Raw genomic sequence first — 115,343 nt, forward strand, 5'->3', positions numbered from 1 at the left:
AGCCGTCAATGGTGGCTGGCGTGCCCTTTGGTTTAATCACAGGGGACGAAGTATCAAGCCCGGAACTAAGCCGGTTTATGACTTGGAAATTGATAGTTTTGAGCAGTTGTTTGGTGCTGTAAAAGTGCTGTTTGATTTGCCAGGGCATAAGTTTATTTTTGATACAAATGACAAGAAAAATCCGATCTTAGAAATGGGAATCAACAACGGTCTTATGATGGCTGCAGAGCGCTTGTTAGGAAGTGGATTGCCTGTAGAAAAGGTGGTCTATCTATTGAAACTTTCTCCAGATCAGGCTAAGATTCTTCGTGCAAAATATGAATAGAAAGTAGAAGCAGATGAAAGTTCTTGTGCTAGGTGGCAGTGGATTTGTAGGAAAGGAATTCCTGAGGCAGGCCTTGGAGCGTGGTCACGAATTGACCTACCTATCTCGCAATCCTGGACAAGGTCAGCTGTTTGAAAGCCCGCGTATCAAGCATCTTCTAGGAGATATCTTAGAAGTTGAAACATTGAAGACGAGTGAACAGTTTGATGTGGTGGTTCAGTTGATAGGAGCAATTGACCCTCGAAAATTGCATGCGGCTAATGTTGTCGCCATGGAAAAAGCAGTCTGGCTCTGTCAAAAATGGTCGGTGCAGAAAATGATTTACCTGTCCGCAAATGTTGGCTATCCGTCGTATGTCAAGAGTAAGCAGACAGCTGAAAATTTGCTCTTAGCAAGTCCTGTGATCTCCGTTATATTGCGCTCAGGATTGATTTATGGCGAAGAGAGACCGGCCACGTTGTGGCAAGCTAGATTGCTTTCCAGCATGAAAAAGATACCGATTGCTTCTTACTTTGCGAAAAAGTTCCAGCTTTCCCACTTGAAATGGTAGCAGCTCAACTTCTCCAAGCCATAGAAAACGACGTCTATCCTCTTCTAGAAAATATAAAAAATGCTTGAGAATTCTCAAGCATTTTCAATTTCGCGGATATCTGCAAATTCAGCACCTACAAATTCAGCTAAAGTCTGACTATCGATGCGAATTGACCGCCCCAACTCCCCTGCAGAGACAATCATTTGTCCCTTTTCCAGCGCGATTTGATCGATGAAAATAGGGAAATTGTGTTTTTGTCGAATGCCCACAGGATTGTTGGCCCCGTGCACATAGCCCGTTGTTTTTTCAAGATCTTTTTGGGGAATCATACTGACTTTTTTATTTCCAGAAATCTTAGCCAGCTTTTTCTCCGAAAGATGCTCGGTGATGGGCAGGATTCCAATCAGAGGTCCAGTCTTATCACCGATTAGAGCCAGTGTTTTAAAAATATCTTCTTTCGCGATGTCTTCAGGTAGATTTCCTTCTAGGGCATTTAAGCTGAGACTATCGTGTTGAATGTTAGCCTTGTCCAAGATTTGGTCAACCAATGTTTTTTTCAGCTTTGTTTTCTTGCTCATTTGTATTTTTCCTCAAGTTTGCTCATCCAAAGTCCAAGCCAGACACCCAAACCACAGAAAATCAAGGCTAATAGCCAAGTTCCAATACCAACCCCTGCATAAGAAATGGATTCTTTATTTCCAGCATTTGGGATAAGGATGAGTAAGGTACTAGAAGAAACAATCCCGATGATAAAGTGGTAGACCCGTGAATGATAGTTTTGCAACGCATAGTCCATGGCCTTTGAAAATGCCAAGATAGCTAGAACTCCACCGATGGCGATAGGAAGAAATGTGCCCATCAAGTCAAGATTTTTAAAACCAGTCAACATAGGTGTGTAAATCCCCAAAATCAAGAGTAGGTTTGACGGACTTAGTCCTGGCACCAAGACACCAAGTGCAATGAGAGCACCTGCAAGGACAAAACTAGCAAAGTTAGCTGGAAGTGTACCTACCAAGTCATTCAAGAAGTAGAGAAGCAATCCTGAAATGACAAATGTACCGATAACCCATGCCCAATCTGCCTGATTGCGAGGAGATTTTTGAGTTGATTCCTTTAAGAGACTTGGAATGGTCCCGATGATAGCCCCTGCAAACCCCCATAAAACGATCACTTGATAGTGTTGGAGTAGGTATTCAACTGGAAAAGAAAAGAGAGCAATTCCCAAGATACCACCAATCCCAATTGGGATAAAGAAGAGAACATTTTCGACAAAATCCTTACGAATATGTGCCAAAAATCCAATCATACGCTCGTAAATTCCTAAAATAGCGGCCAGCACCCCACCAGAAACGCCTGGAAGAATGAAACCAAGTGCGATAATCATCCCTTTAATGATTCTTGCAATCCAAGAAACCATGAAAACCTCCAAATAAAAATGTGATACTTCATTGTACCACACTTTTTTAGAATGACTATTTACGAGGTAAGAAGAGATGTGGCTGGGTAGGAATCAATATTCCCAGCGCGAGTAGGACAAATGCCAAAGTAAAGCCACCCGCAGTTCCATTCACAATGAAAGAGTAGAGATAAGGCGACATATCGCCAGCGTAGCTTGCCCAGAAGATGACTCCGGCAACAAAATGAATCACATAGCGGATAAATACTGTCAGACTAGCAGCACCAAGAGCAGTCAATAGAGCCTTTTTGGTCTGTTGAGACTTTAACTGCCCTTTAAAATAATCTGAAAAGTAGCCGGCAATTCCCATAGTTGTAAAAGCAACAATGTACTCCAGGAAAACTTGCGAGAGAGACAAGTAGTAGACACGACCAAGTGCAAAATGGAGCAAGCCCCAAATTAACCCAGCGGTTAGACCGTACTTGCTTCCTCGGCGTAGGGCAAATAAAATCAGCGGAACCGCACCAAACGAAGGGGTAAACCAGCTAGCAAAGTCCGGTATGAGGGATAGAGCCATTGCCACTGCGGCGATGAGGGCTGTTTCAACAAGTGCATTTAAATTTTTTGACATAAAAAACTCCTTTGTCGATAGGCAAAGGAGTGGGTGGTCGTGAGTTATCCAGACAGGGTCTGTTAAGCACAATTCCTACGCTAGTGTGAACTAGATCAGGTTCGAGGATTTCGTAGTACTACGATCTCAGCCAGAGGCACTCCTTTGTGTTATGTAATTGGTTTCATTATAGCTTAATCTGCAGGAACTGTAAAGAGTTTTTTATAAACTTCGTTTGGATCTTTCAGTGTCGTGAGCAGATTTAAGTCAAGAGAATGCGGGAATCCATTGATGTAGCCTGCAGATGTGTATTGGTGCAAATCATAGTCTAAATCTGTATTTGGAGCGGCATTGTAGTAGCCAGAGTCCGTCCCATAGGTTGGAATCCAGACAGAATCAAATTTCTCAGTTGAAATAGAATGTTCTTCCATGAAGTAGGTACCGATATAGATACCAATATTTTTTGCGCCGAGTTTTTTCAATTCTTGTCGGAAAGTCTCAACGCCGGCATTCATATCGTCCATCGTTTTTTCTTCAACGTCTAGCCAATAGAAGGTTGGTTTGTATTTTGAAGCAGCATTATAGAAGGAAGCGGCTTCTTTTTTCATGGCTTTTTCATCTTTGCCGGTCACATAAGCATAGACAGCGATAGGGATGTTTCGTTTCTGAAATTCTTCAATGTGGGTTTTATAGGATTTATCCAAACCATTTTGGTCAGAAGCGTTGTTGTCCTTTTTGGTATGTGAGCCACTTTGAATCCGGACAATGGCACCCGAAATATTTTTAGAAACGACATCGTAGTCCATATCAGATGGTAATTGCCAGCCTGATACGTCAATGATGGGCTTCATAGATAGGGCATCTTCGATGTAGTAGCTAGATGACGTGCTGGTCGTTGACGAAGAACTCACGGTACTAATTGAAGTAGTACTGCTTACTTGTCGATTTTTTACTTGTTTTTGTTGGTTAGCCATTCCTCTTGTTGTTAGGATCATTGCGACAAACAAAAGAAAGAAGGCGATTACAAAAAATGGTTTGATTTTCTTTCTCATCTCATACATTTTACCGTAAATCAATGAAAAAATCAAAAAACTAAACTAAAATGGGGACAAAATTGAAACTTGACAGAGACAAGGGAATAGTCTACTCTTAAAAGGAACGATAAAAAATAAAGGAGTTTACATGTCCACCAAAAGAATGAGCCAGATAGCGGTCTTATCCGCACTAGCCATTGCCCTTCGATTTGCATTTGGTGCTTTTCCCAATGTCAAGCCGATTACAGCTATTTTTCTGGTTAGTTTACTCTATCTTCCTTTGGTAGATTGCCTCTTGATTATGGCCTTGACCATGATTGGTAGCGGCATTTACTTTGGCTTTTCCATTGTTGTCGCTTGGCAGGTGCTGAGTTTTGCACTTATTATGCTTTTTTGGCGCCTAATTGTATTGCCTTTGACCAAGGGTTTGTCTTGGGGAGTTTCGCTTCAGAGTGGGCTATCAGGTGTTATGGCTTTCGCTTATGGGTTTATCATCAGTATTCCAACAGCTGCGCAGTTTGGGGCCAAATTGTGGGTTTACTGGTTAAATGGTCTAACTTTTGATGGCTTACATGCTGTTTCAACCATTATTTTTTATCCGCTTATTTATCAATTATTTAGGAGACTTTATCATGAAAAGAATGTATTTACTCGCACTTAGCTTGCTATTGCCCTTGTTTTTAATTGCCTGCCAACCTCAAAAGGCGGCTGAAAAAGTAAGTGAGAAAACCTACACAGCTACTCTGACGGTTGAATTTTCAGCTGATAAGACAGACAGCCAGACTGTTGAATTCAAGAAAGGTGATAAGGTGGCTAACATCTTGAAAAAAAGCCACAAAATCGAGCTGAAATCAGGGATGGTGACATCGATTGACGGTGTGAACCAAGACCAAGCAACATCTACTTATTGGATGTATGATGTAAATGGTGAGATGGCACCAAAAGGTGTCGAGGAGCAAGTTGCCAAAGACGGTGACAAGATTAAATTTTATCTTCAAACTTATAAGTAAACAAGGAGGTCACATTGGCCTCTTTTTATGATAGAAAGTTCAGACTTTTCTGAAAGAATATGGTATAATATGGCAATATTAAAACGGAATGAGGAGGGGAAATGAAGATTGACAAACGGCATTTGCTGAACTACTCTATCCTGGTCCCTTATTTGATTTTATCGGTGATCGGGCTGATTATGGTTTATTCAACCACCAGTTCTTTGCAAATAAAAGATGGTGGAAATCCCTTTAAATTGGTGATTAGTCAGGCGGCATTTTGGCTGATTAGTTTAGTTGCAATTTGGTTGATTTATCGGATGCGCCTTAGTTTTTTGCGACGAGGCGGTTTGATTGGAGTGGTTGTGCTGATTGACTGGTTTTTGCTGGTTATCTCCCATTTCTTTGATGCGGTCAATGGAGCCCATGGTTGGATTCGTTTGGGACCGATTGGATTTCAGCCCGCCGAATACTTGAAGTTGATTATTATCTGGTTTTTAGCGCATAAGTTCGCGCGTATCCAAGGCGATGTTCGTATCTATGACTATCAAGCCTTAACAAAAGGGCGTTGGTATCCTGAGAAGTTCAATGACTGGCGCGTGATTAGTTTGCTTTCACTTGGTTTGGTTGCAAGTTTGCCCGACTTGGGGAATGCGACGATTATTGCCTTGATTATCATGGTGATGATAACGGTTAGTGGTATTGGCCATCGCTGGTTTTCTGCGGGGCTAATGGCCCTCATTGCAGGCTCCTTTACCGTACTGACCTCCATTCGGATTATCGGTGTGGAGACAGTGGCTAGAGTACCATTTGTCGGCTATATCGCCAAACGATTTTCCGCCTTCTTCAATCCATTTGAGGATTTAACGGATGCGGGACATCAGCTGGCCAATTCCTATTACGCTATGAGTAATGGCGGCTGGTTTGGCCTTGGTTTGGGAAATTCCATCGAGAAAAACGGCTACCTTCCAGAAGCACATACGGACTTCGCCTTTGCCATTACCATTGAGGAGTTGGGATTGATTGGGGCTAGTTTGATTCTAGGTCTGCTCTTCTTCTTGATTCTACGGATTATTGTAGTGGGTATTCGTGCACGCAATCCATTCAATTCGATGATGGCGCTTGGCGTCGCTGCCATGCTGCTGATTCAAACCTTTGTCAATGTCGGAGGAATTTCAGGCTTGATTCCTGCGACGGGGGTTACCTTCCCATTCCTGTCACAAGGTGGGAATAGTTTGTTGATTATTTCGGTTGGTATCGGTTTTGTACTCAACATTGATGCCAATGAAAAACGTGAATTGATTCATGAGGAAATCGAACGCACTCTAGTGCAATAGGCTTATTTAGGGCTAGAAAAGGGGATATAGATGTCTATTCAAAAATTAGAGAACTTGAACAACAAAGAAACCATCATGGAAGAAGTCATCATTTTGACCAACACCCTACGAGATGTGGCGCGTCAGATGATTTCACCCGAAACATTTGACAAGATTGTCGAGTTGGCAGCCTTGTCCACTCATGATAATTACCAGCACCTGCTTCAGATTATCGGTGAATTAACCAATGATGAACTGGCCGTTATTTCTCGCTATTTTGCAGTCTTACCGCTTTTAATCAATATCTCAGAAGATGTTGACTTAGCCTATGAAATCAATTTGCAAAACAACCTCGGCAATGATTATCTTGGAAAATTGTCCACAACGATTGACCTAGTTGCTGATCGAGAAGATGCCGCAGAAATCTTGGAGCATTTGACGGTTGTACCGGTCTTGACAGCCCATCCAACTCAAGTGCAACGCCAATCTATGCTGGATTTGACAAAAAGAATTCATGAGCTCTTGCGCCGTTACCGCGATGTCAAATTGGGTCTTTTGAATAAAAACAAGTGGGAAGATGAACTCCGTTCGTACATTGAAATCATCATGCAGACAGAGATGATTCGTGAGAAGAAACTCAAAGTAACCAATGAAATCACCAATGTGATGGAGTATTACAATTCTTCCTTTATCAAAGCTGTCACAAAATTGCAGACCGAATACAAACGGTTGGCTGCTGAAAAAGGGATTGAATTGAAGAACCCGCATCCAATTTCAATGGGAATGTGGATTGGTGGAGACCGCGACGGAAACCCATTCGTAACGGCAGAAACCTTGAAATTATCTGCTTTGACACAGGCAGAAGTCATCATGAATTACTATGATGAAAAACTCTTCCAGCTTTATCGGACTTTTTCGCTCTCGACAACTATTGTGACGGTCAGCGAAGAAGTACAAGCCTTGGCTGCTTTGTCAGAAGATACGTCTGTTTACCGTGAACATGAGCCCTATCGCCGTGCCTTCCATTATATCCAGATGAAATTGCGCAATACCCGCGACTATCTCATCCATGATGTAAAAAATGAGGTACGCTATGCCAATGTCAAAGAATTCCAAGCTGACCTCCTCGCAATCAAAGTCTCTTTAGAAGAAAATAAATCTAAAGGCTTGATTCAAGGTGATTTTACAGAATTGCTAGAGGCAGTCGAAGCATTTGGTTTCTATCTGGCAACCATCGATATGCGCCAAGATTCAAGTATCCATGAAGCAAGTGTGGCAGAATTGCTAGCATCGGCGCGTGTCGTTGAGGATTACAGTAGTTTGTCAGAGGATGAAAAATGTGCCGTCTTGTTGCGTGAATTAACAGAAGACCCACGTATTCTATCTGCAACTCATGTCGAAAAATCAGAACAGCTCCAAAAAGAATTGGCTATTTTCCAAGCAGCTCGAGAATTAAAAGACAAGTTGGGAGAAGAAGTCATCAAACAGCACATCATTTCACATTCAGAGAGTGTATCTGATATGCTGGAATTGGCAGTCCTTCTCAAAGAAGTCGGACTCGTAGACAGCGAACGTGCCCGTGTACAGATTGTTCCCCTTTTTGAAACAATCGAAGACTTGGATAACTCATCAGCTATCATGCGCTATTACCTTGACCTCGATATTGCGCAAAAATGGATTAAGGGCAATGATTCTTACCAAGAAATCATGTTGGGTTACTCAGACTCAAACAAGGACGGCGGTTACTTGTCATCAGGGTGGACGCTCTACAAGGCACAAAATGAATTGACTCAAATTGGCCAAAAACACGGTATCAAAATTACCTTCTTCCACGGTCGTGGTGGTACAGTTGGCCGTGGTGGTGGCCCATCTTATGATGCCATTACTTCACAGCCATTTGGCTCCATCAAAGACCATATCCGCTTGACAGAGCAAGGGGAAGTGATTGGGAATAAATACGGAAACAAGGACGCTGCCTACTACAATCTGGAAATGCTTGTATCAGCGACGCTTGACCGTATGGTGACGCAGTTGATTACCAATCCGGATGATTTGGAAGACTACCGCGACATCATGAATGGCATTGTCGATGATAGCTATGTCATCTACCGTGATTTGGTTTTTGGAAATCCACATTTCTATGATTATTTCTTTGCAGCTAGTCCGATTCGTGAGGTTTCGAGCCTCAATATCGGTTCACGTCCAGCTGCTCGTAAGACCATTACTGAAATCGGTGGACTGCGTGCCATTCCATGGGTATTCTCTTGGTCACAAAACCGGATTATGCTACCAGGTTGGTATGGGGTTGGTTCAAGTTTCAAACGCTATATTGATAAAGCACCAGAAAATCTTGCTAAACTCCAAAAAATGTATCAAAACTGGCCATTCTTCCGTTCCCTATTGTCAAACGTAGACATGGTCTTGTCGAAGTCCAATATGAACATCGCCTTTGAATACGCAAAAATGTGTGAAGACGAAGAAGTCCGCGAAGTATTCTATACTATCTTGGATGAGTGGCAATTAACCAAGAATATCATTCTTGAAATCGAGCAAAATGAAGAATTACTAGCAGAACTCCCATCCTTGAAAGCAAGTTTGGAATACCGTCTGCCTTACTTCAACGTTCTCAACTATATCCAAATTGAACTCATCAATCGTCTCCGTCATGGGCAATTGAGTGCAGACCAAGAAAATCTGATTCATATTACCATCAACGGTATTGCAACTGGTTTGCGTAATTCTGGTTGATTGAATTGTCCTGCTACTCGTGAGCAGGACTTTTTTGTACTTGTAAAAAGTCAGTGAATTATGATACACTTTTGTAAAAAAATAGGAAGCAATATAAATGAAAAAAGAGAGTATCGGTGTTCTGGTAAAAATGGCGGAATTAGCATTTGAGCGCGTGTCCAACAGACGCACTCAGGAGCTAGATTTGACGACCAGTCAATTTCGAATTTTAAAGTTTTTGACGACCCATCCAGATCAGACCATTCGCCAGATTGATATCGAAAAACGTTTCGGGATGACCAATCCGACAGTAACAGGGATTCTGCAAAATTTAGAAAAGAAGGGCATGATTAAGCGGATTGCTTCGACAGAAGACAAGCGGAGCAAGCATGTCTCAGCGACTTCACTTGCCATGGAAAAGGCGCAGGATATCGCACGGATAAGCCAAGAAATTGAAGCAGAACTTACAGCTCATTTCTCCAAAGAGGAGAAGGAGACCCTGTCGCAACTATTACAAAAACTACTTTTTAAAGAACGAGAAGATGAAAAGTAGCTAGTAAATCTGTTTGAAAGTTTTTGACAAGTATTTTCATGGGATGGTTATTCAAATTTTCTTCTTTAAGATTATCAGTCTAATATCTATACTTGGTGCATCGAAGTCTGTCTTTCAAATCAGCCATCTTAGCATTTGTAAAATGAAGAATCTGTGGAAAAATAGGTAAAACACTTGCAATTTCTCAGTAATTTGATAGAATGGTAAGGTAAAGTTAGTCTGTATTGCCTACTGTCTAACTATAAAATATATTTTATTGGAGGCTTTTACCAAAATGGCAAAAGAAAAATACGATCGTAGTAAACCACACGTTAACATTGGTACAATTGGACACGTTGACCACGGTAAAACTACTTTGACTGCAGCTATCACAACTGTATTGGCACGTCGCTTGCCTTCATCAGTTAACCAACCAAAAGACTATGCGTCTATCGATGCTGCTCCTGAAGAACGCGAACGCGGTATCACTATCAATACTGCACACGTTGAGTATGAAACTGAAAAACGTCACTATGCTCACATCGACGCTCCAGGACACGCGGACTACGTTAAAAACATGATTACTGGTGCTGCCCAAATGGACGGTGCGATTCTCGTAGTTGCTTCAACTGATGGACCAATGCCACAAACTCGTGAGCACATCCTTCTTTCACGTCAGGTTGGTGTTAAACACCTTATCGTCTTCATGAACAAAGTTGACTTGGTTGACGATGAAGAATTGCTTGAATTGGTTGAAATGGAAATCCGTGACCTCTTGTCAGAATACGACTTCCCAGGTGACGATCTTCCAGTTATCCAAGGTTCAGCTCTTAAAGCTTTGGAAGGTGACTCAGCATACGAAGACATCATTATGGAATTGATGAACACTGTTGATGAGTACATTCCAGAACCAGAACGCGACACTGATAAACCACTCTTGTTGCCAGTCGAAGATGTATTCTCAATCACTGGTCGTGGTACAGTTGCTTCAGGACGTATCGACCGTGGTACAGTTCGTGTCAACGACGAAATCGAAATCGTTGGTATCAAAGAAGAAAAACACAAAGCAGTTGTTACTGGTGTTGAAATGTTCCGTAAACAATTGGATGAAGGTCTTGCCGGCGATAACGTTGGCGTGCTTCTCCGTGGTGTACAACGTGACGAAATCGAACGTGGTCAAGTTATCTCTAAACCAGGTTCAATCAACCCACACACTAAATTTAAAGGTGAAGTTTACATCCTTTCTAAAGAAGAAGGTGGACGTCATACTCCATTCTTCGACAACTACCGTCCACAGTTCTACTTCCGTACAACTGACGTAACTGGTTCAATCAAATTGCCAGAAGGTACTGAAATGGTAATGCCTGGTGATAACGTAACTATCGATGTTGAATTGATCCACCCAATCGCCGTTGAACAAGGTACTACTTTCTCTATCCGTGAAGGTGGACGTACTGTTGGTTCAGGTATGGTTACAGAAATCGAAGCTTAATTCGATTGAGTTCCCAGAAATAACAATTAAAGTCAGACAACTTATAATTGGCTCGCTACCCTTGCTTGGGTGGCGAGTTTTTCTTTATATTACAGAATGATGTCAATTTTCTATAGGGAATAAAATACCTAGAATTCTGGATTATTTTGTGATATACTAGACAAGTAAAAATTAAAGAAGAAGAGGTATGTGAAATGTCACGTAAACCAATTATTGCCGGCAACTGGAAAATGAACAAAAATCCTCAAGAAGCTCAAGCTTTTGTAGAGGGAATTGCTGGTAAATTGCCTTCAGGTGATGTGGTTGAAGCCGCTATCGCATCTCCAGCTGTTGACTTGAACGCTTTGCTCTGGTTCGCTAAAGATTCAGAATTGAAAGTAGCTGCTCAAAACTGTTACTTTGAAGATGCTGGTGCTTTCACTGGTGAAACAAGTCCTAAAGTATTGAACGAAATGGGTGTTGACTATGTTGTTATCGGTCACTCAGAACGTCGTGATTACTTCCATGAAACAGATGAAGACATTAACAAAAAAGCACATGCTATTTTCAAAAATGGTATGACTCCAATCATCTGCTGTGGTGAGTCTCTTGAAACTTACGAAGCAGGGAAGGCTGCTGAATTTGTAGGTGCTCAAGTATCTGCTGCTTTGAAAGATTTGTCAGCTGAGCAAGTAGCTTCACTTGTTATCGCTTATGAGCCAATCTGGGCTATCGGTACTGGTAAATCAGCTACTAAAGACGATGCACAAACAATGTGTAAAGCAGTTCGTGACGTGGTTGCTGCTGACTTCGGTCAAGTAGTTGCAGACAAAGTTCGTATTCAATACGGTGGTTCAGTTAAACCTGAAAATGTTGCTGAATACATGGCTTGTCCAGATGTTGACGGTGCCCTTGTTGGTGGTGCTTCACTTGAAGCAGAAAGCTTCTTGGCTTTGTTGAACTTCTAATCACATTAAAAGAAGAATAGTAAAAGAACTTCTAACTACAAGTTAGGAGTTCTTTATCACATAAACAGGAGAAACAATGAAATATAAGTCTCTTATCTATGTAGGAGCTGTCACAGCTGCTCTTGGAGTAGCTCAAGTTGCTGGTGAACAAGTTTTGGCAGATAGTATTGTGTCAGATCCAACCCTTAAAAAGGCTGTAGAAGATGAGAAAGTATCTGGAAGGGTAGCCGTCTCTCTAGAATCAGGAAAGGCAAAGTTAACCTTGTCTGATTTGTCGGTAGCGGTTCGCCAAGTAAAAGCTATCCTATGGACAAAGAAAACACAGGCATCCCCGAAAGAAATTACCTTTACGAAGGATAGCAATAACCAGTACCAAGCTCTTACTGCAAGAGATGGATTGGTTGAAAAGGACAGTTCAACCCCTGTATTTGTCCAATTTGAAGTGGTGACGGAAACTGGCAAGACACTTGTTTTTCAGGATTATCAGTTTGTATGGAAGATAGAAGCAGAAGGGATTGAAAAGACAACTCTGCCCTCTAGTACTGAAGCAGACCTGACCAAGGAAACGGCTACTAGTTCGACAACTTCTTCGTCAAGCGCAGCGACTAAAACATCCACACTAGCTAGCTCGACCACGGGAACTACAAGTAAGTCTAGCACTTCGACAGAGACAAGTTCGCCAAGTAGTACAAAGGCAAGCCCTGCTAAAAATGAAAAAAATACTGTAACAAGCCCTGCAACAAAAATTGTGCTCGGCCCTGGTTATGGTGCAGCAGGGCCAAAAGTTGGTGGCACGCTGAACATTCGTAATGTCAATACAGTTGCAGGTACCTTTGATGTGGTGATTAGCAACGTAGTTGGTGCTTCAACGATTCAAACCGTTCAGGTACCGATTTGGACAGATGCAAATGGTCAAGATGACATCAAATGGTATACGGCAACCAAGCAAGCTGATGGTACATACAAAGTAACGGTAAACAAGAGAAGCCATAAAAATGGAGTTGGCTTGTATCATGCCCATCTCTACTATCAGTATAGTAATGGCAAGCACCAAGGAATTGCCAGTACAAGCTTTACCTTGCCAGAGCCAAATGGGTATTCAGGAACCTTGTCCATCCAAAATGTAAATGAGGGACAGGGAACTTTTGACGTGGTGGTGTCGAATGTGATTGGGAATGGTATCCAGTCAGTGCAAGTGCCAGTGTGGACGGATGAAGCTGGTCAAGATGATATCAAGTGGTACACAGCTGTAAAACAAGCCAATGGGATTTATAAAGTAACCGTCAATAAACGAGACCATAAAAATGGTGTCGGGAAATACCATGCGCATCTTTATTACCAATTAACCAACGGTAGCAAAAAAGGGATTGCAACGACTAGCACGACCATCCAAAGTAGACCACAAGGGAAGTTGACAATCACAAATGTGAACAATCAACAGGGAACCTTTGATGTTTTGGTGTCAAATATTGTGTCTTCGAAGGCAATTTCTAGTGTTCAGGTATCAGTTTGGACAGAAGAGGCAGGTCAAGATGATATCAAATGGTACACGGCTGTAAGACAAGCCAATGGTACTTATAAAGTAACCGTCAATAAAAAAGACCATAAAAATGGTGTTGGAAAATACAATGTCCACCTCTATTATACCTATAGTGATCAGACCAAGAGTGGCATTGCAACAACGACGACCAATCTCAGCTTGCCTGTTTCAGGAAAACTGACGGTGGCCAACCTAAATGAAAAAACAGGAACTTTTGACCTGATTGCTTCTGATGTGGTTGGAAAATCAAGCATTCAAGCTGTACGAATTCCTGTATGGACCAATGCCAATAATCAGGATGACCTGAAGTGGTATACAGCTACCAAACAAGCTAATGGCACGTATAAGATTACCATCAACAAAAAAGACCATAATAATGAAGTCGGAATCTATCATGCCCATCTGTATTACAAATACAGCGATGGTGAGTTGCAAGGGATCACTACAACTAAGCTAGAATTGCCAGCGGCTAAGCCGTCAGCCTCCGTTCGTATTACCAATAATAACACTTCTAACGGTGGCTTTGACGTTGTTGTGACCAATGTCTGGGTTCCAGGTAATTTGGAGTCTGTTCAGGTTCCAGTATGGTCAGAGGTCAATGGTCAAGATGATATCAAGTGGTATACAGCAGTCAAACAAGCAGATGGCAGCTATAAAGCTAGTGTTTCAGCAAGTGACCATAAGTACAGTACTGGAGCTTATCAAGTCCATGTGTATCTAAAACAAACAGATGGTAAGCAATTTGGAGTAGCGACTACAAAAACAAATGTTGCTATTACCAATACCAATCCAAGAGCGGTAGCAACGATTAGCAATATTGATAATACCTATGGCACCTTCGACGTTGTCGTGAAAAATATCTACGCACCAGCAGGGATTGACAAAATCGAAATCCCAGTTTGGACCGATGCGAATGATCAAAATGATATTATCTGGTATCCAGCTGAACGCCAGTCTGATGGTACTTACCGCATTACAGTTCGTCTTGCAAACCATAAGTATGAACAAGGCAAGGTCAATGCCCATGTCTACCTAACAAGCCAAGGTCAGCGCTATGGTGTTGCTACAACATCTGCGACAGTCAACTACGTTAAGAAGACAGGTCAATCCTTTATTGATATCAGTAGCCACAATGGTGAATTGTCAACAGATGATTACCGCAACTTGATGCAACAAGGCGTGGCGGGTGTTGTTGTTAAATTGTCTGAAGGGACAAGTTACCTCAACCCGTATGCAGCTAATCAGATTAAGAATGCTCAGGCTGTTGGCTTGAAAGTATCAGCCTACCATTACTCTCACTTTACAGATGCTAATTCTGCCAAAGCGGAGGCACGCTATTTTGTGGCAGCAGCCAATAAATTAGGCTTGTCAAAAAATATCACGATGGTAAATGACATTGAAGAACCAAAAACGCGTAATAATATCAATACCAACATGAAAACTTGGGAAGCAGAGATGAGGAGCTTGGGCTATTCAAATCTGGTTCATTATACAGGTGCAAGCTGGTTGGATAAAAACGAGGTAAATGTCAAAGGTCCGATTAACATCGCGAATTTTGGCATGAGTAATTTGTGGGTGGCGCATTATCCTTATTATAGTGGGATGTCCGCCAATCAAGCTCGTGAGATGGCCTATTATGCAGGTGCAGCAGCATGGCAATTCACCTCGGTTGCCTCACTTCTCAGTGGACATTCTAATTTTGACTTAAATATTGACTATTCAGGTCGATTTACAAACTAAAAAAGCTAGGGAAACCTAGCTTTTTTAGTGTCTTCTGAGAAGTTTTTTGATGACTTGAAGTGTTTTAAATTTGAGTGGATGTGGATAGTAGCGGAAGGTTCCCATTTTTCGGACAATGTAGCCATTAAAATTTTGCTTAAAGCGAAGAACTCCGTCACTGCCGTCAAATTGTCCTGTTATCCCCAAAAATGAATAGAAGGAGATCTCGCGTTTTAGGGCTTCGCGCATGGCTGCCTCTTGTAAGACAATCGGTGCGTAGAATTTGTTGAACTCGGTCAGTGAGCCGCTAAAGAGGTAGACTAATTCATGCTGGGTATAAACAAAGAGGCTAGCAGCCAGTGCAATATCTTCTTGGCCGTATTTGGCTAAGAGAGTTTGGGCTTCTTCTTTTCGTGTCTCAAATGTAGCGATTTGGCTGGCGATTTCCCGTGATTCATTTTGCTTTTTCTTAGAATTTGGTTGCTGCTCCAAGAAGGAATGAATGGTTGCCAGTTTGTCTTGTAATTTCAGTTCTTGCTGGCTGAGGTTTTCAAGATAGTCTTGAAAGTTGATTGTAGCCAAGAGAAATTGAGCACGGTCACCGAAAGCGTCATAGAAGTCTTGGTAATAGTCAAGTGACTTGTCAGCATATTCGCGACGTTCAGAAGTGGCAGAAGTGATGACCTTGAATTGGGACAATTCTTCTTTTTTCAGAACTTGGACTTGAATGCCGAAGGTGTTGGCTTTTTTGAGGAGTGCCTTGCCTTTTTTGCTAAATGAATTTGGCAGAGTTTCCTGGGTCACATTTGCCAAATTTTTAACGTAATGCCAGTCGGGTTCACCACCAGGATAGCCAGTTTGTAAACCGTCAAAAGCATAACCGACACTGGTCAAATCTGTAATCAGTTGCTCGTTTTCTTCGGAACTTGGCTGCCCATTGCTATCAAAGGTTTGATAGGTGTCGTAGGGTTTGACAATCAGTTGGAGAGCACCATTTTCTTTGGCGTATTTAGCCAATTCTCTGTAGAATTCAGAAAGGTATTGTTTGTCGGAGGACACAGGACCAGAGTTCATTTCCATGTGAAGGCCACCAGTCATCGGAAGGCTGTAGAGGATACCAGATACTCGGACGATTCCTTCCTTTTTCAAGCCCACGAATTGTGTTTTCATGCCTCGTTTGCTGAGCAAGTTAGCCATTTCTTCCGTTTGTAAGAAAGAGCGCTCAGTCACGGTTTGGGCATGTGCCTGATATTCTTCGAGGCTCAGTATGGCGAATGTCATGATTGTTTATTCCTCCGTTTTTTACGGATTGTGTAGGCTAGATTGAAGAGTCCGTATAGCGGGCTGACAGGCAGGTTGAACTCACCGATAAATTCTTCAATCATTGGGTTGAATTTGGATTTGAAATTGTAGAGTCCGCCGTCTAATTTATTTTCAATTCCGCCCATATTTTGCTGGGTGATGCCCATATTTTCAAAAGCGTGGAGCGCTGTTTTATACCAGGTTGCAAGAGCAGGTTGGTAATGTTTGAATTCATCATCCATGCCGGCGTAGATGTTTTCAGACGAGGTTCCAAAGTTGAGAGAAAGGGTCGCAGCTAGGGGGACAATCGTTTTTCCTTGGTCTAAGTAGTGTTTTAAAAATTCGAGTTCAGCTGTTAAGCGCTCGATTTCTTTTAGCGTTGCATTGACCTTGGTTTCGCGCGTATTTTCAGTAAAGGTCGCTTTGAGTTCTTCTTGCTTTTTCAATTCCTGTTCTTGCTTTTGGTAGCGAGAAGCAACGTCTAGGCGGGCCATGGTGATGTAGGCGTCATCACCGTAGGTGCGGAGTAATTTTTCATAGTAATCTTGATTACGGAGATGAATACTTTTACGAGCTTCTGTTTTTTTCATGAGGCTGGCAAATTCTTCAACCAGATTGAGGTGTCCTATTTCAATGACAGCTCCCTTATTTTCAGCAACCCGCATCAACTGGCGTACTTTTTTAGGAATGGCTTCAGGAACAAAATCTTTTGCGTAAATGTTCGCTTGGAAGCGTGGCTGAATCGTTTCAGAAATGTCTTCCGTACGACCAACCCATTTGCAGCCAGCTTGTTCCAAATTTTCGATAACTAATTTTGCCTGCTCTTGGTCTTGTCCATCTTGGTCTACCAAATGCTGTTGGAAATAAATAGACGGATCAAATTTGATAAAGATTGCGCGTTTGCTTTTTGCGACTGTCTTCAATGACTTCATCACGAAGGCTACCAAGTCTTTATCCATGTAATCCATGATTGGTCCACGTGGGATGTAAATCATGGTCAAACCAAGTGGTAGGGGTTGGATGAGAATGGATGCGACTGCTACCAGAGTGCCGTCTTTGAAAAAGCCGAGACGTTCATTGCCCCAAGCGTCTTTGATTTGTGCCCAAGAGCTGCTTTGAAGGAGGTTGACTTGTGGATGTACTTTGACAAATTCGTCGTGTTCTTGGGCGGAGATGCCCACTTTATAAGAATACATTACTTTAATACCCACTCTCTAATAGCATGTGCAACACCAGATTCATCGTTTGATTTGGTGATGTATTTGGCGATTTTTTTCAGTTCAGGATTTCCATTTTCCATGACAACAGGATTACCAACAACTTCAAGCATGGAACGGTCATTCTCCTCGTCACCAATTCCCATTGTTTGGTCCAGGGTTAAGCCAATTTTTTCAGCCAAGCCAATAATGGCTTTTCCTTTGCTGGCAGTTTTTGGAGTGATTTCAAGATAGAATGGTGCAGATTTTGCGATGTTGAAGCGCTCAAAATAAACCGCAGGAATCTGTTCGATAACGGCATCCAAAATATCAGGTTCATCGACCATCATCATTTTGATGATTTCTTTCTCGGCCATTTCTTCTGGAGTACGGTAGAAGACGGGTGAATTGACCAACATGGCTTCGTAGACGGTGTATTTTCCGATGTTGCGATTTGCTGTAAACATTCCTTGTTTGGTGGATGCATGCATAGGAACTTGAAGGCGACGTGCCAATAATTCCAAATCTAGGTAATCGTCGTAGGACAAGGTTTCTTTTAAAACATCCTCACCAGTTGCAGTGTCTTGTACGAGCCCGCCGTTGAAGGAAATCACATAATCACCAGGTTCCGTCAAGTGTAATTGATCCAGTAAGTGGTGGACGCCAGAGATAGGACGTCCTGTGGTGATAACGATTTTCACACCTGCAGCTTTGGCGTCTTGGACAGCCGCAAAAACCTCGGGTGTAATTTCTTTTTTACTATTCAAAAGGGTGCCGTCGATATCAACGGTCACAAGTTTAATGCTCATCTGATTCTCCATCTGTAAAATGATCGTTTTTGATAAATGTTTGAAAACGCTTGGTCTGTTCTGCAAAGATACCTGTTGACTCCAGCATTTCTTTTGGGAAATAGAAGCGGCTATCGCCGTGCACGGTTCCTGCAAGGGAGGAAACGATAGGAGACAGCTGCGACAACTCAATCAGGCTACCATCTTTTCGGATAATTTCGATTTGTGTTCGTTTCTTCTCGGCATCAGGCCGGTAAATATCGTAAGGCAAATCAAAATTATGGTGGATAGCTGTATAGTATTCAGGGTCAAAACCGACATCTGCAACGATACTGCGTAATTGGTCTAGCTGTTCTTCGTCTTGGGCAGAAAAGGTAATAGATTTCAGCACTTTTCGATTGATGTAGCGCTGTGCCAAGTCGGACAAGGTCCGATCTGGTCCGTCAATCCAGGTCTGAAAATAGGTATTCATTACGCCATCATCCAGCCCCAGATAATCTTCCAATGTCACACGGTGTTCGAAGAAGGGGACCAGCTTTGGTGATGAAAACTGGAAGAAGTCTTTTTCTGCAGTATAGAGTACCTTTGCACGATCCAGTAAATTTTGCAAAAGGACTTCCATGGACCGGCTTGCAGGGTGGAAATAGACCTGCATGTACATCTGGTAGCGACTGAGCACATAGTCTTCTACCGCGTGCATACCTGATTCGCGAAAGGCGATGCCATTTTCCACAGGGCGAATGACCCGTAAAATCCGCGTCAAGTCAAATTCCCCGTAGCTGGCACCTGTAAAGTAGGAATCTCTCAGCAGGTAGTCCATTCGGTCAGCATCAATCTGGCTCGAAATGAGCTGGACAACTTGCTTGTTTGGGTAGGTGTGGTTGATGACACTTGCCACTTTATGCGGAAAATCTGGTGAAACTTGTGAGAGGACAGCATGGATTTCTGTTCCAGGACTGGTCATAATGGCACAAGTCATTTCTTCATGATCTGTATCAAAGAGCCGTTCAAATGTATGAGAATAAGCACCATGTCCGACATCGTGTAGGAGGGCGGCACACATGGTCAAGAGTGACTCGCTCGCATCCCAACTATCACTGTATTTTTCTTCAAATTTCTTAGTAATTTGTCGGGCAATCTCATAAACTCCCAGGCAATGCGAAAAGCGGCTATGCTCGCCACCATGGAAAGTATAGGAAGTTGTTCCCAACTGCTTGATGCGGCGTAGTCGCTGAAATTCTTTGGTATTGATAAGTTGGTAGATGATCTCATTGTCCACATGAATATAGTTGTGAACTGGATCACGAAATACTTTTTCAATCATGTGACTATTATATCAAAAAAGGGCATTTTCTGCAGTTTTGGACTGTCGGAGGAAGCTTGAAAAGTTTTTATTTACGAAATGCCCCATTTCTCGTATAATTAAATAATGACAAATAGAATGATTTTACACGGCATCCAAGGACTCTTGGTGCTGATTATTATTGCCATTTTGAGTATGATTGTTGGGTACGCCCGAAAAGAAAGGGTCAATCTGAAAGAGCGCTTTTGGACAGGTTTTTGGATTGGCTATGTCACAGATCTGCTTGACACCTTGGGAATTGGGACTTTTGCAACAACGACCACACTGTTTAAAGTGACCAAGTTAGTGGAAGATGACCGAAAAATTCCTGCTACCATGACGACAGCTCATATTATCCCTGTCTTGGTTGAGGCCTTGCTATTTATTACCATCGTTAAAGTGGATCTTGTGACGCTTGTCGCAATGGGTGTAGCTGCATTTTCTGGGGCTTACGCCGGAGCTCGGGTGACACAGCATTGGAATACGAAAATGGTGCAACGGATTCTCGGAACCTTGCTGATTATTGCAGCAGGATTTATGATTTTCCGAATGTTGACCAATCCAGGTGCAGGTTTGACCGACCAAGTGAGAGGGTTGACAGGTGGAAAATTGGTGCTAGGTATCCTTTTTGACTTTGTAGTGGGGATGCTGATGACCATGGGCTTGGGGAATTATGCTCCAGAACTCATCTTCTTTTCACTGATGGGGATTAGTCCTGCGGTCGCTTTACCGGTCATGATGCTCAATGCAGCCATGATTATGACAGCTGGCTCAAAGCAATTTATTGAGTCTGGTCGGGTGAGTTGGCCTGGGGTAACAGGGATTATCAGCGGTGGTGTACTGGGAGTACTGACTGCAGCTATTTTTCTAACGCATTTGGATATCAATAAGTTAAAAGTATTGGTCATCGTTATAGCCATTTATACAGGTGGGATGCTATTGCGTTCTTCTTTCGTAAAAACAATTCAGAAAAATAAATAAGGAAATTTTTTATGCAAATTCGACTTAAAAATGAAATCAAACTGGATGATCAGTTAGAAGTGATTGATCAGATTTATGATGTGGAAGTGACAGAAAAAAATAATCAGCACTATCTGGTTTTTACCAACGAAGAAAATGAAAAAGTGATCATAAAAGCTGGAGACAAAGAGTTGGTGATGACACGTTTTTCAACACCGAAATCTCTGATGCGATTTGTCTTAGAAGAAGAAGCCATTGTCGTCATTCCGACACCAATGGGCTTGCAGCATTTTGTGACGGATACCTATGCCTACAGTTTGCATCGTGAAAATCAGGCAATCCAGCTTCAGTATGATTTGAAAGCCTTGGGCAGCGACCAGATTTTCGCCTCATATAAGATGGATATTCAGTGGTTTGAATAAGACTGCCCGACTTCCTCAGTAGAAAATGGTTGAAAAAATACCAATTTTTGCTATAATAAAATGAAATCGAGGGAGTAGCTTGCAACTTTTGGGTTGTGACATTGTCGTCAGTACGAAGAATTTCCGGCAATGTATGAAATAGCGAGACTTGTTTTACAAAAAAACAGGTCTCTTTTCTTTTTGTCAGCTAGGCAGGAAGAAAAGGAGAGACCGCAAGGAGGAAATTTTGTTGAAAGAACAAAAGCGTGAGTTGTACTATACACTCGAAGAAGAGGCTGTCTTAGCATCTGTAGAGTCTTCACATGAAGGCTTGAGCAAGGCTGAGGCAGAAAAACGATTGTCTGAATACGGTCGTAACGAGCTGGCAGAAGGTGAGAAACGCAGTGTCTTCATGAAATTCTTAGACCAATTTAAGGATTTGATGATTATCATCTTGATGGCGGCAGCGCTTCTTTCTGTGGTAACGGAAGGAATGGAAGGGTTGACAGATGCCATTATTATCATGGCGGTTGTTATCTTGAACGCAGCCTTTGGTGTTTACCAAGAAGGACAGGCTGAGGCAGCTATCGAAGCCTTGAAATCAATGTCTAGCCCACTTGCTCGTGTTCGTCGTGATAGTCATGTTGTCGAAGTAGACTCGAAAGAATTGGTGCCAGGGGATATCGTTCTTCTAGAAGCCGGCGATGTTGTTCCTGCTGATATGCGTCTCTTGGAAGCTAATTCACTTAAAATTGAAGAAGCAGCTTTGACAGGTGAGTCAGTTCCTGTTGAAAAAGATCTTTCAGAATTGGTTGCAGCTGACGCTGGTATCGGTGACCGTGTCAATATGGCTTACCAAAACTCAAACGTTACTTATGGACGTGGGGTTGCCGTGGTTACTAATACGGGTACCTTCACAGAGGTCGGTCACATCGCTAACATGCTGAATAATGCGGATGAGACAGACACACCGCTGAAACAAAACTTGGATAATCTGTCTAAGATTTTGACTTATGCTATTTTGGTTATCGCAGCCATTACATTTGCAGTAGGTGTCTTTATTCGTGGTGAAGCGCCACTTGCAGGTTTGATGACAGCTGTTGCCCTTGCTGTTGCAGCCATCCCAGAAGGACTTCCAGCAATCGTTACCGTTGTCCTTTCACTTGGTTCAACTGTTCTTGCAAAACGCAATGCCATCATCCGTAAATTGCCAGCTGTAGAAACACTTGGTTCAACAGAAATCATTGCATCAGATAAAACTGGTACCTTGACTATGAACCAAATGATCGTTGAAAAAGTTTATACAAATGGTCAATTGATTTCATCTGCGGCAGAAATCGCGATGGACAACAACACACTTCGTGTCATGAACTTTGCCAATGATACAAAAGTTGACCCGTCTGGTAAATTGATTGGTGACCCAACAGAAACTGCCCTTGTACAGTACGGTTTGGACCATACCTTTGATGTGCGTGAAGTTCTTGTGAACGAACCGCGTGTCGCTGAGTTGCCATTTGACTCAACACGTAAGCTCATGTCTACGGTTCATAAGCAAGCAGACGGTCAGTATTTCATCGCTGTAAAAGGTGCCCCAGACCAATTGCTTAAACGTTTGACTCAGATTGAAATCGCTGGAAAAGTTCGTCCAATCACAGACGAGGACAAAAAAGCTATCCTCGCAACAAATAAAGACCTTGCTAAACAAGCTCTTCGTGTCCTCATGATGGCTTATAAGTACACAAGTGACATTCCGACATTGGAAACAGAAATTGTGGAAAATGACCTGATTTTTGCAGGTCTTGTCGGTATGATTGACCCAGAACGTCCAGAAGCAGCTGCAGCGGTGCGTGTCGCTAAGGAAGCAGGCATTCGTCCAATCATGATTACCGGTGACCACCAAGACACAGCTGAAGCGATTGCGAAGCGCTTGGGAATTATTGACCCGAACGATACAGAAGACCATGTCTTTACAGGTGCTGAGCTCAATGAATTGTCTGATGAGGAATTCCAAAAAGTCTTCAAGCAATACTCTGTTTACGCGCGCGTGTCACCAGAGCACAAGGTGCGTATTGTTAAAGCTTGGCAAAAGGAAGGTAAGGTTGTTGCCATGACAGGTGACGGTGTCAACGACGCGCCATCTCTGAAAACAGCCGACATCGGTATCGGTATGGGTATCACGGGTACAGAGGTTTCTAAAGGAGCTTCTGATATGGTCCTTGCGGACGATAACTTTGCAACCATCATTGTTGCCGTTGAAGAAGGACGTAAAGTCTTCTCAAATATCCAAAAAACAATTCAATACTTGCTTTCAGCTAACATGGCTGAAGTCTTTACCATCTTCCTTGCAACCTTGTTTGGTTGGGATGTGCTTGAGCCAGTTCATCTTTTGTGGATTAACTTGGTAACAGATACTCTTCCAGCCATCGCCTTGGGTGTTGAGCCTGCTGAACCAGGTGTCATGAAACACAAACCTCGCGGTCGTAAATCAAGCTTCTTTGATGGTGGTGTCATGGAAGCCATCCTTTATCAAGGTGCCTTCCAAACCCTCTTGGTGCTCGGTGTCTATGGGTTTGCCCTTATGTTCCCAGAACATGCCGGAAACGACCACATGATGCATGAGGATGCTTTGACAATGGCTTATGTGACACTTGGTCTCATCCAACTTGTTCATGCCTACAACGTCAAGTCTGTTTACCAGTCTATCTTCAAAGTGGGACTCTTCAAGAACCGCCTCTTTAACTATTCTATCCCAATTGCCTTTGTCATGTTGATGTCAACAGTGGTGATTCCAGGATTTAACAAATTCTTCCACGTGTCGCACCTTTCTGTGACACAATGGTTAGTAGTTGTCGTAGGAAGCCTACTCATGGTTATCTTGGTTGAAATCGTCAAAGCAGTTCAACGTGCTTTGGGACAAGACGAAAAAGCTATTTAATACAGAACCCCAGATTCAATTGAATCTGGGGTTTTTTGTTTTATTTTGAACTGTGGGCCCGTAACCAATGGTCAGTTAAAATAATTATTAAATCCCCTTGACTTTTAATATGTTAATATATTATAATATTCACGAACGATACAATATATTAACATAGATTTAACTTGTACCATGCTTCAAGATACAAATAGTTGTGTTGCTATATTGCATAAAATAAATATAAGGTTATAAGGAGGGACTTATGCTTTTTAAATCAACAGAAGACTTGATGGATTTAGGTGCGGAAATCACAACTAGAGAAATCAGGCAGCAGCCAGAAATTTGGAAAGAGGCCTTGACTATTTTTAAGGAAAATAGAGAAGACATTGCGACTTTTCTTGAAAAGGTTACGGCTAGCAGTGCAGATAAACCAGTTAAGGTTATTTTCACTGGTGCTGGTACCTCCCAGTACGTTGGGGATACACTGGTTCCCTATTTAAAACGGACTGGCAATCGTCAGCGTTTTGTATTTGAGTCTGCTGGATCGACAGACTTAGTGTCTGCGCCCTATGACTATCTTTTTGAAGAAGAGACAGTGCTTCTAGTTTCCTTTGCTCGTTCGGGGAATAGTCCGGAGAGTGTGGCTGCAGTTGCATTGACCAATCAAATTGTCCCAAATGCCTATCACCTAACCATTACCTGTGCACCAGAAGGACTTCTTGCTAGACAAGCGCAGGAAGATGGGAAAAATCTTCTCTTGCTCATGCCGCCTCGCTCTAATGATGCTGGCTTTGCAATGACAGGTAGTTTTACATGTATGTTCTTGACAGGTCTCCTTATTTTCGATGAAAGAGAGACGATTGAAACGAAAGAGAATTATGTTTCCTATCTTTCTAAAATGGGGCAGGACATTCTCGGTAGAGAAGAAGAAATCCAGGCGCTGGTAGACTTGGACTTCAATCGGGTTGTCTATCTGGGTTCTGGGGCAATGGCTGCGCTGACACGAGAAGCGCAATTGAAAATATTGGAATTGACAGCAGGAAAAATTGCGACCATGTTTGACTCTTCAATGGGTTTCCGTCATGGTCCAAAATCATTTGTAGATGCGAAAACAATCGTGATTGATTTTGTGCATAATGATTCCTACACACGGCAGTATGATTTGGACTTGTTGGAAGAAGTAGCAGGAGATGGCATTGCTCTCAAGACAGTAGCAATTGCTCAAAAAGGGGAAGTCAGTTTTTCAGGATATACTTTTGAATTATTATCAGATATGACGTTACCAGAGGGCTATCTTGCGTTAGCGGCTATTTTAGTAGCACAGATTTTTGCATTGTTCACCTCTATTAAGATAGAAAATACGCCAGACACTCCTTCTGAGACCGGAACAGTCAATCGTGTGGTTAAGGGTGTGATTATTCACGAGTACGATTCTAACTAAAATGAAAGGAAGACGATTGCTATGTGGACATTGACAGACCATAAGAAATCTTGTATGGAAAAATTATCAAGTCAAGAAGGATTTATCTCCGCTTTGGCTTTTGACCAGCGAGGAGCTTTAAAAAGATTGATGGCACAATACCAAGATGAGGAACCAAGTGCCACACAAATGGAAACCCTAAAAACATTGGTAGCAGAAGAATTGACACCTTTTGCCTCTTCTATGCTCTTGGATCCGGAGTACGGTCTTCCGGCTATTAAAAAGATAGATAGTCAGGCAGGTTTACTCTTGGCTTATGAAAAAACGGGCTATGATACGACTAGTACGAAACGTTTGCCAGATTGTCTGGATGTTTGGTCGGCTAAGCGTTTAAAAGAAGCAGGAGCAGATGCAGTAAAATTTCTTCTTTATTATGATGTGGATAGTTCAGATGAAGTAAATCAGCAAAAGCAAGCCTATATTGAACGTATTGGAGCTGAATGTGTAGCGGAGGATCTGCCCTTCTATTTAGAGATTTTGGTCTATGATGAGAGGACTCCAGATACAAATAGCCCGGAATATGCTAAAATCAAGCCAGGTAAAGTGATAGGAGCAATGAAGACTTTTTCTGACCCTCGCTTCCATATCGATGTTCTTAAGGTTGAAGTACCTGTAAATATGCATTATGTTGAGGGATTTACCAGTGAGCAAGTGGTTTACACACGTGACCAAGCCTTGACCTATTTCTTAGAGCAAAGTCAGGCAACGCAGCTTCCATTTATTTTCTTGAGTGCGGGCGTTTCTGCTCAACTTTTCCAAGAAACCTTGCGCTTTGCCAAGGAAGCTGGCTCAACTTTTAATGGAGTTCTTTGTGGCCGTGCCACATGGGCTGGTTCGGTCAAGGCCTATATAGAAGGTGGGGAGGATGCAGCGCGTGACTGGTTGCGTACTGAGGGACGCCAAAATATTGAAAGCCTGAATCTTGTTCTCCAAGAAACAGCAACAGCATGGACAAACCGTCTTTCGTAGAATAGATAAGAAAACACAGCTAGAGGAAGGATCCGTACTAGCTGTGTTTTTGTTTTGTTCAGAGAGGATTTTAGAAGCGCAGATTAGCGGTTTGCAATAATTTCAAATTTGTAGAAATTCCAGTGCTTGTAGCTCTCGACATATTCCAAGACAATGTCACTATTTGCTTGCTTGGTTTTTCTAATTTGTAAAATGGTTGGCTCTAACTTTTCAAGTTGGAGGGCTTGGTAAGCCTCATATGGAGTAGAAAAAGTTACTTCATTGGTTTCGGTATAAGGTTCAGATGGCATATGAATATCAAAGTCCAATTTGAAACGTTGATAAATAGATTTGAAGTGCTCTTTCTTAGCAGATGGGGTTAAAATATATCTTTCTGGAATGAAGGATTGTTGGTACAGGTAGGGACGATTTCCTGCTGTTCGAACGCGGATAATTTTATAGTAAAAATCATGGCTACCTAAGTTAAGTTCCTGTAGATATTTGGGTTCATTTCCTTTTTCAATAGAAAGAACTTCTACATGGTCATCTTTGAGTGGAAATAACTCGACATCGGAAAACTCGACTAGTTTTCCCTTTCGAGATCGGGATACGAAGGTCCCTTTTCCTTGTTTTCGAACAAGGTAGCCGTCCTTGACAAGTTCATTGAGTGCTCGAATCACGGTAATCGAACTCACCTTATAGAGTTGGACAAGTTCATTTTCGGTATAAAATTTATCGCCATTTTCAAATTTTCCTGATACAATTTGATTTTTTAAGTCATTTTGAATTTGTTGGTATTTAGGAGTTTTCATAGTAGGATCCTTTCGAGATCGTGGATAGAATATTTCTAACAGTTTTACATATTATACTAAATTTCTTCCAAAAATGGAAATAGAAATAGTATATTAAATTTTTAAAAAAACAACAAAAAAACACTTGATATAATAAATTAAGTATGTTAATATATAGATATAAAAAGAAAACGATTACAAAAGAAGGTGAGATGGAATGAAGTTTGAGATAAGAGAGGACTTTTATCTGAATGACAAACCCTTTAAAATTCTTTCGGGAGCTATTCATTATTTTAGGGTGCATCCTGATGATTGGTACCATTCACTTTATAATTTAAAAGCCTTAGGCTTCAACACTGTTGAGACCTATATTCCTTGGAATCTCCATGAGCCAAAGAAAGGGATGTTTCGTACAGAGGGGATTCTGGATATTGAAGGCTTTTTATCCATAGCACAGGAACTTGGTCTTTACGCTATCGTCAGACCCTCGCCTTATATTTGTGCTGAATGGGAGTGGGGAGGTTTGCCTGCATGGTTACTAGCGGAAAACGTTAGGGTTCGAAGTACGGATGAGAAATTCATTAGCCATGTTGATGACTATTATGCAAAGTTGCTTCCGATTTTGGCAAAGCACCAGCTGAGCCAAGGTGGCAATATTCTCATGTTCCAAGTGGAAAACGAGTATGGTTCTTATGGAGAAGAAAAAGCTTATTTGCGTACCATTAAACAGTTAATGGAAAAGTATGGATTAGAAGGTCCTTTTTTCACCTCAGATGGGCCATGGCGTGCAACCTTGAGGGCTGGTAGTTTAATCGAAGACGACATTTTGGTGACAGGAAATTTTGGTTCTAAGCCAGAGCAAAACTTTAACCAAATGCAGACTTTCTTTGATGAATATCAAAAAAAATGGCCTCTCATGTGCATGGAATTTTGGGATGGCTGGTTCAATCGCTGGGGAGACGAGGTCATTCGCCGAGACCCTGAAGAACTGGCTGAGTCAGTCATGGATTGCATTGCTCGTGGATCAATCAACCTCTATATGTTTCATGGTGGGACAAATTTTGGATTTATGAATGGTTGTTCAGCTAGGGGACAAAAAGATTTACCACAGGTTACGTCTTATGATTATGATGCTATTTTGGATGAGGCAGGAAATCCAACTGAAAAATTTTTTGCATTACAAAATCGCTTGAAAAACGCTTTTCCAGATATTGAGACTAATCAACCTCTGACGAAGGTCAGCAAAGCTTATCCAGCAGGGGAATTAAGTGATAAAGTTAGCCTTTTTTATTCACTAAAAAATGTAAGCGATATCACGAAGGCGTTTTACCCTCTAAATATGGAGTCTCTTGGGCAAAATACAGGGTATATCCTTTATCAGACAAGCATCGAGCGGGACAAGGGGGAAGCGGAGCGTTTTCGTGTCATTGATGCCAGAGATCGGATTCAGGTATATGCTGATAATCAGCATATTATAACCCAATACCAAGAGGAGATTGGTCAAGATATTCCTCTAGAGTTAAACCAGAAACAGACAGATATTAAAATCTTGGTAGAAAATATGGGACGTGTCAATTATGGACACAAGCTAGAAGCACCCACCCAGAAAAAAGGTTTGGGACGCGGTGCGATGGTGGATTTGCATTTTATAGGAGGATGGAAGCAATATAGCTTACCGCTAGATTCTATTTCTGAAATAGACTTTTCAGGAGAATGGCAGAACGGTCAACCGGCGTTCTATCGGTATAGAGTCACTCTTGATGAATTGGCAGATACCTATCTAGATATGACTGGATTTGGAAAAGGTGTCGTCTTTATAAATAATGTTAATATAGGCAGATTCTGGGAAAAAGGTTCTATTCTCACACTCTATGTACCCAAAGGATACTTAAAGAAAGGAGAAAATGAAATCGTCGTTTTTGAAACGGAAGGACGATATAGAGAGAGAATAACTTTTTCAGACAAGCCCAAAATAAAAACAATCTAAATTGAAAGGAAATTATTATGGCAATTATTGCAACACGTATTGATGGTCGTCTAATTCATGGTCAAGTTGCCAACCTTTGGACTACCAAACTTAATATTAGCCGCATTATGGTTGTGGATAACGATGTTGTCAACAATGATTTGGAAAAAACAGCTTTGAAATTGGCTACACCAGCTGGTGTGAAATTATCAGTATTAAGTGTGGAGAAAGCGGCCGCAAATATTTTGGCAGGGAATTATGATTCGCAACGCCTTCTGATTGTTGCTCGTCGTCCAGATCGCTTCTTAAGCCTGTTGGAAGCGGGTGTTACTTTCCCAGAACTCAATGTGGGGAACATGTCTCAATCAGATGAAACACGTTCAGTTACTCGTTCGATTAATGTTGTAGATAAAGATATCGCAGATTTTGATGCTATCAAGGCAAAAGGAGTCAAACTCGTCGCGCAAATGGTTCCAGGAGATAGTCCGCAGGACTTTATGACTTTGTTGAATAAGGTCAGATAAAATTGTAAAAAACATATAAAATTTTTAGGAGGAAACATCATGATTCAATGGTGGCAAATTTTACTACTTACCTTGTATTCAGCTTATCAGATTCTTGACGAGCTGACCATCTGTACATCGGCTGGTTCGCCTGTATTTGCAGGGTTTATTGCAGGTCTGATTATGGGAGATATGACGACAGGCCTCTTAATCGGTGCTAGCTTGCAACTCATGGTTCTCGGTGTGGGAACTTTCGGTGGAGCATCTCGTATTGATGCAACATCTGGTGCGGTTCTTGCGACTGCTTTCGCTGTATCACAAGGATTAGATCCAGAACTTGCGGTTACATCAATTGCTGTACCAGTAGCTGCCCTTATGGTTTATACAGATATTGCAGGTCGTTTCTCAACTACCTACTTTGCCCATCGCATTGACAAGCACGTTGAAAACTTCAACTACAAAGGAATTGAAGTTAACTACCTTCTTGGTGCGCTACCTTGGGCTCTTTCTCGCGCCCTTCCAGTCTTTATCGCTCTTGCCTTTGGAGGCGGTGCGGTTGAAGCGATTGTAAACTGGATCAAAGAATACCAATGGATTGCCAATGGCTTGACGCTTGCTGGTCGCATGCTTCCAGGGCTTGGTTTTGCGATTTTACTTCACTATTTGCCAATCAAACGCAACCTTCACTATCTTGGCTTGGGCTTTGCTATCACAGCTATGTTGACTGTTATCTATGCAAACTTGCAAACTGTTGCAGGTACTTTGTCAAGTATTCTTGGTGCGGATACAAAAATGTTTGCAGCGGTTACCTTTAATGGTGCACCTTTCAAAGGACTTCCAATGGTAGGTATCGCCATTATCGGCGCAGCGCTTGCAACACTTCACTACAAAAACAGCCAAAATAAGACTGAGGTAGTCGTTCAATCTGTATCAGAAAGTGGGGAAATTGAAGATGACGAAATCTAATTATAAGCTAACAAAAGAAGATTTTAATCAAATCAACAAACGTAGCCTCTTTACCTTCCAGTGGGGTTGGAACTACGAACGGATGCAAGGCTCGGGCTATCTCTATATCATTTTGCCACAGTTACGTAAAATGTATGGCGACGGCACTGCAGAATTGAAAGAAATGATGCGTAATCATACGCAATTTTTCAATACATCTAATTTCTTCCATACCATTATTACAGGGATTGATATGGCTTTGGAAGAAAGTGAAGGTACAGCATCAAAAGAAGCAGTTAATGGTGTGAAAATTGGTCTCATGGGTCCATTTGCTCCTGTTGGAGATTCGCTCTTTGGATCTCTTGTTCCAACCATCATGGGTTCTTTGGCAGCAGGTATGGCCAAAGAAGGCAGTCCCTTGGGAATTCTGCTTTGGATTCTAGTTGCAGGTGTTGCGATTAATATCTTCCGTTGGAAACAGCTTGAAATTGCCTACAAGCAAGGTACAAAACTAGTTACTACTATGCGTAATCGATTGACTGCGATTGTTGATGCGGCTTCTGTCATGGGGATTTTCATGGTTGGGGCCTTGATTGCGAGCATGATTAACTTTGAAGTATCACTCACCCTTCCAGTTGGAGCAGGAATTGATGTTCAAAACTTGATGAATATGATTTTCCCACGCTTGGTACCTGCTGTCTTTACTGGCTTTGTCTATTGGTTGCTTGGACGTAAAGGAATGACCTCTACCAAAGCAATTCTTGTCATCATCGTTCTTGCAATTGCAGCTTCTGCTTTTGGTTGGTTTGTGATGGGAATGAAGGCATAGTATGGCGAAAAAATTATTACTAATCAGCCATGGCTATTTCTGTGAAGAGCTGAAAAAAAGTACAGAAATGATTATGGGGCCACAAGAGAATATTGACAGCCTTCCGCTCTTGCCAGAGGAAAGTCCAGATGACTTTCGCAGAAAGTTTGAGGAGAAAGTGACAGAGTTGGGAGATGTGATTGTACTAGCCGACCTTATGGGAGGAACCCCTTGCAATGTGGCTTCCCGTCTTGTCATGGAAGGTGCTCAATTTGACCTTTACGCGGGCATGAATATGCCAATGGTGATTGGCTTTCTTAATGGCGTTTTGTTGGATGAAGAGGTTGACTTGGTGTCCTTTGGAGCGACCAATATTTACCATGTAAATAGCCTTATTTCCACACTAGAAGACGAAGATGAATAGTTTTGTCTTTAAATATCCCACCCTTTCCTTTAAACTGGAAAGGGTGTTTTGATATTTGAATTGATTCTCTATTTTCGTTTGCGACCCAAACTAAAATATGATAAGATAGAGGCTAAAAAGGAGACACTATGAACTACGCACAAATTTTTTTAATGAACAATATGAACGCTTTTCCACCTGAGCAAATTCCGATGATTCAGCGTGAATTGGAGCAATTGGACGAACAATCATTGAACGCGCTGTTGATGACAGATATTAAGAATCCGACTGTTGCTCTTATTCTCAGTATTTTTGTGGGAGAGTTTGGTGTGGACCGTTTCTATGCTGGTCAAAAAGAATTAGGGATTGCCAAGTTGGCTTTGACGGTTATTTCCTTTGTTACTCTCTTTATTTTGATTGGATTTTTCCTTCTCATCGGGGTGTATATCTGGAAAATCGTAGATTGGTTCCTGATCATGGGGGCAACTCGTCAGTCAAACTTTGAGCGCTTGATGTTTAATCTGAATCAAGTAAAGGCTTTTCAAAGCAAAAGGAAGGCTGAAGCAGCAACTGTAGTAGCTGAGCAAGAGGGTGTTGCGAAGGAAGCACCAGTAGAAGAAATCATTATCGATGCGCCAGTAGTCGAAGAAACGTCAGAATCAGAAGAAGTTCAGTTGGACGAGTCAGACTTGGTTGTGCCAGCAACTGGGGAAGAGGTTGAGAAGCCTGTAGAAGCGTCAGAACAATAGACAGTTATAGGAAAAGGGGGAGCTGATAAAGGTTGCCCTCTTTTTTGTAAAACTTCTGTAATCTAACAGCTTGTTTCGTTATGTAATTGTAACCTAGTTAGGCTGTATTTTTTGCTATAATAAAAGAATACAGTCTAGGAGGATTTATGCGCTCAACTCGATGGACTAAAGTCATTTTTATCGCTTATATCATTCTCTTGACTTGGGTCATTCTTTTTAAGATGGACCTGACCGAAACCATTTATCGGATGCAGTACAGTGGCTATCGGAGTCTGAATTTGATTCCATTTGCAGGGACGGCTGTCTATAATGGGCAGTTGGACTACCGTGAAATTGGGCTTAATATTGGCGTTTTTATCCCTTATGGCATCTATCTACGTGTCCTTCATACCAAGGAAAGTCGTTTTCATGATTTTCTGCAAATTGCCTTGTGCAGTCTTTTATTTGAAGTCATACAGTTTTGCTTTTCAATCGGTGTGGCAGATGTGACGGATTTACTGGCTAATTCATTAGGCGGATTAGTGGGGATTGTGCTATTTGATTATTTGAAAAAAATTGGTAAGACAAAAGTTGTTGGTTGGATCAATCTGTGGAGTCTGGTTGGGATTCTTTTCCTGCTTCTATATCTGCAAATTCGGCGCTAGGAATTGGAAAAATCAAGGAATTTTGCTAGAATAAAGCTATGAATCTCAAAGAAAAAATACAAGATTTAGCAAGAGAAATCGGCATTTCCAAGATTGGATTTACAACGGCAGACAATTTTGCTTATTTGGAAAAATCATTGCGAGCTGCAGTGGAAGAAGGTCGGTCATCGGGCTTTGAGTATAAAAATATTGACGAACGAATTGAACCCAAGCTCAGTTTGGCCAGTGCCAAGACCATTATTTCTATCGCAGTAGCCTACCCTCGTCGCTTGCCCCAGCAGCCACAGAAGACCCAGTTTAAGCGTGGGAAAATCACGCCAAATTCGTGGGGGCTGGATTACCACTATATCATGCAAGACAAGCTGGAACGCTTGGCGCGTGGTATAGAAGACTTGACCGCTGACTTTGAGTACAAGGGCATGGTTGACACGGGAGCTTTGGTGGATACAGCTGTTGCCAGACGTGCAGGGATTGGCTTTATAGGAAAAAATGGACTGGTCATCTCCAAGGAATATGGCTCTTACATGTTTTTGGGTGAGCTGATTACCAATCTGGAAATTGAACCAGATCAGCCAGTAGACTATGGCTGTGGTGAATGTAATCGCTGTGTGGAAGCCTGTCCAACTTCCTGCCTGATTGGCGACGGCTCGATGAACGCCCGGCGCTGTCTTTCTTTTCAAACGCAGGACAAGGGCATGATGGATTTGGAATTTCGGAAGAAAATCAAAACCGTTATCTATGGTTGTGATATCTGTCAGATTTGCTGCCCCTACAATAAAGGAATCGACAGTCCGCCAGTAGTGGATATTGACCCAGACCTGGCTCATCCAGAGTTGATTCCCTTTCTGGAATTGTCTAACGGTCAATTTAAGGAAAAATTTGGCATGATTGCAGGCTCTTGGCGTGGGAAAAATATTTTGCAGCGCAATGCCATCATTGCCCTAGCAAATAGTCATGACCGATCGGCTATTCCAAAATTGCTGGAAATCATTGATAAAAAACAAAATCCCATTCATATGGCGACAGCTATCTGGGCCTTGAGTGAGATTGTTAAGAAGCCTAGTCAAGACATGATTGACTTTATTGAAAATGTCAAAAGTGATGCGCCAGAAGTCTTGAAAGAGCAGGCAAAATTCCTAGAGATAGCCAAAATGGCGCAAGTATGATAAACTAAACAGTAAACAATAGAATGAGGTACCTATGGATACAGCAGAAATTCGACAAAAAATCGAAGAGCTTGAAACCAAATTGAACTCGTTCAGGGGGTCTCTTTGACTTAGATGGTCTAGAAGAAGAGATTGCCATCTTGGAAAACAAGATGACGGAACCTGATTTTTGGAATGATAATTTGGCGGCTCAAAAAACATCGCAAGAGTTGAACGAACTCAAGCAGACCTACAATAACTTTCACCAAATGATTGATTTGTTTGATGAGTCAGAGATTCTTTTGGATTTTCTAACAGAGGATGAGTCGGTTCGTGAAGAGTTGGTAGAGAAGTTGGTTGACTTGGACAAGCTCATGACTAGTTATGAGATGACCTTGCTTCTTTCTGAGCCTTATGACCACAATAATGCCATCTTGGAAATTCATCCCGGTTCTGGCGGGACAGAAGCGCAAGATTGGGGCGAAATGCTTATGCGCATGTACATGCGTTATGGCAATGCCAAAGGCTTTACAGTAGAAACCTTGGACTATCAAGCCGGAGACGAGGCTGGTATCAAGTCTGTTACTCTGGGCTTCACTGGTCCAAATGCTTACGGTCTGCTCAAGTCTGAAATGGGCGTCCACCGTCTGGTGCGTATTTCACCATTTGACTCAGCCAAAAGACGTCACACCTCCTTTACTTCAGTCGAAGTCATGCCTGAACTCGATGACACGATTGAAGTAGAAATTCGAGATGACGAGATTAAGATGGACACCTTCCGTTCGGGTGGTGCCGGTGGTCAGAACGTCAATAAAGTGTCAACTGGTGTGCGTCTGACTCACATTCCAACAGGGATTGTGACCCAATCAACGGTAGACCGTACCCAGTACGGAAACCGAGATCGTGCCCTCAAATTGCTGCAGGCCAAGCTTTATCAAATGGAGCAGGAAAAGAAAGCAGCAGAGGTTGATGCATTAAAAGGTGACAAGCGTGAGATTACCTGGGGAAGTCAGATTCGCTCTTACGTCTTTACACCTTATACCATGGTCAAGGACCACCGAACCAACTATGAAGTTGCGCAAGTGGACAAGGTCATGGATGGAGATGTTGAAGGATTTATCGACGCCTATCTCAAATGGCGCATCAAATAAAAGAAGAAAGAAAGGCTGTTTTATCCTAGGATGAGACAGAAAATCTTATGGCAATTATTGAAATGAAAGACGTTTCCAAAAAATATGGGAACGGAACAACGGCTCTTCGTGGCGTGTCTGTTAGTGTGGATGCGGGCGAATTTGCCTATATTGTAGGACCTTCAGGTGCTGGTAAATCAACCTTTATCAAACTCCTTTATCGAGAAGAAAAAATTGATAAAGGAACCTTGAAAGTAGGTACGTTTAATCTTGGTAGCATCAAGAAAAAAGACGTTCCAATGCTGCGTCGTAGTGTTGGTGTCGTCTTCCAGGACTATAAACTTCTGCCACGTAAGACTGTGTTTGAGAACATTGCCTACGCCATGGAAGTTATCGGGGAAAAACCGCGTAATATCAAAAAACGGGTGATGGAAGTCTTGGATCTAGTTGGTCTTAAGCATAAAATTCGTTCATTCCCAAATGAATTATCAGGTGGTGAACAACAACGGATTGCCATTGCGCGTGCCATTGTCAACAACCCGAAAGTCTTGATTGCGGATGAACCAACTGGTAATTTGGACCCGGAAAACTCATGGGAAATTATGAACTTATTGGAGCGGATTAACCTACAAGGAACAACGATTTTGATGGCGACCCACAATAGCCAAATCGTCAACACCCTCCGCCACCGTGTTATTGCCATTGAAGATGGTCGTGTAGCGCGTGATGAAGTAGAAGGAGAATACGGTTACGATGATTAGACGATTTTTTAGACATTTTGTAGAGTCGCTGAAGAGTCTCAAGCGAAATGGTTGGATGACCATTGCGGCGATTACTTCGGTTACAGTTACTCTGACTTTGGTGGGAATTTTTGCATCTGTTATTTTGAATACAGCTAAGTTGGCTTCTGATTTGGAAAATAATGTCCGAATCAATGTTTATCTGCGAGCTGATTCGACAGACCAGCAAGAAACGATCAAGAATGAAGCTGGTAATGATGTAAAAAATGAAAATTACAAGGCGATTTACAAGCAAATTATGGCTGTGAAAAATGTAGAGAGTGTGACTTATTCGAGCAAAGACGAGCAGCTTAAGCATTTGACAGCAACTTTGGGAGATACTTGGAATCTTTTCTCCGGTGATGCCAATCCTTTGTATGATACCTATATCATCGACACAACAAAACCAGAATACGTGAAGTCCGTTGCCAAAGAATTGAAAAAGATTGACGGAATTTCAGAAGTCCGTGATGGAGAAGTAGAAACGGAGCGCATCTTTAAAGTAGCTTCCGTTGTGCGTACCTGGGGATTTGCAGCTACAGCACTCTTGCTCTTTACAGCAGTCTTCTTGATTTCAAATACCATCCGCATTACCATTATTTCGCGTAGTCGTGAGATTCAGATTATGCGTTTGGTGGGTGCTAAGAATTCCTATATCCGTGGACCTTTCTTGTTGGAAGGAGCCTGGGTAGGTCTCTTGGGCGCGATTGCACCTGCAGCCTTGGTTTATGTGGTTTACCATATGATTTATGGTTCTCTCAATGTGAGTCTGGCAACGCAGGACTTATCTTTGATTCCGCAAGGTATCTTTATCCCTGGTATGATTGTTGCATTGTTTGTAGTGGGAATTGTTATCGGGGCGCTTGGCTCAATGATTTCAATGAGCCGCTTCTTGAAAATTTAAGAAAACAAAAAAACTGGAGATGTTCGGCATCCCAGTTTTTTATTGTTCTTGTTTTGGATAAATTGTGAAATGGCTTGAACGATGGCTTGTTTTTGCTGACGGGCAGAAATACTTGCTGCCTTGTCTTTCTTTTGAAGTCCATAATCGCCAAATTCACTGTGATTGCCACCTTCTATCTGAAAAAATTCAGTGTCAGAAGGCAAGCGTTTTTTTGGGGGGGAAGATTGATAGTTGTCCCAGTTGAGAACGGCATCGCGACTCGCTGTGATAGACAAGACAGCTAATTTCTTTTTGGACAAGTCAGTTTTTTCTGAAGGGTAGGAAGCCAGTAAAATCAGTCCCTTGACCCGGTTAGATTCTTTTGAATCCATGGCAGCGACGACTCCTCCGAGTGAATGACCAGCAAGGTAGACAGAGTCTAGCTGTTTGTCTCCTATCAAGTTACCGGCAGCTTTGGTATTTAAAACGGGGAGCTCGAGCGGGCTTTTTAAGACATAGACAATCGATATTTTCCTGGGCTAGATTCTGTACAAGAGAAGCATAGGCTTTCTCATCGACCAGCGCTCCTTGGTAAAAAATTATGCTCGTACGGGCCTTTTCTTGGTAGGGAAATAATCATAGGCAGCAGTGTGTTGGCTGGACTGACTAGCTTCTTGTGCGCTGGGACTTGCTGTGTAGGTCTGAAAATGCAAGAAAGTAATCCCCAAAATCAAGAGAGTGACAACAACTCCTAGGATGGACAGAATGATTTTTTTAAACTTTTTCATGATTTAAAAAATGGATTGAAGGCACATTCATGTGCGATGGTTGTTTCACGCCCGTGACCCGGATAGGCAGTGTAGTGACCTGGAAGAGTGAAAAGTTGAGTACGGATGCCTTCGAGCAAGTCCTCCAGGTTTCCGGTTGGGAGGTCAGTTCGGCCAATGGCACCACGGAAGAGAGCATCCCCTGTTAGGACAAATTCTCCCTCTGGGAAAAGGAAGGATACACCACCGATAGAATGGCCTGGTGTCGGAAGCACTGTGAATGCAAAGCCATCCAAGTCATATTCCCTGCCGTAGCTAAAGACATGCTCGGCTGGTCTGAAATCAATATCTGGCAACTCAGGATGGCGAGCCAGCCCATTTAACTCAGCTGTGTAGAGCCAGTGTGCTTCGTCTTGCGCCACATAGACAGGGGGCTGTCCAAAAGTATCTCGGACCAAGTCCAAACTCAAAATATGGTCGTAGTGGGTGTGGGTCAAGAGGATGGCGCTGACTGGTTTACCGATTTTCTCAATAGTTGCCTGAATGGTTTCCCAATCACTGCCGGGATCAACTACCAAAAGGTGGCTATCATTTTCAATATAGTAGGTATTTTCTCCTGCAACAGGATTAAATGAGCGATGTAATTTCATGAGATCTCCTTTACTTTTCGAATTCTCTTTTATCAGTGTAACAGAAATAAGGAGATTGAGCATGAATTTTGTTATAATATGATTGTTATGTACAGTAAAAAAGGAAATAAATATGCTGTCGTGGACCTAGAAGCAACCGGAACAGGCAGCAAAGCCAAAATTATTCAGATAGGAATTGTCATTGTCCAAGATGGGAAAATCCAAGAGACCTACCAGACAGACATCAACCCCTATGAAAAATTAGACAACCATATTAAAGAATTAACTGGGATTAGTGATGGGCAATTAGCACAAGCACCAGATTTTGGTCAGGTAGCACGGGAAATTTACGAATTGATTGGGGATGCCATTTTTGTGGCCCATAACGTTAAATTCGATGCCAATCTTTTAGCGGAAGCCTTGTTTTTTGAAGGGTTTGACCTGTTGACACCACGAGTTGACACAGTAGAACTGTCTCAAATATTTTTCCCGACATTTGAAAAATACAATCTGTCTGTTCTAGCTGAAAAATTGGATTTGAACTTGGACCAAGCTCATACAGCCATTGCAGATGCCATGGCGACTGCCCAGCTCTTGCTCAAAATTCAAGAAAAAATTCGTTCCCTGCCCAAGCAAACGGTAGGACAGATACTGGATTTGGCGGATAATTTGCTCTATGAAAGTCGCTTGGTGATTGACGAGATTTATCCACATTTGTCTGATTATTTGTCAGAACGGTTTGAATTGGTCCACGGTTTGGTCTTGAAAAAGCCAGCTGTGACACCGTCACCTCGTCAGTTATCCACAGATTTCGCCCTTAATTTGGCCTTATTGGGCTTGGAGAAAAGGGAGCAGCAAGCAATTTTTGCAGATGCGGTGTCGCATCGGTTGGCCTCGCCGTCAGGTGTTCATTTTATCCAAGGACAGGCGGGGATTGGCAAGACCTACGGCTATCTTTTACCTATTCTATCCCAGACCAGTCAGGCGGTCTTAGTGGTTGTTCCGACCAAGGTTTTACAGGGACAGGTCATGGAAAATGAAGGGAAAAATCTTGCAGATACGTTTCATATTTCCCTATCTTCAATCAAGGCTGCCAGACACTATCTTCACCTAGGTAAGTTTTCTGAAGTCTTGGAGGGGCAAGATGACAATCGCTTGATGAATCTGTGTAAGATTCAAGTCTTGGTCTGGCTGACCGAGACAGAAACAGGGGACTTGGATGAATTTCAACAGCAGTATCGTTTTCCGACCTTTTATGACGCGATTCGCCACGATGGTCAGCTTCTAGAACAGTCATTCTTCCAAGGTTGGGATTTCTGGGAGAAGGTGCAGAAAAAAGCGCGAATGAGTAGGGTTCTGGTGACCAATCATACCTATCTTTTAGAACATATAAAGGACCAGTCAGCCTTGTTTACCCATCGTATCTTAGTTGTGGATGAGGCGCAGCGTTTCTTGCTGGCAGTCGAGGAATTTTCTAGTCAGACCATGGACCTTGCGCAGATACTACAGTTGCTTCAAAGCAAGCGAGATAAGGCAACAGATTTGCTGGAAAAACGATTGCTGGAATCAACTAGCTATGAGTTAGATAGGATTTCCAAATTGCGTGGACGCGGATGTGCGCTGGTTAGTCAGGATTTGCAACAAATTCGACAAAACTTAGCTGAGCTGAGGGATAACGATTTGCAAGAACTGGCCGATATGCTGGTACGATTCGATGATTTTTGGCTGGAGGATAAGCATGTTGACGACCGTCGGGTTCCTTATTTACGAGGAAGTTTTGCAGAGATGATGAACTTGCAAGAGTTTCTATCCTTTGAGAAGCAGTTCTATATTAGCGCGACCCTGCAATTGACAAAACACCTGACAATGGCTGATTTATTAGGATTTGAGGATGTGACAGTTGATACCTTGCCTAGCCAACCTGTGGAAAACCAGCAGATTTTTCTTCCAACGGATTTGCCAAATGTATTGGACTATGAAGAATCGGAACACGCTCACTATATCGCACAGCGTCTGATTTCTTTAAAAGAATTGCAAGAACCGATGCTTGTTCTTTTTACTTCGACCTCGCTCTTGCTTTCTGTATCCGAAATTTTGGAACAAATGGATGTTCCACACTTGGCTCAGCATAAGTACGGAACGGATTTGCAGCTGAAGAAACGGTTTGAATGTGGAGAAGGAAAGCTTCTTTTGGGAACGGGTGCCTTTTGGCAAGGCGTGGATTTTGCCCAGCAGGACAAGATGCTCTTGGTCTTAGTGCGATTGCCCTTTGACCATCCAGAGGATAGGCTGACACAAAAAATTAATCACAGCCTCCGCCAGAGTGGCAAGTCTCCCTTTTACGACTACAGCCTACCCATGATGATGGTTCGTCTCAAGCAGGCCCTGGGCCGGACCAATCGTAGACAGGAGCAGCGCTCAGCCATTATTCTCTTGGACCCTCGCCTCCTATCAAAAAAATATGGGAAACAAGTTCGGGATTTCTTGAGTAAGGATTACATTTTAGACAAGACACCAGTCGCCCATCTGAATGAAAAAATCCAAGCATTTTTGGAGGGTGGGGAGTAACCGCATTAACAAGGAGTAGAAATGAAAATTGCAATTATCCAAGGTACAACACAAGTAGATAAAAATGAGCTTCCATTTAATGTAACAAGAAAATTCACAGCTCCGTATCATCATCAAATTTTGAATTTTGGAGTAGACGAAAACGAAGAAGAGAGCTACTCATATACTGAAGTTGCTATATTGATTGCTTTGCTTATCAATAGTCAAGTAGTTGATTTTGTGATTACGGGTTGCTCTTCTGGTCAAGGAATGAATTTGGCTTGTAATACTTTACCTGGTTTGTTATCGGGCTACATACCTACTCCTCAAGATGCATTTCTTTTTGGTCGTATAAATGGTGGAAATGTCGCTAGTTTACCGTTAGGATTGGGATTTGGGTGGTTAGGAGAGCTAAACCTAGAATACACTCTTGAGAAACTATTTGATGGAGAGTTTGGTATTGGCTTTCCAAAAGATGTTGCTGAAAGAAAAGTGAAAGAGATAAATAGGATCAAGGAATTTAATCGGATTAGTAAATATGGAATGATAGAAGTGATGGAGCGTTTGGATGCAGAAACACAGCGAAAAGTTTTTTCAAAAGTTAATGTCATTGACTATATTATCCATTCTTCAAAAGATAAGCCTCTGGTGAGCTATCTAGTCGATAAACGAACCAAGTTCAATTTATAAATGATTGAAAAAGGCGGTTTTACCGTCTTTTTTTCTTGTTTTGGTTGATTACTGCCCTAAATATGGGAAATGTGGTATAATATTCTGACTATTAGCTCGAAAGAGAGTACAGGAAATGACAGATAAAACGATTGTATTTAAGGTGGGGACGAGTTCTCTCACTCAGAAAAATGGTAGTTTAGATCGAATTAAAATTGCGCGCATCACCAATCAAATTGCCCAGCTTCATCAAAAAGGGCACCATATTGTGCTGGTGACGTCTGGTTCGATTGCGGCGGGATTTCGTCGTCTGGGCTTTGAAAAACGTCCGACTAAGATTGCGGAAAAACAAGCTAGCGCAGCAGTTGGACAAGGTTTATTGATTGAAGAGTATACACAGAATCTCATGAAAGATGGGATTGTGTCGGCACAGGTTCTCTTGACTCAGGATGATTTTGCAGATGCGAGACGGTATCAAAATGCATCCCAAGCATTGCAAGTTCTCTTGCACCAACGTGCCATTCCCATCATCAATGAAAATGATACAGTGGCTATCGAGGAGATAAAGGTTGGGGACAATGACACCTTGTCAGCCCAAGTGGCAGCGCTCTTGAAGGCAGATTTGTTGGTATTATTAACCGATGTGGATGGCCTTTACACGGCTAATCCTGCTACAAATCCAGATGCCCAGCATCTTCCTCTAATTGAGGAAATCAGTGAAGAATTATTTGCCATGGCAGCAGGCGCAGGTTCGTCCAATGGAACTGGCGGCATGACCACCAAGTTGCAGGCAGCACAAATTGCGACCAAGTCAGGCGTGCCAGTCTATATCTGTTCATCAGCCAAGGATACAGCCCTGATTGAGGCCATTGACCAAAGCAATCGCGGGACACTGTTCTTGGCGGACGACCACGCCATGAATCAGCGCAAGCAATGGATGGCTTTCTACGCTCGGACGGATGCGGTTGTCGAGATTGATGCCGGTGCAACTCAAGCTATGCTTGATAATGGAAAAAGTCTCTTGGCGGCAGGAATTCGTTCACTTGAAGGCGAATTTGCAGCGGGAGATGTTGTGGATGTCTACAGTCAATCTTTGCAACGTTTGATTGGTAAAGGCCGAGTTAAATTGTCTTCGGAAATGGTTCGAAAAGAATTGGCGTCTGCGAGTTTGGAAGGGATTTTCATACATCGCAATGACTGGGTTGGTTTATAGGAGAAAGTCATGGTTAGTACACAAGCATTACTGGATAGCCTTTTGGCGCATAAGTCTGCTATCAATCTAGCAGGGACAGCACAAAAAAATACAGCTTTGGAGGCTATGGCTCAGGAGTTGGAAAATCAAAAAGAGTTGATTTTAGCTGGGAATCAATTGGATATAGGGGCTGCACAAGGGAAAATTAGCCCTGTTATGCAAGATCGTCTCCTCTTGACTGCCGAGCGGATTGCAGATATGGCAGCTGGGATACGGGCCTTGATTGGCCTGCCAGACCCAGTTGGATTGGTATTGGAGGAGCATGTGGCAGAAAATGGGATGACCATTTCAAAGACTTCCATTCCATTTGGCTTGGTAGGGATGATTTATGAAAGCCGACCAAATGTGACCTCGGATGCGGCAGCTTTGGCAATCAAGAGCGGCAATGCAGTCATTCTCCGTGGAGGAAAGGAAGCCTTTCATTCAGCGCAAGCTATTGTCCAAGCCTTAAAAATGGGGCTTGAAAAAGCTAGTATCCATCCAGGAGTTGTCGAGCTGGTCCAAGATACTAGCCGCCAATCTGCTACAGAATTGATGACCGCTAAAGGGAAAATCGATCTCTTGGTGCCACGGGGCGGTGCGGGCCTCATTCAAGCGGTGGTGGAAAATGCTACCGTGCCCGTTATCGAGACGGGGACAGGGATTTGCCATGTCTATGTGGACAAGGATGCGGATGTGGATAAGGCGCTTGCTATTGCGGAAAATGCCAAAACAAGCCGTCCGTCGGTGTGCAATTCGGCAGAAGTTCTTTTAGTTCATCAAGAAATTGCAACCCAATTTTTACCGCTCTTAGAAGAACGAATAGCGGGTAAAGTAGAATGGCGAGCAGATGAGGCAGCAGCGACCTTCTTGAAAGACTACACACCAGCTGGTGCTGAGGATTTTGATACGGAATTTCTAGATTTTATCATGGCTGTGAAAATCGTATCAGGCGTGGATGAGGCTATTCAGCATATTGCTCAGCATTCGACAGGGCACAGTGAGGCGATTGTAACAGAAAATGAAGAGACAGCCCGTAACTTTACTCTGTATGTGGATTCGGCTGCTGTCTACGTCAATGTGTCCACTCGCTTTACGGATGGTGGCCAGTTTGGTCTTGGCTGTGAGTTGGGAATTTCAACGCAAAAGATGCATGCGCGTGGACCAATGGGCTTGCGCGAGATGACGACGTATAAGTACATCATCAGAGGCAATGGTCAGGTACGAATGTAGGAGATGAGAATGAAAATTGGATTTATCGGTCTTGGAAATATGGGTTCTGCCATAGCAACTGCTGTTGCCAAACTTGAAAAACACGACTTTCTCTTGAGCAATCACAATCCAGAAAAAGCAGCTAGTTTGCAGGATGTAATTGGTGGACAATTGATGACAAATGCTGATATTGCTAGTCAGGCAGAGGTGATTTTTCTGGGAGTTAAGCCGCATTTAATCGGAAAAGCTTTAACAGACCTAGCCGATGCTATCGCTGTCAATCCGCAAGCGATTTGGATTTCCATGGTGGCTGGTCTTACTTTGGCAGATTTGCAGGAGTATCTACCAGCTGACAACTTGATTCGGATTATGCCCAACACTCCAGTTGCGATTGGGCAAGGCATGACGACTTACGCTGTGGAAAACCCTCAGCTTGCTCCACTTGTAGAAGATTTGTTAGCAGCGTCGGGAGTAGTGGCACAGGTTCCTGAGGACCAGATTGATGCGGCAACAGCTATTGCGGGCTGTGGACCAGCCTTTGTTTATGTCTTTATTGATGCCTTGATGCAGGCGGGCCTCCAGAACGGGCTATCTGCAGACTTGGCTAAAAAACTAGCAGCCCAAACTCTACTTGGTTCTGCTCAACTTGTCTTGGAGAGTGGTATTCATCCAGCCCAACTCCGCGATCAAGTAACTTCACCAGGCGGTTCAACGATTGCTGGATTGGTAGCCTTGGAAGAGCACAATTTCCGCTATGCAACCCTTTCAGGAGTCAATCAAGCCCTTGCGAAGACACGGACATTGGGAAAAAAATAAAACTAGGATTTTATTCCTAGTTTTATTTTTTTCGTTCTTGCAGCCACTTGCTGACATTGTTGAGGGTTTGTGATTGACTCACTTTCTCTTGTAAAATATCGGTCAAACCTTGTTGCAGCCCCTGACGTTGGATGCGGCCTTGCATCTGCGCCCATTTATCAGCCCAGATTTGTGATGTACGGGCATAGGCATTTTCGAGGATCTCTTCCTTGGATTTGTAGTTACGGTAAAAAGCATTGCGCGATACACCGGCTTTTTTGACCAATTCAGAAATAGAGATTTGGTTGAGGTCTTTTTTTTCGAGTAAAAAGACAAGAGCAGTCTCGATTGATTCTCGGGTTAATTGGTTGGATTCCTTATTGGAACGAACTAGATTTTTTAATGAAGTTGGAGAAATGTTACGCTTAGTCATAGGGTTCCTTTCTCTGTCACAGCGGAAATAAAGGGCTTCCAGCTGAGAAGATTCCATGCTATAATTGTAAAAGAAGATATTTTCTCTGTCAAATAAAAGTCTTCAAATTCTAGATAAGATTGGAAAATTAGATGAAAAAGTGGAAAATTGTAGCCGATAGTGGTTGCGATATTGTAACCTTAGAAAATGTAGCTGCGGATACAGCTTTTGTCCGCGTACCCCTAACCATCCAGGTTGACCAAGAGGTTTTTGTTGATAATGACGACCTTGATATTGACCATATGATGAACACTATGTACGCTTCTCATACAGCTGCTAAATCAGCCTGTCCAAGTCCGCAAGCCTTTCAAGAAGCTTTTGAAGGTGCTGAAAATGTATTTGTCATCACCATTACAGGCGGTCTTTCAGGGAGCAATAACAGTGCACGTTTGGGGAAAGAAATGCTACAAGAAGAGCATCCAGAAGTCAATGTTCATGTGATTGATAGCCTCTCTGCGGGCGGTGAAATTGACTTGATTGTAGCCGAACTCAATCGTCTCATTGCCAGCGGTTTGGAGTTTGACCAGGTGGTGGAAGCCATCACGGCTTATCAAAAGCGCACAAAATTACTCTTTGTCCTTGCTCGAGTGGATAACTTGGTGAAAAATGGCCGTCTCAGCAAATTGTTGGGGAAAGTTGTTGGCTTGCTCAATATTCGGATGGTCGGAAAAGCTAGCGATACAGGCACTTTAGAATTGCTACAAAAAGCGCGTGGCTACAAGAAATCTCTTAAGGCCACATTTGAGGAAATGAAAAAATCAGGCTATCAAGGTGGTCGCATTATGATTGCCCATCGCCGCAATGAAAAATTCTGTCAGGAGTTTTCAGAGTTGGTGCGCAGTCATTTCCCGCAAGCATCAATTGAAGCCCTAGCAACATCTGGACTCTGCAGTTTCTATGCAGAAGAAGAAGGAATTTTGATGGGCTACGAAGTTGAATAAAAATGAAAGACTGAGGCAAGTTTGACCTCGGTCTTTTTTCGGGTATAGGAGAAAGTGCTAGAAGACTGTCTTCGCTTTCATATTCTTGCAAATAAGAAGGGATAAGCGTATAATATAAGGGTTTGACAAAAGGAGAAAAAATGTCTTTAATAAAAAAATTAGGCTGGTTTTTCAAATTGGAAAAACGGCGCTATCTCTTGGGCGTCATTGCCCTAGCATTAGTCAGTATTCTCAATCTAGTCCCACCAAGAGTCATGGGAAATATCATCGACACCATTACTAGTAAGAGTTTGACGAATGCTCAGCTCTTTCTAAATGTTTTTTATCTGGTTGGAGCTGGCCTTGCCATGTATGCTCTGCGCTATATTTGGCGTATCTATATCTTTGGAACGGCCAATCATCTGGCACGTATTTTACGTTTTCGCTTGTTTGAGCAATTTACCAAAATGTCACCGTCCTTTTACCAACGCTATCGCACGGGTGATCTCATGGCTCATGCCACCAACGACATCAATGCGGTGACCATGACAGCGGGTGGCGGAGTAATGTCGGCGGTTGATGCCTCGATTACAGCCTTGGTGACTCTGGCAACCATGTTTTTTGTACTGGATTGGCGCTTGACACTGATTGCGATTTTGCCCTTACCAATTATGGCTTTGGGAACCAGTCGCTTAGGACGTCGCAATCATGCAGCCTTCAAAAATGCGCAAGAAGCCTTTTCAAATCTGAATAACAAGGTCCAAGAAAGTGTTTCTGGGATTCGAGTGACTAAGTCTTTCGGCTACCAGACGGCGGAAGTAGAAGCTTTTGCGGCCATCAACCAAGATGTCTACGAAAAAAATCGTCTTTCAGCCAAGTGGAATGCCTTATTTGACCCGATGACCCTGACCTTTGTGGGGCTGTCCTATGTCTTGACCTTGATTTTCGGCGGTCGCTTCATCTCGGCGGGACAATTAACGATTGGTGAGCTGGTAACCTTCATTACCTATCTGGATATGCTTGTGTGGCCTCTGCAAGCTATGGGCTTCCTCTTTAATGTCATCCAACGTGGTTCGGTTTCGTATGACCGGATTGAAAAACTTTTGGCAGAGGAGTCTGATATTCAAGAAAGTGAAGCACCACTGACAAACATTGAAAATGGTGACTTGACTTATGCCATTGATAGCTTTGTCTATGACCAACAAGAAATCTTATCGGATATTCACTTTAGCTTGAAAAAAGGGCAAACCCTGGGGATTGTTGGACCGACGGGTTCTGGTAAGACAACTCTCTTGAAACTATTGCTCCGAGAACGTGATGTGGAGCAAGGTCATATCAGTCTTGATGGCCATGACATTCGCGACTATAAGTTGCAAGATTTACGGGGGCTCATGGGCTACGTACCGCAGGACCAAGTTTTATTTGCCATGTCTATCCGGGACAATATCTGCTTTGCCAATTCAGCATTGCCAGACCAAGTCGTAGAAATGGCAGCCAAATTATGTGGTGTTTATGACGATATCCTAGCTATGCCAGATGGATTTGACACCATCATCGGAGAACGTGGGGTCTCCTTATCAGGTGGGCAGAAGCAGCGTCTTGCCATGAGTCGTGCCTTGGCCATTGATCCAGAAATCCTGATGTTGGATGATTCACTTTCAGCGGTGGATGCTAAGACAGAGCATCTGATTGTGGAAAATCTGAAATCTGAACGCATTGGAAAAACGACCATAATTACAGCCCATCGCTTGTCAGCCATTGTCCATGCGGATTTGATTTTGGTCTTGGAAAATGGGCATATCATCGAGAGAGGAGCCCACCAAGAACTGCTTGCTCTGAATGGGTGGTACGCTCAAACTTACCAATCTCAGCAATTAACTAAAAGTTTAGAAGAATCATTAGAAGGAGGTGCTAAATGAAAAAACAATCTGTCTTAAGACGCCTTCTGACCTATGTTTACCGTTATAAATGGACGGCATTAGCGGCACTAGCCTTTATCTTTTTGACCACTCTAACTCGGACAGCCATTCCTTTGGTGGCCCAGTATTATATTGACCATTTTGTAGCAAAAGGCTTGGCCCAGGCGGGATTCATGCTACTTGTCGGCTACTACGCACTCTTCTTGGTTCGGGTTGTCCTGACCTATCTTGGTTCCTATACCTTTTCAAAAGTGGCTTACAGTATCGTGCGCGACTTGCGTCAGGAATCATTTGCCAGAATTCAGCGCTTGGGAATGGCTTATTTTGATAAGACGCCAGCGGGTTCAATCGTATCGCGTTTGACAAATGATACGCAGGCGGTTGCGGATATGTTTGGTTCCGTATTTGCTAGTTTTATTTCATCATTTTTCCTTTTCTTTGCGACGCTCTTTGCCATGCTGAGTCTAAATTGGCGTTTGACCTTGTATGTCTTGCCATTTGTCCCAGTGATTTTTGCTTCTGTTTGGCTCTATCGAAAATTTTCCAATCACTTGATTCGGATGACACGCAGCAAGCTGAGCGATATCAATGTTAAATTGTCCGAATCCATTGAAGGAATGAGAATTATCCAAGCTTTTGGACAGGAAAAACGCTTGATGAAAGAATTTGAGGAGATCAACCAAGGGCATTTACACTATGCCAATCGCTCCATCAATGTCAATTCGCTCTTCTTGCGCCCAGCTATGTCGCTTTTGAAAATTCTGGCCTATGGCGTTTTGTTAAGCTACTTCGGGTTGAACTGGCAGACAGCCAGCTTTACGGCTGGGCTCATGTATGCCTTTATCCAGTACATCAATCAGCTTTTTGATCCCCTGATTGATGTCACACAGAATTTTGCGACTTTGCAGACTTCTATGATTGCGGCGGACCGGGTCTTTCAGCTCATGGACGAAGAGGCTTTTGAGCCTGTCCAGGCTGATAAGGAGTTGGTCATTGGCCAAGGAAATATCGAGTTCAAGGATGTCAGCTTCTCCTATGATGGCAGTCGTGACGTCCTGAGGCATATTTCATTTAAGGTCAACCAAGGTGAAACTATTGCCTTTGTAGGGCATACAGGTTCGGGAAAATCTTCGATTATCAATCTCTTTATGCGTTTCTATGAATTTGACCGTGGTCAGATTTTGGTTGATGGTCAAGATATCAAGGATTATAGTCAAGCTCAATTGCGTCAGAATATTGGTCTGGTTCTGCAGGACCCTTTCCTCTATCACGGGACCATTGAGAGCAATATCAAAATGTACCAAGACCAGTTGACGCGCTCAGATATTGAGGCGGCGGCCAAGTTTGTCGATGCTCATGACTTTATCCAAGAATTGCCAGACGGCTACGACCAGGCTGTGACAGAGCGCGGGACAACTCTTTCTTCCGGTCAGCGGCAATTGCTGGCCTTTGCACGGACGGTGGCTGCTCAGCCCAAGATTCTGATTTTGGACGAAGCAACGGCGAATATTGACTCGGAAACGGAGGAAATTATCCAGTCCTCACTTAAGAAGATGCGTCAAGGTCGCACGACTATTGCCATCGCACACCGCTTGTCAACCATCCAAGATGCGGATTGTATCTATGTCTTGGATAAGGGAGAAATCATCGAATCTGGCAAGCACGAGGAATTGCTGGTTCTCGGAGGCACCTATCAAAAAATGTACCAGCTCCAAGCAGGTATGTTGGAATAAGAAAATACCTAGGAAACCATCCTAGGTATTTTTTATAAATCAAAATCATGTGCAATGAAGTCAAGGCATTCTTTTAAGAGTTTCTTGTTCAACTTGTATTTTTTTTCAGAATAATCAGGAAGATTGAAGAGACCGACATCCATGATTTTGCTGATGTGAAAGGAGACATTTGCCGCAGTCGTGCCTAGTCGCTCTGCAATATCCTTGTGCTTTTGGACATCCTGATAGAGCAATTTTAAAATGTCATAGCGAACTGGGTCGCTGAGAACTTTTAATACAGAGCCAACGCTATCCTTGTTGATGGTAATTCGACTAGCAATGAAGACCTCGATGCGTGGATAGATAACGGCGTAGGCTGGCCGGCTGGAGTCTTTATCATCTGTTATCAAAATATTGGCCAGATGAAGTGGCGAGCGAACGAAGACCAGGCAAGTCGTTTGCTGGTTTGACTGCAGAAAGCCCATAACGTTAAAATTCGCGTCGTTGTAAAGAGCTTCCATGTTCAGCGTTTGCTGAAATTCTTCCACCTCGTCGGCATAGTGTTCGTAAAAAGGGAGGTAGAGGGGGAGGGCTTCCTTGTAGAAGGCAATCATTCCCTCGATGGTTTCTGGCAAATGGTGATAGTTCCAAAACACAGCCCAACGCCTGCTCTCAATGGGAACACGCTCTTCGATTAAATCGAAGATTTCATGGTCGCTGATACTGGTTTTATTGCCATCCGTCAGAAAGGAAAGGTAGGTTTTGGATAATTCTTCCTCTGTCAACTGTAGCAGCAATTGATAGAGTTCCTCCATATCCTTTGGGTCATGCCCCTTTTCAAGCAAATAGCGGTAGAGAAAATCAATGTAGAGCGTGCCTTCGTTGCCGCGGAAATATTTAGTGATACGGTCGGTGAAAGGCTCTAAAAAATGCTTGATGTGAACCATGTCGGCAAGGACATCGGCACAGACTTCCTTTTCCTTAGCGGTCATATCCATGTCTTCGTAGTTAACAGTGAGCAAAGACGGCAAATAGATAAAATCCATTATCCGATTGCGATGTGAATAATGTATAAATTCCATAAGTGTTACTTTCTAAGATTTCTTCTCTTCATAGTATATCCCAAAGTAAGGAGAGAAAGCAAGAGCAAGACTAGGGCGAGGGTTTTAGCGGATAGGATCAGGACAAGACCAGACAAGATGAATTGCATGCCCACCATGCCTAGTTGGAAGTAGGTGGAAATACCTCCGATAATGGTAGCCAGCTGTTCTTCGGGAAGTTGGTTGTAAATAAGAGTATCAAATTTTGGATTGATGGCACCAGCGAGGATGCCAAGGGGGAGAAGAAAGACCAGCATGAGATAGATATTTCCTAGTGCAAAAGCTCCCAACATCAGACAGGTTAAGCAGACACTAGCATGGATAGCTTTCATGATGGACATGTTTTTGAGGAGATTCATGGTGAGAATGCCGCCTAAGATATTGCCCACCATCATTGTGATGGTCAAGGTGGCCAAGGTTGTAGCAGGGCTGATCAGGATGAAGTTCGGGACTTGGCTCATCATGAGGGTCAGAAGAACGGAAAGGCTAGACAGAAGTGCATTTAAAATCAGGATAACCACCATACTCGTGCGGATGTCAGGAATTGTTTTTAAGGCAGAAATAGCCGTTACTAGAGTTGATTTCATACTAGCCAGCAAGTGCTGGTTTTCATCTTTCTTTTCGACGGTTGGTAAAGGATTTTCTGCAAATTGTTTTTCAATGCGTGATTTATTAGCCGTGATAATGAAAAATGGAATCAAAAAAGTCAGAGCGTTAAAGAATGCCAGCTGTGAAAAGGACATCCAGGTAATCAGGATAGCACCGCTACTTTGGAAGAGAATCATAGCGGCCATACCGATGCTTTGGCTAAATCCCATAAATTCTTGCCGATCCTCATCGGAAACCACACGCAGACTGATGGGAATGTAGAGGCCGTTTTCATATTGCCCAGCCATATCAGCCAGAAAGTTAAAAATAGCAGCTATTAGGACAATCCAGAGTGCAGGCTCAAACCGCATGATACATCCCAACAGAATGAAAAGGACGATTCGAAAAAGGAGGGTTAGCTGAATGCCGCGAACCTTGTCTGGACTCTTATCTGCCCAGTGGTAGGTGAACAAACGGCTAAAAGTCGGCAAGGTTTCAGAAAGAGAAACGATGGCCAGAGCAAAATTTGCCTTTGGAAGAGCGATAACATAGGTCATCAGTGCCATGTAGTAAAGCACATCGCCAAAGTTGGACAGCAAGTCAGCAACTAGATTACTGATGAATAATCGATTGGAAAAAATTTTCTTCATAACATACCTCAAAAAATAACTTGAAATAAAATAAAGTAATTACTTGAATAAAGTATAAATAAAAATTTTAGAAAAATCAATATTGAATTAAAAATAAAATAAACACTAGAATCAAACTAGTGTTTATTGATGATGATTTGTGTCAGAGTTTTGACATTTGCTGCGAAATTCTTGTTGTAGGGAAGAATGAGATAGACCCAGTCTGAACTGTAGATGAATTGCAGTGGGAGTTGGCTGTGTTTGATAGGTGCTGTCAAATCCTGTACCGCTAGCTGGAAAATGACCTGTCCATGCCCCAGTTGATAGGGAATGGGGATCTCATTTCTAGAGAGGATTGTTTTCATTTCTTCTTGGCGAATATGGGCTGATTCTCGAAGAAGTCGGGTGTTGTGGGCAAACATGCCATTGTCAATATAAAGCGACAGCGCCTTTTGCATGATGAGGTTGGTATCGTAGTCCATGAGCCCCTTGTAGTGTAGAAATGGAGCGACTAGTTGGCGTGGGAGGGCAACGCTACCGATACGAAGGGCAGGAAATAGAGTGGTGGTGAAGGACTTGAGGTAGATCACACGCTCCTCAGTATCCAGATAGTGCAGTGGTACCTGCTTTTCTTGGTCAAAATCAGCCAAGTAGTCATCCTCGATGATGTAAACCTGATAGCGCTGGGCGAGACGAATGATTTCTTTTTTTTCCTTGTCCGAGTAGGAGGTTCCAAGTGGATTGTGGAGGCGGGGAATGGTGTAAAAAAAGGAAATCGTTTCGGTTTGAAAGAGACCTTCCAACTCTTCGAGGTCAATTCCGTCTAGGTTGCGTTCAATGATCTGATAAGGTAAGTCTTGTCCGTCTAGCAAGTCCTTCATCCGATGATAGGTCGGTTCTTCCAAGAGCATTTGTCCATTTTCCTTTCCCAGATCCAGCTGTGAGAGGATGTAGAGAGCTTGTTGGCTACCGGCTGTGATGACAATTTGCTCCTTTTTAGCGTAAACGTCATAGTCAACTAGCAAGGTTTGGACAGAGTCAATCAATTCTTCTAACCCTTCTTGCTGATGGTAGTAGTTGAAGAGATAATTTTCCCGACCAATCAAACTTTCATTGAGGCAGAGGCGAAAATCATCATAAGCCAAGTGCTGAAAATCCTGTGGATTGACGGTTCCTTTTTCTTTTTGAAATTCCTTGTCTTCTAAAATATAATAGCCACTTTTTTCGACAGCATAGATTTTGTTGCGGTATTTGAGTTCCAACATGGCTTTTTGAACGGTGTCCTTGCTACAACCGTACTCTTGACTAAGCTTACGGATAGAAGGCAATTTTTGCCCTCGCTTAAATTGCTCTGCCTCGATTCCCTTGATAATGTCTTCAATGATGGTTTGGTATTTGCTTTGCATAACTGTCCCCGTACAGATAAGATTTTCCTCTATTGTACCTCAAGATTCTTTACTTTACAATAATTTTAATAGTAGAAGGAGGTACTTATGACCAAGCGTTTACTGGTGGCAAATGATTTACCAGGGATTGGAAAAGTTGCCTTGGCAGCGAGTTTGCCGATTTTGGCAGCCTGTCAGATAGAGACCGCTATTCTACCAACTGTTCTACTTTCTTCGCATACAGGTGGATTTCCTGCTGTAGCAGTGGCAGATATGGCATGGTTGGTTAAGGATTATTTGACTCAATGGCAGCAACTGGAATTGACCTTGGATGGATTGTTAATCGGTTATTGTCGGTCAGCTGAATTGCTGGAGCAGCTACAAGTCTATGCTCAGCATGAAAATGTGCCCATCATTTTAGATCCGGTTTTGGGAGACAAGGGGAAACTCTATACTGGATTTGACCAGGACTATGTAGCGTCTATGCGCCAAGTAGCAAGGCAGTCAACTATTTTGCTGCCCAATTTGACAGAGGCTGCTCTTTTGACCGATTCTGCCTATCTAGGAGAGGATTATGGACGAGACGAGATTGAGCATCTATTGCGGAAATTAGCGGATTTTGGGTGTCAACATGTTATTCTAACGGGCGTTTCCTTTGATGAATCGGAGATTGGTTTGGCTTATTATGACGTGAGACAGGACAAAATCTCCTACCACATGACAAGGCAATTACCCTATCATTTCTTTGGGACGGGTGATATTGTTGCGATTTTGGTAGCCGCAATAGTTGTAGAAAATCTTGCGTTTGAAACGGCTCTTCCAGAGGTCTTGGATTTTTTGGAGGCTAGCCTAGTCTCCACAAGCCAGTTGGCGCGTGATGTAAAGTACGGTGTTTATTTTGAGCCTCATTTGGCAAAGTTAAGTCAGCAATTTGAACAGTTAAGGAATAAAGGATGAAACAACTTGGATTACGAGATTTAGTCGAAACTAGTGTATTTGCAGCATTGATATTTGTCAGTGTTTACGCTTTGAGAATTCCAGTCGGAGCGCAATTTATTCATTTTGGCAATGCCTTGGTCGTCGTGGGAGTTTTGCTTTTTGGTGCCAAAAAAGGAGCGACAGCTGCAGCTCTGGGATTGGGAATTTTTGACTTGGTGACAGGTTATGCGTCGGTGGTTTGGATAACGATTTTAGAATCCTTGATTGTCTGTTTGGTTCTTTATTTTGCCTATGAAAAAGGCTTGAAAAAGAATGACAAACCTGTCAATGTAATTGCCGTGGGTGTGTTAGCGGCCGTGACAAAAATCATTCTCAACCTCATCAAGTATACGATTATGGGAAGTTTAGTCGGCGGAACGACTGTTGGAGTGGCTTTTGGCTTGGCCTTGGTAAAAATCTTAGGTTCCTATGGGTCAGCTCTTGCAACGATTATCGCCGTTCCAGTTTTGTATCCTATTTTCAAACAAGTCTTGAAAAAATAAAATAACCCGGGACAAGGTCCTAGGTTATTTTTTACATATAAAAGACAATCGCTCCATACTGCAAAAGACTAGCTAAGATGATAAAGAGATGCCAAATCATGTGGAAATAGGGCTTTTTCTTAGCGTAAAAAATGGCTCCGATACTATAAGATAATCCGCCAAGAATCATGAGAATCCAGAAAGTTGGCCCTGTATGGAGAATGATAGCTGGGAAGATGATAACAATCAGCCAGCCCATGATGAGATAGAGTGCTAAACTGAATTTTTCATTAACTTCTTTGGCAAAAATCTTGTAGAGAATCCCGAAAATCGTTGTCCCCCACTGGATGGTCAGAATCAGATAGCCCAGCCAATTGTTCATCAAAGTTAGAATAACCGGTGTATAAGAGCCCGCGATAGCAATGTAAATCATGGAGTGGTCAATGATTCTCAGGACATATTTGTGGACAGAACCATAAGACATTGAGTGGTAAATAGCAGAGGACAAAAACATGAGAAAGAGACTGATAACAAAAATCGATACGCCAAGAGCCTGCGTAAAGCCAGCATGATTATAGGCGTAGGTAGCGCTAAATGGGAGGAGCAAGAGCATGACCAGGGCGCTGACAGCGTGCGTAACAGCATTGCCGACTTCTTCGCCAAAGGACAGTTGTTGAGATAGTTTAAGACTGTGGTTCATGGTTGGTCTCCTCCAAAGATTCGATTAGGCATAGGGTTGCTTGGTAAGCCTGAATGGTTTCACATGCTCGGGTGATAAGTGGGTGTGTCTGCTCAGCAGTTTGCCCGTTTAGACAGTTAATCATGTCGTCATAAAGTAGATTAGCCGCACGTTCTTGCGACAATTGCTCAATCATAGCGACAATATCTGGCAGTTGAAAGACGGATTTTGATAGACTGAGGATAATCAGACGAGCCACTTGGCTACGGCCGTATTTTTTCTTGATTGGCTTGGGCAAAATACCGTGCTTGACATAATTATTGATCATGGCGGCAGTTAGCTGTTTGTCTTTTTTGGAAATAGCAGAGCTGGTAACCTGATTGACGTAGAGCAAGACTTGGTCCAAGTACAAGTCCAATTGTGGCAGTTCTTGCCAATTTGGGAGATTCATATTATCACCTCTTGTTTATCTAGTTTTAATAACCAGATAATATCATTTTTAAAAATAAAAAGCAAGAAGAAACAAAATTTTTATGAAAAGAAAATCCTATGCTATAATCATCTTATGAAAATAGTACTTCCAAACGCCAAAGAAATGAATACCAACCTAGACCCGCAACCTTTTCAAACTCTGTCGCCAGCCAGTCAGCAAGTTTTAGCCAGCCTTGGGAAGATGAGTGAAGAGGAGTTGACTGCTTTTTATAAAATCAAGCTAGAAAAGGCACAGTTAGAGTGGGACCGTTGGCAGCGAATCGAAAGCGGACAAGCTAAGTCTTATCCAGCTTGGCAGTTATACGATGGTCTCATGTACCGCTATATGAAGCGGACAGACTTGTCTGAAAAAGAGGAAAACTATCTGCGTCAGAATGCCTTTATCGCAACTGGTTTCTACGGAGTTATCAATGTCTTTGACCTGATTTCGCCCCACCGTTTGGATTTTCAAGGGAGCTTAAAAATAGGAAAACAGTCGCTCAAACAATTTTGGCGCCAGCAATTTGACCAATCAATCGGAGAGGATACGTTTTTCATCTCGCTGATGTCTTCTGAATTTGAGGGCGTATTTTCTCCGAAAGTCCAATCACGGATGGTCAAGCTCATCTTTATGGAAGAAAAAAACGGCCAGTGCAAGATTCACTCAACCATTTCCAAAAAAGGACGTGGACGCTTTTTATCACTCATGGCCGAAAAGAATGTTGAGTCCATAGAAGAGATAAAATCTCTATCCGTAGACGGTTTTGTCTATCATCCAGAACTATCCAAGGAACGAAAATTGGTTTTCGTTCGCCCAGCAGATAACTAAAAAACTAGGACGGAGGTCCTAGTTTTTTGATTAGATTAGTTAAACACTTTGAAACGGTCTTCGTCAGCCATGAAGTCTTTTGCTTCAGGGGCTACTTCAATAGAACCGAAGTTCAATTGACCACGAAGTTTCCAGCTTACAGGAACGCCATAAGCTTTTTCTACAGAAGCGTCGATAACTGGGTTGTAGTGTTGCAAGTTTGCACCAAGGCCAAGTTCTGCTGAAAGTGCAGTCCAAGCATTGACAGAAGCGATACCAGTTGATTGTTCTGACCAGATTGGGAAGTTTTCAGCGTAAAGCGGGAAGTTTTCTTGGAGACCTTTCACAACATCTTGGTCTTCGAAGAAAAGAGCAGTTCCTTTGCTGTTACCAAACATAGCCAATTTTTCTTTTGTAGCTGCAATCGCATCAGCAGGTACACCTTGAGCGACCATAGTTGCTTCAAGATCAGTAGCTACCAATTCGTTCCAGAATGTAGTTACTTGGTCGTTCAACAAGATAACGACACGAGCAGATTGGCTGTTGAATGATGATGGTGATTGACGTACAGCCTCTTTCAATATTTCAACGATTTTCTCATCAGTAACTTCAGTGTTGCGACCGAGAACGTAGACTGAACGACGGTTTTCCAATGCTTTCAAAAATGACATAAATAAGTCTCCTCTTATAATATTACAGAAAACAGTATAACGTAATTATCACTAATTAGCAAGAAGTTGATTTTAAAAAAAGAACCCAGGACGGCTGTCCCAGGTATATGTGATTATTTGTTGATTTCAGCCAAGAAGCTTTCAGCTTGTTTGTTCAATTGAGCAAGAGCTTCCTCTTCCAAGATCAATTTGCCGTCAGCCCATGCAGAACCGTTTGTTTTAACGGCAGTGATGTCGTCTACGAAGTTTGTGCGGATAAATGGCAACAAGTCGCGGTAGATAGCAGCAGCTTGGTCATGACCTGCAGCAGCAACCAATGATACAGTTGTTACTTTTGAGTCGATAGCAGATTTACCGCTTGGATCTGAAAGGTCTTCTGCACGTGACAACCAGTCAAGCAAGTTTTTCACTGAACCTGGAATAGAGAAGTTGTAAACTGGTGAGAATACCCAGACAGCATCAGCAGCTTTTACAGCATCACGGACAGCTTGAACGGCTGGAAGAACGGGTGTTTCCAAGTCTTGGTTAAGAACTGGAACTTGCGCCCAGTCAAGGTAAGTAACAGTAGCTTTTCCTTCAAGAGCTTTTTCAGCATTTGCTGCCAATTGGCTAGTGAATGAACCTTCACGAAGTGAACCTGAGATAAATAAGATATTTGCCATTTCTGACTCCTTTTCTTTCTTGAAGAACGAAACAAGTTTGTTGAACATGTTTTCTCCTAAACTTTATTTGATGAATAGAGTATAAAATAAATATCACTAATTAGCAACAAAATTGACTCAGTTTTTGAATTTTTTTAGAATAGTGATTAAATTTTCCCGATCTTCTTCAGATAAGACCTCGAAAATTTCCCCGATATGGTTGTAGTGTTCAGGGAGGATTTTCTCGATAGTTTCCCGACCGAAGTCAGTCAAATGAATGCGAGCGGCACGACGGTCGCAGTCGTCTTGTACTTTTGTGATATAGCCATCGCGAATCATATTTTTGATGACAACGGTCATATTACCAGAAGTGCTGAGGAGTTTTTCAATTAAGTCCTGGATGCGCAAGTCTCCCTTGTTATAAAGAGCTTCCATTACGCCAAATTGGCAAACCGTTAGATTGTGTTTTTTGATGGTTTCCAACTCTTGGCGGCTGATGGTGTTGGCTGCTCGGTGGAAGACAACGAGGCTGTGGAGGGCTGATTTATTATTGTTAAATGCTGTTTCAATTTCTTTCATGTTTCTATTTTATGAGAAAAAGCTAGATTTTTCAATCATCTAGCTAGTATTCAAGAAAAATCCTCAATAATCCTCTGACAAATGGCATTTTCTCGCAAGTTGTAGTATAATGAGACTATTATGAAAAAATCGAAAAGGGCAGAGGAGCAGGGTGTGAAAGCTAGCTACAAGCAATGGTTGCTTGGTATTTTTATACTCTTTGCGGCCTGTTTATTTTCTGTATTTTTTATCTTAGAATCCTCAGCGAAACCATTTGTGACGGCGCGTGAAAAGGCAGTTCAGGTGGCCAAGCGCTATGTTGATTTTGGTGACATAAAGCAGGTAGATATCTATAATGGTAGCGAGACGTACTACAGTATAGTAGGGAAAAATTCCAAACAAGAAGATGTCTTTGTGCTGGTTCCCAAGCAGTCTTCGGACATTTTTGTCTACCAGACCTCCCAAGGAATTTCAAAAGAGGATGCTGAGAAGGTTGCAAAAGAAAACGGGGCTACTAAGATTGAAAAAACAGTATTGGGTCACGAAGGTGGAAAAACCATTTGGGAAGTGAAATCTGTAACTAATTATTATTTAATCGAATTTGAAACAGGAAATTTGTTTAAGAAGGAGGGCATATGACAAGATTATCCAATCGTGTATTGACCATGGAAGAGTCCGTTACCTTAGCAGCTGGTGCAAAAGCCAAGGACTTGAAGGCACAAGGGCGTGATATTTTGAGTTTGACACTGGGTGAGCCCGATTTTGTCACACCGAAAAATATCCAAGATGCAGCCATTGCTTCTATCCAAAATGGCTCTGCAAGTTTCTATACAGTGGCTAGTGGTTTACCAGAACTCAAGGCAGCCATCGCTTCTTATATGGAGCAGTTTTACGGCTACACCGTTCCGACCAATCAAATTGTAGCGGCAACGGGGGCAAAGTATGTCCTCTATGCTTTCTTTATGGCTGTTTTAAATCCTGGCGATCAGGTCTTGATTCCAACGCCCTACTGGGTTTCTTATGCGGATCAGATTAAGATGGCTGAAGGTGTACCTGTCTTTGTTGATGCAACAGAAGCTAATAACTTCAAAGTCACAGTTGAGCAACTGGAAGCGGCTCGTACAGACAAGACCAAGGTTCTTTTGCTCAATAGCCCTTCTAATCCAACCGGGATGATTTATACTGCAGAAGAGCTAGAGGCGATTGGAAATTGGGCTGTAGCCCACGATCTTTTCATCTTGGCTGATGATATTTATGGACGCCTCGTTTACAATGGCAATCCATTTGTGCCGATTTCTAGTTTGTCAGAGAAAATTCGCCAGCAGACCATTGTTATCAATGGTGTAGCCAAGACCTATGCCATGACAGGTTGGCGCGTCGGCTTTGCGGTTGGAGATAGTGAGATTATCGGGGCCATGTCAAAAATCATTGGTCAAACAACATCGAATTTGACAACAGTAGCGCAGTATGCAGCTATTGAAGCCTTTACAGGTCCACAAGATGCGATTGAAATCATGCGTCAAGCTTTTGAAGAACGTCTCAATACCATTTATCCGCTCTTGTGTGAAGTTCCAGGATTTGAAGTTGTCAAGCCGCAAGGAGCCTTCTATCTCTTCCCAAATGTGAAGAAAGCCATGGAAATCAAAGGCTTTACAGACGTGACAGACTTTACCAATGCTATCCTTGAAGAAACGGGTGTTGCCTTGGTAACGGGTGCGGGATTTGGTGCTCCAGAAAATGTTCGCCTCAGTTATGCGACGGATATGGATACCTTGAAAGAAGCTGTTCGTCGATTGAAAGAATTTATGGAAAAAGCTTAAAATATTATAAAGAAGAAATGAGAAAATATGTCTAAAAAATTAGTATCGATTATTGATGTAAAAGACCATGTTGGTCAAGAAGTGACCATCGGCGCTTGGGTTGCCAACAAGTCAGGAAAAGGGAAAATTGCCTTTCTCCAGTTGCGTGATGGGAAAGCCTTTTTCCAAGGTGTCGCCTTCAAACCAAACTTCCTTGAAAAATTTGGTGAAGAAGAGGGTGCAGCCAAGTTTGACACTGTCAAACGTCTCAGTCAAGAAACCTCTGTCTACGTGACTGGTATTGTCAAAGAAGACGAACGTTCAAAATTCGGTTATGAGTTGGATATTACGGATATCGAAATTATTGGTGAGTCACAAGATTACCCGATCACACCAAAAGAGCACGGGACAGATTTCTTGATGGATAACCGTCACTTGTGGTTGCGTTCACGTAAACAGATGGCCATCATGCAAATCCGTAACGCGATTATTTACGCAACTTATGAGTTCTTTGACCAAAACGGCTTTATCAAATTTGACAGCCCAATCTTGTCAGGAAATGCAGCGGAAGATTCAACTGAATTGTTTGAAACAGACTACTTTGGTCAACCAGCCTTCTTGAGCCAATCTGGTCAGCTTTACCTTGAAGCTGGTGCTATGGCTCTTGGACGTGTCTTTGACTTCGGTCCAGTTTTCCGTGCTGAAAAATCAAAAACACGCCGTCACTTGACTGAGTTCTGGATGATGGATGCGGAATATTCGTTCCTTAATCATGATGAGTCGCTTGACCTTCAAGAAGCTTATGTAAAAGCGCTTATCCAAGGTGTCCTTGACCGTGCGCCACAAGCTCTTGAAACTTTGGAACGCGATGTGGAACTCTTGAAGAGCTATATTGCTCAACCATTTAAACGTGTGCCTTATGATGAAGCCATTGACCTTCTTCAGGCTCATCAAAACGATGAAGATACAGATTATGAGCCAATCGAACACGGTGATGACTTTGGTTCACCACACGAAACATGGATTTCAAACTACTTTGGCGTACCAACCTTTGTAGTTAACTACCCAGCAAGCTTTAAAGCCTTCTACATGAAGCCGGTTCCTGGCAATCCAGAGCGCGTGCTTTGTGCGGACCTGTTGGCACCAGAAGGTTATGGAGAAATCATCGGTGGTTCTATGCGTGAGGACGATTACGATGCCCTCGTTGCCAAGATGGATGCTCTTGAAATGGACAAGTCAGAATATGAATTCTACCTTGACCTCCGTAAATACGGCTCAGTTCCACACGGTGGATTTGGTATTGGTATTGAGCGTATGGTAACATTCGTAGCGGGTACAAAACACATCCGCGAAGCCATTCCATTCCCACGTATGCTTCACCGCATTAAACCTTAATAAATGACAAGAGGAGAATTTTCTCCTTTTTTCATAACTGAATACCTAAAAAATATAAGGAGAATTTATGCAAGGAATGACCAATTATAGCTATGGGGTAGACGCTTTTGAGGATTTGCCTCAAGTGTTGCACCGTTACCAATTTCAAAAAGTCGTGCTGATAGGGGGAGAACGTGCCTTAGCAGCAGTCGAAAAGGAAGTGAAGGACCTCTTACTGACAGGAGGATTTACCTATCTAGGTAGCTTGGTATATGGGAAAATGGCTACCCAATCAGCTATTGATATTTTGGTGGGTTATGAGCTTGTTCAGGAAGCGGATGTGATTATCGGAGTAGGTGGAGGGCAAGCCTTGGACGTGACCAAGATGGTGGCCAAGGAGTGTAGGAAAAATCTGCTAACCATTCCAACTATTTGCTCGACTTGCGCTGCGGGGACTGGTCTAGCGGTTATTTACAACGATGACCATTCTTTTGCCTACTATGGAAATGCTCAGCCACCCCTTCACACATTTATCAATACCAGGGTCTTTGTCCAAGCTCCGTCAGCTTATTTCTGGGCGGGAATCGGCGATGGTCTATCAAAAGGACCAGAGGTAACACGTGCGGTAACCAATGCAGTTGATAGAGGATTTGTGGCGCCTCATACAGCAAAATTAGGCTTAGCCATTGCTCAGTCTTCTTTTGATGCCCTCTACCAATACGGTTTTCAAGCCCTAGAGGATGTTGCCAATCACCAAGTTAGTTTTGCGGTTGAGGAAGTTGCCCTAGCTATTATCGTGTCAACGGCCTACGCTTCTAATCTAGTTGTTCAGCCTGACTTCGACCTGACAACTTGCCATGCTCATGCCTTTTACAATGGGACAACGGTTGTCAAAGAAAGCCGCAAGCACTTGCACGGTGCTGTTGTTGCTTTTGGGATTATGGTTATGCATGCCTACTTTGAAGAAAGAGAGCAGTTAGGAAAAATCGCACGATTGAATCAGTCCCTTCAGTTGCCACTGACCTTGGCGGATATGAGTTTGACAGTGGCAGATATTCCAGCTATCGTCGCTGCGGCTGTAAATACAGATGAATACCGCAATACCCCATTTGAACCTGCACGCTTTGCCCAAGCCATTGAGGAAGCGGATCAATTTGGCAGAAATTGGAACTGCGGAGATGAAACCTTGCTTAAATAATGTATGGTTTGCATTTTTTTGCTATAATATAAAAAACATGAAAAGAGGGTAACAATATATGAAGACAATCCATACTGATAATGCACCTGCAGCCATTGGTCCCTATGTCCAGGCCAAGGTTGTTGGCAATTTCTTGTTTGCATCAGGTCAAGTTCCCCTATCTCCTGAAACAGGTCAAGTAGTGGGTGAAACCATCCAAGAACAGACGGAGCAGGTTTTGAAAAATATCCGCGCGATTTTAACAGAAGCTGGGACAGATTTTGACCATGTTGTCAAGACAACTTGCTTCTTGGCGGACATGAATGATTTTGTTCCCTTTAACGAAGTCTATGCGACAGCCTTCTCTGCTGAATTTCCTGCACGCTCAGCGGTTGAAGTGGCACGACTTCCGCGTGATGTCAAGGTAGAAATCGAAGTCATCGCTTATCTCGGCAACTAGTTCAAGTAACAGCCTTTCTTTACCTTACAAAGAGGGGCTTTTTTGATATAATCAATGGGTAGAGGTTTGTTATGGAACATAAAACAGGTATTATCCAAGAAGAGCGTGATTCAAAGGGGATTTCTTTGTCCACGCTAAATAGTCGGTTGCGTCATCTGATATTGAAAGAGCACGATGAATGGACAGAAGAGACAACCATCGGCCATGAGGAGCTAGCTCACTATCAAGTGAAGTATTTACGGAATATTATTGAGTCTGCAAATAAGAAAAATGAATATGTGCGTGAGACGGTTTACGATGTTAGCAAGCATTCTCAGTATGAGACGGTTGATGTTCAGGAAGAATGGGAGCAAAAGGCGACACTTGGCCAGCGTATAGCGGACGAGGTAGCTCGATTTGGCGGTTCCTGGACCTTTATCATTAGCTTTGTAGTGCTGATGGCTGTCTGGATGTCTATCAATGTACTTCATCCGTGGGGGATTCAGTTTGATGCTTATCCATTTATCTTGCTGAATTTGGCCTTGTCAACGATTGCGGCGCTTCAAGCACCCTTGATTATGATGAGCCAAAACCGTGCTTCGGATTATGACCGATTTCAAGCTAAGAATGATTATCGGGTCAACAAACGTTCTGAAGAAGGAGTTCGGCTCTTGCATAAGAAAATTGACCACTTGGTGCAACAGGATCAGACGGATTTATTGGAAATTCAGAAGTTACAAACAGAGATGTTGGCAAGCCTGAGTCTACAAATGGAAGCATTGCAGAAACAGCAGGAAGTTGTCGCAAAAGAGTTGGAGAGAAGGGAGAAAGAGAATGTCTAAACAATTGCAATTGGTCATCGTAACAGGGATGAGCGGAGCAGGGAAAACAGTTGCTATCCAGTCTTTTGAGGACATGGGGTATTTTACGGTGGACAATATGCCACCGGCACTTTTGCCCAAGTTTATCGAGCTTATTCGTCACAGTCAGGACAATGATAAGTTAGCACTGGTAGTGGATATGCGTAGCCGGTCATTTTTTGCGGAAATTCGTCAGATTTTGGATGAAATTGAAGCAGATGATGAGGTGAATTTTAAGGTTCTATTTTTAGATGCAACAGATGGTGAATTGGTCGCCCGTTATAAGGAAACGCGCCGTTCACATCCACTAGCGATTGATGGTCGGGTGCTGGATGGTATCCAGTTGGAGCGTGAATTGCTGGCGCCTTTGAAAAATATGAGCCAAAATGTGATTGATACTACTGAATTGACACCGCGCAATCTCCGTAAGGAAATCGCAGACCAATTTGCCAGTCACAATAATCAGCCTGCCTTCCGTGTAGAAGTAGTCTCTTTTGGCTTCAAGTATGGTTTGCCATTGGATGCGGATTTGGTATTTGATGTACGCTTTTTGCCGAATCCCTATTATTTGCCAGAACTGCGCAACCAGACGGGCTTAGATGAGGGTGTGTACAACTACGTCATGGATTGCCAAGAGTCAGAGGACTTTTACAGTCATTTGTTGGCCTTGATTGAGCCAATCTTGCCTGGCTACCAAAAAGAAGGCAAGTCAGTCCTAACCATTGCTGTGGGATGTACAGGTGGTCAGCACCGCAGTGTTGCTTTTGCTAAACGCTTAGCGGATGATTTGGAGAAAAACTGGATGGTTAACCTGAGTCACCGTGACAAAGATAGACGGAAAGAAACGGTGAATCGTTCATGAGAAAACCAAAGATAACCGTTATTGGTGGCGGTACGGGAGTTCCTGTTATCTTGAAGAGTCTTCGAGATAAAGATGTTGATATCACAGCCATTGTAACGGTTGCGGACGATGGTGGTTCTTCAGGGGAAATTCGTCAGGCCTTGCAGGTCACACCGCCGGGTGATTTGCGAAATGTTCTCTTGGCCATGTCTGACATGCCTAAGCTTTATGAGCGGATTTTCCAGTACCGTTTTGCTGAGACAGATGGCGCCTTGGCAGGGCATCCTTTGGGTAATCTTCTGATCGCAGGAATTTCAGAAATGCAGGGTTCTACCTACAATGCCATGCAGCTCTTGTCCAAATTTTTCCATACTACGGGGAAAATTTACCCTTCAAGCGAAAATGCCTTGACCCTTCACGCTGTTTTTGCAGATGGGCATGAAGTGGTCGGAGAGAGCAAGATTTCCAAGTATAAGGGAATGATTGACCATGTCTATGTGACTAATTCTTATAACGATGATGAGCCGACAGCAAGCCGTAAGGTCGTTCATTCGATTTTGGAGAGCGATATGATTGTGCTCGGTCCCGGTTCGCTTTTTACTTCGATTTTACCCAATTTGATGATTTCAGAGATTGGGCAAGCACTGCGTGAAACGACAGCAGATGTGACCTACGTCTGCAATATCATGACACAGCGTGGTGAGACGGAGTTTTTCTCTGATGCAGACCATGTGCGGGTGCTCAATAAGCATTTGGGGCAAGACAATATTGATACAGTTTTGGTCAATATTGAACCTGTTCCAGCAGAGTACATGAACACCCACCAATTCGATGAGTATTTGGTGCAGGTCAAGCATGATTTTGCAGGCTTACAGGGTCAAGCCAAGCGTGTGATTTCCTCTAATTTCCTTCGGTTGGAAAATGGGGGAGCCTTCCATGATGGGGATCTGGTGGTCGAAGAACTACTCAAGATCATACAGGTGCGGGCATGAGTTTTACCGTACAAGTCAAGGAAGAATTGTTGGCTCAGGGGCAAATGGCCAAGACTGAGCTCGCCGCTATCATCAAGTTGTCAGGAAGTCTCGGATTGACCATGTCTAGTCTGACCCTATCCATTTCCACTGAAAATGCTAAAATTGCGCGCCACATTTATGAAATGCTCTGGCATTTTTATGACGCCAAGGCGGATATTCGTCATCATCAAAAGACAAATCTGCGTAAAAATCGTGTCTATACCGTATTTTTAGATCAAAATGTCAATCAGATTTTAGATGATTTGCATTTGGCAGATAGCTTTTTTGGGTTGGCGACCGGTATTTCACCGACTATTTTGGAAAATGATATCTGGAGTCAGGCTTACCTGCGTGGTGCATTTCTAGCGAGTGGCTCTGTCAAGGACCCAGAAAAAGGGAAATACCAGCTGGAAATCGCATCAGTTTATAGCGATCATGCAGAGGATTTGGCAAAATTATTGCAAAAATTTCTTCTGGATGCCAAGGTCATCGAGCGTTCCAAAGGGACCATTACTTACTTACAGCGGGCAGAGGATATTATGGATTTTCTTCTGGTCATCGGTGCTGAAAATGCAAAAATCGAGTTTGAAAATGTCAAGCTCCTGCGAGAAACACGCAACGATCTCAACCGAGCAACTAATGCGGAGACCGCAAACATTGCCCGTACTGTGACAGCTAGCATGAAAACCATCAACAATATTGCGAAAATTATCGACACGATTGGTCTGGATCAGCTTCCTCTTGACTTACAAGAAGTGGCCCAGCTACGCATCCAGCATCCAGATTATTCCATTCAGCGGTTGGCGGACACCTTGACCAACCCCATTACCAAAAGTGGCGTCAATCATCGCCTGCGAAAAATCAATAAAATAGCAGATGAATTGTAATAAAAAATACTTTACATGATTTTAAGGATTTGCTATAATACTAGGAGTGTGTAATGGACACACAAAATACAGTTTATCCGCTGAGCTTAAAAGCGCTCAAGATTGACAAAGATAGGAGAAAATAAATGAATCCATTGATCCAAAGTTTGACAGAAGGTCAACTTCGTACTGATATCCCATCATTCCGTCCTGGTGACACTGTTCGTGTACACGCGAAAGTTGTCGAAGGTTCACGTGAACGTATCCAGATCTTTGAAGGCGTTGTCATCGCTCGTAAAGGTCAAGGTATCTCAGAAATGTACACTGTACGTAAAATTTCAGGTGGTATCGGTGTTGAACGTACTTTCCCAATCCATACTCCACGTGTTGACAAGATTGAAGTTGTACGTTACGGTAAAGTGCGTCGTGCGAAATTGTACTACTTGCGTGCTCTTCAAGGTAAAGCAGCTCGTATCAAAGAAATCCGTCGTTAGTCTTCAAGATTTACAGACTGATCAAAACTCTTTCCAATTGGGAAGAGTTTTTTAGTTCATTCAGGCTCCTATTTGTAGAAATTGTGGTACACTCAGATAAAGGAGAAATGTCATGAAAATACCTTCAGTAATGTCAGACCTACGCAAGGAGATTGTAACTGTTCCAGAAGTAATCCAGGAAGTAACCGGAATCTCGATTTACGGGCGATTGATCAAGTCTATCTTATTTACGACAGATGTGGCTATTATTGCCAATCACAATGCAGATGCCCTTTTAGCTGTCTATCCTTTTACCCCCAATCCTGCTATTTTAAAGAGTATCATGCAGGTATCCTCAGTTCCTGTATTGGCAGGTGTCGGTGGCGGATTGACCACGGGACTTCGCGCGGCTAATATGAGCTTGTTTTCTGAGTCAGAAGGAGTATTTTCTGTCGTCGTCAATGGCCCTACGAAAGCGGATACCATCGCTGAAATTGATGCCCTTATTGATGTGCCGATTATCTATACGGTTGTTTCAGCCGATACGGATATTCAGAGTAGATTGGCTGCAGGAGTGGATATTGTAAATGTCTCATGTGGTCCCGAGACGGCGTCTGTCGTCCAAAAGCTCCGACAGGAATTTCCAGACTTGCCCATCATTGCGACGGGGGGCCGACGGATGAGAGTATCAAAGAAGTCATTGAAGCAGGAGCCAATGCCATATCTGTGACCGCACCCTCCAATGCCGAGATTTTCAAAAAGAAAATGGCCAACTACAGAAATCCACATAAAGATTAGTAAATCTTGCAATCAGCTCAACTTTAATGTAAAATAACAAGGGAACTTCCCTTAGTTAAATGGACATAACAAATTCCTCCTAAGAATTAGTTGTAGGTTCGATTCCTACAGGGGAGATAATAAGAAAATAAAGAGCGTTTTAAAGAACGCTCTTTATTTTGGCTTAAAATTGTATCCATTATACGTCTATACATCGTTTCATCACAAAAGGGATAACTTCTAGTCTGCAATAATAAATGAAATTTATTGTAAATAATAACAAAACGAAGACGGAATTTTCAAAAAATTGTTGAAATTGAGAATATTTTGTGTTTTAATAGAAAATAACCTATTTAAGATTTATTTAAGAAAACAAAGGAGTTCTTTATGAAATTGCATCAACGTTTTTCCATCCGTAAGTACAAAGTGGGTGTTGCATCTGTATTATTAGGTGCTGTTTTCCTCTTTGCAGGTGTCTCACAAGTATCTGCTGACCAGTTGACAGACATTAGCAATCCAGTTGTTGTTTCTGAAGTTGAAACGACCGCTACCAGTACACATCAAGCTGATGATATAGCACCAACGCTTGATGCAACTTCAGAAGTGGCGGCAAGTTCTGCTAATGAAGTAACTTCGACGGATTCAGCTAAGAATGCTGATTCATCAAGTGTAGCTACAGAAGTAAGCGAATCCACTGAAGCAGCAAAAGAAACTGCACCAGAGAGCCCATCTGAAGAGGTGGCCACTAAATCAAGTGCAACTCCAACAGCGTCAGAAACTACAGTTACATCAGAGGAGACAAAAGTCTCTAATCAAGCAGCTGCATCTACTGAAAAACCATCAACTACAGCTACTGTTGACAAAACAACGGCAGCCACTGAGGGCGATCATGTCGCAGAAACTGAATCAAGCATTCCTAAAAAAGAAGAGGCCAAACCCCAAAGTATTGACACGAATAAAATAATCAATGTACCCAAGGTCTGGGATAGTGGCTACAAAGGTCAAGGGACTGTCGTTGCCATTATTGACTCTGGTCTTGATGTGACTCATGATGCTCTTCACATCAGTGATGTCAGCAAGGCTAAGTACAAATCAAAAGAGGAAATAGAGGCGGCTAAAAAAGAAGCCGGTATTTCTTACGGTCAGTGGTACAATGATAAAGTTATTTTTGGTTATAACTATGTTGATGTGAATACTGAACTTAAAGAGGCAGATAAGCATTCTCACGGTATGCACGTGACAGGGATTGCTACAGGTAATCCAACCAAAACAAACAGCGGTGAATACATTTACGGCGTAGCTCCAGAAGCGCAAGTCATGTTCATGCGTGTCTTCTCAGATGTTCACTCAACAACAGGACCAGCAATTTATGTGCAAGCCATTAAAGATGCGGTTAGATTAGGAGCGGATTCGATTAACCTGAGTCTTGGTTCTGCCAATGGTTCAGTAGTCAATATGGATAATACCATCCAAGAAGCCATTGCTATGGCAAGAAAAGCTGGCGTTACAGTGGTTATCGCAGCTGGTAATGATGGTGCATTTGGTTCAAGCCATTCTAACCCATTAGCGGAAAATCCAGACTACGGATTAGTTGGAGACCCATCAACAACGCGGGATGTTATTTCAGTAGCGTCATATAACAGCTCAACGGTGATGAACAAGGTGGTCAACTTGGTCGGTATGGAAGGCAATGCTGCACTGAATAACGGAAAAAGTTCTTATACCAACCCAGAAGTTAGTGCTAAAAACTTTGAGCAGGGCCGCGAGTACGAGTACGTTTTTGTTGGTACAGGAACGGCTGACGAAGTAGCTAATGTCGACTTGAAAGGGAAAATCGCCCTAATCAAACGTGGTGGTATTACCTTTAGTGAAAAAATTGCTTTTGCTGCAGCTAAGGGAGCAGAAGGGGTTGTGATTTTCAACCATACAGCTGGTCAGCCAAATATTAGCATGCAAATTGAAGGAGACGGCGCATTGATTCCTTCTGCCTTTATTCCATTTGAATTTGGAGAAGAATTAGCGGCTCATCCTGAGAAATACAAAATCCAATTCAACGGAAATTCTGAGAAAACAGCCAATCCTGTCGCTAATCAAATGTCGGACTTTACAAGCTGGGGCTTATCAGTTGATGGAGAATTGAAACCAGACCTTTCAGCACCTGGTGGTAGCATTTACTCATCCATCAATAACGGTGAGTATGACAACATGAGCGGGACAAGTATGGCAACTCCTCATGTCGCAGGTGTTGTGGCCTTGGTAAAACAATACCTCAAACAAGCCTATCCAGACCTTAGTCCAGCTGATACAGAAACCCTAATTAAGCATCTATTAATGAGTACGGCCAAAGCACACTATGATACAGATGCCAAAGCCTTCACTTCTCCGCGCCAGCAAGGTGCAGGGTTAGTGGATACGAATGGTGCTATCACAACAGGTCTTTACCTTACTGGTTCCGAAGGCTATAGCAGCGTGACACTTGGTAATGTAGGAGCTCGGTTTACCTTTGACGTAACGGTTCACAACATTAGCAAAGAAGACAAAACGCTGAATTACGTGACGAATCTGACAACTGACGGCGTTGAAAATGGAAAAATCACCCTTAAGCCAAGAGCATTGTCAACAAGTGACGCTAAAACTATCACGGTCAAAGCTGGTGAGGCCAAAACAGTTACAATCTCAGTCGATGCATCAACCTTTGCAACGCAATTGAGTCAAGAAATGCCAAATGGTTACTTCTTAGAAGGTTTTGTTCGTTTCCTTGATACAGTAGATAGCGCTGAAATTGTCAGTCTTCCATTTGTTGGATTTAAAGGGAAATTCCAAGATGTTCCCGTCGCTGAAAAACCAATTTATGAATTGGTCGCAGATGGAAAAGGCGGTTTCTACTATACTCCTAAAAATAAAGTCATCGCTGGGAATGCCGATGTGACAGGATTGATTAGCACAAGTTCTGAAGCGGTTTACTCTGCTGCAAGTACAGATGAGAAAACACCTGTTGAGTTAAAAGTTTTAGGAACCTTTAAAACAGATGAGGGAATCAACCTGCTTTACCTAGACGCTAACGGGAAACCTCAGTTAGCCATTTCACCAAATGGTGATGGAAACCAAGATGCACTTGCCTTTAAAGGTGTCTTCTTCCGGAACTATTCTGATTTGGTAGCGACTATTTATGCCGCGGATGATAAAGACTTGAAAAATCCACTTTGGTCAAGTGAGCCTACAGGTGGCAACAAAAATTACTATGCTGGTAATCCAAATCGTCCAAAATCAACCTTAGTTGGAACAACTGAATGGTTTGGCCAAGATAAGGATGGGAATGATCTGCCAAACGGCAAATATAAATACGTGGTGAGTTACACATCTGATGTGGTCGGTGCGGGAACACAAACGACTAATTTTGATGTTGTCTTGGATCGTGAAAAACCGTTTATCACCACTGCTACGTATGATAAAACAACGCTTGCCTTTAAAGCACGTCCAGCTATTGAGAAAGAGTCTGGTGTTTATCGAGAACGTGTCTTCTACCTTGTTGCAGATAGTGATGGCATCGAAAGTACGATTGACTACAATGCCAATACTGGAAAAGTTAAGCTAGTTGATAATAAGGTATTTGTAAAACAAAATGCAGATGGAACTTTCACGCTTCCGCTTGATAAGGCTGATGTTGGTCGATTCTATTACAGTGTGGAAGACTTTGCGGGCAATGTTTCAGTGGCTAAAGTTGCGGATTTGATTAGCATTGGAAATGATCGTGGTCTTGTTCGGGTCAATGTTCGTGATGTGGTTTCAAATGATGTTGTTGGCTTGCATTTTACAGCTGCTGTGAAAGATGATAAAGGCAACACAGTTCTTGAGTTGCCACGTTATGCGGGACAATCAGACGTGCTCATGCTTTCATTTGGTACCTACACTGTAGAAGTTTTCCTTTATGACAAGGAATGGGGAGAAATCACTGGTGCAACTAAGAAGACCATTACCTTATCAGAGACAGATAGTTCTCAGGAAGTCAGCTTCCTTGCCACTATCTTTAGTAAAGTAAACCTTCTTCTTGATTTTGACAAAGCTCTTCCAAAAGGTACAATGGTTGGTATTAAGGCTTCTGATGGCAAAGTGTATGAGATTCCAGCTGCGCGCTACTCAGAAACAGACTATGGTAAGGCAGTCTATGTTGGGAATTACACCCTTGATGTGGCTCTTCCAGAAGGTGTTGAGATTTATGAAGATTTGGCCTTTAGCGTCACGCCAGGTTTGACTAATCGTGTCCGATTTAGCCTTGTTGACAAACGTCAGTTGACTGCTGAAGAAGCACAAGTTGATACTGTAAAAGCAAGCGCAACTTATTACAATGCAACAGAAGAGTTGATTGCTGCATACGATAAGGCGCTAGCAGAAGCAAAAGCAGTGTTAGCAGCTAAAAATAAACAAGCTGCTGTTGATCAAGCACTTCAACAACTTGAAGTAGCCCGTCAAGCCTTGAATGGAAAAGTAACTGACTTCTCGGTATTGCAAACGGAGAGCGACTCATACAACTCTGTTCAACCAAGTGCAGCATACTATAATGCTGCTGGTGATAAACAAGAAGCATACAACAACAGTTACCGCAATGCGCAAGCCGTTTTAGCAAATGAAAAAGTGACTCAAGCAGAAGTTGATGCAGCGACAACAGCAGTAGCAACAGCTCGCCAAGCTCTTGATGGTAAAGAAACAGATAAAAGCAATCTTAAGGCAGAGACAGCAAAATACGATGACCTTCTATCAAGTCCAACTTACTACAACGCACAAAGCAACCTTAAAGATGCCTACCGTGCAGCCTATGCTGTAGCTGAAGCTGTTCTTCAAAATGGTGCAGCTAGACAAGTTGAAGTGGATAAGGCCTATGCAGCTCTAGTTGCGGCAAGCAATGCCTTAGATGGCAAACCAACTGTTTCAAAAGAAGCTCTTTTAACAGCCTTATTAGATGCTCAATCAGTTGATACGACTGATAAAACAGATGCTAGTCAAGAAGCGCTTAAAGCGGCTGTAGAAACTGCGCAAGCAGTTCGTCTCAATGAAGAAGCAACTCAGGAAGAGGTAGATGCAGCGACTAAGGCCCTTCGATTAGCTTTAGAAGGATTGAAACCAGTAGAGGCTGTCACTACAGAATCTGTTATCCCTTTTGAAACACAAGTGGTAGAAGATGCCAATCTTCCTGCAGGTACGCGCCAAGTACTTGTTGCTGGAATTGCAGGTCTTCGTCGTCAGGTAAGTGTGAATGGTAAAGTTTTGATTGATGAAGTTGTGACAAAAGCTGTAACTGAAGTGATCCTAGTAGGAACTAAAACAGTGGATAAAGCGGCATTATCAGGTCTAGTGGCGAAATCGTTGGAATTGAAAGCGACTGCTGCCACCTATCAGCAAGCAAGTCAATTGGTCAAACTTGCCTATGATCAAGCTGTCAGAGAAGCGCAAGCTGTTTTGGCAAATACTAACGTCACTCAATCAGAAGTCGATGAAGCCCTCCTTGCACTGAAAGCGGCTGAAGAAGCTTTAGATGGTAAATCTGTTGGAGGTTCAGATGAAAAAGTTGTTGCTAAGATAGCTCCAGTAGCGACAAATCACACTCCAAGTAGCCCACCAGAACCAGAACCAAGGGTAAGTAAGCAACTTCCTCAAACTGGTACTACGCGAAGTCCTTTCCTAAGCATCTTTGGAATGGTATCTATTTTATCAGCATTTGGATTGATGAAAATCCGAAAGAAGGAATAAATAGCATTTATTTGGAATAGATTTTACAAGCAAATCATTTATTCAACATCAAGGCCTCAGTTCTGCATTAGACAGGATTGAGTCCTTTTTATCAAGAGGCTAGGAAAACTAGTATGTCTGGTTGAAGCGCAAGCAAAAAAACAAGTTTAGAGGAACTAAACTTGTTTTTTTATTGATAAATTGAAATGTTTCGGTAGGTCCAATAAGAGAGGCTGCAGACAATCAGAAAATAGGGTAGATTTGCAAATCCAAACACTTCGCAGCCGATAAGAATTGGTGCAAACCAGGTATTGGTTGCGGCAGAAAAGACAGCTGCATAGCCTAGTGCGGCGGTTAATTCCAGTGGAAGACCGAGAAGTGTTGCTAATAGGATGCCACTGCTAGCTCCGATGGCAAAAAGTGGTGTCACTTCCCCGCCTTGAAAACCAATCGCGAGAGTAGCAACGGTTAGGAGGAGTTTTACCAGCCAATCATAAGGATAAATCTTCTCACCCATCAAACTAGCTTCAATCAGATTGGTACCCAGACCAGAATAACGTCCCTGATGAGCTAGAAAGAGGATGAGAGACAGAATCAGACTGCCTAAGACGATGCGTAGGTAAGGATTTGCCCAGATTGTAGCTGCAAGTTTTTTTGCTTGCTTCAAAAGAGCTGCAAAGCCATTGCCGATTAGACCGAAAATGAGTCCCGTGAGCATCAAGCCCAACCAGTGTTTCCATGACAAGGTCTGAAATCTCATAAGATGAGTGAATTTCTCGAGACCAAGCAGATGGGATGTGTTACTGGCTGTGAAGGCAGCGACTAAGATAGATGCAACTTGTTGCCAAGAAGATTTGCCTTTGCCGAGGACTTCTAAGGCGAAAAAGCTAGCAGCGAGTGGTGTTTGAAAAAGTCCTGCAAAACCAGCAGCGATACCTGTTGTCAGGAAAAAGCCGTTTTCTACAGGGAACTTCCATTTTTTTTCAAAATTATGCGAGATGGTCGCGCCGATTTGGACAGCCACCCCTTCACGACCAGCTGATCCGCCAAATAAATGTGTTGCCCAAGTAGAAATCATGACAAGAGGAATCAATTTTTTGGGAATATTATCAGCTTGTCCGCGACCAACTTTGAGAACAAGTCCCATGCCTTTTTGCAACTCTTTCCCCCAGTAGTGATAGGCCCAGATAATGCCTGCCCCAGCCAGCGCCAAGAAAGGAATCAAGTAAGGGAAGTAGTGAGCGCGAATATTTCCTATAGCCAACAAAGTGCGACCGAAGATTGTATTTACGACTCCGACGCAAATTCCGACAGCTAGACTAGCTAGTAGAATGTGGAGTAGCTGCTTAGTTTTCTTCATGACGGTTGAGTTTTTGTTTTTGGTACTGGCGTGATTGAGCCATGATATCGGCAAAAGTTGCACGAATGGTTTCTTGGTAATCTGCGTTTTTTACATGATTGGCCACTTTTTCAAGCACTAAAGCTTCACGCTGATTGTCTAAGACGGTTTTGCCACTTTCCTTTTTAAAGGTTGCAACCTGTGATACCAGATCCATCCGTTGTTCCAACAGGGCGACCAATTCCTCGTCTACACGGTCAATGTTCGCTCGAATTGCTTCTAAATCCATAAGATCCTCCATTTTTGGATAAGTATAGCAAAAAAGAGAGGATTTTTCTACCCCTCTTTTTTACCAGCTTGCTTTTTTGACACCTGGAAGTTGCCCTTTGTGGGCCAATTCGCGGAAGGTAATCCGGCTGACACCAAATTTACGCATATAAGCGTGTGGACGACCGTCGGTCATGTCGCGGTTTTTCAGACGATTTGGATTGGAGTCACGAGGTAATTTACGGAGTGCTTCGTAATCTCCTTTTTCCTTTAATTCTCTACGTAAGTCAGCGTATTGTGCAATTAGTTTTAATTGTTTTTGATGACGGGCGATTTTGGATTTTTTAGCCATGACATCCTCCTTAAATTATAATTAACTAGTTAAGTATAATCTTTTTCAATCATTTTGGCAAGAAAAAAGTTGAGATTTCTCTCAACTTTTTTAACCAAGTTTTGCAACTAAATCTTCTGCAAATTTTTCCAAGTTTGCAATATCTTCGTCTTCAGCAGCCAAGTCAACCTTGACATTTTCAGCGCCTTTTGTTGCGCCACGTGAACCGAGCATAAGGTCGAAGTCATCTACTGACTTACAGAAGTCATCGTAGAAAGTATCGCCTGAACCACAGACTCCATAGATTTTTCCAGTCAGGTCTAAGTCGGCCAAGTCTGTGTAAAAATCAACGATTTCGTCTGGCAACTCACCGTCTCCGCCATATGAGTAAGTGTAGGTCGCGACGACAATAATATCTGCGTCAAGGATTTCTTCAGTTTCTACGGTTGTACATTCGTCGTTGTGTACTTCTAACCCCAGTTCTTCCAGTTTACTTGCGACGATGTCCGCAATCTCCTCTGTATTGCCGGTCATACTCGCATAGACAATTTTTGCCAGTGCCATAATTTCCTCCAAATGTAGATAGTATTGTCATTATACCATATTCTAAACATTTTCAAAAGCCTATTCTTTGTGCTAAAATATGAGGAAGTGAAAAAGGAGAAATCATGTTGATTCAAGAACAAATTATAGAAAAAATTAGAGCTTACGATACCATCATCATCCATCGTCATCAGCGCCCAGACCCAGATGCTATCGGGAGTCAATTGGGACTGAAAGGTCTGATTGAAAAGAATTTTCCTGGAAAACGGGTTTTAGCGACAGGTTTTCAAGAGCCAACTTTGGCTTGGATTGGAACTATGGATACCGTGGAGGATACTGACTTTGCAGGTGCCTTGGTGATTGTAGTCGACACAGCCAATACAGAGCGAATTGATGATGCCCGCTATGACAAGGGACATTTCTTGGTTAAAATTGACCACCATCCCAATGATGATGTCTACGGAGATTTGCTTTGGGTGGATACCCAATCCAGTTCAGCTAGTGAGTTGGTTGCTCGTTTAGCTATGGAGCAAAATTTGGAGATGGATGCAGCCGTTGCAGCTTCTTTGTACGCAGGAATTATCGGAGATACCGGTCGTTTTCTTTATCCCGCGACAAGTGCTAAAACCTTTGAAGTTGCAAGTTTCTTGCGCCAGTATAACTTTGACTTTTCAGCGATTTCTCGAAAAATGGACGAAATGGATGCCAAGATTGCTAAGTTGACAGGCTATGTTTACGACCATATGGACGTAGATGAAAATGGAGCTGCGCGGATTGTGTTGACGCGTGCTCTCATGCAAGAATATCAGGTTACAGATGCAGAGACCGCAGCTATTGTCTCGGCGCCAGGCCGTATTGCAGATGTGCAGTCTTGGGCGATTTTCGTGGAGCAAGAAAATGGAACCTATCGCGTTCGCCTGCGCAGTAAAGTAGCTGTTATCAATGAAATTGCCAAACGCCATGAAGGCGGTGGTCATCCACTTGCTAGCGGAGCTAATTCTTACTCGTTAGAGGAAAATGAAGCTATTTACCAAGAAATCAAGGAGGCTGTCAAAAATGCCAGAAGCTAGTCGTCGCATTCATTTGATGGGGACATTTATCGATACCAAAATTTGGCATGAGGACCCTCAACCAATTTTGGAACAGGTGGAGGAGTTGCTCTATCTGTACAAGGATCGTTTTTCTGCCAATGATTTGACTTCTGAGCTCATGGAAGTCAATCTTAACGCGGGTGTGCAGCCTGTACCTGTGGCACCAGACCTCTATGAATTGATTGAATTAGGGAAAGCTCACAGTTGTGCACCAGGTAGTCGGCTCAACATTACGATTGGTCCCCTGATTCAGGCTTGGCGAATTGGATTTGACGATGCCAAGGTGCCTGATGAGGCGACAATCAAGGACAAGTTGCGTATTATCAACCCAGAGGACATCGTTTTAGAGCCAGAATATCGTCAAGTTTACTTAAAAAAAGAAGGGATGGCCATTGATTTGGGCGCTCTTGCCAAGGGCTACATTGCGGACAAAATCGTCGAGCACCTCAAACGCGTCGGTGTGGAGAGAGGTCTCATCAATTTGGGAGGCAATGTCTTGACCTTTGGACGAGCAGCGCACAACCCTGATGGTATGTGGCGGATTGGTGTGCAGCATCCAAAATTGCCGCGCGGTAACAATATTACTGTCTTGAAAATAGGCGAGGAATCGGTGGTGACTTCCGGCATCTACGAGCGAACATTTACCTATGAGGGGAAAACCTACCACCATATTTTTGACAGTCAGACAGGTTATCCGGTTGCGACAGATGTGGCCAGCTTGACCATTATTTCTGAAAAATCAGTGGATGGAGAAATTTGGACTACGCGCTTGTTTGGTCGTCCTATCCGAGAAATTTATGATGAAGTCAATGCACAATCAGGCATAGAAGCTATTATTATCACGGTTAACGACGAAATAATCTATACCGATGGAGTGGCGGATAAATTTTAGAAAGCCTTTACATTTTCAATAAAAAATAGTAATATAATATGTATACTCTGCAAATGTAGGAGGAAAGGATACTATTATGAAATTGATTGCTTTGGTTGGCACAAACTCTGCCAAATCTACGAATCGTACATTGCTACACTATATTCAACAGCACTTTTCTGATAAAGCGGATATTGAAGTGATTGAGATCAAGGATCTACCAATTTTCAATAAACCGGCCGATAAGAAAGTTCCAGAAGCCATTTTGGAAATCGCTGCGAAAATCAGCGCCGCAGATGGAGTGATTATCGGAACACCTGAATACGACCATTCTATCCCAGCGGTACTCATGAGTGCCTTGGCTTGGTTGTCTTACGGCATTTATCCACTCCTCAACAAGCCGGTAATGATTACGGGTGCCTCTTACGGAACTCTTGGTTCATCACGTGCACAATTGCAATTGCGTCAAATTTTGAATGCACCTGAGATCAAGGCGACTGTTTTACCAGATGAATTTTTACTTTCTCATGCCTTGCAGGCATTTAACGGCCAAGGTGAGTTGGTTGATTTAGATACCATTAGCAAGTTGGAAGCTATTTTTGACGATTTCCGTCTCTTTGTGAAAATTACTGGAAAATTGTCAAATGCACAAGATCTTTTGCACAAAGAAGCTGAAAACTTTGACTGGGAAAGCTTGTAAGGAGGAAGAAAGACTATGAAATTTGTCGGAATTGTAGGCTCAAATGCCGAGGAATCATACAACCGTAAACTCTTGCAATTTATCGGTCGTAAATTCAAAACCAAATTTGAATTGGAATTGTTAGAAATTGACCAAGTTCCAATGTTTAATCAGGATGAAAATTGGGAAGAATCTTTCCAACTCCGTCTCCTCTACAATAAAATTACCCGTGCAGACGGTGTGATTATTGCAACACCAGAACACAACCACACGATTACAGCAGCCTTGAAGAGCGTGCTTGAATGGCTTTCATTTGCCGTGCATCCTTTCCAAGACAAACCAGTGATGATTGTCGGCGCTTCTTATTATGATCAAGGTACGTCACGTGCCCAAGTTCATTTGCGCAAGATTTTAGACGCGCCAGGTGTCAATGCCTATACCCTGCCAGGAAATGAATTTTTACTTGGAAAAGCGAAAGAAGCCTTTGATGACAATGGAAATATTATAAACGAGGGTACAGTGAAATTCCTTGAAACCTGCTTAGACAACTTTATCAAATATGTAAAAGTTGTCTCGAAATTACAAAAGCCAAGACCAATTGAACAGGAAGACTTGCATTGCCAAGGTTCTATCGCTACCACAATTAAAGGGATTGACCCTGATGATCCGGAATGGTTGGATAAGGCCGCAGCTCAAGTAGGAGCAGTCGAAGGGGATGCTTATGTCAAATTGGACAACGGTCTCTTGACAGTCAACCAGCTCAATATGTTCTTGAAAGCTATGCCATTCGAATTGACATATGCCGACGACAACAACCAATTCCTCTACTATAATGACAAGCATCCAGACCCAGACACAATGCTTGGTAAACGTGTTCCTGAGCAAGTTGGAAACCGCATGGCGACCGTTCACGGTACCTTGCCACCAGCCCGCATGAAAAATGTGGAATGGGTGATTGGGACCCTTCGTAACGGTAACCAAGAATATGTACGGACAATCGTTCCAGGTACACCACCAGAAATCATCAACACTCACAATTACCAAGCTATGTACTATCCAGACGGTTCTTATGCTGGTATCAATGAAATCATCTTCAACTTCAAACCATGGTTGGATTGGTATCTTGAAACGACCGGTCAACGATTGGTTGGCGGAAACGCACCAGCAGCTGGTCACGGTGGACACGGACATACAGATGCAGATTCAGGAGCATCTGGTGCCGATGCACCTGCTGAACACGCAGCAACTGATGCAGATACAGGCGCTTCAGCAACCTAAAAATAAATAAGCAAAAAAGCTTGAACTCTATCTCGTATTGTGATATACTAGCAGAGTTATAATCTATGGCTCGGAAAAGAGTCCATGGCAGAAAGGAATTTTTAACATGAAAAAAGATATCCATCCAGAATATCGCCCTGTTGTCTTCTTAGACACAACTACTGGTTACCAGTTCCTTAGTGGTTCTACAAAACGCACTAACGAAACTGTTGAATTTGAAGGTGAAACTTACCCACTTATCCGTGTGGAAATTTCATCAGACTCACACCCATTCTACACTGGACGTCAAAAGTTCACTCAAGCAGATGGACGTGTGGATCGTTTCAACAAAAAATACGGTCTCAAATAAAAAAACAACCCTATGGGTTGTTTTTTCTTTGTCATCCCTCAAGCAAGACAACAGCTATAAATAACTTTGGACGAAAAACGATTTTCAAGACCGGGTAGAATTGGTTGATGATTTTCATAGCCTGTGAGTTCAAATTTGAAGGTGATTTTGCTATAATGTAAATAATACCTATTGAAAGTATGAGGAGTTTCTATGAATCGAACAAAAGGGTCGGTAGTCAATCGGATTGATTATCCCCTATTGGTGCCAGTCTTTTTTTTATTGCTGATTGGTGTGATGGCGATTTACATTGCCGTTAGTCAGGATTATCCAGCCAAGTTGGCCCCAGTAGTTGGACAACAGATTATGTGGATGCTGATTGGTGTGGCACTAGCAGCCTTGGTGATGTTTTTCAATACCAAATTTTTGTGGAAAGTTACGCCGATACTCTATGTGCTGGGACTGGGCTTGATGGTATTGCCGCTTTATTTTTACAGTCCAAGTTTAGTCGCATCGACGGGGGCTCAAAACTGGGTCACTGTAGGAGGGGTTACACTTTTCCAACCGTCAGAGTTCATGAAAATTTCCTACATTGTCATGATGGCGAGGTTAACAGTAGGTTTCCACAAACGGCATCCCAAACGGACAATCAAAGAAGATTTCCTCTTGATTGGCTATCTTTTACTCTGTACTTTACCGGTTTTGGTCCTGCTTTATCTGCAGAGTGACTTGGGAACTGCCTTGGTATTTTTAGCCATATTTGCAGGGATGGTCTTGATTTCAGGCATTTCCTGGAAAATATTATGGCCTATTGTAGGTCTTGCTTGTGTGGCTGGCATTGCCTTTATTGTCCTATTTACAGCACCTGGCGGGACAGCTTTACTGCATAATCTCGGGATGGACACCTATAAAATCAATCGGATTACAGCTTGGTTGGACCCGTTTAAAAATGCCCAGTCTACAACTTATCAACAGGCTCAAAGTTTGATTGCGATTGGAAGTGGTGGTATTTCGGGGATTGGCTTCAATAAAACCAACTTGCTGATTCCAGTGCGTGAAAGTGATATGATTTTCACGGTTATTGGAGAAGATTTTGGTTTTATCGGCGGAGCAACGGTTATCGTTCTCTATCTCTTGCTCATTTACCGCATGTTGCGGATAACGTTAGAGTCTAACAATCGATTTTACACCTATATTTCGACTGGCTACATCATGATGCTGCTTTTCCATGTTTTTGAAAATATAGGAGCGGCAACGGGACTGTTACCGCTGACAGGGATTCCGCTTCCCTTTATCTCACAAGGTGGCTCGTCCATTATTTCCAATCTATTAGGTGTTGGTTTGATTATGTCTATGTCCTACCAGCACAATCTATCTGACGATCGACGTCGTAGTAAATCACGTGTTTATCAAAAAATTACCATCAAGCGTGTCGAAAAATAAGGAGGCTTAACATGGCAAAAGTAGCAGTATTATTAGCACCTGGCTTTGAAGAAATCGAAGCTCTGACACCAGTTGATGTTTTGCGTCGTGCGGACATTGACTGTCAAATGATTGGGTTGCTGGGGAAATCCGTTACAGGTTCACACGGTATTACCGTTGAAGCAGATAAAATGTTTGACGGGAATTTAGCCGAATTTGATATGATTGTCTTACCAGGGGGAATGCCGGGGTCAACCAACCTTCGAGACCATGAAGGACTTATTGAGCAGGTGCAAGAAGCTGCCGTAGCTGGAAAATGGATTGCAGCCATCTGCGCAGCACCGATTGTATTGGATAGGGCTGGTTTGTTGGAAGGCAAGTCTTATACTTGTTTCCTAGGTCAAGAAAAGACGATCAGTAGCGGGAACCATTGTTCGGATATCGTTGTTGTGGATGGCTCTATCATTACCAGTCGTGGTGCAGGGACTAGCTTAGCCTTTGCTTATAAGTTGGTTGACTTGCTTGGAGGAAATGGCCAAGAACAAGCAGAACGGATGGTTTATACAGCCTTATTTAAGTGAAAAAATAAGGGGGAGGGGAACCTCCCCTTTTTGCTATGTCTGACTGGGATTTTTTGAAAAAATATGATATAATCAAGGGTAATATTTATAGGCGTTTTTTAGCCTGAAAAGGAAGAGTAATGACAGAAGAAAATAAAGAATTACAGGAAAAAGCACAGGAGTATGATGCCAGTCAGATTCAGGTCTTAGAAGGTCTAGAAGCTGTTCGTTTGCGTCCCGGTATGTATATCGGATCGACCTCAAAAGAGGGGCTTCACCACCTTGTTTGGGAAATCGTTGACAACTCCATTGATGAGGCCTTGGCTGGATTTGCTAGTCACATTGAGGTATATATTGAGCCAGATAATTCAATCACCGTTGTGGATGATGGCCGTGGAATTCCTGTCGATATTCAAGAAAAAACAGGTCGTCCTGCGGTCGAGACCGTCTTTACAGTTCTCCACGCGGGAGGTAAATTTGGCGGAGGCGGCTATAAAGTTTCGGGTGGTCTTCATGGTGTTGGTTCTTCCGTTGTAAATGCTTTATCTACACAGTTGGATGTTAAAGTGCATAAAAACGATCAGATTCATTACCAAGAATACAAGCGTGGTGTGGTCGTTGCGGATCTTGAAGTCATTGGTGAGACAGATCGTACTGGGACAACTGTTCATTTCACCCCAGACCCAGAAATTTTCACTGAGACAACTGAGTTTGAATTTGCCAAATTAAACAAACGGATTCAAGAACTGGCCTTTCTCAATCGTGGTCTTCGCCTATCCATTACAGACAAACGTGAAGGGTTGGAGCAGCGCAAGGAATACCACTATGAAGGTGGGATTGCCTCTTACGTTGAGTACCTCAATGAGAGCAAGGATGTCATCTTTGAAACTCCGATTTATACAGATGGTGAGTTGGACGACATTACTGTTGAAGTAGCCATGCAATACACTACCAGCTACCATGAAAATGTTGTCAGTTTTGCCAACAATATTCATACCCACGAGGGTGGTACGCATGAGCAAGGTTTCCGTACAGCCTTGACCCGTGTCATCAACGACTATGCGAAGAAAAATAAAATCCTTAAAGAAAACGAAGACAACTTGACAGGTGAAGATGTGCGTGAAGGATTGACAGCAGTTATCTCCGTCAAGCACCCAAATCCTCAGTTTGAAGGGCAAACCAAAACCAAACTAGGAAATAGCGAAGTGGTTAAAATCACCAACCGTCTCTTCTCAGAAGCCTTCTCAGACTTTTTGCTAGAAAATCCTCAAGTTGCACGTCGCATTGTTGAAAAAGGGATTTTAGCAAGTAAGGCTCGTATCGCAGCCAAACGTGCGCGTGAAGTGACCCGTAAAAAATCAGGCTTAGAAATTTCGAACTTGCCTGGGAAACTAGCGGACTGTGCTTCCAACGATCCAAAACAAACTGAACTTTTCATCGTCGAAGGGGACTCTGCCGGTGGTTCAGCTAAGTCAGGACGTAATCGTGAATTTCAGGCTATTTTGCCAATTCGTGGTAAAATCCTCAATGTTGAAAAAGCCAGCATGGATAAGATTCTTGCCAACGAAGAAATTCGTAGCCTCTTTACTGCTATGGGAACTGGTTTTGGTGCAGAATTTGATGTAGAAAAAGCACGTTACCAGAAATTAGTCATCATGACCGATGCCGATGTCGATGGAGCCCACATTCGAACACTCTTGCTGACCTTGTTCTATCGTTACATGAGACCAATTGTCGAAGCTGGCTATGTGTACATTGCCCAACCACCTATCTACGGTGTAAAAGTAGGTTCAGAAATTAAGCAATACATTCAACCGGGTGTCAATCAGGAAGAAGAATTGCAAGCAGCCTTAGATAAGTATAGTGAAGGTCGCTCAAAACCAACTATTCAGCGCTATAAAGGTCTTGGAGAAATGGATGACCACCAATTGTGGGAAACAACCATGAATCCAGAAAATCGCCTGATGGCGCGTGTATCAGTGGATGATGCGGCTGAAGCGGATAAGATTTTTGATATGCTCATGGGAGACAAAGTAGAGCCTCGTCGTGAATTTATCGAAGAAAATGCCGTCTATTCCACACTTGACGTTTAAGATTCTAAAAAAATCAAGTGCATATGCTAGAAAAGTATGGTATAATAAAGCGATATTGTCTAGTAAATACTAATATCTAAGGAGATTTACATGTCTAGTGGAACAATCTTTTTAATCATTACGATTGTTGTTATATTACTTATTATTTATGTAGCGGGGCTGATTGTGCGTAAGCACAATGATAACCGTTTGGTTGCTTTGGAAGAACGTAAAGAAGACTTGTTCAACCTTCCAGTCAATGACGAAGTGGAAGCAGTGAAAAATCTTCACTTGATTGGCCAAAGTCAGGTCAGTTTCCGTGAGTGGAATCAAAAATGGGTTGACTTGTCACTCAATTCTTTTGCAGATATTGAAAATCATATCTTTGAAGCTGAAGGGTTTAACAATTCATTCCGCTTTATGAGTGCTAAAAATGCTATTGCTAGCATTGAAAGCCAGATTGATTTGGTAGAAGAGGACATCACTTCAATCCGCCACGGTTTGCAAGACTTGAAAGAGCAGGAAGAAAAAAATTCTGGTCGCGTCAAACATGCCTTGGATTTGTTTGATACCTTGCAAGCATCTGTTCGTGAAAATACAGAAACCTATGGTGAAACACTTCCTGAGTTGGAAAAACAACTGAAAAATATTGAAGTTGAATTTTCAGAGTTTGTTATGCTCAATTCATCAGGTGACCCAATCGAAGCTTCTGAAATCTTGGACAAGACAGAGGAGCACATGATTGCCCTCAATCAGATTATGGACCGTATTCCTGATTTGATTCAAAAGGTCGAAACAGCTTTCCCAGATCAATTAGATGACTTGGAAACAGGTTATCGTAAGTTGATTGAAGAGAACTATCTCTTCACTGAGGCTGATATTGAAACACAATTCCAAGATATTCGAGTTGCGATTCGTGAAAATACTGCTTTGATTGTTTCATTTGATTTGGATGCTGCAGAAGTTGAAAATCAAACAATTCAAGAGCGTATCAATCATCTTTACCAGATTTTTACAAAAGAAATCGAATCTCATCGTGCTACAAGCAAGTTGAGCAAGACACTTCCGAAGTTTGTAGAACATGCAGTTCAAAATACACAAACACTGACAGCAGAAGCAGAGCGCTTGAACCATTCTTATCTTTTGTCTGAAAGCAAATTGTCACGTATCCAGCAATTGTCAAATCGTATCGCTAACATTGAGCAAGTGGTGGCTGAAAGCGTTGAAGAGTTAGACGCACCACAAGTTGCTTACTCTATCTTGGAAGAACGTTTGGAACATGCCAATGTGACCTTGACAGAGATGGAAGAAGAGCAGTTGATTTTATCAGAATACTTGCAATCGCAAGAAACATCTGAAACAAACGCTCGTAACAAGGCAGCAACTTATATCAATCAATTGCATACCTTGAAGCGTTACATGGAAAAACGTAATTTGCCTGGCATTCCAGAAGAATTTCTTGCTATTTTCTTCCGTACAAGTGATCATGTTGAAACATTGCTTGCAGAGTTGGATTACAAACGCATCAATATCGAGGCTGTTAATCGTCTACTTGAAAATGCAACATTTGACATCCATAATTTGGAAGAAAGTGCTTATTTAATTGTGCAAAATGCTACATTAACAGAGCAGTTGTTGCAATACTCAAACCGTTACCGTTCATTTGATCCAGCAGTTCAAAAAGCCTTTACTCGTGCTCTTGCTATCTTTGAAAAAGACTACGATTACCAAGCTTCATTTGAAGAAATCTCATTTGCTCTTGAGACTGTTGAACCTGGTGTAACAGAACGTTTTGTGAATTCTTATGAAAAAACTCGCGAAGCTATTCGCTATTAAAAGCTGGATTTATCCAGTTTTTTGTATATTTTTGCATGAATCTTACATCGTTTTGAAAATTTGGTACAATTTAAGAAAAGAAAAAGTTTGGAGTGTAGTATGAAGGATATCAAAGGATTGCTTGTTATGGACGTGGATTCTACCTTAATTATGGAAGAAGGAATCGACTTGCTGGGCGATATCGCGGGTGTTGGCAGTCAGGTGGCTGATATTACAGAAAGGGCCATGCAAGGGGAATTGGATTTTCGTCAGGCATTAGATAAACGAGTAGCCCTTTTAAAAGGGCTACCAGAGAGTGTCTTTCAAGAAATTTTAAAGAAGATTCATTTTACGCCAGGTGCTAAAAAATTAGTTGATGAATTGCATAGTCGCGACTACAAAGTTGGCGTTGTTTCAGGCGGCTTCCATGAAACGGTCGATAGCTTGGCTGAACAACTTGGATTGGACTATGTTAAAGCCAATCATTTGGAGGTTGTAGATGGCCAGTTAACAGGCCGAGTATTGGGGGATGTAGTGACCAAGGATGTCAAAAGGCAGATGCTTGAGACTTGGGCCGCTGAGAATGGGTTGACCATGGCTCAGACCATTGCCATGGGAGATGGGGCAAATGACCTTCCTATGATACAAGCGGCGGGCATCGGTATTGCTTTTTGTGCCAAAACAATTGTACGCGAGCAGACTCCTTTTCAGATAAATGAAAAAGATCTGTACAAGGTTATTGAAATTTTAGACAGTCAAAAAAGCTAGGCAAATCCTAGCTTTTTAACGATTTAGCGAGAAAAAATTTTCTTCCAAAATGGAACTTTTTCAGCAGTTTTCTCCTCTGCTGCGGCAATGAATTTGTCAGATAGTTCAATGTTTTCCACATCAACAGCATGGTCTGTGTGAAGGAGAAGTGCGAAAGGCGATTCAGCAATTTTTTCATCAATGATGCTGACAGTCATGCCTTTTTCTTGGGCAGTTTTCAAGTAAGAAATCTGGAGGGCATCCGTTAATTTGGGAGAAATTTTCAGGGTTAGTGGCTGATATTCTGCTAGATAGTGCTCGCAGATGGTGGCAAATTTGTCTTGAAATTGGCTTTCAACCGCATCCGAGAAGTGTACAACTAAAACAACTCGTTCACGAAAAGTTCCCATGTAGTGGCGCTGTTCATCTGGATTGAGGCGATTTTCACCGCTGGATTTTTGTAATATGATCTTTGTTAAGTCAGTCATAAACTGATTATAACATAATTAAAAAAGCCTGCAAAGAGCAAACGTTTACATGTTTAAAATAAGGCATTTCAACGATTTTTCCTTGAAAAAAAGGCGTTTTTACAGTATGATAGTAATGTAACAAATTAAATCTCAAAGGAGAGTAATATAATGTCAATTATTACTGATGTTTACGCTCGCGAAGTCCTTGACTCACGCGGTAACCCAACACTTGAAGTAGAAGTTTACACTGAATCAGGTGCTTTCGGACGTGGTATGGTTCCTTCAGGAGCTTCTACTGGTGAACACGAAGCAGTTGAACTTCGTGATGGTGATAAATCTCGTTACCTTGGTCTTGGTACACAAAAAGCTGTTGATAACGTAAACAACGTAATTGCTGATGCAATCATCGGTTACGACGTACGTGATCAACAAGCAATCGACCGTGCAATGATCGCTCTTGACGGTACTCCAAACAAAGGCAAACTTGGTGCCAACGCTATTCTTGGTGTTTCTATCGCTGTTGCTCGTGCAGCTGCTGACTACCTTGAAGTGCCACTTTATAACTACCTTGGCGGATTCAACGCTAAAGTATTGCCAACTCCAATGATGAACATCATCAACGGTGGTTCTCACTCAGATGCTCCTATCGCTTTCCAAGAATTCATGATTGTACCAGTTGGTGCGCCTACATTCAAAGAAGGTCTTCGTTGGGGTGCTGAAGTATTCCACAACCTTAAGAAAATCCTTAAAGCTCGTGGTTTGGTAACAGCTGTTGGGGACGAAGGTGGTTTCGCTCCTAAGTTCGAAGGAACTGAAGATGGTGTTGAAACAATCATCGAAGCGATTGAAGCAGCTGGTTATGTAGCAGGCGAAAACGGAATCATGATCGGTTTTGACTGTGCATCATCAGAATTCTACGACAAAGAAAAAGGTCTTTACGACTACACTAAATTTGAAGGTGAAGGCGCTGCTGTTCGTACATCTGCAGAACAAATCGACTACCTTGAAGAATTGGTTAACAAATACCCAATCATCACTATCGAAGACGGTATGGATGAAAACGACTGGGACGGTTGGAAAGCTCTTACTGAACGTCTTGGTGGACGTGTACAATTGGTTGGTGACGACTTCTTCGTTACAAACACTGACTACCTTGCACGTGGTATCAAAGAAAATGCCGCTAACTCAATCCTTATCAAAGTAAACCAAATCGGTACTTTGACTGAAACTTTTGAAGCTATCGAAATGGCTAAAGAAGCTGGTTACACTGCAGTTGTATCACACCGTTCAGGTGAAACTGAAGATTCAACAATCGCTGACATCGCAGTTGCAACTAACGCTGGCCAAATCAAAACAGGTTCATTGTCACGTACAGACCGTATCGCTAAATACAACCAATTGCTTCGTATCGAAGATCAACTTGGTGAAGTTGCAGCATACAAAGGTTTGCAATCATTCTACAACCTTAAAAAATAAGGTTTAGAAAAGAAAAGTTAGGAAATTTCCTAGCTTTTTTGCTTTTATGAAGATTTATCTGTTACACTAAAGTGAGTACTTTATAGAACAATTTTGAAAAAGGAAGATTTGAATGAAAAAGTGGATATTTTTTGATGTGGGTTCAACTTTAGTTGATGAAAGGGAGACTTATCGACTTTTTAGTAAAAGGTGCGTCGAGACGCTCAGTAGTGCAGGTAGGGTGGTAACATTAGATGAATTTGAAGAAAAGTTGGTCGAGTATTCCCGAAAAAATCAAGATCCCATACGGGAGACTTGGTCTTATTTTACCATTGCAGGTGTTGAACGGCCACAGTGGGACCATAGCACGGATTGTTTATACCCGGATACTAAGGCTGTTTTAGAACAGTTGCAGCGCGACTATCGGCTGGGAGTCATCGCAAATCAGAAAGAGAATTTGGCGGAACGGTTGGAAAATTGGGGGATTACTGATTATTTCCAACTTGTACTGAGTTCTTCAGCAGTTGGCTACAGTAAGCCAGATGTGAGAATATTTTCAAGTGCCTTGGAGTTAGCAGGTGTCTTACCCCAAGAAGCAATCTATATTGGAGATCGAATTGACAATGACATGATACCGGCAAAGAAATTAGGGATGACAACTATTTGGTTACCAGCTGGTTTGGGAAAATACAATCAAGAAGATTCGCTTTACAAGGTAGATTGGGTGGTTTCCTCCTTGACTGAAGTAGTAGATGTGTTGATAAAGTAGTTGTCAATAAAAAAATAGAGACTAGGAACGACTCCTAGCCTCTGTCTATTATTTCGCAAACAAGCCTTTTACTTTATCAAGAGCATCGTTTACAAAATCGTTGCCTTTCAGTAAATCTTGTGCTTGTTCTACATAGTCACCGAGTTCATCTTTATGATCTTCGATGAATTGTTTTGCACCGTCAAGGTCTTTATTGGCAATAAGGTCTTTTACTTGGTTGAAAAGTTCTGTTGGATTCATGGAGAATCTCCTTTATTATTGATAATTTTATTTAACACTAAAAGACTGAAATATGCAAGCAAAGTGCTTTAGTTTTCAAGAATGCAAACTGCTTCAGGTGCTTCGAAATCTTGTGGAATTTCTGTGAGAAGTCCAGTTTCTGGATGGCGTTTGAAGACGGTTACCTTGTCAGAATCTTGATGGGCAACGATGAGATAGCTGTCGTTGGAAACGAGGGCGAAATCGCGGGGAATCTGTCCAAGACTTGACTGGATGTCGATCAACTCGAGGGTCGCATCGCCAAGTGTGCGGTAAATTGCGATGGAATCATGTCCGCGATTGGAAGCGTAGACGAATTTTCCATCTTTTGAAATCCGAATGGCTGCTGTATTGTTTGGGCCAGTATAGTCTGCGGGCAATGTCGATATGGTTTGCAGGAGCTCAAATTGTCCCACGCCGTCGTAAATCAGCACCTCAATCGAAGCATTTAATTCGCAAATGAGATAGGCGAGTTTTGCAGTTGGATGGAAAACGATATGACGAGGACCAGCACCAGGAGCGGATTTGTAGTGGCCGATTTCTGTCAATGTTCCCTCGTCCGAAACATCATAAGTAATGACAGAATCTATTCCTAAGTCACAGGTTACCAAGTAATGGTCAGGAGTTAGGTCTGCAAAGTGAGCGTGGGCACTTTGTTGATTTTCATGGGGACCAGAACCGTGGTGTTGTACGGTGTCAGCCAAACGAAGTGAACCATCACTTTCTATCTTGTAAGAAAAAATTTGGCCTTTGTGATAGTTTGCTCCGTAGACCAGTTGGCGGTCCTCATCCACTGAAACATAGCAGAGGGGAGCGCCATCTGTTACCACATGATTCAACGGTTGGAAATGAGCGTCAAAGGCTGCAACACCCCCTTGCCCATTTTCAGAACCGACTGTATAGAGATTGCCCGCTTGTGAAAATGCAAGGTAGGTTGGATTGTCTTCTGTGGCAAGAAGCTGAAGATTGCTCAATAGACCACTTTCTTCATTGAAATCTGCAGAATAAATACCTTTGGAAAGTCGTCGCGTATAGCTGCCAAAATATAAAGTCATATCGGATCCTCGCTGGTAATTTTTTATGATTATATCATAAAATTAGGAGAAAGTCGCTCGCTTACAAGTCTTTTCTGATAAAATAGACTGTGAAAATGGTACAATATAAGAAATAAATCGTGGAGGTTGGTATGAAAGAGAAACGACCAAAATTTGCAGATAGCTGGTTTTTCCATTTGTTTCTGAACAATCAGGTAGTGACTTTTTTCTTAGTGACTATTTTGGTTTTGCTGACGATTTGGATGTTTACCAGGGTGAGCTTTGTTCTACGACCGATTGGTGATTTTTTAAATATTATTCTCTTGCCAATGATTTTGACAGGACTCTTATTTTACTTGTTAAATCCCATCGTTGATTGGTTAGAAAAATACAAGATTTCCCGTACAGTGGCGATTTCGATTTTGTTTATTTTGATTGCTTTGCTGCTGGTTTGGGGCGTTGCAGTTGCTGTGCCAACGATTCAAGAACAGGTGATTTCTTTTGCCCAAAATGTGCCGAATTATATTAAAACGGTTGAGTCACAAGTAAATTCCTTGCTCAAGGACCAGCGTTTCGAGGCGCTGCGCCCGACTATTGTGCAGGGCTTGGATAATGTCAATGCACAGATTATTTCCTATGCACAGAAGTTCTCGTCTAGTGCGGTAAACTGGGCTGGGAATTTGATTTCAACGGCTTCGCATATTATTGTGGCCATTCTGATTATGCCTTTTATCCTCTTTTATCTGCTGCGGGATGGCAAGCATCTCAATTACCATGTTACTAAATTTTTACCAGTCAAATGGCGGGCTTCGGTCGGTCGTGTCTTGACGGATGTGAATGGGCAGTTGTCTAATTATGTTCGAGGGCAGGTGACAGTTGCGGCCATTGTTGCGTTCATGTTCTCCATTTTATTTACCATAATTGGGCTCAAATACCCGCTTACTCTAGGAGTTATGGCCGGTTTTCTCAATCTTATTCCTTATTTGGGTTCCTTTTTAGCCATGATTCCAGCCGTTGTCTTGGGGCTAATTGCAGGACCTTTCATGTTGATTAAGGTGCTGATTGTCTTTATGGTAGAGCAGACGGTTGAGGGACGATTTGTAACGCCGTTGATTATTGGGTCTTCTCTTAGTATTCATCCGATTACCATTTTATTTGTGCTCCTGACTGCAGGGCAAATGTATGGTGTGCTGGGTGTGCTTTTGGGAATTCCAATCTATGCCTCAATCAAGGTTGTCGTGACGGCTATTTTTGAATGGTATAAGAATTATAGTGGTTTGTACAGTGAAGAGAAAGAAGTAAGTATCGGAAATGAAGAATAGTGAAAAAATGTTGGTGTCTCTAGACCAGCAAGACTTAGCTCATGCCAATAAATATTTTAAACGTGCCTTGGAACAAGATGACAGTGAGACCTTGTTTGACTTGGCAGCTTATTTGGAATCCATTGGATTTTTTCCACAAGCCAAGGAAATTTATCTGCAAATACGAGATGAATTTCCAGAAGTGAATCTGAATTTGGCCCAGATTGCCAATGAAGATGGAGCGATTGAAGAAGCCTTTGAATACCTTGAAGCCATTGGACCAGACAGTCTTTATTATTTGGAGGCATTGGTGGTCAAGGCGGATCTCTATCAGTCAGAAGGCTTGGCAGATGTTGCACGTGAGAAATTGCTAGAGGCAGCTAGTTTGTCGGATGAACCCATTATCTTATTTGGTTTAGCCGAGTTGGAAATGGAACTGGGCGAATTTAAAGAAGCTGTGGTGCACTATGCCCTCTTGGATAATCGCGATATCTATGAGATGACAGGGGTTTCGACTTATCAACGAATCGGGATTGCCTATGCCAGCCTTGGAAAATTTGAAGCAGCAATTGAGTACTTGGAAAAGGCTGTTGAGCTGGAGTATGAAGACCAGACAGTCTTTGAGCTAGCGACCATTTTGTATGACCAAGAAGAATACCAAAAAGCCAATCTCTACTACAAGCAGTTGGATACCATCAACCCTGACTTTGAAGGCTATGAGTATGCCTATGCTCAATCCCTGCGCGCAGAGCATAAGATTGAAGAAGCTTTGGATATGGTCGAGAAAGGCTTGGCTAAGAATGATTTTGATACAGTCTTGCTCCTTTTGGCTTCCCAGTATGCTTATGAATTGCATGATAGCAAGGCAGCTGAAGACTATCTTTTGAAGGCACAAGAAGTGGCAGAAGACCAAAATGAAGTGACCTTGCGCTTGACTAACCTCTATCTTGAGCAAGAGCGTTACGATCAGGTAGTTGCGCTAAATAATGAAGAACTGGACAATGTTGTGGCGCGTTGGAATATTGCCAAAGCCTATCAGGCATTGGAAGAGGATGAAGCAGCACTGGAAATTTATGATCAGTTGCGAGAAGATTTAGCGGATAATCCAGAATTTTTGGCAGACTACATTGCGGCCTTGCGATTGGAAGGTGATATCCAGCTTGCCAAAGAATTAGCGCACCGTTATTTGCACTTGGTACCGGATGACTTGATTATGCAGGAATTTTACAACGAGGTGAATCATGATGGAGACCAATAAATTATTTCAATACAATACTTTAGGCGCCCTGATGGCAGGTCTCTATGGCGGTTCGCTGACAGTGGAGGAATTGCTAGAACATGGCGATTTGGGGCTGGGAACCTTGGACTCGATTGACGGAGAGTTGATTGTCCTAGATGGAAAGGCTTATCAGGCAAAGGGTTCCGGAGACCAACCACAAGTAGTAGAAGTTAGTGGAGAAACCAAGGTTCCCTATGCGGCAGTGATTTTTCATCAGCCAGAAGTTATCTTCAAGCAGCGATTTGAAATGACGGACCAAGAGTTGCACCAGCGGATTGAGTCCTACTATGACGGGGAAAATCTTTTTCGTTCGATTAAGATTAAGGGGCAATTTTCCAAGATGCATGTACGCATGATTCCGCGTTCTACTCCAGATAAAAAATTTGCGGAAGTAGCAACGCATCAGCCAGAGTATACAGCTGAAAATATTGCTGGAACCATTGTCGGAATTTGGACGCCTGAAATTTTTCACGGGGTCAGTGTAGCGGGGTATCACTTGCATTTTATCTCAGATGACCATAGCTTTGGCGGGCACGTCATGGATTATGTGATTGTAAATGGGCATGTTGAGATTGGTGCCGTAAATCAGCTGGATCAGCGATTCCCGGTACAAGATCGCGAATACCTTTTCGCAAAATTCAACGCCAAGGAAATCCGCGAAGATATTAATAAGGTGGAATGAGATGGAACTCGATATTTTATCTTTGCAACCGAGTTAATTTTACCTATCTGAAGAGAAGGTAAAAGCGGTTGGAGAATGGTTTGATGACTATCCGTTGGAGCCTCTACCTGTAAAAGAAATGAACGGGAAGATTTTTCTAACGGATGGTCATAGCCGAGCTTATCTAGCTTACGAATCAGGTAAAAAGACGATTTCCGTTGTTTGGGATGAAGACGATTTGGATTGGGATTTCTATTGGAAATGTGTCCAAGCTTGCCAAGAGCGAGGTGTCAATACTATTGCTGATTTGGAACAACGCCAACTCTCCAACAGTGACTACAAGGAAAAGTGGCTGGGTTGGTGTCAACAACTTGTTTCAAAATAAAAAAACACCTAGAAGGGATGGTCCTTTCTAGGTATTTTTGTGCTGATCAGAGTTTCATGGATTTTATTTTTTCTTCGGTCGGTGTCACGCGCAGTGTTTTTTGACCACGATAGGTCACAAAACCGGGTTTGCCACCACTTGGTTTATTGAGTTTTTTTGCTTCAATCATGTCCACTTGAACGAGATTTGACAGTCGGGCTTTTGAGAAATAGGCAGCTAGCTCTGCGGCATCTGTCTTGACTTCATCGCTGGGATCGAGATTATCCATGATGATGACGTGACTCCCTGGAATATCCTTGGTATGGAACCACAGTTCTCCTTTTTTAGCCATCTTGAAGGATAATTCATCATTTTGCAGATTATTTTTCCCAACCAGAATAATCGTCTTACCATCACTTGCCAAGTAACGTTCTGGTTTTTGACGTTTGGCAATTTTCTCACGGTGGCGTCGCTTGAGGTACCCTGTCTCGATGAGTTCTTCGCGAACTTCGTCAATTTCAGATAGATTGGCTTGACCGAGGATAGTCTCCACACTTTCCAGATAGAGAATCGTGGCCTTTGTATCTTCAATGAGACTAGACAAATGCTTGACAGCCTCTTTTAATTTTTGGTATTTTTTGAAATAACGTTGGGCGTTTTGACTGGGAGAAAGCGCCACATCAAGTGCGATTTCTAGGGGCTGCCCTGTATAATAATTGTCCAAAGTGACGCTAGGCTGGTCATTTGGAACCTGATGAAGGTAGGTGGTCAAGAGCTCGCCCTTTTGGCGGAATTCCTCTGCATTTTCGGTCGCAGTCAATTCTTCCTCTTGCTTGACCAATTTTTTACGATTTTTTTCTAGCTCACTGGCCACTCGCTTGATGAGTTCATTGGCCTGCTGGGCGACGCGGTCGCGCTCGGCCTTGTCGGCATAGTAAGTATCTAGAAGCTGGGAGAGATTGTCAAAACTCTGGTGGCTATCGGAAAATGGCAGAGCTGCATAGGATTTTTCCGTCAGACTTGGCTGGCAAGGAGCAGTAAAGAACTGTCGGAAATTCTTTAATTTATCCGTGACTAGAAGCTGACTTAATTCTGTCGCCGTATCTCGCCCCAAACCTTGAAAGAGACTTTGTAGCTGTTTTGGACCAAGGTCTTGTGTACTCAAGATTTCAAATAACTTCTCGTCAGAAATGGCAAATGGATTGCGGACATCCGTCTGCGGAGGTCGGATATAGCTTGAGCCAGGAAGAATGGTGCGGTAGGAATTTTGTGAAAATCCTACATGCTTAATGGCTTCGATAATGCGATTTTCGGTCTTGTCAACCAAGATAATATTGCTGTGTTTGCCCATAATTTCAACGACAAGAGTAGCTTGAATCTGGTCACCGATTTCGTCCTTGTTGGACACAGCAATTTCTAAAATTCGGTCATTTTCCAGCTGGCGTAAGTCTTCGATAACCGCACCCTGCAAGTATTTGCGTAGAATCATAGTGAAGGTATTGGGCACCTTTGGATTGGCAAATTCAGTATTGGTCAATTGAATTCGTCCAAAAACAGAATGTGCAGAAATCAAGAGCTTATGATTTTGACGATTGCTCCGAATTCCCAGCACCAGTTCTTGTTCAAAAGGTTGATTGATTTTCTGAATGCGACCACCTAAAAGCTGGCTGTGCAATTCTTGTGTCATGTGATGTAAAAAAAATCCGTCGAAAGACATGGTTTCTCCTCTTTTCTAGTCCTTCTAGTATAACATAAGTCCCTATAGATGTGGTAAAATGGAGAAAAGGAGAAGTTATGCAAGAATTAGAAAAATATATCGCCTTTGATTTGGAGTTTAATACGGTCAATGAAGTCAGTCACATTATCCAAGTTTCCGCAGTCCAGTTCGAAAATGGGCAAGAAGTAGCACACTTTGACTCCTATGCCTACACGGATGTTCCCTTGCAAAGCTTTATCAATGGCTTGACGGGTATTACAGCAGACAAGATTCAGCAGGCTCCCAAGTTAGAAATGGTGTTAGCATCATTTGCGAAGTTTGTAGGAGATACTTCTTTGATTGGCTACAATGCCCATAAGAGTGACCTTCCGCTGTTGGCTGAAAATGGTCTTGATTTGCAAAATCAGTATGCAATTGATGTCTATGATGAAGCATTTGAGCGTAGAAGTAGAGACTTAAACGGCATTGCTAATTTGCGCTTGTCAACGGTTTCTACCTTTTTAGGAATTAAAGGACAAAGTCACAATAGCTTAGAAGATGCACGCATGACAGCCCTCGTCTATCAACAATTTTTAGAATTCGACCAAAACAAGCTGTTATTGGAAAAGCAAGATCAGTCTAGCCACAATCCATTTTCAGGACTGGACTTATCTGGTTGGTTGGATTAAAAAATTACAAAAAACTATTGACAAATAAAAAATAAAACCGTAGAATAATACTCAATCAGAAAAGTACTAGACGAAAGTTTTCAGGGAGCTTGTGGTTATTGCGAACAAGTAGCGGACTTCTAGGAAATGGGCTGATGCTAAAATGGAATTCAAAACAATGCGAATTCGGTCGGCACACCTTACCGTGCAACTCCTTGATAGAGGAGATGGAGATATGGGAGTATTCTAGACAAATTCCATAAGTGAGGTGGCACCGCGGATTCTCGCCCTCGCATACTATTTAGTATGCGAGGGTTTTTCTATGGCTCTTAGTGAGGAAAGTCAGAATGACGCATCTGAGCTTAGAGACATTGACGCAGTTCGAGCTTAGCGAGGACTACGAACAGTTTAGTTCTTAATGAAATAAGGTGCATTGCCCCGCCATTGAATTTAGGGGAATTGACGCAGTTCGAACCCAGTGAGAACTGTGAACCTTAACATTCTGAATGATTGCGCGTTCGCAGAAGGTAGCAGGTCTTAGAAAGATGAATTCCACAATGAAGGAGAAATGATATGAAAAAACGATGGCGTCGCTTAGGGACAATAAAAGTGAATAGGAAATGTGTACTTACATCGGAATAAAATTTTTAGGAGAAATAGCATGAAAAATAAAGCGTTGATTGGAACATTGATTGGTTTGGTTGTCTTGGTGGCGGGTGCCCTTTATTTCAACGGGAAAAAGGAAACGACATCGCCTGAGAATAAGGTAGTTAAGGTGGGGATTTTGCAGTTTGTGACCCATGAAGCCTTAGATGAGATTGAAAAGGGAATCGAAGATGGCTTGGCAGATGCAGGTTACGACGGTAGCAATGTCAAATTGACAGTTCTCAATGCAGAAGGTGACCAAAGTAAGATTCAAACCATGAGTAAAAAATTGGTCAGCGATAAGAACGATGTGGTCATCGGGATTGCGACTCCAGCAGCTCAAGGCTTGGCAGCAGCAACTTTAGAAATTCCGGTTGTAATGGGTGCAATTTCAGACCCTATCGGAGCTAAATTGGTTAAAAATTTGAAAAAACCAGAAGCCAATATCACAGGAGTTTCGAACCAAGTTCCGCTCAAGCAAACGGTTGAACTCATCCAAAAAATCACACCAAATGTGAAGAAAGTCGGAGTTCTCTACTCAAGTAGCGAGGATAACTCAGTTTCACAAGTTAAAACATTCAAAGAATATGCAGAGGCAGCAGGTCTCACTGTGGAAGAATTTGCTGTTCCTTCTACAAATGAAATCAAAACGACAGTCGGCGTTATGGCAGGCAAGGTAGATGCTATTTTTGTACCGCAGGACAATACGATTGCCAGTGCCTTTCCAACGGTTATCTCAGAAGCAACGCCTGCAAAAATTCCAGTTTATTCGAGCGTAGACACGATGGTCAAACAAGGTTCTATCGCCTCTGTCGCTCAAAGTCAATACGGCTTGGGAACAGAGACAGCGAAGATCGCAGTTAAACTTTTGGCAGGTAAAAAAGTAGTGGATGTCCCAGTCAATGTGGTCAACACAGGAATACCGACATTGAACTTACAAGCAGCAAAAGACTTAGGAATTACCATTCCGTCTGATTTGCTTGACACGGCAGATATTGCTGTTAAAGAAAAATAGAAGGTAGAAAGAGATAGATATGATCATTTCATCGGTATCACAAGGGTTATTATGGGGAATTCTCGGTTTGGGGATTTACTTAACCTTCCGCATATTAAATTTTCCAGACATGACGACAGAAGGTTCTTTTCCACTCGGTGGAGCTGTGGCGGTAACGCTGATGAATCATGGATTTGACCCGCTCTTATCGACCTTAGCTGGTGCATTGGCTGGTTGCTTGGCAGGACTTGCTACGGGGCTTTTATACACAAAAGGTAAAATCCCAACGATTTTAGCGGGAATCTTGGTCATGACTTCTTGCAACTCTATCATGCTCATGCTGATGGGACGGGCTAATCTCGGATTGCTAGATATCAAGACCTTGCCAAACTTTTTACCATTTGAAGCGGATGTAAATCTCTTGGTTTTAGGATTGATAGCAGTGATGGTGGTGATTGGTGGATTGATTTATTTCCTCTACACGCGCGTTGGACAAGCCTATATTGCAACGGGTGATAATCGCGACATGGCCAAAAGTTTTGGTATCAATACGGACCGAATGGAAGTGATGGGTTTAGTCATCTCGAATGGCCTGATTGCCCTTGCAGGAGCGCTCGTCAGCCAACAAGATGGTTACGCTGATATCTCAAAAGGGATTGGGGTTATCGTCATCGGCCTAGCCAGCATCATCGTCGGAGAAGTTCTTTATTCTACAAATCTGACCTTGCTTGAACGTCTGATTGCCATCGTTGTCGGCTCCATCTTCTATCAATTTTTGATTACAGCAGTGATTGCGCTTGGCTTTAATACCAATTACCTGAAACTCTTTAGTGCTTTAGTCTTGGCTTTCTGTCTTCTTATACCAGTGCTCAAAGAAAAATTCTTTAAGGGGGTGACCTTATCACGATGAAAGCAATTGTCGAATTAAAAAATGCAACCAAGATTGTCAACAATGGCTTTGATGAAGATAAAGTCATCCTGGACAATGTCAACTTGACTATTTACGAAGGCGATTTTATTACGATTTTAGGAGGAAATGGCGCTGGGAAATCCACTCTGTTCAATGTCATCGCAGGAACTCTGCTCCTGTCTAGCGGTACGGTGTATATCCTAGGCGAAGACGTGACAAATTGGCCTGCAGAAAAACGTGCCAAATACCTTGCTCGTGTTTTCCAAGATCCCAAAATGGGAACGGCACCCCGGATGACAGTCGCAGAAAATCTCCTGATTGCCAAGTTCCGTGGACAAAAACGAGGTCTAGTTTCGCGTAATCTGCCAAAATATACGGATGAATTTACCCGCTTGCTTGGACGGATTGGGAATGGATTGGAAAAACATGTGGAAACACCTGCGGGACTCTTGTCTGGTGGGCAACGTCAGGCGCTCAGCCTTCTTATGTCTACCTTGACTCAGCCAGATTTGCTGCTGCTCGATGAGCATACGGCTGCTCTAGACCCCAAAACTAGTGTCTCTCTCATGCAGTTGACACAAGAGTTGATTGAGGCTAGTCAGCTGACAGCGCTCATGATTACCCACCACATGGAGGATGCCCTCACATACGGCAACCGCCTCATTGTCATGAAGGATGGAAATATCGTGCAAGACATGGCCCACGATGAAAAATCCCAGATGAAACTGGAAGATTACTATCAATTTTTTGAATGAGTAGGGAATGTTAACGAAGACATCAAAATACCACCGAGGATTTCTCCATGGTGGTATTTTTTATAGAACTTGTCTTAAAAAATGAATCAAGAAGGGAAGTGAATTCCAAAAAGTATGATAAATAATTGGATAATAAATACACTTGGTCTTTCTAAAATAGATAGACAGTATGATCCCTGGAGCCAAATAAGACATAAAATCTGTTATTTGTAATCCATTCCACAGAATATGAAGCAAGGAAAATAGAACGACTGAAGCTACAATATCTAAATAATACTTTTTAAAGGGTTTAAATATCTCCATGATAATACCACGATAAACCATCTCTTCACAAAAAGGACTAATGAGTATGATACTGAATATTACTAGAATATTTGTAGTGCTATCAGATGTAGAGAGCAAATCCAATATTCCAGACTGATTTTGAGTAACCGGAAAACATAAAGCGGTAATGATTGTCCAAATTATGTGACAAATCAGGAACAATATAAAGTAGCCAATATAAGATCCTTTGAACTGAAACTGGAAAATCTCCCTATTCCCATATTTCCAAATAATCCATGTTGCGAATATACCAATAATCAATGTCAAAATCGATTGAATGAATTGATAGTTAAACTCAGATAATTTCTGAATAAAGTCTAAACTCAAAATCATATTTTGGATTCCCATATCTAACAATAAAACGATAGCTGCTAGATAATAAAATTTAGTGCGTTCTGGATTTTTCTTAAACATGCTCCCATCTCCTTCTAAGCTACTTCAAAAAAATTTGAAGTGCTTATTATGTAAAATATTATTCTTTTTCATCAATTGGTCGCGATTGATAGATAGATTATAATCTGCTGATGATTAAAAGTCAATATAATTTCTTAAAATTTCATATAAAACGGATGGTTTCTACCACCAAGTTTTCATACTTGTATTTCCAATTGAAAAAGTTATCATGTCGTCTGCATGAGTTGATAGTTCAGTGGAAAAAGGGACATGTTATTAGCATGGTTTGCTGTTTCTGTGTCAGAACTATCATGCTGTTCGCAAGGTCGGATTGTCCGTCAAACATATTGCCATGTTTAGAGCATAGCAATTTTGCTTGAGATAAGTACTCACCAAAACAGAAACAGAGTAAGCAGCTTTATTGGAAAGGTGGATTGGTTATTCTTAGTCAGGTTCGGTACAATATAAATAAATATATTTGTTTATGATATACTAAATAAAAAGGAGAATGCTATGTCAAAACGGAAAAAGTTTACAATCGGTGCGTTACTGTGTCTATTAGTAGGAGGAATCATTATGTTTAGTTTGAATCATATAAAGCAAGAGGAAATTGAAGCAAATCGTAATCGAGAATATGAAATTTCTTTGGTTAATACCTTGAAAAATTCATATAGTGATTTAGAGTTCATCAAAATATCCAACCCAGTAAAAACGGTAAAACCAGGAGATTGGTCGTGTTTCGTTGAACTAGTCTTCACTAATGGAGATAAAGTTAAATATAATTTGGAACATGGTCGAGAGTATGAGATAAACAGAGGAGGGATTTTATCTGAACAAGAATCGAATATTTTAGCTAACCATCAGGGGATAACTACTCAACAGGTGAAAGTGACCTATTCTAATGAAAGTAATAGAGTAATCTAAGAGGAGGATGTATGGTATCGTTTCAGTATACTGATCAACACTTAAATAATTTTAATAAGGGTCATATGGTATATAGTGTAAATTCTAATTTTGTTAGTCGGAATAACACTATAAAAATAATACCTTACGATTCTAATCAAAAAGGGAAATATATTCTCCAAACTCCAGATGGCCAACAATTCAAAGTACTAGCCACAAAAGTTGACAAGGCTACAGGTTTTGATGGTATGGCAGTAGCTCCGATGATTGATGGGAAGGTTGATATTACAAATGTTGCAGTAATTGCTGCTGCCACTGATTTTGGGTTTTCAACAGATGGACAGAGAAAAGATACATTGGGAGCGGTCGTTGCTTCCTTTCCTAATAGTCCTTCTCCACAAGAACCAGTGGTTTCTAAATGGATTGGAGATTTGAAGAAACAATATACCATTGCCCAGTTATCGGGCTATTCTCAATCTGCTTATATGTTAAAAGTTGGCGCACATCATTAGATTCCCACCACTGTCTTTAATGGATGGTTTCGCTATGATTCCCTAACGGATGAAGAAAGAGACTATATTCAGAACCATTTATCTGATTTTATCAACTACCGGAAAACGGATGACTCTGTTACGCATTTTAATGATTATAATGGCAAACAATTTATGTTGAATGACATGGGGACCATTAAATGGGTAAAAGGAAGTTCTCACGATATATCGGACTGGTATTTCGATCCTAAAACAGGGCGTACGTTGGATAAAAAAGGAGGGAAAATAGTTTTTCCCTTGTCGACTGTAGTCCAACAGGGACTTCGAGAAGACATGAAACGCTTCGCTTCTCTCAAGAAAAAATGGAAAAAATCTGGTGGGAAGCTAACGAGTTCCGAAAAACTCTTCTTGGATGCGGCTCAGTGTATGGTCTTGTCGCGGTCAATGGCAGAGGCGGCTAAGTTAGGTTCGGCTAAGGTTGCGAAGTTGAAGAAAAAAGCAGATGCAGAAGTAGAAGCTATTTGGGGTCAGATTGATTTTCATTCCTATAGTGCTTTGACTTATTGGGAAGTGGAGTCACTTTTTGCTTCTAGAGGGGTCAGTCGTTCTGCTTTTGTAGATGATTTTCAAACCAAAACAGCCAGTGTTTCCGATAAATTTCGTCAGTTGTCTGAAGACTTTCAAATGCTCAAACAACAGATTGATAGTGGTGTGTCGGAATTGGAAGCTCGTGATCAATCTTTCGCCAAGGAGTTTACAGGATGGACAAACAGCATATAATCTATGAAGATATACGAAAGAAGGAGCAGGAGTTAGAGGAGATGGGGCTTCATTTTCAGCAACACCTGCGCAAGATTGATCGAGAAGAAGAGGAAGTGACTTCTCGTCGTAGAATCTTGGAGCGAATGATGCAAGTTGAAGAGGAGAAACTCTATCATAGTTTGAAACGTTTTTCCCATGATGGATGTCAGTTGGATGACTTTCATGCACTGACAAGACAGCTACATCGTGAATCAGAGGATATTTTCCATAAGAAAATGGGACAATTGGAGCAAGAACGAGAGAATGCGACTCAGTCATTTCGTCGGAATCAGATGGTTCTAGAAAGTGAGCTTACAGAAATCAGGAGGCAATATGATGCAAGCACCGATGAATGAATACTACACAGAAAAAGGGTATGAATTTGCCTTAATGCAAATGCGAAAAATGTTGGAACGACAACGAATTCTGGCAGAGGCGTCTGCAGCCATTGCATCAAAAGAAGAACAATTATCTTGGTTCACTAGTAAGGCAAAGAAAGAAGCGACTAGCACTAAATCGATAATTCAACAAGTAAATAAGCAGATGGATACAGCTATTTCTGGGCAATTTCGGACGAAGATGGAAGAAACTGTAAAAGAGACAGTAGTATCCTATAATGATATCTAGAGAGGGTGACCTCTTTTTTTATTTGATCGTGAGTAGGATGGGGAAGTCTACTGCCGCAGATTCTTTTTTAAAGAATCAGTTCTCACATTTTTTGAAAAAATGATGAAAACAGTGTATAATATAGTTGATATGCGATGAATCGCAAGCTGTAATTCGACTTGCCAACCAAAGAAAAATTGGACGCAAGGGCCGTTAGTAAAAAAATAAACTCAAAAGGAGCTCACATGAGTGAAATAAAAATTATTGCCTTGGGTGGTGTGAGAGAAAACGGAAAAAATCTCTACATCGCTGAAGTCAATGACCAGATTTTTGTCTTGGATGCCGGACTCAAATATCCTGAAAATGAACAGTTGGGTGTGGATGTCATCGTGCCAAATTTTGATTACTTGGTGGAAAATAAAAAACGTGTTGCAGGTGTCTTCTTGACACACGGGCATGCGGATGCCATCGGTGCCTTGCCCTATTTGTTGGAAAAAGTGAAGGTGCCTGTTTTTGGCTCGCACTTGACCATTGAACTGGCTAAATTATTCGTAAAAAATTATCCAGCAACCAAGAAATTTAACGACTTCCACGTCATCAATGCCAAGGCTGAGATTGATTTTGGGTCAACACAAGTTTCTTTCTTTAAAACAACTCACTCAATTCCAGAAAGCTTGGGAATCGTGGTTAAAACAGATGAAGGAAATATCGTCTATACCGGTGATTTCAAGTTTGACCAGGCAGCGGATCCATTTTACAAGACTGATTTTGCCCGCTTAGCAGAGATTGGCCGTGAGGGTGTCCTTGCACTCTTGTCTGACTCAGCCAATGCGGAAAGTCATGTGCAAGTGGCTAGCATGCACGAGGAAGCTACTGAGATTTTGGATACGATTGCGGATTGGGATGGCCGTGTCATTGTGGCGGCTGTTGCCAGCAATATCGCTCGTATTCAACAAATTTTTGATGCGGCAGAAGCAACTGGTCGTCGCGTTGTCCTAACTGGACACGATGTGGAAAATATCGTTCGCACGGCTATTAACTTAAAAAAATTGCGTCTGGTCAGCGAACGCCTCTTGATCAAACCAAAGGAAATGTCTAAATTTGAAGATAATGAACTCATCATCCTTGAAACAGGTCGAATGGGAGAGCCTTTGAATGGTCTTCGTAAGATGTCTATCGGTCGTCACCGCTATGTGGAAATCAAAGACGGGGACTTGGTGTACATTGTTACCACACCAAGCATTTCAAAAGAAGCAGTTGTGGCTCGTGTAGAAAATATGATTTACCAAGCGGGTGGTGTGGTCAAATCCATTACAAAAAATCTGCGCGTGTCTGGTCACGGGAATGCGCGTGATTTGCAGCTCATGCTCAATATTCTTCGACCAAAATTCCTCTTCCCAATTCAAGGTGAGTACCGTCAACTCGATGCCCATGCCACTGCTGCATTGGAGATTGGCATGTTCCCAGAAAATATCTTCATTGTCAAACGTGGTGACGTTATGAGCTATGAGCAGGGAGATTTTGTTCACAATGGTTCCGTGCCAGCAGGCGATGTCATGATTGACGGAAATGCTATCGGTGATGTGGGCAATATTGTCCTACGTGACCGTAAGATTTTGTCGGAAGATGGGATCTTTATTGTGGCAATCACGGTCAATAAGCGGGAGAAGAAGATTATTTCTAAGGCGCGTGTACACACTCGTGGATTTGTCTATGTTAAGAAGAGCAAAGATATCTTGCGTGAAGCGGTAGATGTCGTGAACAATGCTGTGGAAAACTACTTCACGAAAGATAGTTTTGACTGGGGAGAACTCAAGTCAGCTGTCCGTGATGACTTATCTAAATACCTCTATGACCAAACCAAACGCCGTCCAGCAGTGCTGCCGGTGATTATGGAAGTGAAATAAAGCCGATTCCCGATATTGTCTGTTCAACAGAGGGAATTTTTCTATCAAAAGGAGACGAGATATGGCAACAATGCGCATCGAATACAATTCAGAAGCTCTTATGCAGTACCGTGAGGTGACGGTCATTTATCCAGATAGTAGCGAGGTGACAGCCGAGGAAGCCGCTGATACCGATATTCCAGTCCTCTACTTGCTTCATGGCATGAATGGCAATCAGAACTCATGGACAGGTCGAACCAATCTAGAACGGCTGGTTCGTCATACCAACTTGATTGTTGTCATGCCCAATTCGGACAATGCTTGGTATACCAACACCGCTTCAGGTCTCAACTACTATGATGCTATTGCGGAGGAGTTGCCTCAAATCTTGCGGCGTTTCTTCCCCAATATGACACAGAGGCGAGAGAAGACCTTTATCGCAGGTCTGTCCATGGGTGGTTATGGTGCCTATAAGATTGCTCTCAAGACCAATCGTTTTTCCTATGCCGGTTCCTTCTCAGGGGCTATCGGTCTAGGCTTAGCAGGCTTGGACGTGACTGAGTTGACGGATGGCGATCGGACTTATTGGCAAGGTGTCTTTGGAGAATTGGACGACTTGTCTGGCTCGGAGCATATTTTGACCAATGTAGTTGGTGAGCATGATGGACAAACTAAGTTTTACGCTTGGTGTGGCGAGGAAGATTTCCTCTATGCTTCAACTCAAACAGCTGTCAATGAAATGACCAATCTCGGTCTAGAACTCACTTATGACCATGCACTGGGCACGCATGACTGGTATTATTGGGAAAAACAGATTGAGATTTTCTTAGAAATGTTGCCAATCAACTATGTTAAAGAAGAAAGATTGTCGTAAGGAAATGCAGTATAAAGGAGAGCGCAATGTGGTTATTATTTGGAGCGGGTGCTGTTATTAGTGCCGTACTGAATCTGCTTTGTCTTTTTTATCGCAAGCATGTGGTCTGGTTGGGATTTGTCAGTATATCTCTGGCTGCCTTGACGATATGTGCTTTTTATTCTGATAGTGCTAGTCGTGTATTGCACGAGGATTGGAGTGGATTGCTGGACATCATGCCAATGATGAGCTCAATTTTGTGGTGGTTTATAGGGATTCTTATACTGGTTAATTCTTTGGCCTTCTTTTCAAAGAATAAGTAAATACAAGGCGGTTCAAACCGCCTTTTTTCATCTTCCATATGGCTTCATTGCTCATTTTTTGATACAATAAATTCATGATTATACTTAGTGGAAATAAAATTGAGCGTTCCTTTTCAGGAGATGTGCTCTTTGATAATATTACGATTCAGGTGGATGAACGCGATCGGATTGCTCTTGTCGGGCGAAATGGTGCGGGTAAGTCGACTCTCTTGAAAATTCTGGTGGGAGAAGAGGCGCCGACATCGGGTGACGTCAATACCAAGCGTGACCTGACCTTGTCTTACTTGGCGCAGGATAGCCGTTTTTCATCAGAAAATACTATTTATGATGAAATGCTTCATGTCTTTGATAATTTACGTCAAACGGAAAAACGCCTACGTGCCATGGAATTGCAGATGGGAGAAGTAGCAGGTGCGGAACTGGACCAGCTCATGAAAAGCTATGATCTGCTATCAGAAGACTTCCGTCTTCGTGGCGGATTTACCTATGAAAGTGACATTCGTGCCATATTGAATGGCTTTAAGTTTGACCAAACTATGTGGGGCATGCAGATTTCAGACTTGTCTGGCGGGCAAAATACACGCTTGGCGCTGGCCAAAATGCTACTAGAGAAACCAGAACTTTTGGTGCTGGATGAGCCGACCAACCACTTGGATATTGAGACCATTGCCTGGCTGGAATCTTATCTGGTCAATTACCAAGGCGCCCTCATTATCGTTAGTCACGACCGTTACTTCTTGGATAAGGTGGCGACGATTACCTATGATTTGAACACGCATTCATTGGACCGTTATGTGGGAAATTACTCTACTTTTATGGATTTAAAAGCGGAGAAATTGGCAACTGAAGAAAAGAATTTTGAGAAGCAACAAAAGGAAATTGCCAAGTTAGAAGACTTTGTTCAGCGCAATATTGTGCGTGCATCTACCACCAAACGAGCTCAGGCTAGACGCAAGCAGCTAGAGAAGATGGAGCGATTGGACAAGCCGACTCAGGGACAAAAGTCAGCTAATATGACCTTTCAGGCAGATAAGGTTTCTGGGAACGTCGTCTTGACCGTCGCGGATACAGCTATCGGATACGGTGAGGAAATTTTAGCCCAGCCCATCTCACTAGATGTCAAAAAACTAGATGCCATTGCCATCGTTGGACCAAATGGTATCGGAAAATCAACCTTTATCAAATCCATCGTAGGACAAATTCCATTTATCCAAGGAAGTGCAACTTTTGGCGCCAATGTAGAAGCTGGATATTATGACCAAAATCAGTCCAATCTAACGCGGACAAATATAGTTTTGGATGAATTGTGGAACGCCTTTCCGACAACAGCCGAGGTGGCTATCCGTAATCGGTTGGGTGCCTTTCTCTTTTCAGGAGATGATGTCAAAAAGTCAGTGTCTATGCTCTCTGGTGGGGAACGCGCTCGCTTGCTTTTGGCAAAATTATCCATGGAAAACAACAACTTTCTCATTCTGGACGAGCCGACCAACCACTTGGACATTGATAGTAAGGAAGTACTAGAAAATGCTCTGATTGACTTTGACGGGACGCTTCTCTTTGTCAGTCACGACCGCTATTTTATCAATCGTGTGGCGACAAAAGTGCTGGAAATTTCCGAGGATGGTTCTACCCTTTACCTTGGTGATTACGATTACTACGTAGAGAAAAAGGCGGAGTTAGAAGCTATGGCGGAGGCCCAGTCCACACCTGCCGCTTCTTTAGCGGAAGCTCAGTCCAATGGAGACGATTACCAAGCGCAAAAGGCCAATCAGAAAGAACTCCGCAAACTCACTCGTCGGATTGCAGAAATCGAAGCACGTCTTGAGGTCATTGAGGCGCGTGAGTTGGAAATCCATGACAGCATGCTGTCGACAAACGATATCGGTCTTCTAGCTGATTTGCAAAAAGAAGTGGATGCTATTCAGGCCGAGCAAATGGAGCTGATGGAAGAGTGGGAAAGCCTTAGTGAGCAGGTAGAATAATGCCAAATTACGGAGAGATTTTCAAAGAGTTTCGTCTGAACAAGCAACTGACTTTGACCGAGCTGGCTGACGACCAAGTCTCGGTTTCTCAGCTGTCGCGCTTTGAACGTGGGGAATCAGACCTGTCTATTTCAAAATTTTTTCATGTTTTGGAAAAGTTGAAGCTAACGCCAAGTCAATTTATGAACCGAGTCAGCAATTATCGACGCAATGACCAGATTCACCTCATGGCTCAAATGGCTTGCGCTCATTATCAAGAAGACACGGCGACATTGGCCCAGTTAAAGGCTGGTCAGCAGAACCTTTATATTGAAAAACCGCAAAACAAGCGTGCCCAGCTCAATGCTATCTTGCTTCAAGGAGCCATTTGTGACCTGGACGCTAGCCAGCAGATGACTGAGCAGGATTTGGGTATCGTATCAGACCATCTTTTTTGCACCGAGGATTGGCAGATTGATGAGTTGATTTTGATTGGTAATTTATATCAATATTACAAGACGGATCTGATGTGTCGCCTGGTGGATGAAGTGGTTGGTCGACGCGACTTTTACATGGATATGCCCACTCATAAAAATCTAGTCGAGGTGACCTTGCTTAACATCATTTTAACCCTGACGGAGCGCGGAGAATTGGTCAAGGCGCAGGGTTATGACCAAATTTTAGAGCCGCTTTTGTCCAATGAACGCAATGCCTATCACCGCTTGATTTACCTTTATGTCAAAGGATTTCTTACCTATAAAAATGGAAATGTAAGCGGAAAAACAGACATGCAGCACGCTATCCAAGCCATGGTCTGGATCAACAACCACCACCATGCTCGTACCTATCAAAAACATTTTGATAAGCATGTAGGAGAAGAGTGAATGTGGAAATAATTTTTGTATTCCCACATATGCAAAAAAATAAAAACCCTCTAACAAACTAGACTATAATACTGTCTAGAATGTAGGAGGTTTTTTAGATGAATAAAACGATTTTAAAGCTTTTAACCAGTCGAGCGATCAACAAGATTGGGAATATTTTTTATGACTATGGCAATAGCGTCTGGCTGGCTTCCATGGGAGCGATTGGGCAGCAGTTTTTGGCATTTTACCAAATGGCTGACACGGTAACGTCCATTATTTTCAATCCCATCAGCGGAGCTATTGTAGACCGATTTAAGAGGAGACAGATTCTTCTAACAACGTCTCTGCTTTGTGCCCTTGCCTGTACGGTAGCAGCACTTATTTCAAACGATACCATCATGCTCTATGCGCTGGTGATTGTCAATATTGTTCTTGCCATTTCCAGTTCATTTTCGCGGATTGCCAATAAATCGTATATCACAGAATTGGTCGAAAAGGATGAGATTATTCGCTATAATGCGCAGTTAGAGGCTGTTTTACAGGTTATTGGAGTGGCGTCACCCATTTTTTCATTTCTCGTGATTCATTTTACGAGTTTGCGGGTGACTCTATTGCTTGATGCGCTCAGTTTCCTGCTGTCATTTTTCTTGGTAATGGCTATTAAGCCAGAAGAGAGCCATTTTCAAGTTCAAGCCAATAGCGGACTGACTGTCAAGGCTATTCTCAAGGATATTTGGGATGGGTTAGTCTATATCTATCATGAAAAACAGGTTTTGTTTCTACTGGTATTAGCAGCCTTGGTTAATTTTCTTTTAGCTGGATTTGCTTATTTGCTACCCTTTGCAGACCAACTCTATCATCAAGATGGCTCCTACGCTAGCTTGCTGACCTTGGGTGCCATTGGTTCCATCTTGGCAGCCTTTGTTTCTGGGAAAATCAAGGGCTCGATGACCAACTTATTGCTCAATCTTGGCTTGAGCGGTCTAGGTGTTATGGTGTTAGGCTTATCAGCGATTGCATCGGTTCCAGTGTGGATTTCTTTTGGTGGAAATGTCATTACCGAATTTTTCATGACTATTTTCAACATTCATTTTCTCAGTCAAATTCAGATGAGAGTGCCAAATGAATTAATGGGGCGTGTATTTTCAGGTGTCTTTACCGTAGCAATCCTCTTTATGCCACTAGGGACTTGGCTCATATCAGCTCTTCCCCATGCAGTTCAATTAACTAGTTTTTTCTGGATTGGTGGAGGTGTATTTCTGATTGCTCTAATGGGAATGTTACTGACAAAACGGGAAATCTAAGGCTGAATTGATACATAGTGCCTGCATTTTTGGTATAATTAGGAGGAAATGAATGTTAAAAGGAGAACACCATGATTTTAATTACTGGAGCAAATGGTCAACTTGGTACAGAAATGCGTCATCTCTTGGATGAACGTGGGATTGAGTATGTCGCTGCAGACGTAGCAGAAATGGACATCACCGACGCATCAAAAGTCGATGCCTTCTTTGCAGAAGTGAAGCCAACAATCGTTTATCACTGCGCAGCCTACACAGCAGTCGATGCCGCTGAAGACGAAGGAAAAGAACTCAACTACAAAATCAATGTTACAGGGACTGAAAATGTCGCAAAAGCAGCTGCAAAATATAATGCAACTTTGGTTTATATCTCAACAGACTATGTCTTTGAAGGTCAAAAACCAGTTGGTTTAGAATTAGAAGTGGATGAGCCAGCCAACCCACAAACAGAGTACGGTCGTGCCAAACGCTTGGGTGAAGAAGCGGTAGAAAAATACGCAGAAAAATTCTACACCATTCGTACAGCATGGGTATTCGGAAATTATGGTAAAAACTTTGTCTTCACCATGCAAAATTTGGCTGAAACACGCGATACGCTTGGCGTTGTCAACGACCAATTTGGCCGTCCAACTTGGACACGTACCCTGGCTGAATTCATGATATACTTGGTAGACCATAAAGAAGAATACGGTTATTACCACTTGTCAAATGATTCAGAAAAAGGAATCAGCTGGTATGATTTTGCAGTAGAAATCTTGAAAGACAAAGCTGTTACAGTTAATCCAGTTTCTTCAGACCAATTCCCAGCTAAAGCCAAACGCCCACTCAATTCAACTATGAGTCTGGCAAAAGCAAAAGCAACAGGTTTCCATATTCCAACTTGGCAGGAAGCCCTAGAAGCCTTTTATAAACAAGGTCAGGATAAATAATCAGAGCAGGCGATAGCCTGCTTTTTTCTATCTATTCGGTCTGATTTATGGTATAATAATCTGATTATACTTTTTAGAAGTTAGGACTATGAAAGACGTATTTATTATTGGTAGTCGTGGATTACCAGCCAAGTATGGCGGGTTTGAGACCTTTGTTGAACAACTAGTTTCCCGCCGCATTTCAAATGACATTCGGTATCATGTAGCTTGTCTTTCGGATGACAGCCATCATGAACATAGTGACTATATGGGAGTGGATTGTTTTACTGTTAATCCACCTAAACTAGGACCTGCTCGTGTCATCGCTTATGATATGATGGCCATTGCCTATGCCTTGGACATCATCAAAAAAGAGCAGATTCAAGAGCCGATTTTGTATATTTTGGGCAATACCATCGGGGCTTTTATTGCGCCCTTTGCTCGAAAAATCCACAAAATTGGTGGGCAACTTTTTATCAATCCAGATGGTTTAGAGTGGAAGCGTAGCAAGTGGGCCAAGCCAGTACAAGCCTACCTCAAGTATTCAGAAAAGGCCATGACGCGCCATGCGGACTTGGTGATTTCTGATAATGAGGGAATTGAAGACTATATTCAAATAGCTTATCCTTGGGCCAAGACGGCTTTTATTGCTTACGGAACGGATTTGGAAGAGACTAGCCTGACTAAGCAAGATTCAAAAGTGCGCCAATTTTTTGAACAATGGAAGATGACGGAAAAGGACTATTTTCTGATTGTTGGGCGTTTTGTGCCTGAAAACAATTACGAAACCATCATTCGTGAGTTTATGAAGTCGCAAACTAAGCGAGATTTGGTCATTATTTGCAATCACCAAGGTTCCGCTTATTTTGACCAATTGAAACAGGAAACAGGTTTTGAAGGTGATGCTCGGATAAAATTTGTAGGAACGGTTTATGATCAGGACTTGCTGAAGTACATCCGGCAAGAAGCGCGTGCCTATTTACACGGACACGAAGTGGGTGGAACCAATCCTGGTCTTCTTGAAGCACTGTCCCATACCAATGAAAATCTGGTTCTGGGTGTTGATTTTAATCGCAAGGTTGCTCAAGATACAGCCTATTACTGGACAAAATCCGCAGGTCAGTTGGCAACTTTGATTGACCAAGTAGATCAGTCGGTTGAAAATCAGGAAATGGGGCAGAAAGCCAAGGCTCACATGCGAGCAGATTATACATGGGAGAAGATTGTCCGCCAATACGAGGACTTGTTTTTAAAATGAAGATAAACATACTCATGTCCACCTATAATGGTGAACGTTTTATAGCTGAGCAGATACGAAGTATCCAAGAGCAGACTGTTACAGACTGGACTCTGTTGATACGAGATGATGGTTCGAGTGACCAAACTCCTGAGATTATTCAAGCATTTGCTCAAGAGGATAGTCGTATTCGGTTCATTAATGCTAGGGAGCGCAAGAACTACGGGGTTATCAAAAATTTCTATACTCTGCTGAAATACGAAGAGGCTGACCTCTACTTTTTCTCTGATCAGGATGACATCTGGTTGCCGGAAAAAATTGCCATGACCTTGGCAGAAGCCGATCACTATTCAGCTGAGGAGCCCTTGCTCATTTATACAGACCTGAAAGTGGTTAATCAAGACTTAAAGGTAAGTTCTGAGTCCATGATTCGTAGTCAGTCACATCATGCTAATACACAATTGGTCCAAGAACTGACTGAAAACACGGTCACTGGTGGCACTATGATGATCAATCATAGCTTGGCACAGTTGTGGCAAGGTGATGAAGAAATTCTTATGCACGACTGGTATTTAGCACTACTGGCAGCGGCTTTTGGTAAACTAGTTTACATCGACAAGGCTGGCGAGTTATATCGTCAGCACGATAGCAATGTCCTTGGAGCCCGTACTTTGTCAAAACGGATGCAAAATTGGATTCGTCCACAGCTCTTATTTTCCAAATATTGGAGTCTTATAAAAGGTACTCAGCTACAAGCACGTTACCTCCTATCCCATCCCTTATCTCCTGAAAATCGTGAAATGGTTCAGGCCTTTGTGGACATCATGGAAAAAGGATTCTTGGAGAGAGCACGGGTGCTGAGACGCTATGGATTTAGAAAAAACAAGGCTTTTCATACCTTTGTTTTCACCGTTTTAATACTAACAAAATTTGCCTATAAGGAGTAATCATGGATATTTTTTCCAAGAAAAATCGTATTCTTTTGAAAGAATTGATTAAAACAGATTTTAAATTACGCTACCAGGGTAGTGTTGTCGGCTACATGTGGTCCATTTTGAAACCGCTGATGCTCTTTGCTATTATGTATACTGTCTTTATACACTTTCTTCGTATGGGGAATGACGTGCCTCACTTTGCAGTTGCCCTCTTGCTAGGGAATGTCATCTGGTCTTTCTTTTCTGAAGCGACCAATATGGGGATGGTTTCGATTGTCAGCCGAGGAGATTTGCTTCGTAAGCTGAATTTTTCTAAACATATTATCGTCTTATCAGCTATTTGTGGTGCCATGATTAACTTTGCTATAAACTTGATTGTGGTCTTGATTTTTGCAGCTATCAACGGTGTAAAGGTTGAGTGGAGCCTGGTTGCTTTTATCCCATTCCTCTTTATTGAGCTCTTCCTTTTGGCCTTTGGTGTAGCCTTGCTCTTGTCTGCCCTCTTTGTGAA

At 42.4% G+C, this 115,343-nt stretch carries 112 protein-coding genes, 1 tRNA gene, 2 pseudogenes and 1 riboswitch (2 of these 116 only partly in view); of the genes and pseudogenes, 85 read left to right on the forward strand and 30 right to left on the reverse strand.

Annotation, left to right across the window (positions count from 1 at the left end; translation table 11 throughout):
* Positions 1-325, forward strand: partial view of an HAD family hydrolase gene (locus J2T50_RS03305; protein ID WP_253363680.1) — the end only. It extends 575 nt beyond the left edge of the window; the window shows 325 of its 900 coding nt (coding positions 576-900); the start codon falls outside the window, past its left edge; it ends in the stop codon at positions 323-325.
* Between the two features lie 13 nt (positions 326-338).
* Positions 339-875 (forward strand): NAD-dependent epimerase/dehydratase family protein, encoded by a 537-nt coding sequence (locus tag J2T50_RS03310; protein ID WP_253363682.1) that lies wholly within the window; start codon positions 339-341, stop codon positions 873-875.
* Positions 876-949: 74 nt separating this feature from the next.
* Here J2T50_RS03310 and J2T50_RS03315 read toward each other — a convergent pair whose 3' ends face one another.
* The 4 genes from J2T50_RS03315 to J2T50_RS03330 form a co-directional block, all read right to left on the reverse strand.
* Positions 950-1,435, reverse strand: a complete 486-nt coding sequence (locus J2T50_RS03315; protein ID WP_253363684.1) for an aminoacyl-tRNA deacylase — start codon at positions 1,433-1,435, stop codon at positions 950-952.
* Positions 1,432-2,274 (reverse strand): DUF368 domain-containing protein, encoded by an 843-nt coding sequence (locus J2T50_RS03320; RefSeq protein WP_253363686.1) that lies wholly within the window; start codon positions 2,272-2,274, stop codon positions 1,432-1,434. The genes J2T50_RS03315 and J2T50_RS03320 overlap by 4 nt, the downstream gene beginning before the upstream one ends.
* A gap of 55 nt (positions 2,275-2,329) precedes the next feature.
* Positions 2,330-2,884 carry an energy-coupled thiamine transporter ThiT gene (gene thiT, locus J2T50_RS03325; protein ID WP_253363688.1) on the reverse strand — a complete coding sequence of 185 codons (555 nt, stop codon included), beginning with the start codon at positions 2,882-2,884 and terminating at the stop codon, positions 2,330-2,332.
* A 55-nt stretch (positions 2,885-2,939) separates the two neighbouring features.
* Positions 2,940-3,038, reverse strand: a riboswitch (TPP riboswitch).
* A 19-nt stretch (positions 3,039-3,057) separates the two neighbouring features.
* Positions 3,058-3,915, reverse strand: coding sequence for a glycoside hydrolase family 25 protein (locus J2T50_RS03330; RefSeq protein ID WP_253363690.1), 858 nt, complete (start codon positions 3,913-3,915; stop codon positions 3,058-3,060).
* A gap of 130 nt (positions 3,916-4,045) precedes the next feature.
* Here J2T50_RS03330 and J2T50_RS03335 point away from each other — a divergent pair, with 130 nt between their 5' ends.
* From J2T50_RS03335 to J2T50_RS03370, 8 genes are all read left to right on the forward strand, one after another.
* Positions 4,046-4,558, forward strand: coding sequence for a hypothetical protein (locus tag J2T50_RS03335; protein WP_253363692.1), 513 nt, complete (start codon positions 4,046-4,048; stop codon positions 4,556-4,558).
* Complete coding sequence (locus J2T50_RS03340; RefSeq protein WP_253363694.1) at positions 4,530-4,907, forward strand: DUF4430 domain-containing protein; 378 nt, start codon at positions 4,530-4,532, stop codon at positions 4,905-4,907. Before J2T50_RS03335 ends, J2T50_RS03340 begins: the two co-directional genes overlap by 29 nt.
* Before the next feature lie 101 nt (positions 4,908-5,008).
* Complete coding sequence (gene ftsW, locus J2T50_RS03345; RefSeq protein ID WP_253363696.1) at positions 5,009-6,223, forward strand: cell division peptidoglycan polymerase FtsW; 1,215 nt, start codon at positions 5,009-5,011, stop codon at positions 6,221-6,223.
* Positions 6,224-6,253: 30 nt separating this feature from the next.
* The gene (gene ppc, locus J2T50_RS03350) at positions 6,254-8,950 is read left to right on the forward strand and encodes a phosphoenolpyruvate carboxylase (RefSeq protein WP_253363698.1); all 2,697 of its coding nucleotides are present in this window, start codon (positions 6,254-6,256) and stop codon (positions 8,948-8,950) included.
* 97 nt (positions 8,951-9,047) lie between these two features.
* Complete coding sequence (locus J2T50_RS03355) at positions 9,048-9,482, forward strand: MarR family winged helix-turn-helix transcriptional regulator (protein WP_253363700.1); 435 nt, start codon at positions 9,048-9,050, stop codon at positions 9,480-9,482.
* A gap of 274 nt (positions 9,483-9,756) precedes the next feature.
* Positions 9,757-10,953: an elongation factor Tu gene (gene tuf / locus J2T50_RS03360; RefSeq protein ID WP_253363703.1), complete on the forward strand. Its 1,197-nt coding sequence runs from the start codon at positions 9,757-9,759 to the stop codon at positions 10,951-10,953.
* 194 nt (positions 10,954-11,147) lie between these two features.
* Positions 11,148-11,900: a triose-phosphate isomerase gene (gene tpiA / locus J2T50_RS03365; RefSeq protein WP_253363705.1), complete on the forward strand. Its 753-nt coding sequence runs from the start codon at positions 11,148-11,150 to the stop codon at positions 11,898-11,900.
* Between the two features lie 76 nt (positions 11,901-11,976).
* A complete protein-coding gene (locus J2T50_RS03370; protein ID WP_253363707.1) occupies positions 11,977-15,180 on the forward strand; it encodes a GBS Bsp-like repeat-containing protein in 3,204 nt (1,067 codons plus the stop codon).
* 24 nt (positions 15,181-15,204) lie between these two features.
* Here the strand turns inward: J2T50_RS03370 and J2T50_RS03375 are convergent, their stop codons facing one another.
* The 4 genes from J2T50_RS03375 to J2T50_RS03390 are packed head-to-tail and all read right to left on the reverse strand — an operon-like array spanning position 15,205 to position 19,769.
* Complete coding sequence (locus tag J2T50_RS03375; protein WP_253363709.1) at positions 15,205-16,440, reverse strand: aminoacyltransferase; 1,236 nt, start codon at positions 16,438-16,440, stop codon at positions 15,205-15,207.
* Positions 16,437-17,657 carry an aminoacyltransferase gene (locus J2T50_RS03380; RefSeq protein ID WP_253363711.1) on the reverse strand — a complete coding sequence of 407 codons (1,221 nt, stop codon included), beginning with the start codon at positions 17,655-17,657 and terminating at the stop codon, positions 16,437-16,439. The genes J2T50_RS03375 and J2T50_RS03380 overlap by 4 nt, the downstream gene beginning before the upstream one ends.
* Positions 17,657-18,466 carry a sugar-phosphatase gene (gene yidA, locus J2T50_RS03385; RefSeq protein ID WP_253363713.1) on the reverse strand — a complete coding sequence of 270 codons (810 nt, stop codon included), beginning with the start codon at positions 18,464-18,466 and terminating at the stop codon, positions 17,657-17,659. Before yidA ends, J2T50_RS03380 begins: the two co-directional genes overlap by 1 nt.
* On the reverse strand, positions 18,456-19,769 hold the full coding sequence (locus J2T50_RS03390; protein WP_253363715.1) for an HD domain-containing protein: 1,314 nt from the start codon (positions 19,767-19,769) through the stop codon (positions 18,456-18,458). The genes yidA and J2T50_RS03390 overlap by 11 nt, the downstream gene beginning before the upstream one ends.
* Before the next feature lie 105 nt (positions 19,770-19,874).
* On the opposite strand from J2T50_RS03390, the gene J2T50_RS03395 reads away from it, so the two are divergent.
* The 5 genes from J2T50_RS03395 (at position 19,875) to lacD (ending at position 26,511) form a co-directional block, all read left to right on the forward strand.
* Positions 19,875-20,768 (forward strand): sulfite exporter TauE/SafE family protein, encoded by an 894-nt coding sequence (locus J2T50_RS03395; protein ID WP_253363717.1) that lies wholly within the window; start codon positions 19,875-19,877, stop codon positions 20,766-20,768.
* A gap of 11 nt (positions 20,769-20,779) precedes the next feature.
* Positions 20,780-21,169: a YwiB family protein gene (locus J2T50_RS03400; RefSeq protein ID WP_253363719.1), complete on the forward strand. Its 390-nt coding sequence runs from the start codon at positions 20,780-20,782 to the stop codon at positions 21,167-21,169.
* Between the two features lie 226 nt (positions 21,170-21,395).
* Positions 21,396-24,083, forward strand: coding sequence for a cation-translocating P-type ATPase (locus tag J2T50_RS03405; protein ID WP_253363721.1), 2,688 nt, complete (start codon positions 21,396-21,398; stop codon positions 24,081-24,083).
* Between the two features lie 241 nt (positions 24,084-24,324).
* Positions 24,325-25,503: an SIS domain-containing protein gene (locus J2T50_RS03410; protein ID WP_253363723.1), complete on the forward strand. Its 1,179-nt coding sequence runs from the start codon at positions 24,325-24,327 to the stop codon at positions 25,501-25,503.
* A 21-nt stretch (positions 25,504-25,524) separates the two neighbouring features.
* Positions 25,525-26,511 (forward strand): tagatose-bisphosphate aldolase, encoded by a 987-nt coding sequence (gene lacD, locus J2T50_RS03415; RefSeq protein WP_253363725.1) that lies wholly within the window; start codon positions 25,525-25,527, stop codon positions 26,509-26,511.
* A gap of 83 nt (positions 26,512-26,594) precedes the next feature.
* On the opposite strand, the gene J2T50_RS03420 is transcribed toward lacD, so the two are convergent.
* The gene (locus tag J2T50_RS03420; protein ID WP_253363727.1) at positions 26,595-27,302 is read right to left on the reverse strand and encodes a GntR family transcriptional regulator; all 708 of its coding nucleotides are present in this window, start codon (positions 27,300-27,302) and stop codon (positions 26,595-26,597) included.
* Positions 27,303-27,498: 196 nt separating this feature from the next.
* Between J2T50_RS03420 and J2T50_RS03425 the strand changes: the two genes are divergently transcribed.
* The 11 genes from J2T50_RS03425 to ftsX all read left to right on the forward strand — a co-directional run bounded on the left by J2T50_RS03425 (position 27,499) and on the right by ftsX (position 37,257).
* Positions 27,499-29,268, forward strand: a complete 1,770-nt coding sequence (locus J2T50_RS03425; protein WP_253363729.1) for a glycoside hydrolase family 35 protein — start codon at positions 27,499-27,501, stop codon at positions 29,266-29,268.
* A 17-nt stretch (positions 29,269-29,285) separates the two neighbouring features.
* On the forward strand, positions 29,286-29,771 hold the full coding sequence (locus J2T50_RS03430; protein WP_253363731.1) for a PTS sugar transporter subunit IIB: 486 nt from the start codon (positions 29,286-29,288) through the stop codon (positions 29,769-29,771).
* Between the two features lie 39 nt (positions 29,772-29,810).
* Positions 29,811-30,716 (forward strand): PTS mannose/fructose/sorbose/N-acetylgalactosamine transporter subunit IIC, encoded by a 906-nt coding sequence (locus J2T50_RS03435; protein ID WP_253363733.1) that lies wholly within the window; start codon positions 29,811-29,813, stop codon positions 30,714-30,716.
* A complete protein-coding gene (locus J2T50_RS03440; RefSeq protein WP_253363735.1) occupies positions 30,703-31,524 on the forward strand; it encodes a PTS system mannose/fructose/sorbose family transporter subunit IID in 822 nt (273 codons plus the stop codon). Before J2T50_RS03435 ends, J2T50_RS03440 begins: the two co-directional genes overlap by 14 nt.
* 1 nt (position 31,525) lies before the next feature.
* The gene (locus J2T50_RS03445; protein ID WP_253363737.1) at positions 31,526-31,927 is read left to right on the forward strand and encodes a PTS sugar transporter subunit IIA; all 402 of its coding nucleotides are present in this window, start codon (positions 31,526-31,528) and stop codon (positions 31,925-31,927) included.
* Positions 31,928-32,055: 128 nt separating this feature from the next.
* Positions 32,056-32,655, forward strand: coding sequence for a TM2 domain-containing protein (locus tag J2T50_RS03450; RefSeq protein WP_253363739.1), 600 nt, complete (start codon positions 32,056-32,058; stop codon positions 32,653-32,655).
* Positions 32,656-32,801: 146 nt separating this feature from the next.
* Positions 32,802-33,299, forward strand: a complete 498-nt coding sequence (locus J2T50_RS03455; protein ID WP_253363741.1) for a VanZ family protein — start codon at positions 32,802-32,804, stop codon at positions 33,297-33,299.
* 38 nt (positions 33,300-33,337) lie between these two features.
* Positions 33,338-34,465: a tRNA epoxyqueuosine(34) reductase QueG gene (gene queG / locus J2T50_RS03460; RefSeq protein WP_253363748.1), complete on the forward strand. Its 1,128-nt coding sequence runs from the start codon at positions 33,338-33,340 to the stop codon at positions 34,463-34,465.
* Positions 34,466-34,499: 34 nt separating this feature from the next.
* Positions 34,500-35,595, forward strand: a protein-coding gene (gene prfB, locus J2T50_RS03465) for a peptide chain release factor 2 (RefSeq protein WP_253363750.1) whose coding sequence is annotated in 2 segments (ribosomal slippage) — positions 34,500-34,571 and positions 34,573-35,595 — 1,095 coding nt in all. Because the reading frame shifts where the segments join, the coding sequence is not laid out codon by codon here.
* Positions 35,596-35,642: 47 nt separating this feature from the next.
* The gene (gene ftsE / locus J2T50_RS03470) at positions 35,643-36,335 is read left to right on the forward strand and encodes a cell division ATP-binding protein FtsE (RefSeq protein WP_253363752.1); all 693 of its coding nucleotides are present in this window, start codon (positions 35,643-35,645) and stop codon (positions 36,333-36,335) included.
* Positions 36,328-37,257 carry a permease-like cell division protein FtsX gene (gene ftsX, locus J2T50_RS03475; RefSeq protein WP_253363754.1) on the forward strand — a complete coding sequence of 310 codons (930 nt, stop codon included), beginning with the start codon at positions 36,328-36,330 and terminating at the stop codon, positions 37,255-37,257. The genes ftsE and ftsX overlap by 8 nt, the downstream gene beginning before the upstream one ends.
* On the opposite strand, the gene J2T50_RS03480 is transcribed toward ftsX, so the two are convergent.
* The 3 genes from J2T50_RS03480 to J2T50_RS03490 all read right to left on the reverse strand — a co-directional run bounded on the left by J2T50_RS03480 (position 37,254) and on the right by J2T50_RS03490 (position 38,653).
* Positions 37,254-37,766, reverse strand: a complete 513-nt coding sequence (locus J2T50_RS03480; protein ID WP_366515775.1) for an alpha/beta hydrolase — start codon at positions 37,764-37,766, stop codon at positions 37,254-37,256. The genes ftsX and J2T50_RS03480 overlap by 4 nt on opposite strands.
* 69 nt (positions 37,767-37,835) lie before the next feature.
* A complete protein-coding gene (locus tag J2T50_RS03485; RefSeq protein ID WP_253363758.1) occupies positions 37,836-38,024 on the reverse strand; it encodes an alkaline shock response membrane anchor protein AmaP in 189 nt (62 codons plus the stop codon).
* Complete coding sequence (locus J2T50_RS03490; RefSeq protein ID WP_253363760.1) at positions 38,021-38,653, reverse strand: MBL fold metallo-hydrolase; 633 nt, start codon at positions 38,651-38,653, stop codon at positions 38,021-38,023. The genes J2T50_RS03485 and J2T50_RS03490 overlap by 4 nt, the downstream gene beginning before the upstream one ends.
* A gap of 87 nt (positions 38,654-38,740) precedes the next feature.
* On the opposite strand from J2T50_RS03490, the gene J2T50_RS03495 reads away from it, so the two are divergent.
* The 5 genes from J2T50_RS03495 (at position 38,741) to proC (ending at position 45,107) form a co-directional block, all read left to right on the forward strand.
* Complete coding sequence (locus J2T50_RS03495) at positions 38,741-41,200, forward strand: bifunctional DnaQ family exonuclease/ATP-dependent helicase (protein ID WP_253363762.1); 2,460 nt, start codon at positions 38,741-38,743, stop codon at positions 41,198-41,200.
* 21 nt (positions 41,201-41,221) lie between these two features.
* Complete coding sequence (locus tag J2T50_RS03500) at positions 41,222-41,869, forward strand: RpiB/LacA/LacB family sugar-phosphate isomerase (RefSeq protein ID WP_253363764.1); 648 nt, start codon at positions 41,222-41,224, stop codon at positions 41,867-41,869.
* A gap of 115 nt (positions 41,870-41,984) precedes the next feature.
* A complete protein-coding gene (proB, locus tag J2T50_RS03505; protein WP_253363766.1) occupies positions 41,985-43,061 on the forward strand; it encodes a glutamate 5-kinase in 1,077 nt (358 codons plus the stop codon).
* Between the two features lie 9 nt (positions 43,062-43,070).
* Positions 43,071-44,312 (forward strand): glutamate-5-semialdehyde dehydrogenase, encoded by a 1,242-nt coding sequence (locus tag J2T50_RS03510; RefSeq protein ID WP_253363768.1) that lies wholly within the window; start codon positions 43,071-43,073, stop codon positions 44,310-44,312.
* A 9-nt stretch (positions 44,313-44,321) separates the two neighbouring features.
* Positions 44,322-45,107: a pyrroline-5-carboxylate reductase gene (gene proC / locus J2T50_RS03515; protein ID WP_253363770.1), complete on the forward strand. Its 786-nt coding sequence runs from the start codon at positions 44,322-44,324 to the stop codon at positions 45,105-45,107.
* Between the two features lie 67 nt (positions 45,108-45,174).
* Here proC and J2T50_RS03520 read toward each other — a convergent pair.
* Positions 45,175-45,519 (reverse strand): annotated as a pseudogene (locus J2T50_RS03520) (TetR/AcrR family transcriptional regulator); the annotation flags it as partial.
* A gap of 131 nt (positions 45,520-45,650) precedes the next feature.
* On the opposite strand from J2T50_RS03520, the gene J2T50_RS03525 reads away from it, so the two are divergent.
* The 3 genes from J2T50_RS03525 to J2T50_RS03535 all read left to right on the forward strand — a co-directional run bounded on the left by J2T50_RS03525 (position 45,651) and on the right by J2T50_RS03535 (position 50,130).
* Positions 45,651-46,499 (forward strand): DegV family protein, encoded by an 849-nt coding sequence (locus tag J2T50_RS03525; RefSeq protein WP_253363780.1) that lies wholly within the window; start codon positions 45,651-45,653, stop codon positions 46,497-46,499.
* Positions 46,500-46,639: 140 nt separating this feature from the next.
* Positions 46,640-48,397, forward strand: a complete 1,758-nt coding sequence (locus tag J2T50_RS03530) for an ABC transporter ATP-binding protein (protein WP_253363782.1) — start codon at positions 46,640-46,642, stop codon at positions 48,395-48,397.
* Positions 48,394-50,130 carry an ABC transporter ATP-binding protein gene (locus tag J2T50_RS03535; RefSeq protein WP_253363784.1) on the forward strand — a complete coding sequence of 579 codons (1,737 nt, stop codon included), beginning with the start codon at positions 48,394-48,396 and terminating at the stop codon, positions 50,128-50,130. Before J2T50_RS03530 ends, J2T50_RS03535 begins: the two co-directional genes overlap by 4 nt.
* A 32-nt stretch (positions 50,131-50,162) precedes the next feature.
* Here J2T50_RS03535 and J2T50_RS03540 read toward each other — a convergent pair whose 3' ends face one another.
* From J2T50_RS03540 to J2T50_RS03550, 3 genes are all read right to left on the reverse strand, one after another.
* Positions 50,163-51,191, reverse strand: coding sequence for a winged helix-turn-helix domain-containing protein (locus J2T50_RS03540; RefSeq protein WP_253363785.1), 1,029 nt, complete (start codon positions 51,189-51,191; stop codon positions 50,163-50,165).
* A gap of 5 nt (positions 51,192-51,196) precedes the next feature.
* The gene (locus tag J2T50_RS03545; RefSeq protein ID WP_253363787.1) at positions 51,197-52,447 is read right to left on the reverse strand and encodes an MFS transporter; all 1,251 of its coding nucleotides are present in this window, start codon (positions 52,445-52,447) and stop codon (positions 51,197-51,199) included.
* Positions 52,448-52,563: 116 nt separating this feature from the next.
* Entirely contained in the window at positions 52,564-53,832 is a 1,269-nt protein-coding gene (locus J2T50_RS03550) for an aminotransferase-like domain-containing protein (RefSeq protein ID WP_253363789.1), read from the reverse strand.
* 87 nt (positions 53,833-53,919) lie between these two features.
* Between J2T50_RS03550 and J2T50_RS03555 the strand changes: the two genes are divergently transcribed.
* Complete coding sequence (locus J2T50_RS03555) at positions 53,920-54,768, forward strand: pyridoxamine kinase (protein WP_253363792.1); 849 nt, start codon at positions 53,920-53,922, stop codon at positions 54,766-54,768.
* A complete protein-coding gene (locus J2T50_RS03560) occupies positions 54,765-55,292 on the forward strand; it encodes an ECF transporter S component (protein ID WP_253363802.1) in 528 nt (175 codons plus the stop codon). The genes J2T50_RS03555 and J2T50_RS03560 overlap by 4 nt, the downstream gene beginning before the upstream one ends.
* A 31-nt stretch (positions 55,293-55,323) precedes the next feature.
* On the opposite strand, the gene trhA is transcribed toward J2T50_RS03560, so the two are convergent.
* Complete coding sequence (gene trhA, locus J2T50_RS03565) at positions 55,324-55,971, reverse strand: PAQR family membrane homeostasis protein TrhA (protein WP_253363804.1); 648 nt, start codon at positions 55,969-55,971, stop codon at positions 55,324-55,326.
* A complete protein-coding gene (locus tag J2T50_RS03570) occupies positions 55,955-56,401 on the reverse strand; it encodes a DUF1836 domain-containing protein (RefSeq protein WP_253363806.1) in 447 nt (148 codons plus the stop codon). The genes trhA and J2T50_RS03570 overlap by 17 nt, the downstream gene beginning before the upstream one ends.
* A gap of 114 nt (positions 56,402-56,515) precedes the next feature.
* On the opposite strand from J2T50_RS03570, the gene yaaA reads away from it, so the two are divergent.
* Positions 56,516-57,250, forward strand: a complete 735-nt coding sequence (gene yaaA / locus J2T50_RS03575) for a peroxide stress protein YaaA (protein WP_253363814.1) — start codon at positions 56,516-56,518, stop codon at positions 57,248-57,250.
* A gap of 35 nt (positions 57,251-57,285) precedes the next feature.
* Here yaaA and J2T50_RS03580 read toward each other — a convergent pair whose 3' ends face one another.
* From J2T50_RS03580 to J2T50_RS03590, 3 genes are all read right to left on the reverse strand, one after another.
* Positions 57,286-57,900, reverse strand: coding sequence for a nitroreductase family protein (locus tag J2T50_RS03580; RefSeq protein WP_253363816.1), 615 nt, complete (start codon positions 57,898-57,900; stop codon positions 57,286-57,288).
* A 113-nt stretch (positions 57,901-58,013) separates the two neighbouring features.
* Positions 58,014-58,562, reverse strand: a complete 549-nt coding sequence (locus J2T50_RS03585; RefSeq protein WP_253363818.1) for an NADPH-dependent FMN reductase — start codon at positions 58,560-58,562, stop codon at positions 58,014-58,016.
* Positions 58,563-58,679: 117 nt separating this feature from the next.
* The gene (locus J2T50_RS03590) at positions 58,680-59,120 is read right to left on the reverse strand and encodes a MarR family winged helix-turn-helix transcriptional regulator (protein WP_253363820.1); all 441 of its coding nucleotides are present in this window, start codon (positions 59,118-59,120) and stop codon (positions 58,680-58,682) included.
* 120 nt (positions 59,121-59,240) lie between these two features.
* On the opposite strand from J2T50_RS03590, the gene J2T50_RS03595 reads away from it, so the two are divergent.
* The 13 genes and pseudogenes from J2T50_RS03595 (at position 59,241) to J2T50_RS03655 (ending at position 74,463) form a co-directional block, all read left to right on the forward strand.
* Positions 59,241-59,738 (forward strand): cell wall elongation regulator TseB-like domain-containing protein, encoded by a 498-nt coding sequence (locus tag J2T50_RS03595; RefSeq protein WP_253363822.1) that lies wholly within the window; start codon positions 59,241-59,243, stop codon positions 59,736-59,738.
* On the forward strand, positions 59,735-60,919 hold the full coding sequence (locus J2T50_RS03600; protein ID WP_253363824.1) for a pyridoxal phosphate-dependent aminotransferase: 1,185 nt from the start codon (positions 59,735-59,737) through the stop codon (positions 60,917-60,919). Before J2T50_RS03595 ends, J2T50_RS03600 begins: the two co-directional genes overlap by 4 nt.
* Positions 60,920-60,946: 27 nt before the next feature.
* Complete coding sequence (asnS, locus tag J2T50_RS03605) at positions 60,947-62,293, forward strand: asparagine--tRNA ligase (protein WP_253363826.1); 1,347 nt, start codon at positions 60,947-60,949, stop codon at positions 62,291-62,293.
* Between the two features lie 67 nt (positions 62,294-62,360).
* Positions 62,361-63,470 (forward strand): iron-containing alcohol dehydrogenase, encoded by a 1,110-nt coding sequence (locus tag J2T50_RS03610; protein ID WP_253363828.1) that lies wholly within the window; start codon positions 62,361-62,363, stop codon positions 63,468-63,470.
* Between the two features lie 58 nt (positions 63,471-63,528).
* Entirely contained in the window at positions 63,529-63,909 is a 381-nt protein-coding gene (locus tag J2T50_RS03615) for a RidA family protein (protein ID WP_253363830.1), read from the forward strand.
* 71 nt (positions 63,910-63,980) lie between these two features.
* Positions 63,981-64,730: a DUF1003 domain-containing protein gene (locus J2T50_RS03620; RefSeq protein WP_253363832.1), complete on the forward strand. Its 750-nt coding sequence runs from the start codon at positions 63,981-63,983 to the stop codon at positions 64,728-64,730.
* Complete coding sequence (gene rapZ, locus J2T50_RS03625; protein ID WP_253363834.1) at positions 64,723-65,610, forward strand: RNase adapter RapZ; 888 nt, start codon at positions 64,723-64,725, stop codon at positions 65,608-65,610. The genes J2T50_RS03620 and rapZ overlap by 8 nt, the downstream gene beginning before the upstream one ends.
* Positions 65,607-66,581, forward strand: coding sequence for a YvcK family protein (locus tag J2T50_RS03630; protein WP_253363836.1), 975 nt, complete (start codon positions 65,607-65,609; stop codon positions 66,579-66,581). Before rapZ ends, J2T50_RS03630 begins: the two co-directional genes overlap by 4 nt.
* A complete protein-coding gene (whiA, locus tag J2T50_RS03635) occupies positions 66,578-67,489 on the forward strand; it encodes a DNA-binding protein WhiA (protein ID WP_253363838.1) in 912 nt (303 codons plus the stop codon). The genes J2T50_RS03630 and whiA overlap by 4 nt, the downstream gene beginning before the upstream one ends.
* Positions 67,490-67,614: 125 nt before the next feature.
* Positions 67,615-67,962, forward strand: coding sequence for a 50S ribosomal protein L19 (rplS, locus tag J2T50_RS03640; protein WP_253363841.1), 348 nt, complete (start codon positions 67,615-67,617; stop codon positions 67,960-67,962).
* Between the two features lie 112 nt (positions 67,963-68,074).
* Positions 68,075-68,739 (forward strand): annotated as a pseudogene (locus J2T50_RS03645) (beta/alpha barrel domain-containing protein).
* 45 nt (positions 68,740-68,784) lie between these two features.
* Positions 68,785-68,856: transfer RNA gene (locus J2T50_RS03650), tRNA-Arg, on the forward strand.
* A gap of 249 nt (positions 68,857-69,105) precedes the next feature.
* Entirely contained in the window at positions 69,106-74,463 is a 5,358-nt protein-coding gene (locus J2T50_RS03655; protein WP_253363843.1) for a S8 family serine peptidase, read from the forward strand.
* 169 nt (positions 74,464-74,632) lie between these two features.
* Here the strand turns inward: J2T50_RS03655 and J2T50_RS03660 are convergent, their stop codons facing one another.
* From J2T50_RS03660 to J2T50_RS03675, 4 genes are all read right to left on the reverse strand, one after another.
* Positions 74,633-75,802 carry a chloride channel protein gene (locus J2T50_RS03660; protein WP_253363845.1) on the reverse strand — a complete coding sequence of 390 codons (1,170 nt, stop codon included), beginning with the start codon at positions 75,800-75,802 and terminating at the stop codon, positions 74,633-74,635.
* Complete coding sequence (locus J2T50_RS03665) at positions 75,789-76,070, reverse strand: chorismate mutase (RefSeq protein WP_253363847.1); 282 nt, start codon at positions 76,068-76,070, stop codon at positions 75,789-75,791. Before J2T50_RS03665 ends, J2T50_RS03660 begins: the two co-directional genes overlap by 14 nt.
* Positions 76,071-76,130: 60 nt before the next feature.
* Positions 76,131-76,400 carry a 30S ribosomal protein S14 gene (gene rpsN, locus J2T50_RS03670; RefSeq protein WP_222347970.1) on the reverse strand — a complete coding sequence of 90 codons (270 nt, stop codon included), beginning with the start codon at positions 76,398-76,400 and terminating at the stop codon, positions 76,131-76,133.
* Between the two features lie 90 nt (positions 76,401-76,490).
* On the reverse strand, positions 76,491-76,943 hold the full coding sequence (locus J2T50_RS03675) for a flavodoxin (protein WP_253363849.1): 453 nt from the start codon (positions 76,941-76,943) through the stop codon (positions 76,491-76,493).
* 104 nt (positions 76,944-77,047) lie between these two features.
* Here J2T50_RS03675 and J2T50_RS03680 point away from each other — a divergent pair, with 104 nt between their 5' ends.
* From J2T50_RS03680 to serB, 10 genes are all read left to right on the forward strand, one after another.
* Positions 77,048-77,992: a DHH family phosphoesterase gene (locus J2T50_RS03680; RefSeq protein WP_253363851.1), complete on the forward strand. Its 945-nt coding sequence runs from the start codon at positions 77,048-77,050 to the stop codon at positions 77,990-77,992.
* Positions 77,979-78,905: an FAD:protein FMN transferase gene (locus J2T50_RS03685; RefSeq protein WP_253363853.1), complete on the forward strand. Its 927-nt coding sequence runs from the start codon at positions 77,979-77,981 to the stop codon at positions 78,903-78,905. Before J2T50_RS03680 ends, J2T50_RS03685 begins: the two co-directional genes overlap by 14 nt.
* Positions 78,906-78,981: 76 nt before the next feature.
* Positions 78,982-79,584 (forward strand): NADPH-dependent FMN reductase, encoded by a 603-nt coding sequence (locus tag J2T50_RS03690; RefSeq protein ID WP_222347963.1) that lies wholly within the window; start codon positions 78,982-78,984, stop codon positions 79,582-79,584.
* 15 nt (positions 79,585-79,599) lie between these two features.
* On the forward strand, positions 79,600-80,841 hold the full coding sequence (locus tag J2T50_RS03695; protein ID WP_253363855.1) for an NAD(P)H-dependent oxidoreductase: 1,242 nt from the start codon (positions 79,600-79,602) through the stop codon (positions 80,839-80,841).
* A 106-nt stretch (positions 80,842-80,947) separates the two neighbouring features.
* Complete coding sequence (locus tag J2T50_RS03700) at positions 80,948-81,190, forward strand: type B 50S ribosomal protein L31 (RefSeq protein WP_222347959.1); 243 nt, start codon at positions 80,948-80,950, stop codon at positions 81,188-81,190.
* A 192-nt stretch (positions 81,191-81,382) separates the two neighbouring features.
* Positions 81,383-82,612: an FtsW/RodA/SpoVE family cell cycle protein gene (locus J2T50_RS03705; protein WP_253363857.1), complete on the forward strand. Its 1,230-nt coding sequence runs from the start codon at positions 81,383-81,385 to the stop codon at positions 82,610-82,612.
* An 11-nt stretch (positions 82,613-82,623) separates the two neighbouring features.
* A complete protein-coding gene (locus tag J2T50_RS03710; protein WP_253363859.1) occupies positions 82,624-83,172 on the forward strand; it encodes a DJ-1 family glyoxalase III in 549 nt (182 codons plus the stop codon).
* A gap of 119 nt (positions 83,173-83,291) precedes the next feature.
* The gene (gyrB, locus tag J2T50_RS03715) at positions 83,292-85,244 is read left to right on the forward strand and encodes a DNA topoisomerase (ATP-hydrolyzing) subunit B (RefSeq protein ID WP_253363861.1); all 1,953 of its coding nucleotides are present in this window, start codon (positions 83,292-83,294) and stop codon (positions 85,242-85,244) included.
* A gap of 90 nt (positions 85,245-85,334) precedes the next feature.
* A complete protein-coding gene (ezrA, locus tag J2T50_RS03720) occupies positions 85,335-87,059 on the forward strand; it encodes a septation ring formation regulator EzrA (RefSeq protein ID WP_253363863.1) in 1,725 nt (574 codons plus the stop codon).
* A 99-nt stretch (positions 87,060-87,158) separates the two neighbouring features.
* On the forward strand, positions 87,159-87,806 hold the full coding sequence (gene serB, locus J2T50_RS03725; protein ID WP_253363865.1) for a phosphoserine phosphatase SerB: 648 nt from the start codon (positions 87,159-87,161) through the stop codon (positions 87,804-87,806).
* Positions 87,807-87,829: 23 nt separating this feature from the next.
* On the opposite strand, the gene J2T50_RS03730 is transcribed toward serB, so the two are convergent.
* Positions 87,830-88,273: a DUF1694 domain-containing protein gene (locus tag J2T50_RS03730; protein WP_253363867.1), complete on the reverse strand. Its 444-nt coding sequence runs from the start codon at positions 88,271-88,273 to the stop codon at positions 87,830-87,832.
* A gap of 150 nt (positions 88,274-88,423) precedes the next feature.
* Here J2T50_RS03730 and eno point away from each other — a divergent pair, with 150 nt between their 5' ends.
* On the forward strand, positions 88,424-89,731 hold the full coding sequence (eno, locus tag J2T50_RS03735) for a surface-displayed alpha-enolase (RefSeq protein WP_253363869.1): 1,308 nt from the start codon (positions 88,424-88,426) through the stop codon (positions 89,729-89,731).
* Between the two features lie 112 nt (positions 89,732-89,843).
* Positions 89,844-90,479: an HAD family hydrolase gene (locus tag J2T50_RS03740; protein WP_253363871.1), complete on the forward strand. Its 636-nt coding sequence runs from the start codon at positions 89,844-89,846 to the stop codon at positions 90,477-90,479.
* Between the two features lie 48 nt (positions 90,480-90,527).
* Here J2T50_RS03740 and J2T50_RS03745 read toward each other — a convergent pair whose 3' ends face one another.
* Both J2T50_RS03745 and J2T50_RS03750 read right to left on the reverse strand, forming a co-directional pair.
* Entirely contained in the window at positions 90,528-90,719 is a 192-nt protein-coding gene (locus J2T50_RS03745) for a hypothetical protein (RefSeq protein WP_253363873.1), read from the reverse strand.
* A gap of 68 nt (positions 90,720-90,787) precedes the next feature.
* Positions 90,788-91,792 (reverse strand): lactonase family protein, encoded by a 1,005-nt coding sequence (locus J2T50_RS03750; RefSeq protein WP_253363881.1) that lies wholly within the window; start codon positions 91,790-91,792, stop codon positions 90,788-90,790.
* Positions 91,793-91,923: 131 nt separating this feature from the next.
* Here J2T50_RS03750 and J2T50_RS03755 point away from each other — a divergent pair, with 131 nt between their 5' ends.
* From J2T50_RS03755 to J2T50_RS03770, 4 genes are all read left to right on the forward strand, one after another.
* The gene (locus J2T50_RS03755) at positions 91,924-93,093 is read left to right on the forward strand and encodes an AI-2E family transporter (protein WP_253363883.1); all 1,170 of its coding nucleotides are present in this window, start codon (positions 91,924-91,926) and stop codon (positions 93,091-93,093) included.
* On the forward strand, positions 93,083-94,330 hold the full coding sequence (locus tag J2T50_RS03760; protein WP_253363885.1) for a tetratricopeptide repeat protein: 1,248 nt from the start codon (positions 93,083-93,085) through the stop codon (positions 94,328-94,330). The genes J2T50_RS03755 and J2T50_RS03760 overlap by 11 nt, the downstream gene beginning before the upstream one ends.
* Positions 94,317-95,033 carry an acetolactate decarboxylase gene (gene budA, locus J2T50_RS03765; RefSeq protein ID WP_253364051.1) on the forward strand — a complete coding sequence of 239 codons (717 nt, stop codon included), beginning with the start codon at positions 94,317-94,319 and terminating at the stop codon, positions 95,031-95,033. Before J2T50_RS03760 ends, budA begins: the two co-directional genes overlap by 14 nt.
* Positions 95,034-95,151: 118 nt before the next feature.
* Positions 95,152-95,397, forward strand: a complete 246-nt coding sequence (locus J2T50_RS03770) for a hypothetical protein (RefSeq protein WP_253363887.1) — start codon at positions 95,152-95,154, stop codon at positions 95,395-95,397.
* Positions 95,398-95,443: 46 nt separating this feature from the next.
* Here the strand turns inward: J2T50_RS03770 and J2T50_RS03775 are convergent, their stop codons facing one another.
* On the reverse strand, positions 95,444-97,093 hold the full coding sequence (locus J2T50_RS03775; protein WP_253363888.1) for an Rqc2 family fibronectin-binding protein: 1,650 nt from the start codon (positions 97,091-97,093) through the stop codon (positions 95,444-95,446).
* A gap of 77 nt (positions 97,094-97,170) precedes the next feature.
* Here J2T50_RS03775 and J2T50_RS03780 point away from each other — a divergent pair, with 77 nt between their 5' ends.
* From J2T50_RS03780 to J2T50_RS03795, 4 genes are all read left to right on the forward strand, one after another.
* On the forward strand, positions 97,171-97,761 hold the full coding sequence (locus tag J2T50_RS03780; RefSeq protein WP_253363890.1) for a 3'-5' exonuclease: 591 nt from the start codon (positions 97,171-97,173) through the stop codon (positions 97,759-97,761).
* Positions 97,762-98,401: 640 nt separating this feature from the next.
* Positions 98,402-99,400: a tryptophan ABC transporter substrate-binding protein gene (gene trpX, locus J2T50_RS03785; protein ID WP_253363892.1), complete on the forward strand. Its 999-nt coding sequence runs from the start codon at positions 98,402-98,404 to the stop codon at positions 99,398-99,400.
* A 19-nt stretch (positions 99,401-99,419) separates the two neighbouring features.
* Positions 99,420-100,289: an ABC transporter permease gene (locus J2T50_RS03790; RefSeq protein ID WP_253363894.1), complete on the forward strand. Its 870-nt coding sequence runs from the start codon at positions 99,420-99,422 to the stop codon at positions 100,287-100,289.
* Entirely contained in the window at positions 100,286-101,044 is a 759-nt protein-coding gene (locus tag J2T50_RS03795; protein ID WP_253363896.1) for an ABC transporter ATP-binding protein, read from the forward strand. The genes J2T50_RS03790 and J2T50_RS03795 overlap by 4 nt, the downstream gene beginning before the upstream one ends.
* Positions 101,045-101,104: 60 nt before the next feature.
* Here the strand turns inward: J2T50_RS03795 and J2T50_RS03800 are convergent, their stop codons facing one another.
* Positions 101,105-101,782 (reverse strand): CPBP family intramembrane glutamic endopeptidase, encoded by a 678-nt coding sequence (locus J2T50_RS03800; protein WP_253363898.1) that lies wholly within the window; start codon positions 101,780-101,782, stop codon positions 101,105-101,107.
* 492 nt (positions 101,783-102,274) lie between these two features.
* Here J2T50_RS03800 and J2T50_RS03805 point away from each other — a divergent pair, with 492 nt between their 5' ends.
* From J2T50_RS03805 to J2T50_RS03875, 15 genes are all read left to right on the forward strand, one after another.
* Positions 102,275-102,685, forward strand: coding sequence for a hypothetical protein (locus J2T50_RS03805; protein ID WP_253363900.1), 411 nt, complete (start codon positions 102,275-102,277; stop codon positions 102,683-102,685).
* A gap of 11 nt (positions 102,686-102,696) precedes the next feature.
* A complete protein-coding gene (locus J2T50_RS03810) occupies positions 102,697-103,176 on the forward strand; it encodes a hypothetical protein (protein WP_253363902.1) in 480 nt (159 codons plus the stop codon).
* 153 nt (positions 103,177-103,329) lie between these two features.
* Positions 103,330-103,935: a hypothetical protein gene (locus tag J2T50_RS03815; protein ID WP_253363904.1), complete on the forward strand. Its 606-nt coding sequence runs from the start codon at positions 103,330-103,332 to the stop codon at positions 103,933-103,935.
* A complete protein-coding gene (locus J2T50_RS03820) occupies positions 103,917-104,312 on the forward strand; it encodes a hypothetical protein (protein WP_253363906.1) in 396 nt (131 codons plus the stop codon). Before J2T50_RS03815 ends, J2T50_RS03820 begins: the two co-directional genes overlap by 19 nt.
* Entirely contained in the window at positions 104,290-104,583 is a 294-nt protein-coding gene (locus tag J2T50_RS03825) for a hypothetical protein (RefSeq protein WP_253363915.1), read from the forward strand. Before J2T50_RS03820 ends, J2T50_RS03825 begins: the two co-directional genes overlap by 23 nt.
* Before the next feature lie 224 nt (positions 104,584-104,807).
* Positions 104,808-106,469, forward strand: coding sequence for a ribonuclease J (locus tag J2T50_RS03830; RefSeq protein WP_253363917.1), 1,662 nt, complete (start codon positions 104,808-104,810; stop codon positions 106,467-106,469).
* Between the two features lie 61 nt (positions 106,470-106,530).
* Complete coding sequence (locus J2T50_RS03835; protein ID WP_253363919.1) at positions 106,531-107,322, forward strand: alpha/beta hydrolase; 792 nt, start codon at positions 106,531-106,533, stop codon at positions 107,320-107,322.
* 26 nt (positions 107,323-107,348) lie between these two features.
* Positions 107,349-107,624 carry a hypothetical protein gene (locus J2T50_RS03840; RefSeq protein ID WP_253363921.1) on the forward strand — a complete coding sequence of 92 codons (276 nt, stop codon included), beginning with the start codon at positions 107,349-107,351 and terminating at the stop codon, positions 107,622-107,624.
* Between the two features lie 74 nt (positions 107,625-107,698).
* A complete protein-coding gene (locus J2T50_RS03845) occupies positions 107,699-109,606 on the forward strand; it encodes an ABC-F family ATP-binding cassette domain-containing protein (protein WP_253363922.1) in 1,908 nt (635 codons plus the stop codon).
* Positions 109,606-110,469, forward strand: a complete 864-nt coding sequence (locus tag J2T50_RS03850; protein ID WP_253363924.1) for an Rgg/GadR/MutR family transcriptional regulator — start codon at positions 109,606-109,608, stop codon at positions 110,467-110,469. Before J2T50_RS03845 ends, J2T50_RS03850 begins: the two co-directional genes overlap by 1 nt.
* A gap of 98 nt (positions 110,470-110,567) precedes the next feature.
* Positions 110,568-111,755, forward strand: coding sequence for an MFS transporter (locus J2T50_RS03855; RefSeq protein ID WP_253363926.1), 1,188 nt, complete (start codon positions 110,568-110,570; stop codon positions 111,753-111,755).
* 71 nt (positions 111,756-111,826) lie between these two features.
* Positions 111,827-112,681 carry a dTDP-4-dehydrorhamnose reductase gene (gene rfbD / locus J2T50_RS03860; protein WP_253363927.1) on the forward strand — a complete coding sequence of 285 codons (855 nt, stop codon included), beginning with the start codon at positions 111,827-111,829 and terminating at the stop codon, positions 112,679-112,681.
* A gap of 88 nt (positions 112,682-112,769) precedes the next feature.
* Complete coding sequence (cps2T, locus tag J2T50_RS03865) at positions 112,770-113,918, forward strand: beta 1-4 rhamnosyltransferase Cps2T (protein ID WP_253363928.1); 1,149 nt, start codon at positions 112,770-112,772, stop codon at positions 113,916-113,918.
* Positions 113,915-114,844 (forward strand): glycosyltransferase family 2 protein, encoded by a 930-nt coding sequence (locus J2T50_RS03870; protein WP_253363929.1) that lies wholly within the window; start codon positions 113,915-113,917, stop codon positions 114,842-114,844. The genes cps2T and J2T50_RS03870 overlap by 4 nt, the downstream gene beginning before the upstream one ends.
* A 2-nt stretch (positions 114,845-114,846) precedes the next feature.
* Positions 114,847-115,343, forward strand: the 5' portion of a protein-coding gene (locus J2T50_RS03875) for an ABC transporter permease (protein ID WP_253363930.1). The gene runs 310 nt beyond the window's last position; the window shows 497 of its 807 coding nt (coding positions 1-497); the start codon lies at positions 114,847-114,849; its stop codon lies off the right edge, out of view.

The organism is Streptococcus gallinaceus (genome assembly GCF_024170225.1).
Lineage (GTDB): Bacteria > Bacillota > Bacilli > Lactobacillales > Streptococcaceae > Streptococcus > Streptococcus gallinaceus.

What these genes read in the sequence shown, in the direction of transcription:
- J2T50_RS03310 (WP_253363682.1), top strand. Translation starts at nt 339, where the DNA reads ATGAAAGTTCTTGTGCTAGGTGGCAGTGGATTTGTAGGAAAGGAATTC.
- J2T50_RS03315 (WP_253363684.1), bottom strand. Translation starts at nt 1,435, where the DNA reads ATGAGCAAGAAAACAAAGCTGAAAAAAACATTGGTTGACCAAATCTTG.
- J2T50_RS03320 (WP_253363686.1), bottom strand. Translation starts at nt 2,274, where the DNA reads ATGGTTTCTTGGATTGCAAGAATCATTAAAGGGATGATTATCGCACTT.
- thiT (WP_253363688.1), bottom strand. Translation starts at nt 2,884, where the DNA reads ATGTCAAAAAATTTAAATGCACTTGTTGAAACAGCCCTCATCGCCGCA.
- J2T50_RS03330 (WP_253363690.1), bottom strand. Translation starts at nt 3,915, where the DNA reads ATGAGAAAGAAAATCAAACCATTTTTTGTAATCGCCTTCTTTCTTTTG.
- J2T50_RS03335 (WP_253363692.1), top strand. Translation starts at nt 4,046, where the DNA reads ATGTCCACCAAAAGAATGAGCCAGATAGCGGTCTTATCCGCACTAGCC.
- J2T50_RS03340 (WP_253363694.1), top strand. Translation starts at nt 4,530, where the DNA reads ATGAAAAGAATGTATTTACTCGCACTTAGCTTGCTATTGCCCTTGTTT.
- ftsW (WP_253363696.1), top strand. Translation starts at nt 5,009, where the DNA reads ATGAAGATTGACAAACGGCATTTGCTGAACTACTCTATCCTGGTCCCT.
- ppc (WP_253363698.1), top strand. Translation starts at nt 6,254, where the DNA reads ATGTCTATTCAAAAATTAGAGAACTTGAACAACAAAGAAACCATCATG.
- J2T50_RS03355 (WP_253363700.1), top strand. Translation starts at nt 9,048, where the DNA reads ATGAAAAAAGAGAGTATCGGTGTTCTGGTAAAAATGGCGGAATTAGCA.
- tuf (WP_253363703.1), top strand. Translation starts at nt 9,757, where the DNA reads ATGGCAAAAGAAAAATACGATCGTAGTAAACCACACGTTAACATTGGT.
- tpiA (WP_253363705.1), top strand. Translation starts at nt 11,148, where the DNA reads ATGTCACGTAAACCAATTATTGCCGGCAACTGGAAAATGAACAAAAAT.
- J2T50_RS03370 (WP_253363707.1), top strand. Translation starts at nt 11,977, where the DNA reads ATGAAATATAAGTCTCTTATCTATGTAGGAGCTGTCACAGCTGCTCTT.
- J2T50_RS03375 (WP_253363709.1), bottom strand. Translation starts at nt 16,440, where the DNA reads ATGACATTCGCCATACTGAGCCTCGAAGAATATCAGGCACATGCCCAA.
- J2T50_RS03380 (WP_253363711.1), bottom strand. Translation starts at nt 17,657, where the DNA reads ATGTATTCTTATAAAGTGGGCATCTCCGCCCAAGAACACGACGAATTT.
- yidA (WP_253363713.1), bottom strand. Translation starts at nt 18,466, where the DNA reads ATGAGCATTAAACTTGTGACCGTTGATATCGACGGCACCCTTTTGAAT.
- J2T50_RS03390 (WP_253363715.1), bottom strand. Translation starts at nt 19,769, where the DNA reads ATGATTGAAAAAGTATTTCGTGATCCAGTTCACAACTATATTCATGTG.
- J2T50_RS03395 (WP_253363717.1), top strand. Translation starts at nt 19,875, where the DNA reads ATGACAAATAGAATGATTTTACACGGCATCCAAGGACTCTTGGTGCTG.
- J2T50_RS03400 (WP_253363719.1), top strand. Translation starts at nt 20,780, where the DNA reads ATGCAAATTCGACTTAAAAATGAAATCAAACTGGATGATCAGTTAGAA.
- J2T50_RS03410 (WP_253363723.1), top strand. Translation starts at nt 24,325, where the DNA reads ATGCTTTTTAAATCAACAGAAGACTTGATGGATTTAGGTGCGGAAATC.
- lacD (WP_253363725.1), top strand. Translation starts at nt 25,525, where the DNA reads ATGTGGACATTGACAGACCATAAGAAATCTTGTATGGAAAAATTATCA.
- J2T50_RS03420 (WP_253363727.1), bottom strand. Translation starts at nt 27,302, where the DNA reads ATGAAAACTCCTAAATACCAACAAATTCAAAATGACTTAAAAAATCAA.
- J2T50_RS03425 (WP_253363729.1), top strand. Translation starts at nt 27,499, where the DNA reads ATGAAGTTTGAGATAAGAGAGGACTTTTATCTGAATGACAAACCCTTT.
- J2T50_RS03430 (WP_253363731.1), top strand. Translation starts at nt 29,286, where the DNA reads ATGGCAATTATTGCAACACGTATTGATGGTCGTCTAATTCATGGTCAA.
- J2T50_RS03435 (WP_253363733.1), top strand. Translation starts at nt 29,811, where the DNA reads ATGATTCAATGGTGGCAAATTTTACTACTTACCTTGTATTCAGCTTAT.
- J2T50_RS03440 (WP_253363735.1), top strand. Translation starts at nt 30,703, where the DNA reads ATGACGAAATCTAATTATAAGCTAACAAAAGAAGATTTTAATCAAATC.
- J2T50_RS03445 (WP_253363737.1), top strand. Translation starts at nt 31,526, where the DNA reads ATGGCGAAAAAATTATTACTAATCAGCCATGGCTATTTCTGTGAAGAG.
- J2T50_RS03450 (WP_253363739.1), top strand. Translation starts at nt 32,056, where the DNA reads ATGAACTACGCACAAATTTTTTTAATGAACAATATGAACGCTTTTCCA.
- J2T50_RS03455 (WP_253363741.1), top strand. Translation starts at nt 32,802, where the DNA reads ATGCGCTCAACTCGATGGACTAAAGTCATTTTTATCGCTTATATCATT.
- queG (WP_253363748.1), top strand. Translation starts at nt 33,338, where the DNA reads ATGAATCTCAAAGAAAAAATACAAGATTTAGCAAGAGAAATCGGCATT.
- ftsE (WP_253363752.1), top strand. Translation starts at nt 35,643, where the DNA reads ATGGCAATTATTGAAATGAAAGACGTTTCCAAAAAATATGGGAACGGA.
- ftsX (WP_253363754.1), top strand. Translation starts at nt 36,328, where the DNA reads ATGATTAGACGATTTTTTAGACATTTTGTAGAGTCGCTGAAGAGTCTC.
- J2T50_RS03485 (WP_253363758.1), bottom strand. Translation starts at nt 38,024, where the DNA reads ATGAAAAAGTTTAAAAAAATCATTCTGTCCATCCTAGGAGTTGTTGTC.
- J2T50_RS03490 (WP_253363760.1), bottom strand. Translation starts at nt 38,653, where the DNA reads ATGAAATTACATCGCTCATTTAATCCTGTTGCAGGAGAAAATACCTAC.
- J2T50_RS03495 (WP_253363762.1), top strand. Translation starts at nt 38,741, where the DNA reads ATGTACAGTAAAAAAGGAAATAAATATGCTGTCGTGGACCTAGAAGCA.
- J2T50_RS03500 (WP_253363764.1), top strand. Translation starts at nt 41,222, where the DNA reads ATGAAAATTGCAATTATCCAAGGTACAACACAAGTAGATAAAAATGAG.
- proB (WP_253363766.1), top strand. Translation starts at nt 41,985, where the DNA reads ATGACAGATAAAACGATTGTATTTAAGGTGGGGACGAGTTCTCTCACT.
- J2T50_RS03510 (WP_253363768.1), top strand. Translation starts at nt 43,071, where the DNA reads ATGGTTAGTACACAAGCATTACTGGATAGCCTTTTGGCGCATAAGTCT.
- proC (WP_253363770.1), top strand. Translation starts at nt 44,322, where the DNA reads ATGAAAATTGGATTTATCGGTCTTGGAAATATGGGTTCTGCCATAGCA.
- J2T50_RS03525 (WP_253363780.1), top strand. Translation starts at nt 45,651, where the DNA reads ATGAAAAAGTGGAAAATTGTAGCCGATAGTGGTTGCGATATTGTAACC.
- J2T50_RS03530 (WP_253363782.1), top strand. Translation starts at nt 46,640, where the DNA reads ATGTCTTTAATAAAAAAATTAGGCTGGTTTTTCAAATTGGAAAAACGG.
- J2T50_RS03535 (WP_253363784.1), top strand. Translation starts at nt 48,394, where the DNA reads ATGAAAAAACAATCTGTCTTAAGACGCCTTCTGACCTATGTTTACCGT.
- J2T50_RS03540 (WP_253363785.1), bottom strand. Translation starts at nt 51,191, where the DNA reads ATGGAATTTATACATTATTCACATCGCAATCGGATAATGGATTTTATC.
- J2T50_RS03545 (WP_253363787.1), bottom strand. Translation starts at nt 52,447, where the DNA reads ATGAAGAAAATTTTTTCCAATCGATTATTCATCAGTAATCTAGTTGCT.
- J2T50_RS03550 (WP_253363789.1), bottom strand. Translation starts at nt 53,832, where the DNA reads ATGCAAAGCAAATACCAAACCATCATTGAAGACATTATCAAGGGAATC.
- J2T50_RS03555 (WP_253363792.1), top strand. Translation starts at nt 53,920, where the DNA reads ATGACCAAGCGTTTACTGGTGGCAAATGATTTACCAGGGATTGGAAAA.
- J2T50_RS03560 (WP_253363802.1), top strand. Translation starts at nt 54,765, where the DNA reads ATGAAACAACTTGGATTACGAGATTTAGTCGAAACTAGTGTATTTGCA.
- trhA (WP_253363804.1), bottom strand. Translation starts at nt 55,971, where the DNA reads ATGAACCACAGTCTTAAACTATCTCAACAACTGTCCTTTGGCGAAGAA.
- J2T50_RS03570 (WP_253363806.1), bottom strand. Translation starts at nt 56,401, where the DNA reads ATGAATCTCCCAAATTGGCAAGAACTGCCACAATTGGACTTGTACTTG.
- yaaA (WP_253363814.1), top strand. Translation starts at nt 56,516, where the DNA reads ATGAAAATAGTACTTCCAAACGCCAAAGAAATGAATACCAACCTAGAC.
- J2T50_RS03580 (WP_253363816.1), bottom strand. Translation starts at nt 57,900, where the DNA reads ATGTCATTTTTGAAAGCATTGGAAAACCGTCGTTCAGTCTACGTTCTC.
- J2T50_RS03585 (WP_253363818.1), bottom strand. Translation starts at nt 58,562, where the DNA reads ATGGCAAATATCTTATTTATCTCAGGTTCACTTCGTGAAGGTTCATTC.
- J2T50_RS03590 (WP_253363820.1), bottom strand. Translation starts at nt 59,120, where the DNA reads ATGAAAGAAATTGAAACAGCATTTAACAATAATAAATCAGCCCTCCAC.
- J2T50_RS03595 (WP_253363822.1), top strand. Translation starts at nt 59,241, where the DNA reads ATGAAAAAATCGAAAAGGGCAGAGGAGCAGGGTGTGAAAGCTAGCTAC.
- J2T50_RS03600 (WP_253363824.1), top strand. Translation starts at nt 59,735, where the DNA reads ATGACAAGATTATCCAATCGTGTATTGACCATGGAAGAGTCCGTTACC.
- asnS (WP_253363826.1), top strand. Translation starts at nt 60,947, where the DNA reads ATGTCTAAAAAATTAGTATCGATTATTGATGTAAAAGACCATGTTGGT.
- J2T50_RS03610 (WP_253363828.1), top strand. Translation starts at nt 62,361, where the DNA reads ATGCAAGGAATGACCAATTATAGCTATGGGGTAGACGCTTTTGAGGAT.
- J2T50_RS03615 (WP_253363830.1), top strand. Translation starts at nt 63,529, where the DNA reads ATGAAGACAATCCATACTGATAATGCACCTGCAGCCATTGGTCCCTAT.
- J2T50_RS03620 (WP_253363832.1), top strand. Translation starts at nt 63,981, where the DNA reads ATGGAACATAAAACAGGTATTATCCAAGAAGAGCGTGATTCAAAGGGG.
- rapZ (WP_253363834.1), top strand. Translation starts at nt 64,723, where the DNA reads ATGTCTAAACAATTGCAATTGGTCATCGTAACAGGGATGAGCGGAGCA.
- J2T50_RS03630 (WP_253363836.1), top strand. Translation starts at nt 65,607, where the DNA reads ATGAGAAAACCAAAGATAACCGTTATTGGTGGCGGTACGGGAGTTCCT.
- whiA (WP_253363838.1), top strand. Translation starts at nt 66,578, where the DNA reads ATGAGTTTTACCGTACAAGTCAAGGAAGAATTGTTGGCTCAGGGGCAA.
- rplS (WP_253363841.1), top strand. Translation starts at nt 67,615, where the DNA reads ATGAATCCATTGATCCAAAGTTTGACAGAAGGTCAACTTCGTACTGAT.
- J2T50_RS03655 (WP_253363843.1), top strand. Translation starts at nt 69,106, where the DNA reads ATGAAATTGCATCAACGTTTTTCCATCCGTAAGTACAAAGTGGGTGTT.
- J2T50_RS03660 (WP_253363845.1), bottom strand. Translation starts at nt 75,802, where the DNA reads ATGAAGAAAACTAAGCAGCTACTCCACATTCTACTAGCTAGTCTAGCT.
- J2T50_RS03665 (WP_253363847.1), bottom strand. Translation starts at nt 76,070, where the DNA reads ATGGATTTAGAAGCAATTCGAGCGAACATTGACCGTGTAGACGAGGAA.
- rpsN (WP_222347970.1), bottom strand. Translation starts at nt 76,400, where the DNA reads ATGGCTAAAAAATCCAAAATCGCCCGTCATCAAAAACAATTAAAACTA.
- J2T50_RS03675 (WP_253363849.1), bottom strand. Translation starts at nt 76,943, where the DNA reads ATGGCACTGGCAAAAATTGTCTATGCGAGTATGACCGGCAATACAGAG.
- J2T50_RS03680 (WP_253363851.1), top strand. Translation starts at nt 77,048, where the DNA reads ATGTTGATTCAAGAACAAATTATAGAAAAAATTAGAGCTTACGATACC.
- J2T50_RS03685 (WP_253363853.1), top strand. Translation starts at nt 77,979, where the DNA reads ATGCCAGAAGCTAGTCGTCGCATTCATTTGATGGGGACATTTATCGAT.
- J2T50_RS03690 (WP_222347963.1), top strand. Translation starts at nt 78,982, where the DNA reads ATGAAATTGATTGCTTTGGTTGGCACAAACTCTGCCAAATCTACGAAT.
- J2T50_RS03695 (WP_253363855.1), top strand. Translation starts at nt 79,600, where the DNA reads ATGAAATTTGTCGGAATTGTAGGCTCAAATGCCGAGGAATCATACAAC.
- J2T50_RS03700 (WP_222347959.1), top strand. Translation starts at nt 80,948, where the DNA reads ATGAAAAAAGATATCCATCCAGAATATCGCCCTGTTGTCTTCTTAGAC.
- J2T50_RS03705 (WP_253363857.1), top strand. Translation starts at nt 81,383, where the DNA reads ATGAATCGAACAAAAGGGTCGGTAGTCAATCGGATTGATTATCCCCTA.
- J2T50_RS03710 (WP_253363859.1), top strand. Translation starts at nt 82,624, where the DNA reads ATGGCAAAAGTAGCAGTATTATTAGCACCTGGCTTTGAAGAAATCGAA.
- gyrB (WP_253363861.1), top strand. Translation starts at nt 83,292, where the DNA reads ATGACAGAAGAAAATAAAGAATTACAGGAAAAAGCACAGGAGTATGAT.
- ezrA (WP_253363863.1), top strand. Translation starts at nt 85,335, where the DNA reads ATGTCTAGTGGAACAATCTTTTTAATCATTACGATTGTTGTTATATTA.
- serB (WP_253363865.1), top strand. Translation starts at nt 87,159, where the DNA reads ATGAAGGATATCAAAGGATTGCTTGTTATGGACGTGGATTCTACCTTA.
- J2T50_RS03730 (WP_253363867.1), bottom strand. Translation starts at nt 88,273, where the DNA reads ATGACTGACTTAACAAAGATCATATTACAAAAATCCAGCGGTGAAAAT.
- eno (WP_253363869.1), top strand. Translation starts at nt 88,424, where the DNA reads ATGTCAATTATTACTGATGTTTACGCTCGCGAAGTCCTTGACTCACGC.
- J2T50_RS03740 (WP_253363871.1), top strand. Translation starts at nt 89,844, where the DNA reads ATGAAAAAGTGGATATTTTTTGATGTGGGTTCAACTTTAGTTGATGAA.
- J2T50_RS03745 (WP_253363873.1), bottom strand. Translation starts at nt 90,719, where the DNA reads ATGAATCCAACAGAACTTTTCAACCAAGTAAAAGACCTTATTGCCAAT.
- J2T50_RS03750 (WP_253363881.1), bottom strand. Translation starts at nt 91,792, where the DNA reads ATGACTTTATATTTTGGCAGCTATACGCGACGACTTTCCAAAGGTATT.
- J2T50_RS03755 (WP_253363883.1), top strand. Translation starts at nt 91,924, where the DNA reads ATGAAAGAGAAACGACCAAAATTTGCAGATAGCTGGTTTTTCCATTTG.
- J2T50_RS03760 (WP_253363885.1), top strand. Translation starts at nt 93,083, where the DNA reads ATGAAGAATAGTGAAAAAATGTTGGTGTCTCTAGACCAGCAAGACTTA.
- budA (WP_253364051.1), top strand. Translation starts at nt 94,317, where the DNA reads ATGGAGACCAATAAATTATTTCAATACAATACTTTAGGCGCCCTGATG.
- J2T50_RS03770 (WP_253363887.1), top strand. Translation starts at nt 95,152, where the DNA reads ATGAACGGGAAGATTTTTCTAACGGATGGTCATAGCCGAGCTTATCTA.
- J2T50_RS03775 (WP_253363888.1), bottom strand. Translation starts at nt 97,093, where the DNA reads ATGTCTTTCGACGGATTTTTTTTACATCACATGACACAAGAATTGCAC.
- J2T50_RS03780 (WP_253363890.1), top strand. Translation starts at nt 97,171, where the DNA reads ATGCAAGAATTAGAAAAATATATCGCCTTTGATTTGGAGTTTAATACG.
- trpX (WP_253363892.1), top strand. Translation starts at nt 98,402, where the DNA reads ATGAAAAATAAAGCGTTGATTGGAACATTGATTGGTTTGGTTGTCTTG.
- J2T50_RS03790 (WP_253363894.1), top strand. Translation starts at nt 99,420, where the DNA reads ATGATCATTTCATCGGTATCACAAGGGTTATTATGGGGAATTCTCGGT.
- J2T50_RS03795 (WP_253363896.1), top strand. Translation starts at nt 100,286, where the DNA reads ATGAAAGCAATTGTCGAATTAAAAAATGCAACCAAGATTGTCAACAAT.
- J2T50_RS03800 (WP_253363898.1), bottom strand. Translation starts at nt 101,782, where the DNA reads ATGTTTAAGAAAAATCCAGAACGCACTAAATTTTATTATCTAGCAGCT.
- J2T50_RS03805 (WP_253363900.1), top strand. Translation starts at nt 102,275, where the DNA reads ATGTCAAAACGGAAAAAGTTTACAATCGGTGCGTTACTGTGTCTATTA.
- J2T50_RS03810 (WP_253363902.1), top strand. Translation starts at nt 102,697, where the DNA reads ATGGTATCGTTTCAGTATACTGATCAACACTTAAATAATTTTAATAAG.
- J2T50_RS03815 (WP_253363904.1), top strand. Translation starts at nt 103,330, where the DNA reads ATGTTGAATGACATGGGGACCATTAAATGGGTAAAAGGAAGTTCTCAC.
- J2T50_RS03820 (WP_253363906.1), top strand. Translation starts at nt 103,917, where the DNA reads ATGGACAAACAGCATATAATCTATGAAGATATACGAAAGAAGGAGCAG.
- J2T50_RS03825 (WP_253363915.1), top strand. Translation starts at nt 104,290, where the DNA reads ATGATGCAAGCACCGATGAATGAATACTACACAGAAAAAGGGTATGAA.
- J2T50_RS03830 (WP_253363917.1), top strand. Translation starts at nt 104,808, where the DNA reads ATGAGTGAAATAAAAATTATTGCCTTGGGTGGTGTGAGAGAAAACGGA.
- J2T50_RS03835 (WP_253363919.1), top strand. Translation starts at nt 106,531, where the DNA reads ATGGCAACAATGCGCATCGAATACAATTCAGAAGCTCTTATGCAGTAC.
- J2T50_RS03840 (WP_253363921.1), top strand. Translation starts at nt 107,349, where the DNA reads ATGTGGTTATTATTTGGAGCGGGTGCTGTTATTAGTGCCGTACTGAAT.
- J2T50_RS03845 (WP_253363922.1), top strand. Translation starts at nt 107,699, where the DNA reads ATGATTATACTTAGTGGAAATAAAATTGAGCGTTCCTTTTCAGGAGAT.
- J2T50_RS03850 (WP_253363924.1), top strand. Translation starts at nt 109,606, where the DNA reads ATGCCAAATTACGGAGAGATTTTCAAAGAGTTTCGTCTGAACAAGCAA.
- J2T50_RS03855 (WP_253363926.1), top strand. Translation starts at nt 110,568, where the DNA reads ATGAATAAAACGATTTTAAAGCTTTTAACCAGTCGAGCGATCAACAAG.
- rfbD (WP_253363927.1), top strand. Translation starts at nt 111,827, where the DNA reads ATGATTTTAATTACTGGAGCAAATGGTCAACTTGGTACAGAAATGCGT.
- cps2T (WP_253363928.1), top strand. Translation starts at nt 112,770, where the DNA reads ATGAAAGACGTATTTATTATTGGTAGTCGTGGATTACCAGCCAAGTAT.
- J2T50_RS03870 (WP_253363929.1), top strand. Translation starts at nt 113,915, where the DNA reads ATGAAGATAAACATACTCATGTCCACCTATAATGGTGAACGTTTTATA.